Source organism: Devosia submarina (assembly GCF_003056345.1).
Classification (GTDB): domain Bacteria; phylum Pseudomonadota; class Alphaproteobacteria; order Rhizobiales; family Devosiaceae; genus Devosia; species Devosia submarina.
The window spans coordinates 228810-328865 of the sequence record NZ_PYWB01000005.1 but is presented as its reverse complement, the minus strand read 5'-3'; the positions used below and the strand labels follow the sequence as shown (position 1 = coordinate 328865).

Genomic DNA, 100056 nt, shown 5'->3' with positions numbered 1-100056 from the left:
GAGCAATGGCATGTCCGAGGCCTTCGTAAAGACCCTGAAGCGAGACTACGCTTCGACCGCAATCCTCCCAGACGCCGACACCATCCTCGCCTTGCTGCCAGGATGGATCGAGGACTACTGTGAGGTTCACCCGCACTCCGGGCTCAAGTTCCGCTCACCACGAGAGTTCCTGCGCCTCAGTGCTTAAACCCAATCGCCGCCTGTCCGGTGAAACGGGGCGCACTCCATGTCGTTGCGGACAAGCACCGCATCACATATCGGAAGTTTGTGATCAGCTAGCTGATTGTTGTAACGCAGTATCACATTAGCCGGCCCAACAATGTCACAATTGATAAAGGCCTTCCCGTCTATGTGCGGCTCAGATGGAAGGCAAAACTCGGCAAGAAAGATGCGCTTATTTTCGAAGGTTTTTGACATTGGGTCGACATAGCCAGATTTGGCTAAGAGCTGATTGTTATACTTGGAATTTACGAAACGGCCGTACCCCCAAGCCACAGCCGCATAGCTAGAAGAACCGACAACAAGACCCAGAAACCCTGCTAAGACCCATGACATTGGGGCGAAGTGGTTAAAAGTGCTCATCACACTAACTGCCCACGCGGGTAACGCTGTCGACACTACCAAGTAGACGCCTAATACAAGATTGCTCAGGGACCAACGCCACTCTAAGCGGGACAGCCACGAGTCTATTCTTTGACCTATACGCATGTTGGAACGGTGTACCAATTGGCCTGACTTGTGGAGTCATTTGTCGAGAGTTCCACAAGCATGCGTTGGTGGACGATGCAAGAACCTCGCTGAATATTACCACATACCTTCTCAAGAAAAGGGAAGAACAGTAACAAGCCCCACTCGATTCGCCCCTCACCTCGCCAGAGCAGTTAGATCGGCATCGCGGGTTAGCACAGACGCTAGTAAGCACCCCACCCGGCCCCCCCTGAGAGGGGGAGGTGAAGAGGGTTCAGCCTGTCAGGCTCGCCGAGCAGGCCACGCAAAACATCATAGACGCCCTCGCCGCTTTCGAGCCCATCGGTATTGGTGAACCAGAATAGGCTACAGCCTCGATCCATCCCTCCCCTCCCAGGGGGAGGTTAGGTGGGGGTTGCGGTGGTCGGCCTAATCCCAAGCGTGTGAGGCAAGCACCCCCACCCGGCCTCCCCCTGGAAGGGGGAGGTGAAGAAAGTTCAGCGGTCGGGCTCGCCGAGTAGGCCGCGCAAGATGTCGTAGACGCCTTCGCTATTCCCGAGCACATCGCTGTTGGTGAACCGCACCACGCGATAGCCGAGCCCAGTCAGATAATCCGTGCGCCGGACGTCATGCGCCATTCCCGCATCATGATAGTGGCTGTCGCCATCGATCTCGACGATCAGCTTGCCCTGCTTGAAGACGAAGTCGGCTACATAGGGCCCAATCGGCGCCTGCCGCCGCCAGTGGCAGCCGCGCTCGCGCCAGGGCTCGAGCAAGCGCCAGAACCGGCGTTCGGCCGGCGTCTGCTCCCGCCGCAGCTTGCGGGCGAAACTGATCGGATCATCCATGAGTACCCTCCAAGGGGAGAGTAGCATTACAGGTGGGGAAGTGAACCCCCACCTAGCCTCCCCCTGGGAGGGGGAGGGACAACTCAGTGGCTCTCAAACGCCGCAGCAAACTCTATCTAATCCCTCCCCCTCCCAGGGGGAGGCTAGGTGGGGGCCTTCAACCTCTCCATAACCCCGCCCAATCACCCCAATAAAAATCCTTCGTTGGACACCCCGCCCGCACCGGCGCATGCTCCCCCCATGTCCGACGCCCCTCTCAGCAATGGTGGCCCGCCGCTTGATGACGATCCCCGCCCCTGGGGTCCCAACGGCATCGGCAACTACTTCGAATGGTCCGCTGCCAAGAAGAAGGCCTTCGACGCGCCCTACGCCATCGCCGTCATGCGCGCCCGCCGCGCCGAGGCGCTGGGGCTGACCTACAATGAATACACGCTCGAAATCCTGGAGCGCGGCCGCTATCTCTCCGCCGCCGATACCGACCGCATCGCCGAGATCATCGCCAAGCGCCCCGTTCGCTACTGACGCCAAGTCTTACGTGTCATGGTCCGGATGCTGCCGATTGCTGGCCTGGATGCGCGGGAGCATGCCCTCTGGATCGTCGGCATAGGTCGGCTGGTCGCCCGGCAAATCCTCGATCCCGTGCCACCAATGCACCCGGCTTTCGATGCCATATTGCACCACGGGCGGCACGCGATCGGGCTGGTCGAAACTACCCGCCAAAACACCGATGTCGGGATAATCGGGCTAGTCGAAAATGAGCGGCGTGCCGCAATCGCGGCAGAAGCCTCGCCGCGCCACGGCCGAGCTGTGAAACCACCCAATTTCCCCGCGCGTCACCACAAAGTCCGTCTTGAGCACCGGACAAATCACGGCAAAGGGCCCGCCCACCGCCTTCTGGCACATGCGGCAATGGCAAAGGTGCACATTGATCGGCTGCACGCCGACCTTGTAGCGCACCGCGCCGCATTGGCAGCCGCCGGTAAGGGGTTCATCGAGTTTTTGCCAGTCGGTCACGCGTCCGCCCTGATCCTTACCAGATCGAGCGGTCGCGCCGATCATCGTCCCAGTTCGGCGAACCCAGGAACCGGAACGGCGTGACCGGGATCTTGGCGGACCAGCCGACCAGATAGGACGCGTTGACCCAGCCGGTGCCGGATACCAGGCACCAGCGATCATCGCGCGTGCAATAATCGAGGGAAACGCGGCTGCCGTTTTCAAGGCGACCGATGGTGCGGTATTCCGTGCCCGGGCCGGAGCGAACGGCGATATTGCCCGAGACACGGGCAGTGGGTTCGGCAGCGCTGGCGGCCGTAGGCAGTGCTAGCGCAACAGCGGCAATAAAGAGGGGAAGGCGCATGAGAGGGCTCCTTTGCTTTGCCCTTTCAATGCGCCAGTCCCAGCACTGGTTCAAGCTCTGCCTAGAGGTTGACCTTTTCGTTGTCGCCCATCTCGGGCGCAGCGCCGGTCACAGCGGCAAACGCCATCTTGGCGGTGGCAACAAGCTGGTTGGGGCTGTCCCACAGCTCGGCGTCCTCGGGGGTAACGGTGAGGAGGCGAATGGATGGATCGTTCTCGTCGTCCCACCAGGCCTTGTCGAAGTCGTTCCACAACTCCTTGATCTTGGCACGATCATTGGTGACGCGGGCGGAACCGGAAATCACCACATATTTGTGGCCGCTATTGTCGGCCCAGGCGCACGACACGAAGGGGAATTTTTCCACCTGCGAATTCTTGGCGCCATCTTCGTCCACCAGGAAATAAATGGCATGCTCTTCGCGGAACACGCGGGCGGAAAGCGGCCGGCTGCGCTGGCGTTCGCCATCCCAGGTGGTGAACATGCAAAAATCGATCTTCTTGGCGAGCTCCCAGACGCGATCACGCGCTTCCTCGGGAGTCTTGTCATTGTCGTGGTGTTCCTTGGCCATGAGGCACTCCTGATGTTTCGTCTGGGCAAAACGAACAGGCCGCGGGGGAGTTGCGGATAAAATATTTGCCCTCGGAGTGATCCAGGAAGCGACTCGGCTTTGGCTAGGCGGACAGACCCGCTTGCCAAGGCCAAGCGCATTTGTCAGACATATGGCATTGGCGGTTTTCGAGGGGAGCCCGCCAGCGTCGAGGAGCGGCGCAAACCACCGGGGCAACATCGAGGATGATCTCCGGAACGTCAGAGGACTGGCTCTGCAACAAGGAGGGAGCTGAATGAACGCTTTGCTGAAAATCGCCAGCGCGCTTGCCGTCGCGACGGCCCTGACTGCGCCGGTATTGGCGCAGACAACAGTGGTCGCACCGAGCGGCAGCACGACGGGCACGTACATGGACTACATGAAAACAGTCTATGACCGTGGCACCGGCTCCGAACTGCTGCAGATTCCCATCGCGACTTTCGACAAGGAATTCGAGCTGACCCCGATGGCAGCAGAATCCTGGTCGCAGTCCGAAGACGGGCTCACCTGGACCTTCAAGCTGCGTTCCGGGCTCGTCTGGTCCGATGGGGAACCGCTCACTGCCGAAGACTACATCTTCGCCCTCCAGCGCGCCGCCACATCAGGCTATGACTTCGCCTGGTATTGGGATTTCGCCGGCGGCATCAAGGGCTGGAAGGAAGTCACCGAAGGCACGGCCGATGTGTCGACGCTCGGCCTCAAGGCCGTAGACGACCAGACCATCGAGGTCACCACGATCGCGCCAAAGCCCTATTTCCCCTCCGTCACCAGCCTTTGGTATCCCGTTCCCAAGCACAAGGTGGATGAACTGGGCGACGATTGGGCGCTCAATGTTGACTCCATCGTTTCCTCCGGCCCGTTCGAGATCGAGAGCTGGGAAAAATCCAACAACTCGGTCGTCTTCACCAAATCCGACACCTATACCGGCCCCTGGTCGCCCCAGATTGACCGGCTGGAGCTCGACCCCACGCTCAACGCCCCCGAAGTTGGCCTCCCGGCCTTCCTCGCCGGCGATGCGGATTACTCCTTCCTCAACACCGGGCAGGTGCCGGTCGCCACGCAGCGCTATCCCGACGGTATCCGCAAGAACGCGGTGTTCGCGACGTCCTACATCTCCTACGACCTCGATGCGGCCCCATTCAACGACGTCAATGTCCGCCGCGCCTTCTACCACGCCGTGGACCGCGACGAGCTGACCTCCACCGTGCTCAAGGACATCGCCATCCCGGCCGGCTCGATCCTGCCGCCCGGCTATCCCGGCTACAATGAGTCTGTTGTGGCCCAGGCCACCTTCGATCCGGAAAAAGCCAAGCAGTTCATGGCCGATGCAGGCTTCCCCAATGGCGAAGGCTTCCCGGAAATCGAGATCTGGTATCGCGAGGAAGGCGGCTACAACGGCGCCATCGTGCCGGCCATGGCGCAATACCTGCAGTCCGAGTTCAAGGAAGTTCTGGGCATCACCATGAACATCCGTGTCCTGCCCGGACCCGAATGGATGGATGGCCTGCGCGCCAAGAAGAACAACATCTTCATCGCGCCTTATGAATACGACTATTTGGATCCGTCCAACTTCTACGGCATCTTCTTCAACGGCGGTCGCCACGGCTATTTCGTTCCCGAATATGACGAGATCGTCGCCCAGGCGGACAGCGAGAGCGATTGGGAAAAGCGCGTCGAGCTTTATGCCCAGGCCGAGCAGGTGATGATCGACCAAGGTCTTATCGTGCCGCTGGTGCATCCGGTGACCATTGCCGTGATTTCGGACGAGATCGGCGGCGAAGGCTCCCAGCCCAATGCCCTCGGCTTCACCCCGCTCGACCGGCTGGCCCACTACTTCTTCACCCACATCACCAAGCAGTAGTCCGTCCTCCAAACTTCGGCTTCCCGGCTCATCCCGGGAGGCCTTTTCAGAAGGCCTGCCCATGCCCCTCGTCGAAATTGCCGATCTCAAGGTCAGCTTCAGCCAATATGGCAGCCAGATCGATGCAGTGCGTGGGGTCAGCTTTACGCTTGAGCAAGGCGAAAGCCTCGGCATCGTGGGCGAATCCGGCTCCGGAAAATCCGTCAGCTGCGCCGCCCTTCTCCGCCTTCTGCCTGCCACTGCCAATGTTTCTGCCGGAAGGCTAAAGCTCGACAACATCGACGTTCTCAAGGCCAACCGGGAAGATCTTGCCCGCCTGCGCGGTCGCTCCGCCGCGATGATCTTCCAGGATCCGATGACCGCGTTCGACCCGGTCTTCACCATCGGCCATCAAATAGCCGAAACCATCCTCGCCCACCGCAAGGTCGGCAAGAAGCAAGCGCTCGCAGAGGCCGAGCAATTACTCGGCCGCGTCGAGATCAAGAACGCGCGCGATGTCCTGAGCTATTACCCGCACCAACTATCCGGCGGCATGCTGCAGCGCGCCATGATCGCCATGGCCCTATCCTGCCGCCCCAAGGTCCTGATTGCCGACGAACCCACTACCGCACTCGACGTCACCATCCAGGCGCAGATCCTGCAACTCATCAAGAAGGTGCAGGTCGAGTTCGGCATGGCTCTGATCATGATCACCCACGACCTCGGCGTGATCGCCGAAACCGTTGATCGCGTCCTCGTCATGTTCAATGGCGAGGTGATGGAACACGGCCCAGTGCAGCAAATCTTTGATGCGCCGCAGCACGACTACACCAAGCGCCTCCTTGCGAGCCTGCACACGAGCTTCGAGCGCTCGCGCGAAGTCGATACAAAGATCGCACCCGCGCTTGAACTGCGCGCTCTGGCCAAAACCTTTCGCATCAAGCGCCGCAAGGGGCTTTTCACCACCTACAGCGACTTTCACGCCGTGCAGCCGGTCAACATCGTCTTGCCGCGCAACCAGATCGTCGGCCTTGTCGGCGAATCCGGCTCGGGCAAGACAACCACGGGCCTCATGGCCATGCGCTTGACCGAACCTAGTGGCGGGCAAATCCTGGTCGATGGCGCCGACATCTCGCACCTGGGCTCGGACGATCTCAAGAGCTATCGCCGGCGCATGCAGATCGTCTTCCAGGACAGCTATTCCGCCCTCGATCCCATGATGACGCTGAGCCAGATCATCGCCGAACCGCTCCACATCCATGGGGTCGGCTCGGGCCGCGGGCAAACCGAAAAGGCGCTGGATTGGCTGGAACGCGTTGGCCTGCCGCGCAATTTCGGCAGCCGCTACGCACATGAGCTGTCCGGGGGGCAGCGCCAGCGCGTCGCCATCGCCCGCGCCCTGATCCTTGAACCATCTGTTCTCGTGGCCGACGAGCCGACCTCCGCCCTCGACGTCATGGTCAAGGCGCAGATTATCGGGCTCCTCAAGCAATTGCAGGCCGAGATGGGCCTTTCCATGCTGTTCATCAGCCACGACCTATCCACCGTCAAATCTCTCACCGACAGCGTCGTCGTGATGTATCGCGGTCGCGTCGTTGAACAGGCGCCGACCGATCAGATCTTCGCCAACCCCCAACACCCCTACACCCGTGCACTCCTTGACGCGATCCCCGCCACCAACCCGCGCGACAAACGCGAACGCACCTTCCTCACTCCAGACGCAATCGCTTCCCAAACCCCGCGCCTCACCGTGATCCAGACGGGCCTAGCCCCTAACAGCAATCCCCAATTGGTCACCATCGCTCCTGGTCACCACGTCGAAGCGATCGTGACAACATGAGGGGGCAGATGACCGCTTTCGCAAGCACTGACGGCGCACTGCACCTAACCCACCCGCGGTGTCACCCTGGCCTTGAGCCGGGGCCCATCCCGAGATCGTCGCACCAGCGCAAGGTGTCAGTTCCGGCTCTGAATGCCCAACCATCTCAGGATGGATCCCGGCTCAAGGCCGGGATGACACCAAGCATGTGGCAAGACCGGACGATACTCGCCATGCGTCGCGGAGCAAACCAATGCTAGCCTTTATCCTCCGCCGCCTCGTTTCCGTCGCCGCCACCTTCATCATCGTCTCGCTCATCATCTTCTTCATGATGCATGCGATCCCCGGCGGACCGTTCGATGCCAATGACATGCCGGTGTCGGAGGCCGTGCGCGCCAAGATGATGGCCCAGCTTGGCCTCGATCAGCCCCTCTGGGTGCAGTACACCCGCTATATGTGGGGCGTGCTCCATTTCGACTTCGGTGTTCCCTATCAAAGCCCCGGCGAAACGGTCACGCAATTGCTCTCCCGCGCCTGGGTGCCCAGCCTGGTCCTGGGGGGGTTGGGCGTGCTGATCGGCGCTCCCCTCGGCATTCTCCTTGGCATGGCAGCCGCCCTCAACCGCAACAGCTGGATCGACTATTTCGCCTCTACCCTGGCAACGCTTGGCCTGACCGTACCGGTCTTTGTCACCTCCATGTTGCTGATCCTGGTATTCGCCATCTGGCTGAACTGGCTGCCGGCGAGCGGCTGGGGCAAGCCCGAGCGCTGGATCCTGCCGATCATCGCCTATGCGCTGATCCCCCTTGCGACCTACGCCCGCTACACCCGGTCAGCCATGCTCGACACGCTCAACCGCCCCTTTGTCACTGTGCTGCGCGCCAAGGGATTGAGCGAGCGCCGCATCGTCTTCCAGCACGTATTGCGCAATTCCGCGATCCCGCTGGTCACCGTGTTCCTGCCCATGTTCATCGGCACGGCCACGGGCTCCATCTTTGTGGAAGCCATGTTCCGCGTGCCGGGCCTCGGCGCCTATTTCGTGTCTTCCATCGAGACGCGCGACTATCCCCTTGAAATGGCTCTGATGCTCATGATCACCTTCATGTACTGCATTGCCTATCTGCTCTCGGACATCGTCTACGCCTTGATCAATCCGCGCATCCGCGTCGGAGGCGAGCAATGAGCGTTGATCTCACCCAGCCCCCCGCCTACCGCCACCGCAATCCCCTGTGGTTCGCCTGGCGGCGCTTCACCAGCAACAAGGCTGCCATGGCCGGCGGTATCGTGCTCGCCATCCTGATCCTGATGGCCATCCTGGCACCACTGATCACGCCGGCCTCCCCCGAAGCCCAATCCTTCCTGACCGAAGCGCTCGCCTTCCCATCGGCCGAGCACTGGTTCGGGGTCGACAATCTGGGCCGCGATTTTTATACCCGCATTGTTTATGGCGCGCGCGTTTCGCTCACCATCGGCTTCACTGCCGCCATCTTCAGCGTCCTGATCGGCATTCCGCTCGGTGCCCTGGCCGGCTTTTTCGGCGGCAAGACGGACTGGATCATCATGCGCGTGATCGAACTCTTTTCCGTCGTCCCGCCTCTGCTCGCCGCCATGCTGCTGAGTGCCCTCACGCGGGGCGGCTATTTCACCATCGTCCTGATCGCCGCCCTCTTTGGCTGGGTGCAGGTCTGCCTGCTTGTGCGCGCCCAGATCAAGGCATTCCGCGAAAAGGAATTCGTGCGCGCAGCCCAGGCGCTTGGTGCTTCGCCCTGGTACATCATCCGCCGCCACCTGATCCCCAACTCCGTCTCCCCGATTATCGTCGGCTTCGTCCTTGCCATTCCCCTGGCCATGATGCTCGAAGCCAGCTTGAGCTTTCTCGGCATTGGCGTGCCCCCGCCCACAGCGACCTGGGGCCAGATGATCAGCGAAGGCATCGATTTCATGTTCTTTTATTGGCACCTCGCCGTCTTCCCCACGCTTGCCCTCGCCATCACCGTTTTGGCGACGTCCCTGTTCGGAGACGGTTTGCGCGATGCCCTCGATCCGACCCTGAAAGGCCGCTGAAGTGTCCGACAATCTTGCCCGGCAGTTCCTCATTCGCGAGGATGTCGTTTTTCTCAATCACGGCTCTTTCGGCGCCTGCCCGCGTGCGGTGTTCGAGGCCTATCAGCGCTGGCAGCTTGAGCTTGAGCGCCAGCCGGTGGAGTTCCTGGGCCGTGCACTTACGGAGAACATGCGCGTCGCGCGCACCGCGCTTGCAGCCGAACTCGCCAGCGCTCCTGAAAACGTCGTGGGTCTCACCAATGCGACCCTGGGTCTCAACATCGTCGCCCAGTCGCTGGAGCTCAAACCCGGCGACCAGATCCTGACCACCGACCACGAATATTCAGCGCTGGAAAAAACCTGGGCTTATGTCGCCCGCCGCACGGCCGCCGAGATCATCGTCGTCAACATCCCCCTGCCTTTGCTCGATGAAGGGCAGTTCACCGACACCATCATCGCTGGCATGACCGCGCGCACCAAGGTGCTGTTCCTCAGCCACATCACCTCGCCAACTGCCCTGCTCTTCCCCATCGAGCGCGCGGTAGCCGAAGCGCGCAGGCGCGGCATATGGAGCGTCATCGATGGCGCCCACACCCCGGGCCACATCCCGCTCCAGCTCGATGCGCTAGGCGCAGATTTCTACGCCGGCAATTGTCATAAATGGATGATGGCGCCCAAGGGCTCTGCCTTTCTTCACGCCCGTCCCGAAGTTCAGGGCCTTCTCAATCCTCTTGTCATCAGCCATGGCTGGACGGCGCAGAGCAAGGAGCCCGGCGCAAAAGGTGCCTTTGGCAATTCCCCCTTCATCGACGAGTTGGAAGTCCAGGGCACGCGGGATCCCGCGCCTTGGCTCACCATCCCCGCCGCTCTCGATTATCGCCGCGACAATGACTGGCCGAGCGTCCAGGCCCATTGCCACACCCTGGCGCAGGACACCGCACGCCGCCTGGCCGAGCTGACTGGGCTGGAGCCCCTCAGCGCCCCGCAATTCTGCGCTCCCCAAATGGTCGCCATGCCCATCCCCCCATGCGATACAGACCAGCTCAAGATCGACCTGATCGAGCGCTACAACATCGAAATTCCTGTGTTTAAATGGCAGGACCATCATATCGTCCGCCTCTCCGTGCAGGGCTACAACAGCAAGGGGCAGATGGATCTGCTGCTTGATGCATTGACTGAACTACTGAGCCTGAAAGGCGGCGCCGCACGCAAAGCATCCTAGGATGGCTGACAAACCCAGCGAACTGTGATGTGTGTGCGCGACCACGGCCGGAGAACAAGCCGAAGTGAGAGCGCAGTCCGCCCTGAAACATCTTGAGCCGCTCGAAACGCGCACGCGGGGCGTCGCCGTGCTTGATGCGCTCGCCGAGATGGTGGAGCGCTCCGGCCTGACCATCGGCGACCGTCTCCCCCCGGAAGTGTCGCTTGCCGCAACGCTGGGCGTTGGCCGCTCCACCATTCGCGAAGCGCTCAACCGCTGGGAAGGCCTGGGCATCATCCGCCGGCGCCGCGGCGATGGCACCTACCTTTCAGCCCGCGTTCAGACCTCGCGCGGCCTTGTGCCCACCATGGTGCGCCTCGAGGGCGAGGCGTTGCTGCGCCTCATGGAAATCCGCCGTACGCTGGAAAACGACGTCGTGCGCAAGGCTACCCGCAACGCCACAGACGAGCAGCGCCGCGAAATCAGCCGCCTCTGCGACATCCTTCTGGTTGAAGTCAACGCCGGCCACCCCTGGCGCAAAGCCGACCACGCCTTCCACGGCGCCATCTATGACGCCTCGGGCAATCCTATGTACGGCCAATTGCTGCGCAATCTGGACCATGCCCTGGAACGCGGCGGCTCCTCCCCTTTCGCCGCCGACAATTTCGGCCTCGACTCCTTCCCCATCCACCGCGACCTGGCCGACGCCATCCTCGCCGGCGATTCCGAGCAGGCCGTTGGAGCCATCAATCGCCTGCTCGACACAGTGGAACGGGAAGTTCAAGCCATTATCGACAGCGGCAAGGCGAGTTGAGCTTGAGTCTACGGGCACTACTCGCCCTATCCGCCCTCACCACCCCATCGTCATCACCCGGCTTGTCCGGGTGATCCACTCCCACGCACCGGCAAATGAATTGCCCGGACAAGCCGGGCAATGACGGTCACGTAGAGGACTTACGGCTGGCGCTAACCTCCCCTCCCAGTGAGGTCCAAACACCAGCCCTTAGATCCAGCCACTCAGCTCCCGCCGCACCACGTTCTCGATCATGTCCATCCCCGCCGGCGAGGCATTAAGGCACGGAATATAGGCAAACTTCTCCCCGCCAGCCTCAAGGAAAGTGTCACGCCCGCCCATGGCGATCTCTTCCAGCGTTTCGATGCAATCGGCCGAAAATGCCGGTGCCAGGATGGCAACTTTCTTGATTCCCTTGCCCGGCAGCGCTTCCAACGTCTTGTCGGTATAGGGCTCGAGCCATTGCGTTGGCCCGAAGCGCGACTGGAACGTCACCATCATCTTTTCCTTGGGCCAGCCGAGATACTCCCGCACCAGCCGTGTCGTCTTGTAGCACTGGCAATGGTAGACATCACCGCGCTCCAGATAGCTCACCGGCATGCCGTGGTAACTGGTCAGGACCAGGTCCGGCTCAAAGTCGAGCGCCGCCACGCCGTCGCGGATCGAATTGCCCAGTGTCTCGATATATTTCGGGTCATCGAAATAGGCTGGCGTCGTCCGCACGGCCGGCTGCCAACGCATGGTGCGCAGCGCGTCGAACGCCTTGTCATTGGCGGTTGCGGTCGTCGTGGCCGAGTTTTGCGGATAAAGCGGCACAAGCAGGATCTTGGTGCAGCCGGCCTTGTGCAGGCGCTCCATCACGCTCTGCGTAGAGGGATTGCCATAGCGCATGGCAAAATCCACCATGATGTTGTCGTGCCCCGACAGCCGCTCGGCCAGTGCCTCTGTCTGCTGGCGCGTGATTACCAGCAAGGGGCTGGCATTGTGTTCCTTGTCCCAGATCTGGGCATAGGCGTGGCCGCTTTTCTGCGGCCGCACTTGGAGGATCACCAGGTTCAGGATCGGCCACCACAGCCATTTCGGCGTCTCGATGACGCGCGGATCGCTCAGGAATTCCTTGAGATAACGCCGCACGCTCCAGTAATCGGTCGCGTCTGGCGTACCCAGATTGAGGAGTACGACGCCGATCTTCGGCTTGAGAACTTGCGGGTGCGACGGCGGCAGGTGGTCGGACATATCAGCCAGTTTGGAAGGGTTCTAGGTTTCCGGCACCATAACCACATCGCGCTTCGACGCAAGGCGGCGATGGGTCACGCTAGCGCTTGTGATCCAGCTAGAAACTCGCAATCAGCAAGAGCACACCGAACATGAGCACCGCGACCGCACCCAGCATTTCCACCCACCACATGATGGTAGCAGTCGCGGGATTGTCGATGCCCCCTATCCGCCGCGCCAAACCCTTGGCCGAAACCGCCAACGTCGCCAGAACCGCAACTGTTATGGCGGTTCCTGCGCCCATCAGCAGCACGGCTGCGATCCCCGCCGGTAGCAGCCCTTGCGACAAGGCAAAAACCAACACCACGAGCGCCCCCGAACAGGGCCGCAGCCCAACCGCCAGCACAACTCCCAGCTGCTCGCGCCAGCTTCCGCCCGTCGCCTCGGGCGTCACAACATGGGCATGCCCATCATCCTCATGGTGGTGATGATCATGCCCATGATGATGATCGCCATGCTCATGCAGATGCGCATGGGCTTTTTCCGCCAGATCAGAACCGTGATGATGGCTATGCCCCCAGCCAAAGAGCTTGCGGGCTATCAGCCAAAGCCCCAGCAAAGCCACCATGGCATAGGAGACGATGCCGATCCAATTGGCAGCCTCTCCCATGGCAACGCTGGTCAAGCCCAGCACGCCGGCCGCCACAAGGACGAACCCGATAGCCACCAGCGACTGCAACAGCGCCGAAACCACGCTCAGCATAACGCCACGACGCAGCTGGGTTTCGTTGGCCAGCATATAGGACGAAATCACAACTTTGCCGTGTCCGGGACCCGCAGCGTGAAAAACGCCATACAAAAAGCTCAGGCCTCCCAGGAGCCAGAATGCCGTGGCGTCATTCTTGAGCGCTCCCAGCGCGTCGTTCATGGCGCCATAAAAGCCGCGCTGCTGCTCCTGCAGCCAGCCAAAGAACCCGCTGCGCGGCAGGTTCAGCCCTGGTTCGGGCGGCGGCCCGCCAAAGGGCAAGGTGGGAGCTTGCGCCACTTGGGTGGCAGCGTCCAGCGCCGTTACCGGTGCAGGTACAGCCACTCCGCGGCTTCCGTCACACTGGATCGCAATCAGCCCCTGCGTACCGCGCATCGCCGCAGCCAGATCGGGCGGCAGCTCGGTCACCTCCGGCCCCAGCGCATAGAGCCGCGACTGGAGCTCCTCGCTCATTTCCACCGGCGGCTGTAGCGAGACACTGCACCCGGCCGGCGCATTCTCCAGCACCACATCGCCGGGCTCATCGATGCTGATGGCCACATAATATTCGGGGTCATAAACGCCCAACTCGAAGACGCCATCCACCGAACGCGGTTCGGTAGCGGAGAGCGCAAACGAGAGTGTCGTCTGCTCCTCGGCGAACTCCATGCGCTGGTCACCCGCCGGCGTGAAATCCATCAGATCGTTCTGCGAGCCGGCAAAGGTATAGAATCCGAAATCGGCCAGCCCCAACATGTTCTCGTCGGCCAGCTCCTGCAGCTCCTCAGGGCTCGTCACGCGATCCCCATTGGTATCGAGCCCTTGGATCATCCAGACCGAAAACGCCTTGTCGAAGGTCCAGGAATTGCGCAAGCCGACGACCTGTCCGGCCTCGTCGAACACGACCGTTACCTGCGCATCGATAAAGATATGCGGATGCGCCAGCGCTGGAGATGCAGCGGCCAGCAATGCAAAGGCTGCGCCCGCCAAGCGGCGCCCGAAACGAGCCATAGTCAAGCAATGCCCCTAGTGGATCGGATGGTTCTGGAACCACTCGACCAGATGATCGATCAGCGCCCGCACCTTGCCTGCCAGATGCCGCCGATGCGGATAGACCGCCTGCAGCGTCTGGCCCGTGGGCAGGAACTGTGTCAACACCGGCACGAGTTCTCCCCGCGCAATTGCCGGCTCCGCCAGATAGGAAGGCAATACGACAAAACCGAGACCCATGGCGGCCGCCTTGCGCGCCGCCAGCGGCGAGTTGACCCGCACCGGCCCATTCACCGGCACAGAAATGGTCTTGCCGTCTTCCACGAACCGCCAGTTCGATTGCCCCTGCAGATTGACATCGACGATGCAGGGTAGATGCCGCAAATCCTCCGGGTGCTGCGGCGTACCATGCCGCTTCAGCAAATCCTCCGATCCACCCACGATCACATGCATATCCGCGATCTTGCGGGCAATCAGCGAAGAATCCGCCAGCGTCGAGATGCGCAGGGCCAGGTCCACACCCTCGTCCACCAGGTCGACATAGCGGTCCTCCAGCCGCAGATCGAGCGTGACCTTAGGATATTTGCGAAGATACTCAAATATGGCCGGCGCCAGCGTATCCTCGCCGAAATTGCGCGGTGCCGAAACGCGCAACAACCCCCGCGGCTCGGCGGTCTGGTCGGTGATGGTGGCGTCCAGATCATCGAGCTGCTGCAGCAGCCCGCTCGCTTCCCGATAATAGGCTTCTCCCGCTTCAGTCAGGCTGAGCTTGCGGGTGGTGCGATTCATCAGCCGCACACCCAGATAATCCTCGAGATCGGTCACATATTTGCTGAGCAGCGCCTTGGAGCGCCCGTGCTGGCGCGCGGCGGAGGAAAACCCGCCGGCATCGAACACCTGAACAAAAGCACGGATGCGGGCAAGGTCCTGCGTCATGGGTAAACCGTTCACGAAATCAGCCTAATAATGAGATAACTCATCGGCATCTTGTGAACAACAAGGCGTCTTGGCCACTGCGCGATTAACGATAGGATGGAAACAACAATCGACGCGCACAAGGAGTTCGGACTATTTTCCCGCTTATGTCCAGGCCTTCCCCCAGTTCCACGCTTTACCGGCTGATAGAGGCTGGCCAGCTTGCCCATAAATCGCTGCTGGCGCCGCTGCTTGAGCGCGGCCTGGAGCCGGGCGACGATGCCATCCTGTTCGAGCTTGGCCGCTCGGGAACCACTGAAGCAGCCCTGGCTGCCGAATTCGGCATCGGCGAACAGGCCCTTCAATCCCGCCTCGAACGCCTGATCGAGCGCGACCTCGTGATCCGCCAGACTGTCGGTCCCGAGCTTGCCCCGGGCGTGGCCTTGACGGATCGCGGGGTGCGCATCCGCAACAGCCTTGCCGATCATTGGGCACAGCTCGAAGAAGCCCTGCTTGGCGAACTCAAGCCCAAGCATCGCAAGAAACTCAGCGATCATCTGAAGCGTTTTGTTGAGCTGCTAAGTCTTTGACCGGATTCTGACAAATCCATTCAGGTCTGGTTCATCAGCAATGGTGCTTTCTGTAGGCACGGGCATTCGCGTGCCCCGCAAGGAAAGGAGATCGAAATGGCTTTGAGCAAGAAACTCATGGCTGGTGGCCTCGCTGCCCTGACTTTGATGGCGACGGCCGGCGCCGCCATGGCTGCACCCGCCTATGTTACGAGCAACGTCAATGTGCGTTCGGGCCCCGGCACCGGCTACAGCATTGTCGACACCATTCGGCGCGGCGAGCGCGTCGACATCGAACGCTGCCGCGGCAGCTGGTGCTTTGTGGAAAAGCGCGGTCCCGACGGCTGGGTCTCGGCCAACTACCTTGAGCGTGGCGGCCGCCCTGGCTGGCGTGATGACCGCTGGGATCGTCCACCGGTTTACCGGCCCCATCCGCCCCGCCGTCCGCGTTGGGATGATTGGCCGCGCCGCCATTATCCGGACTTCCCGCGCCGCGGTGGCAGCAGCGTCTGCATTGATGGCCCCAGCGGCTATTTCTGCGTCGGCGATTAATACCCCGCGCCGCCCCCAAAGGCGGCGCTTTTTCTTCGCCCTCTCAGCTCACTCCGTGCCCGGCAGTGTCGGCGTGGGCGCCGTTTCGACCTTGCGCATCCTTTCGCGCGCCATCACCACCAGCCCGGCCGCCACGATAATGGCGGCTCCGATCAGCGAGATGCTATCGATCCAGTGCCCGAACACCAGCGCGCTGAGGAAAATCGCCCAGGGCAGCGAAAAATAGTTGAACGGCTGCACCGTGCTCGCCGGCGCCATGGACAGGGCGAACACCATGAGACCGTGGCCAAGGCAGGACGTGACCATGATCGTCACCACCAGCATGAAGTCCGACCACGCCATGGGCTGCCAGAAAAACACCCCCACCGCGCTCGACAGCAACAGGCCCATCAACCCTGTATAAGCCATGCTTGTGGCCGCACTGTCGAACTGGCTGACCTTGCGGGTAATCACGATATAGATCGAATAAAGCGTCGCGGAGATCATTGAGAACAGGACGCCCCAATCCAGCGGCAAGCCACCGGGCCGCACGATCACCATGGCCCCCACAAACCCGATCCCCACGGCCACGAAGCGGAATACGCCCACTTTCTCGCCCAGGATCGGGATCGCAAACAGCGTCACGAGCAGCGGATAGACCAGCGAGATCGCCTGCAATTCGCCAAGCGGCACCGTCCGCAGCGCCATGGCAAAAAACCAGATTTCGATGATCAGGAGCGAGCCGCGCACCACCTGCAGCAGCGGCACTTTCGAGCTCAACGCCTGCCGCAAGGGCGCCTGCCGCAACACCAGAAACAGCGCAAACAGCGCAAAGCCCCAATAGCGCACCATGGTCACCTGGAAGGGCGAATAGGTCTGCACCAGCGTCTTGGACAGAACATCCTGGATGCCGAATACCGCGACGGTGAAAACAGTCAAAACAATTGCCTGGCCCACATTATCCGTGCGGCCGGTACTGGATGAAATGGTCATGCTCGATGCTTATCTAAGGGGTGCAGGAGAGCGCTAGCGCAAATAGGTGCTATTGCCTAGCCATAGCGCCTGCCCCAGCCAGGGAACCTCCCACCCGCGCATTGTTGATCAGGTTCATTCAGCACTAAACTGCCGCCAAAGGTTACAACTGCCGCATGACGAATCAATCCTCATCGATAGCGCTGGTCACCGGCGCCAGCACCCGCATCGGCGCCGCCATTGCCCTAACCCTGGCGCGCCACGGTCATGCCGTCGTTATCCACTACCGCTCCGATCTTGAAGGCGCAGAAAAAACGCGCGACGCGATTGCTGCAGAAGGTGGCCGTGCCGCCATCCTTCGGGCCGACCTCGCCCAGCGCCCGGAACGGGCAGAAGTCATTGCGCAAGCAGCATCGATCTTTGGTCCGCTCACAATCCTCGTCAACAATGCCTCCAGTTTCGAGCGCGACAGCATCCGGGATGTCGATGAGGTCTTGTGGGACCAGCATTTCGCCATCCATGCCGAAGCGCCCATTTTCCTGGCCCGCGACTTTGCGGCCCAACTTCCTGAGGGCGAGGAAGGCAACATCGTCAATATCATCGACGAACGTGTGCTCCATCCTGCGCCATCCTATTTCAGCTATACCCTCTCCAAGTCCGTTCTTTGGACGGCAACGCGCACCCTCGCCCAGTCGCTCGCTCCGGCCATTCGCGTCAACGCCATAGGCCCTGGCCCTGTCCTGCCGCATGCCGGGCAATCCCAGGAAGCTTTCGAACAATCCGTCCGCTCCCTGCCGCTGCAGCGCAATGCCGGGCCCGAGGCGATCGCCCAGGGCGTCATAATGTTGCTCAACACGCCTTCCATGACCGGCCAGATGCTGGCGCTCGATGGCGGCCGCCACATCGAATTTCCGGCCCGCCGGGCCCCCACTCCACGATCATGACCGACCAGACCATTCCACAAGTCAAATCAGGCCACGAAGTTATCCGCGAATTCGTGCGCACCTTGCCCGCCGCCCCTGGCGTTTATCGCATGCTCGATGCGCAAGGCGAGGTCATGTATGTCGGCAAGGCGCGCAACCTCAAGGCCCGTGTCACCAATTACACGCGCCCCGACGCGCTCGAACTGCGCCTGCAGCGCATGATCGCCGCCACGGTCAGCATGGAATTCGTGCGCACCGAAACCGAGTCCGAAGCGCTGCTGCTTGAAGCCAACATGATCAAGCGGCTCAAGCCGCGCTTCAACGTCCTGCTGCGCGACGACAAGAGCTTCCCCTATATCCTGATCGCCACCGATCACGAGGCGCCCGAACTCACCAAACATCGCGGTACCCGTCGCCGCCAGGGCCATTATTTCGGCCCTTTCGCCTCGGCCACGGCCGTCGGCCGCACCATTGCGAGCCTTCAAAAGGCGTTCCTGCTGCGCAATTGCTCGGACAGCTTCTACGCCGCCCGCACCCGCCCCTGCCTCATGCACCAGATCAAGCGCTGCGCGGGCCCCTGCACGCGCGAAATTTCGCTCGAAGGTTATGGCGAACTGGTTGAAGACGCCCGGCAATTCCTTTCGGGCAAGTCGCAAAGCGTGCGCGACCATCTCCAGCGCGAGATGAACGAGGCCGCCGAACAGCTTGATTTTGAACGCGCCGCACTCCTGCGCGACCGCCTCTCGGCCCTGGCCCTCGTCCAGTCACAGGGCGATGCCACCGCTAAATCCGTCGAGGAGGCCGACGTCTTTGCCATCCATCATGAAGGCGGCCAGTTCTGCGTTCAGGTGTTCTTTTTTCGCGCCTACCAGAACTGGGGCAACTACCCTTATCGCCCTCGTGCCGACGCCAGCCTCACCGACGCCGAGGTGCTCGAAGCCTTTATCGGCCAGTTCTACGAAAATCGTACCCCCGCGCGCCTGGTCCTCGTCAGCCACGACCTCGCCGAACCCGACCTTATGGCCGAAGCCCTTTCCACCCGCGCTGGCCGCCGCGTTTATATCGAGCAGCCCAAGCGGGGCGAAAAGCGCGACCTTGTCAATCACGCCCTCAACAATGCCCGCGAAGCCCTCGGCCGCCAGCTTGCCGAAGGCGCCACCAACCGTGCGCTGCTTGAAGGGGTCGCCAATTGCTTTGGCCTTAACGAGCCTCCCCGCCGCATCGAGGTCTACGACAACTCCCACATTTCGGGCACCAATGCCGTGGGCGCCATGATTGTCGCCGGCGAAGAAGGCTTTTCGAAAAAGCACTACCGTACCTTCAACATCAAATCCGACATCACCGCTGGCGACGATTTCGGCATGATGCGCGAAGTGCTTACCCGCCGGTTCACGCGCCTGGCCAACGAAGCCGAAGACGAGGTGGAGGACGAAGGCGGCGGCATGCCCGATTGGCCAGACGTTGTCTTCATTGACGGCGGCGCCGGCCAGCTCAACGCCGTGCGCGAAGTGATCTCGGCCATGAACCTGCCGCGCGACGTGACCTTTATCGGCATCGCCAAGGGCGAGGAACGCGACGCCGGCCGCGAAAAATTCTTCATGGAAGGCCGGGAGGCCTTCATGCTGCCCCACCGCGATCCCGTCCTCTACTATGTCCAGCGCCTGCGCGATGAAGCCCACCGCTTCGCCATCGGAACCCACCGTGCCAAGCGCAAAAAGGACCAGATCAAGAACCCGCTCGACGAAATCGAAGGCATTGGCCCCACCCGCAAGCGCGCCCTGCTCAACCATTTCGGCTCCGCCAAAGCCGTCAGCCGCGCCTCCCTCACCGACCTAAACGCCGTCCCCGGCATCTCGGGCACCATGGCCCAGCTGGTCTACGACCATTTCAACCCAGGCGGCTGAGCCGCCCCTCCTGGTTCGAAAGGCCAACCATGAGGTCTATTTATCGGCCCCATCTTGTCCCCACTCGCCGACCGTCACCCTCGGGCCTGACCCGAAGGTTCTACACTTAACCAACGCTCCGCAAGTACAGTCTCCTCGGGTCAGGCCCGAGGATGACGATCGGGATTGTTGAACCATCCTCCCCATGCACGATGTTCCCCAAGGCCTCATGGTGAGCTTACACGAACCACGAGGCCGAGCGAGTGGAGGCCTCAGGTGCCACGCCCTCATGGTTCGACACGCTCACCATGAGATCTACTGATTGCCCGCATGCGCCCCACCAACCGCACCAGTCCCTCCCCTTCCCAGGGGGAGGCTAGGTGGGGGTCCTCTCCCGCGCACAAAACTAAATCTCTCCCCCTTCTCCCCCCACCATCCCCATGCGCTAATCTCCCCCCACTGCCTTCACGAACCAGCGGGTCGCGCGAACCGGCTTGTGAAGGGGCAGATGGGGCGGGGATGTTCGTGATCCCCGTAGGCAAGCGGAAGTGTCACCAATGCCTCTGGGAGGCTCAGGGACCAGAGTCGCGCGCGCCGGAAAATCCCATCTGATGTGGCGAAGCTTTGTCTCACTACACTAAAACTTACCGGGGCAAGGCCTCGCCACATCAACGCTGTTCATCACCGCACCCGGGGCGGCGCTTCGGCACGTCCAAAACAAGGGAGTCGACAAGTCGAAAACGCCGGGCTACAGTTTCGCCATGATCTCCCTCGCAACCATCTCGTTTTGGTACTTTAGCTATCCGCTCCCGGCGGAGGCTAGCGCGCGCTTGATCTGATCCTGACCCGATAAGCATCAAACCCCAGCCCACCGCCCGATCATTCGAGGCGGTTTTTGTGGCCGCCTCACCCAAAATCCCGAGGAGCCACCATGCTGAAATCCACCGACGATCTGCGCATCAGCGCCATCCAGGAACTCGCCACCCCCATCGAAATCATGCGCCAGCATCCGCGCACCGACCGTGCGACCCGCACCGTCATTGGTGCCCGGCATGCATTCCACAATATTCTCGGGGGCAATGACGACCGCCTCGCCGTCATCGTTGGCCCCTGCTCCATCCACGATCCCGCCGCGGCGCTGGACTACGCCAAGCGCCTCGTCGCGCTGCGTGAGACCTTGGGCGACCGGCTCGAGATCATCATGCGCGTCTACTTCGAAAAGCCCCGCACCACTGTCGGCTGGAAGGGCCTCATCAATGATCCCAATCTCGATGGCAGTTTCCGGATCGATCAGGGCCTGCACACAGCCCGGGCCCTGCTGCTCGACATCGCCAATATGGGTCTGCCAGCCGCCTGCGAATTCCTCGACATGACCACCCCGCAATATATTGCGGACCTCGTCAGCTGGGCTGCCATCGGTGCCCGCACCACCGAGTCGCAGATCCACCGCGAACTCGCCTCCGGCCTCTCCTGCCCCGTCGGCTTCAAGAACGGCACCGATGGCAACGTCAAGATCGCCCTTGATGCCGTCCAGTCCGCCAGCCAGCCCCACCATTTCCTCGCCGTCACCAAGGACGGCCGCTCCGCCATTGCCGCGACCACCGGCAACGAGGATTGCCACATCATCCTGCGCGGCGGCAAAACCACCAATTACGACGCCGCGAGCATCGACGCTGCCGCGGCTGCAGCCACCAAGGCTGGCCTCCAACCCGCCATCATGGTCGATGCCAGCCACGCCAATTCGAGCAAGAAGCCGGAAAACCAGCCCCTGGTCCTCGCCGACATTGGCCAGCAACTCGCCGCCGGCGACCGCCGCATCATCGGCGTCATGATTGAATCCAACCTCGTTGCCGGCCGCCAGGACCTCGTTCCCGGCCAGGATCTCGTTCACGGCCAGTCCATTACAGACGGCTGCATCGACTGGGGCACCACCGTCACGGCCCTCGAATCCTTGGCCGAAGCCGTCACCCAGCGCCGTGCAGCCACAAACCAGCAAGTCGCCTAGCGGCGATGTATCAGTCGACACCCTCCCCCTTGCGGGGAGGGATCAAGGGTGGGGGTACGAGAGCCCCGATATCAAGATCATTCCGGAAGCCAGAGCACATGAACCCGCGTGCCACTTTGACTTGACCCCCTCCCCCCATTCCTGTTCTGTCCTCCCATGGCCAGATCACCCCTCCTGCTCGTTCCCAATCTTATCACCATCGCCCGTATCGGTGCGATCATCCCCATCGTTGCGCTGGTGATGAGCGGGGATACGACTTTGCGGCTCATGGCACTGATCCTGTATATAGTGGCCGCCGCCAGCGATTGGCTGGACGGTTATCTCGCCCGCGCCTGGGACCAGTATTCGCCTCTGGGCCGCATGCTCGACCCCATCGCCGACAAGCTCCTCGTTGGCATCCTCATCGCCGCCCTGGCTTGGGATGGCAGCCTGTCGGCCTGGGACATGATCCCGGTCTGCGCCATCCTCTTTCGCGAGTTCTTCATATCTGGCCTGCGAGAATTCCTGGGCAATGCCAAGGTCGTGCTCAACGTCACCGGGCTTGCCAAGTGGAAAACCACTATCCAGCTCGTGTCCCTGGCCGTCGTCCTCCTCGAGCGCATCGTACCCAGCTTGGGTCTCGTCAGCGACCTGCTGCTCTGGCTCGCCGGCATCCTGACCGTCTGGACCGGCTGGCAATATCTGCGCGCCAGCTGGCCGCATCTGAGTGCCGAAACAAAATGAAGATCCTTTACTTCGCTTGGCTACGCGAACGTCTCAACCGCGGCGAGGAGGAGGTTTCGCCTCCTGCCGAAGTCAGCACCGTCGCAGAATTGATCGACTGGCTGGCCGGCCGCGACGAGGCCTTCGCCTTGGCAACGGAGAAGCGCTCCCTGATCAAGGCTGCCGTAGACGCCAAGCTCGTCGGCCACGATGCTTCAATTCACGGCGCCAGCACAGTCGCGCTCTTTCCCCCTATGACCGGCGGCTGAGATGACTGTTCGCGTGACCACGGAAAGATTCGATCCCGGTGCCGAGCTCAACACCTTCCTCAGCGCCACAGACAACGCAGGCGCCGCCGCGACCTTCACCGGCGTGGTGCGCTCCAACCCGCAAGATCCCATCACAGCCCTGACGCTTGAGTGCTATCCCGAACTGGCCCTCAACCAGCTCAACGATCTCCTCGCGCAAGCCACCAACCGCTTCGATCTTCTCGCGGCGACGATCATTCATCGCTACGGGACGCTTCACCCGGGCGAGCCCATCGTCCAGGTCATGACCCTCTCGCCCCACCGCCAGGCCGCATTCGAGGCGGCCGAGTTCCTGATGGACTTCCTGAAAACGGACGCCCCCTTCTGGAAACAGGAAACTACCCCACAGGGCACTCACTGGGTCGAAGCTAAAAGCGCAGACGACGAGGCAAAGGCGCGCTGGGAATGAAGACCCTCCCCACCGCTCGTCACCGTCGGGCTTGACCCGAGGGCTCTACGCTTCCCTTTTACCGATACCGCGTCGGCAAACAAGAAGGCCGGGCACTTGGCCCGGCCTTTCGAAAGTCCAAAAACCTTACTCGGCTGCCGCCCGCTTGGGCTGAACCTCAGCCGCATAAGCATCGATCAGCGTCCGGCAACCCTCGCCGGGCTGGAATTTATACTCCCCGATCTCGCTAACCGGAGTAACCTCTGCTGCCGTCCCTGTGAGGAAGCACTCATCGAATTGGCCCAGTTCTTCAGGCATGATGTGCCGTTCAGTCACCGTGAAGCCATTCCGCTTGGCAAGATCAATCAGCGTCTGGCGCGTAATGCCATTGAGGAAGCAATCCGGCGTAGGTGTCGTGATGTCCTTGCCCTTGATGAAGAACACGTTGGCGCCAGTCGCCTCAGCCACATAGCCACGATAGTCCAGCATCAGCGCATCAGCATAGCCGTTCGCCATCGCCGCGTCCTTGCTCAGCGTGCAGATCATGTAAAGACCCGCCGCCTTGGCCGAGGACGGAATTGTTTCCGGGCTCGGACGCTTCCAGCGGCTCCATTCCAGGCGGATACCCTTGAGCTTTTCCTCAACCGAGAAATAGCTGGGCCACACCCAGGCCGCGATCGCCAGATGCACCGTGTTGTTGCGCGCCGGAACGCTCAGCTCTTCCGAGCCGCGCCACGCCACGGGGCGCACATAGGCATCTACGAGGCCGTTCTTTTCCAGAACCTGTCGCTTGGCTTCCTCGATCTGCTCGACGGACCACGGAATGGTCATGTCCAGCGTCTGGCCCGAACGGATCAGGCGTTCGGTATGTTCGCGCGACTTGAAGATCTCGCCGCCATACGCGCGCTCGCCTTCGAACACGGAGCTTGCATAGTGCAGCCCGTGCGTCAGCACGTGAATTTTTGCGTCTTTCCAGGGTTTGAATTCACCATCAAACCAGATCCAGCCATCACGCTGGTCCATGGGCACACCGGCCATGATCCTCTCCCGAATGAGTCTGGCGAGCGCGCCTCTGCCGCCGCCACATCTGCGTCGATCATGCCCGAGCCCCAAAGCCTTGGCAAACCACAAAGCCTGAGGGATAAGACATGGACGGCGTCCTGATGGGAAAACAATGTCAGCAACCCAAAAAAATGTCAACAAGGCTGACATAAATTCTCCCCCTCCCGAGAGCCAGGATTTGCCGCTCGACATCATGGGGCTGTTCTTCTTTGCCTACCGGGATTTCACCGGCGATGCCGATGCATTGCTGGAGCGGCAGGACTTTGGACGCGCCCATCACCGGGTGCTTTATTTTGTTAATCTGCGCCCCGGCATGCCCGTGGCTGATCTGCTCGACATTCTCAAGATCACCAAGCAAAGCCTGGCGCGCGTGCTCCGGCAACTGATCGACAGCGGCTATATCGAGCAAAAAACCGGTCATACGGATCGCCGCCAGCGGCTCCTCCACGCCACCGAGAAAGGCCGGCAGTTTTTCAGCACGCTTTCGGCAACGCAGGCGAGCCGCATCAATACGGCCATAGCGAATCTTCCGCCCAATTCCCGGCAGATCGTCCTGCGCTTCATGATCGGCATGGTCGACCCCGAAGACCGATCGACGCTCGACCGGCTTAACCTGACTTCGGGTCTTTGATGAGAAACGAAAAGGGACGCGAAACGAGTTCGCGTCCCCACGGGAGACACCACAAAGGAGCGTCAGCCTCTGCGGCAGCCTACCGACCGATTGGCAAGCTATTCCGGCCTGCCAAACACCTGCCAGTCATCACCGGCTTGGCGGTTTAACGAGAGCAATGGGCAAGGGTTCCGCCCGAATGAAACTGTGATCGAACTGGCCCAGCGGCATGGCGATCCCGCCCGCAAACTGCTCTAAGGGACGCAAACGACCAGAATTGGAACATTGCCCATGACGACCAAGGAACAAGACTTCAAGCAACGATTTGCCACGCTCTTGCGGGACCTGCAAACTGACGGGACCAAGGATTCCGAAATCATGTGGGTCCTTGGTACCTTCGCTGCTGAGCTGGCCAGGGATCTTCAAAGCACCACCTGGTCTGGCGCCAAGGGCAAGATGAACGCGGCAATCTACAACCAGCTACTCAAGAAGTTTGAAGAGCGCGGCAATGAGCATTATCGCGCCGGCCGCCACAACGAGGCCTACGCGATCCAGGTCCTTTCCTATTCCCTTATCGCCCGCACTCAGGCCAACGATCCACAGATGAAGGAAGGGGAAGTCCTGATCGACGAAGTCATCGACCGGGCAGCAGGTCTTTACAGCAAGGTCAAGCAAGCGCGCACGCAATAAGCCCAGCATCCAAATTCTGCCGCTTGGCGGTGAAAGCTTGGGCCGGGAAATTTGCAGGGGTTACCTCATGATCAACCGATTGATCGCCATTTTTGCTTTCGCCACGCTCTTTGCCGCAATACCTGTTCATGCCGTCGAGACATCGTTGCAGCTGCAGCTAAGTGCCGGCCAGGATTTCGAGCGGCGTACCGTCACCTATGATTGCGGCACCGAAACACCCCTCAGCGTAACCTATCTCGATGCTGCGCCGAACTTCCTGGCGATCATTCCGCTCGAAAGTGAATCCCAGCCCCTCGTCTTTGCTGCGATTGTTCCCGAGTCAGGCGCCCGCTATGCCTCGGGCTCTTGGATCTGGGAAAGCAAAGGACCGGACGGCAGCCTCTACGACACAGCTGAAGGGGACGATGCCGAAGCTGTCCTGACATGCTCCGAACTGGTGAATACCCCCTGACAGCTGTTACAGCGACCTATGGCAGCATGCCGCACTGGACGAGACGGGCGCTCTCACCTATCCCCGCATATAGGCGCATCGATGAGGACGAGTATTATCCGCCCATGAACATGCTAGTCGCAGCACTGGTTTTTGTGCCCCTGCTCACTGTTTCAATGGCTCACCTCATGTGGTCTTTTGGGCTCACATGGCCCATTCGCGACGAAAAACTGCTGGCTCAAACCGTGGTCGGCACACAGGGCGTCGAACGCATGCCCCCGCGCTGGGCCTCGTTCGGCGTAAGCCTGCTCACATTTGCCGCCGGCATTCTTGCTCTTGCGCTTGCCGATCACACCAGCGGCGGGCTTGCGCTTACCCTGTCGGCCCTACCGGCCGCAGCCATCTTCATCGGCCGCGGCGCCTTGGGCTACACGGCTCGATGGAGCGAACTAACGCCCGAGCCCAATTTCCGGCTTAGCGATCGCCGGATTTATTCTCCGCTTTGCCTTGCCATCGGTATCGGCTTTCTCATCTTGTTCCTGATGAGGCTGCTATGACAATGCGCCAGGGCATGGCAGCGATCATCCGGTCTTTTCGTGCAAAGGGCTGAGCAAATGTCTGACACCGCTATCCGCATGCGCAAAATCCTGAGCGCTGATATCCCACCGCCAGTCTGGCCGGTCGGAACGCGGCGGCTGCCTTTCGCCCTTGCGGAGCCAAGAGCTTTGCACGCCATCCTGTCCGAAGCCTATCAAAGCGGCTTCGGCAGCGTTCCCCCATTCGAGGATTGGTGGGACGCACTCAACGATGATGCCGAGTTCGATCCGGCCCTCGTCATCATTGCCGCCGATATGGATGGCGGTCCCATCGGCCTTGCTCAATCCTGGACCTCGGCTTTCATCAAGGATATCGCCGTTCTCCCCGCATGGCGCGGCCGTGGTATTGGTGAGGCTTTGCTTCTCTCGACCTTCCACGCCTTCCACGAGCGTGGCGCGACCCATGTTGATCTCAAGGTGATGCCTGGCAATGCCTCAGCCATCCAGATCTACCGTCGCCTGGGCATGGTTGAGGCCCCGGCTTAACTCACCATCACGACATGGCTCACGAGCCGCGTTTCCGCATAATGATGCAGCAACAGCCCGGGCGGATCGACGGCCAGCGTATCCTTGCCATCGAGCCGCAGCGTGTTTGCACGAGTAACGGACGGCGCCATGGTGGCAGGCAAGCCAGCAAAGCGCGAGAACATCGGGCGGTGAACATGCCCGCACGTCAGAGCAAGAGCTGCGCCGCCAGCCTTGCCAATGACAAGGGAGAGCGCTTCCTGGTTATGGCAGAGATTGCGGTCCTTACCGTCGATCCCGCACATGAACGGGTGCTGATGCTGAAAGATCAAGCTCGGCAAACTGCTTGACGCCAGCTCGTTCTCCAGCCAGCCGAGCACCGGTTGCGCATCACCGTGATGCGCGCCGGGAACGGTCACGTCGAGCCCGATAACCCGCATTTGGTCGCCAACCACGCCCGAGCAATTGAGCTTGCCGTCCGCAGGCCAGTTGAATCGCTCCGCAAAGACACGCCGGAGCGCTGCGGGGTCATCGACATTGCCCGGCACAAGAAAGAACGGAATGCCCGTGTCCTCGAGCCGCTCTCGAATCTCGGCATAGCATTGCTCATGCGCATGCTCGGCCAGATCGCCACTGATGATAATGGCATCAGGTTGAAGAGGCCTGAGCCAGCCCAGCACCTTGTCAAGCCGTCGGAAAGGCTCGCTTAGGCCACTGGCATGGATGTCGCTGAGCTGGGCAATAATCATGATCCGGCAGGCCTCACCAGCGCGGTAACAGATCGCGGCGTCAATGTTGCCGTGGCTTCCACCATGGCGACGTTGGCCGAAGGGTCGGACACGAACCCAACGTCCCAATCAGCGTCCGGCAGCCGCGCCACCACTGGTTCGATCCTGCGGTTGAACCACACCAGAACTTCATCATCTTTGTTGCGCAGATGCATGCCCAGCACCGAGGCACCTGACTCTCGCCAATCATCCTCGTTCATCTCGCGGCCCTCGGGATGCAGCCATACGACATCTCTGACGCCATTTCGCTCCTGCCCGCTTAAGAAATGGTCATGGGTCAAAGCGGAATGGGCTTTGCGGAAGCGAGTGAGCGCCGCCACGAAGTCCATGAGATCGCCGTCGGCGTTTTCCCAATCGAGCCAGGTGATTTCATTGTCCTGCGCATAGGCATTATTGTTGCCCTGCTGGGTGCGGTACATCTCGTCGCCTTGCTGCAGGAGGGGAATGCCACGCGACATGAACAGCGTCGCGAGCAATGCCCGGACATCCCGTTTTCGCGCGGAGATGATGGCTGGATCATCGCTCTCCCCCTCAACGCCGCAGTTCCAGGAGGCGTTCTGCGCATGCCCGTCGCGGTTACTTTCGCCATTGGCCTCGTTGTGCTTGTGCACGTAGCTGACGAGGTCACGCAACGTAAAGCCATCATGCACGGCCAGCATGTTCACGCCATTGCTGGGCTTACGCCCTGCAAAATCGAAAATTTCGGCAGATCCTGCAATCTTACCGGCAAGCGCGCCGATCTTGCCATCCTCTCCGCGCCAGAACCGTCGCACCTCATCGCGATAGGTGTCGTTGTGCTCCTTAAACTCCTTGCCGAACTGGCCAAGCGCATAGCCGCCCGGCCCCGTGTCCCACGGCTCTGCAACAAGGATACATTGGCTGAGAACCGGATCGTTCTTGATCTTCTGCAGCATCACGGCGTTGGGATTGAAGCCCGGATCGCGACCCAAAATTGTCGCAAGATCGAAGCGGAAGCCGGACACGCCCATCTCTTCGACCCAGTACCTAAGGCTGTCAATCACTAGCCTTTGCACCGCCGGATGATCGCACCGCAGCGTGTTGCCAGTACCGGTGTCATTTACCAGTACCCGCTTGCCGTCGATTTCGGCAAAACGGTAATAGGTCCGCGCATCAAGACCCATCAGGCTCAGCATGGGTCCAAACGCGTCACCCTCGCCTGTGTGGTTAAAGACCACATCGAGAATGACCGAAATCCCGTTCTTGCGATAAAGATCGGTCATGTTGCGCAACTCGTGCGGTCCGCGTGGGGCAAGCCGCGGATCGATTGCTGAATAGGCCACGGGATTGTACCCCCAGGCATTGGTTAGCCCCAGCGCGGGCAGATGCCCCTCGTCGATCCATGCCGCCGTTGGCATGAGCTGCAGCGTGTCGACCCCAATATACTTTAGGTGATCAATGACGCGCTGCGTGGTGAGCCCAGCAATGGTGCCCCGCAACGGCCCCTGAACGCTGGGGTGCCGCATCGTGTAGCCACGCACATTCATTTCGTAGAAGAGGCTCGGGGCCTTCTTCCGGGGCGCTGCCTTTTCCCAGCTCTCGCTGACAACAATGGCCTTGGGCACGAGCGGCGCTGTATCGACTGCTTCTGCACGATCCAGCCGCAAACGGGGCGAGCGGACAAACACCCGGTCGAGCCGCTTGGCGTACGGATCAACCAGAAGCTTCATGGGGTCAAAGAAGTAGCCCTGATCCGGATCATAGGGTCCATCAGCGCGCAGACCATAGCGCGTTCCAGCCCCAAGGCCGCGGATCAAACCGGCCCAGACATTGTCCTCATGCACATCGAGTGCAAACCGGTCAGTCTCCTGATCCAGCTCGTCGAAGATCGAAACCCAGATTGCACTGGCGCTTTCTGAATACACAGCGAAGTTGACGCCATCCGCGGACACGGTGGCGCCAAGCCGCTCGGTACTGCCCCCATGGGGGACGAGCATGGGCTTCATAGGCGATTTGGCATCAGGTAATAACACTTGGCGCTTGCCGGCCCGTGCGCTGCGTGATGCCGGCCAGCTCGTCCGCTAGGGCAATCAGCGGTTCGAGCGCCGCCTGGGTTTCCAGATCATGCCGCCCATCGGGCGCCTCATAGCGTTCCAGATATAGCCGCAGCGTCGCTCCAACCGTCCCTGTGCCGCTCAAACGCAAGACAATGCGCGATCCGTCGGTAAACCCGATGCGGATACCCTGCTTGGCGCTAGTCGAACCGTCCACGGGGTCATGGTAGGTAAAGTCGTCGGCATAGGCGATCTGCAGATCGTCCTCGAACACCTTGCCAGGCAAGGACGGTAGCTTTGCCCGCAGGTCATCCACCAGCTTGCCAGCCACTTCTGCATCAACTTCTTCATAGTCGTGGCGCGTGTAATAATTGCGCCCATAGGTTGCCCAATGCTCGCGTACGATTTCGTCGACACTCTGCTTGCGTACCGCCAGGATATTGAGCCAGAGCAGCACAGCCCAAAGCCCATCTTTTTCGCGGACATGGTTTGAGCCCGTGCCCGCACTTTCCTCCCCGCAGATCGTAACGCGACCGGCATCAAGCAGATTGCCGAAGAATTTCCAGCCAGTTGGCGTCTCGTGCATTTCGATGCCGAGTTTCTCCGCTACGCGATCGGCTGCAGCACTTGTTGGCATCGATCGTGCAATGCCGGCAATGCCTTGCTTGTAGCCCGGCGCCAGATGCGCATTGGCTGCCAGCAGCGCCAGCGAGTCGGAGGGCGTAACGAACCGGTTCTTGCCGATGATGAGGTTGCGATCGCCATCGCCATCGGACGCAGCGCCGAAATCGGGGCCATTAGCCGACATCAGCAGATCATACATTTCCTTGCAGTAGACAAGGTTAGGATCTGGATGCCCCTGGCCGAAGTCCGGCGAAGGAGTGCCGTTCAGGACCGTGCCCTTCGGTGCGCCCAGCATGCCTTCAAAAATGGCATGTGCATATGGTCCGGTAACCGCATGCATGGCGTCAAAGGTCATTCGGAACCCCGACGCGAACATGGCCTCGATTGCCGGGAAGTCAAACAAGGTTTGCATCAGCGCCGCATAGTCGGCAACCGGATCAACTACTTCCACGACCATATTGCCCGATCGCTGCAAGCCGATCCGATCCAGCGCCACGTCTGCAGCATCCACGATCTTGTAGCTGTCAATCACCTTGCTGCGCGCGAAGACCGCATCGGTGATCTTTTCCGGCGCCGGACCGCCATTGCTGACATTGTACTTGATGCCGAAGTCACCATCCGGCCCGCCAGGGTTATGACTTGCGGACAGAACCAGCCCGCCGAAAGCTTTGTAGTGCCGGATAATATGGCTCGCGGCCGGGGTAGACAGGAGCCCGTTCTGCCCGACGAGCACCTTTCCGAAGCCATTCGCCGAAGCAATCTTGATCGCCGTCTGGATGGCAACGTCGTTGTAGAAACGCCCGTCCCCACCAATCACCAATGTCTTGCCCTCGAAGCCTTCAAGGCTGTCGAAGATTGCCTGGATATAGTTCTCGACATAGTTCGGCTGCTGGTAAACGCCTACGCGCTTGCGCAACCCCGAGGTGCCGGGCTTCTGGTCGCTGAAAGGCGCTGTCTTAATTGTCTGGATCGTCATTGGTCTTGAGCCCGGTAAGTGTGGCGTAGAGGTCGGCATAGCGCGCAGCGCTTGTGTCCCAAGAGACATCCGACTTCATTCCGCGCCGTTGCATTTTCTTCCAGCGTTTCTCGTCCGCATACAGGTGCATTGTCTTGCGTATAGCCTCAACAAGCATAGGAGCGCTGTTAGGATCAAAGACAACCCCTGTCGCAACCTCCGCCGAAAGCGCAGCTGGATTGGCATGGATCACGGTATCAGCCAAGCCGCCGATGCGGCTGACAACTGGAACACAACCATAGCGCAGGCCATAAAGCTGGGTTAGTCCACAAGGCTCGAACCGAGAGGGGATCAGAATTGCGTCGCATCCACCCTGCATTAGATGACTCAGCGGCTCATTATACCCCGTGATAATTCCCACCTTGCCCGGGTGCTGGGCAGCGGCGCGTGAAAAACCATCCTCAAGATGCGCTTCTCCGGAGCCGAGTACGACAAGCCGCCCTCCCCCAGCAACGAGGCCATCCACTGCCTCAAGCAGCAGATCCATACCCTTTTGATCAGTAAGGCGGCTCACGACGCAGAATAGCGGCCCGTCTACCCCATCGAGCCCAAACTGATCCGCAACAGCACGCTTATTAACCCGCCGCATATGGATCGTGTTTGTGGAAAAGTTCTGCACAAGCGCGGGGTCAGTAGCCGGATTCCACGCCGACGTGTCGATGCCGTTGAGGATACCAAAGACGGTATCGCTCCGGGCATTCAGTAGCCCCTCAAGACCCACTCCAAAGGCTGGTGTGCGGATCTCATCGGCATAGCTAGGGCTGACGGTCGTCACGAAATCAGCGCACTCCATGCCGGCTTTAAGGTATGAAATGCCGCCGTAGAACTCGACACCATGAACGCTGAAGGCCTGCGGTGGTAGGCGCAATTGCGTAAAAATATCCGCGCCAAAGAAGCCTTTGAAGGCCATATTGTGCACGGTCATCATCGTCTTGACGTGCTGGTTACCGCTGAATTTGATATAAGCCGGCGCCAGCCCTGCTTGCCAATCATGGGCATGGATCACCTGCGGACGATAGCCCTCCACCAGACCAAGCCCTAGCTCGGCCGCTACCCAGCTCAGCGCCGCAAACCGCTTCCAGTTATCAGGCCAGTCCCAACCATCAGGGCCGACATAGGGGTTGCCGGGCCGATCATAAAGCTGGGGTGCATCAAGGATCACCACGTCCAACCCATCGACCCTGCCCGCGATCAGCTTGGCGCGAACGCCAAACAGATCGTCCAGTTCTCGCACCACACGACCGCGCTTCATCTTGGCCATTACCGCGGGATACCCAGGAGCCAGCGTACGCATGCTGACACCATGCGGGCCCAGCGCCCCGGGCAGTGCACCCGCGACGTCGGCAAGCCCGCCGGTCTTGATCAGGGGATAAACCTCGGACGCGACCGAGAGGACTTCGATCATCGACCCGCCAGATATTTGTTTATCATCTGCTGGGTGATCAGCGTCACGCCTTCATCGCTACGCCGGAACCATTTCGCATCAAATTCGGGATCTTCCCCGACAACCAGGCCTTCGGGAATGTTGACGCCACGATCGATGACGACCTTGCGCAAACGGGCATTCCGCCCAATGTCGCAATAGGGCAGCACCACCGCTTCGTTGAGTTCGGAATAGGAGTGCACGCGGGAGCCCGTGGAGAGGAGTGTGCGCTGCAAATGTCCGCCGGAAATGATGCAATCACCCGAAACCAGCGAATTCACCGCTGAACCCCGCCGCCCGTCGAAATCATGCACGAACTTGGCCGGCGGCGTGATTTCAGCATAAGTCCAGATCGGCCAATCGCGGTCGTAGAGGTCCAGCTGCGGCTTGATGTCGGTCAGGTCGATCGATGCCTTCCAATAGGCGTCTATCGTGCCGACGTCGCGCCAATAACTGACTTCTTCATTGCTGGAGCGCACGCAGGAGCGCGGGAAGCGGTGCGCCCATGCCGTGCCGTTCTTGACGATATAGGGAATGATGTCCTTCCCGAAATCACGGTTGGAGCCCTCAGTGGCCGCGTCCCGGCGAAGCTGCTCCATCAGGAAGCGGGTTTCGAAAACATAGATCCCCATGGAAGCCAGCGCCATGTCAGGCTTGTCGGGAATACCCGGCGGATCCTTTGGCTTCTCAACGAAATCGACCACACGGTCGCGTCCGTCCACATGCATCACGCCAAAGCCGGTCGCCTCCATGCGAGGCACTTCTAGGCACCCAATGGTCACGTCCGCGCCCGTGTCCACATGCTGGCGCAGCATAATTTCATAGTCCATCTTGTAGATATGGTCGCCCGCAAGGATCACGATGTAACGGGCGCCCGAATCCTCGATGATGTCCATATTCTGGTACACGGCGTCAGCAGTGCCCGCATACCACATGTCCTCGCGAACGCGCTGCGATGCGGGCAGCACGTCGAAGCTTTCATTGCGCTCCTGGCGGAGGAAGTTCCAGCCGCGGGACAGATGTCGGATCAGGCTGTGCGCCTGATATTGCGTAGCAACGGAAATGCGGCGAATGCCTGAATTGATGGCATTGGATAGGGCGAAATCGATAATGCGCGACTTGCCGCCAAAGTAGACCGCCGGCTTGGCGCGCCGATCGGTGAGTTCCATCAACCGCGTGCCACGTCCGCCAGCCAGCACATAAGCCATGGCCTCACGAGCCAGCGGTGACGGTACCCTGTAGTCTGCCATTCTCTAACCCTCCGCTCGTGCCCGTTACACCGGGACGTATCTACAAACCAGCCGTTTATTCCGGCTCATATTTCAGGAACAGTGTCGACAGCGCCGGCAGGAATAGTTCTGCCTCCGCTGGCCAGTGTTGCCCTTCCATAGCATAGGCGGTGACAGCACCCTGGTTTCCCGTATTGCTGCCCGAATACCAGCCTGCATCCGTATTGATTCGCTCTGTCCATCTGCCTGCGATGGGCATCGGAATCTTGTACCCGCTGCGTGGAATGGGCGTGAAATTGGAGACAATCAGGATCGGATCGCTATCCGGTGCCTTGCGCAACCAGGCAAAGACCGAATTGGCGTGATCATTGCCGATCACCCATTCAAAACCATCCGGCTCGCAATCGCGGGCGTGCAGCGCCGGCAATTGCCGATAGGCTGCGTTCAAGTCGGCGACCAGCCGGCGCATGCCTTCGTGCATGCCGGCATCAAGCAGATACCAGTCCAGCGACTTGCCCTCGGCCCATTCCTCGCGCTGGGCGAACTCCTGGCCCATAAACAAAAGCTTCTTGCCAGGATGACCCCACATGAAGGCGAGATAGGCGCGCAGATTGGCAAATTGCTGCCAGTCGTCGCCCGGCATCTTTTCCACCAGCGAGCCTTTGCCATGCACCACTTCATCATGGCTCAGCGGCAGCACGAAGTTCTCGGAGAAGGCATAGACCATCCCGAACGTCATGTCGTTGTGGTGGTATTTGCGATGCACCGGCTCGCGGCTCATGAACCGCAGCGTGTCGTTCATGAAACCCATGTTCCACTTGAAACCGAAACCCAATCCGCCTGTGTGAGCAGGATGACTGACGCCTGGCCAGGAAGTGGACTCTTCGGCAATCATGAACGTGCCGGGGTGAAGCCTATACGCTTCCGAATTGACCCTTCGGATGAAATCGACAGCTTCAAGGTTCTGGTTGCCACCAAATTTGTTCGGCACCCACTGTCCGTGCTGGCGGGAGTAATCGAGATACAGCATCGACGCTACGGCATCGACGCGCAAACCATCGAGATGGAAGGTTTCGAGCCAATAAAGCGCGTTGTTGACCAGGAAGCTCACCACTTCCTTGCGCCCAAAATTGTAGATCGCTGTGTTCCAGTCAGGATGGTAGCCCTGCCGCGGATCTTCGTGCTCGTAAAGCGCCGTGCCATCAAATCGCGCCAGCCCATGTGCATCGGTTGGAAAATGCGCCGGCACCCAGTCAAGGATCACCCCAAGTCCCGCTTCATGGGCTGCGTTGACGAACCTGGCAAAACCAGCCGGGTCTCCGAAACGCGCCGTGGGAGCATAAAGTCCAGTAGGCTGATAGCCCCAGCTTGGATCATAAGGATGCTCGGTGATCGGCATCAGCTCGATGTGGGTATAACCCATGTCGGCGGCATAGGGGACGAGCTGTTCAGCCAATTGGTCATAGCTGAGGAAGCCCCCATCAGGCCGGCGACGCCAGCTGCCCAGATGCACCTCGTAGATCGACATCGGCGTGCGACGCCAATCGCGGGTAGCGCGGTCTTGCAGATATTGCGCATCTGTCCAGGTGAACGGTGTCGGATCAGGCACCACGGACGCTGTGCGCGGACGCAGTTCGGACTGGCGGGCGAACGGGTCAGCCTTGAGCGGCTGGATCACCCCATCTGGCCCAACAATCTCGTACTTGTAGAGCGTTCCCGTCCCGAGCACCGGGATAAACACTTCCCATATGCCTGTCTCGAAGCGGTTGCGCATGGGATGGCGTCGGCCATCCCACTCGTTGAACGACCCCACGACGCTGACACGCTGCGCATTGGGCGCCCACACCGCGAAATGCGTTCCATGGATGCCCTCGAACTCCATTTCGTGAGCACCAAGCTTGTCGAAAAGCCTGAGATGGCTGCCCTCTCCGATGTAGTAATCGTCCACGGGCCCCAGCACAGGACCGAAGGAATAGGGATCATAAATATCCCATTCTCCGCCAGCATTACGTGCCCGATAACGAATGGGCTGCCGCTTGCCAACGGCAACCTTGCCTTCGAAAAACCCTGCCGGATGGCGCGGAATGAGATGACCTAATTCCGTACCATCAAGCAAAAAGGCCGTCAGGGTTTCAGCATGAGGCACGAAAGCCCGAAGCACCCATTGTCCGTTGACTTCGTGCAGCCCCAAAAAGGCAAATGCATTGCTGTGCCGGCCACCAACAATGGCCTCCACTTCGCGCAAATCGGCTTGCCAGTCTTCCTTGCTCACACGCCCGCTCCCCTAACCAACAATCGCCCTGGACCGATATCGCTCAAGTCGTAATTTGGCGCCCACATCGGGCGCCAACACTCACGTGCCTAGGTTTTCACCCCCCAGATATCGTGGGCATACTGCCGGATGGTGCGATCAGACGAGAAGAAGCCAACATTGGCGGTATTGCGGATGGCCATGGCATTCCAACGGCGCTTGTTATTCCAGATCGCATCAACTTGAGCTTGCGCTGCAACATATGCATCAAAGTCCCGGGCCACCATGAACCAGTCATGCTCATACAAGCCGCCGATCAGCTCACGATAGCGATTGGTGTCATCCGGAGAGAATACGCCTGATGCGATCGAGTCCAGCGCCTCCTTGAGACGCGGCGATCTTTCGATCATGGCGCTGGGCGTTTCGCCCTTTGAGCGCTTCTCGTTCACCTCGGCAGTGGACAGACCAAAGATGACGATATTGTCGGAGCCAACTTCCTTGTGCATCTCCACATTGGCGCCGTCCAAGGTTCCAATGGTGATTGCACCGCTGGCCATGAATTTCATGTTGCCCGTTCCCGACGCCTCCATTCCCGCGGTGGAAATCTGTTCGGACAGGTCAGCAGCAGGAACAATCACTTCGGCCAAGCTCACGTTATAGTTCGGCAGGAAAACCACCTTGAGCATGCCACGCACTGCCGGATCATTGTTGATGACTTTGGCAACGTCGTTGATGAGCTTGATGATTAGTTTAGCGTTCCAGTATCCTGGTGCCGCCTTGCCCGCGAAGATTTTAACGCGCGGAACCCATACGCGTTCCGGATGGGCACGAATTTCATCATAAAGCGCAACCGCTTGGATGATGTTGAGCAACTGCCGCTTGTATTCGTGGATGCGCTTGATCTGGACGTCAAACAGAGCATCCGGCGAGACGACGATGTTCAGGCGTTCCTTGATGAGGCGCGCCAGCTTTTCCTTGTTGGCGTGCTTAATGGCAGCAAACTGATCCTGGAAGGTCGGGTCGTCCGCATGGGCTTCAAGCCCCTTCAGCAGGTCGATATCATCAAGATAATCGGACCCGATGCGGCTGCTGATCAGTTTTGCCAATCCTGGATTGCACTGCATCAACCAGCGGCGGGGCGTTATCCCATTGGTCTTGTTGTTGATGCGCTCCGGATAAAGCTTGTGCAGATCGGAGAATACCGTTTCCTTCATCAACTCGGTATGTAGGGCGGACACACCGTTGATGGAGTGCGAACCCACAAATGCCAGCTGCCCCATGCGCACACGGCGTCCGCCGTTTTCGTCGATCAAGGAAACATTGGCGATCTGCGCGTCGCTGAACTTGGCCCGTTGCCGCGCTTCAGCTAAGACGTCCGTATTGATCTGGTAGATGATCTGCATGTGACGCGGGAGCAAACGCTCCAGCAGCGCCACTGGCCAACTCTCCAATGCTTCGGGCAGCAGCGTGTGGTTGGTGTAACCAAAAACGCCCTTGCAGAGCTCCCAGGCCTTGGACCATTCCACGCCCTTTTCGTCCACCAGGATGCGCATCATCTCGCAGATTGAGATCGCAGGATGAGTGTCGTTGAGCTGGATCGCGACCTTGTCCGGTAGCGAGCTCAAATCCCCATATTGCTGCACATGCCGGCGTACAATGTCCTGCAGGGACGCCGAGGAGAAAAAGAACTCCTGCCGCAAGCGCAATTCCTGACCGGCAGCAGTTGAATCGGCCGGATAAAGAACCCGCGTAATCGCTTCTGCCCGTGAGCTTTCTTCCAGGGCACCGATGTGGTCACCCGAATTGAACTTGTCGAGCAAGATCGGATCGATCGGCTGGGCGCTCCACAGGCGCAAGGTGTTCACCCGCGCCCCACGCCACCCCACGATCGGCGTGTCGTAAGCGACAGCCAGCAGGTGCTCATTGGGCCGCCATTCCTGCCGAACAATGCCCTCGGGGTCCGTCACGGGTTGGACGTAGCCACCGAAACCGACCTCATAGGCACTTTCCCGGCGCTCGAATTCCCAGGGATTGCCATGCGCGAGCCAGTCTTCGGGCAGTTCAACCTGCCAGCCTTCGCTCATTTCCTGTCGAAACAGGCCGTGGACATAGCGGATGCCGTAGCCATAGGCAGGAATCTTGAGCGAGGACATGGATTCAAGGAAGCAGGCTGCCAAGCGACCAAGGCCACCATTACCCAGCGCTGCATCAGGCTCCAGATTGATCAGATCGCCCAGATCCACATTGAGGTTCTTGAGCGCATCGCGAACCGGCTCGATCAGCCCGACATTGCTCATCGCGTCTCGCATCAAGCGGCCGATAAGGAACTCAAGGCTTAGGTAATAAACCCGCTTGTGCGACGTCCGCCAGGTTTCGCGGGAGGATTCCATCCAGCGATCCATAACACGGTCACGCACTGCAAGGATCGTTGCCTCAAGCCAATCATGGGGGCGGGCAACAATGGGGTCCTTGCCGACAGAATAAATCAGTCTTTCAAGGATTTCCGCCTGAATAGCTTCAACGGTGGTAGCGCGGAGCGCTGGCGTAGGGGCATCGTAAACAATCGGCTTTTGCGTCATCTCGCAATCCCGTTTTCATGTCGAACAGTTTCCCCTCTGTTGGGGACAGTCTTGCACTTAATGGGGGCAGACGAAAGCCCCCAAGCTTAGCGGCCGCCTGGTTCGCCTGGCCCGATACTCTTACTGACGGCCTCTTCAACGGCATCTGAACTGACCGTCACGCCACTTTCCCGGGCCTGATCCTGGGCATTGCTCAGGAGCAAGCGGCTTCCCAGCATCCAATCCTGTCCGGCCAGTTGCAGTTCGAACCGCTGCCGGTCACGATCCCGCACGCCTTCGAGCACTTCTTCAATTTCCTGCTCGTTTGCGCCGAGCACCTTTATGACCGCACCACCAAACACCAGAGCGGACTCAAAGGTTTCACGCGCCTGGTATTCAACACCGGCACGAACCAGTTCGATGGCATGGGCACGATCAAAGGCGCGGGCCATAACCTTGGCCAAAGGGAACTCGCCCCGGACCAATTCTGCGATCCGGCTCGTTTGTTCCTTGTTGTTGGTGCTGATCACGATCACCTCCGCAGAGGCGGCTCCCGCGGCATGGAGGATATCTAGGCGCGTGCCGTCACCGTAGTAAACCTTGAACCCGATCTGGGCCGCTGCTCGGATCATGCTCGTGTCGTTGTCAATGATGGACACGCTATGGCGCATCGCCAGCAAAGGCTGACTGACGATTTGCCCGAACCGTCCAAAGCCGATGATGAGCACCTTGGCCCGCAGATCGGCAGGCTCGTCCACCCCGTCCAGTGATTGCTGGAACTTGGGCATGAAGAAGGGCATGGCGATCAAAAAGAAGGGCGTCAGCACCATGGAAACGATCACCGTCGCCGTAAAGATCGCATTGCTCGGTGCATCGATGAGGCCTGCAGAAGCCGCAGTCGTATAGAGCACGAAGGCAAATTCTCCGCCCTGCCCCATCAGGATCGCGCGTTCCAGGGCTTCCCCATGGCTGGACTTGAGCAACCGCGCAATCAGATAGATGGCAATAGCCTTGACCAGCATGAAGCCCACGACACTCAAGGCAATGATCGACCAGTTCTCCGCAACAATTTCCAGATCCAGAGACATGCCGACGGCGAGGAAAAATAGTCCGAGCAATATGCCTCGGAACGGCTCCACATCGGCTTCCAATTGATGCTTGAAGGTAGAGGTGGACAGCAGGACCCCGGCAAGAAACGCTCCCATGGCCATGGACAGTCCACTCGCCTGAAACAGCAGGGCCGCACCGAGGATCACCAGCAGAGCTGCTTCCGACATAACCTCCCGCAACTTGGTTGAAGCAAGCAGCGCAAAGACGGGGTTCATGATGCGGCGGCCCACGAAGATCAGCAGCGCTACAGCGCCCAGCGCTGCCCCAATGCTGATGAGCCGGTGCACCAAATCGGTTTCTTCACCAGAGGGCGCAAGGATCGCCACAATGGCAAGCAAGGGCACAATAGCTAGATCCTCGAGCAGGAGGATGGAGACCATCTTCTGGCCAGAGGGGGTGGACAACTCGCCACGCTCGCCCAGAACTTGCATGACGATTGCGGTCGAGGTTAAAACAAATCCAAGGCCGAAGACAAAGGCCACGATGGGCGAAAATCCTAGGAGTATGCCTACAAGGGTCAGCAGCACGCCGCAGATGAGAACCTGGATCACCCCAAGCCCAAAGATCTGCTTGCGCAAAGCCCAAAGCCTGGATGGCTCCATTTCCAGGCCGATAATGAACAGGAACATGACGACGCCCAGTTCAGCGATCGTCAGCACGGACTCGGGGTCATGGATCAATGCTATGCCAGAGGGCCCCAGCAGGAGTCCGGCTGCAAGATAGCCAAGCACCGATCCGAGCCCTAGCCGCTTGAACAAGGGCACGGCGATCACAGCCGCGCCCAGCAAAGCAACGATTGGAACCAGATCAACGCCGTGCGACGCTGCAGCAGCCTGCCCGACAATCTCTCCTGCCACAATCGCCTCCCGCGGTGAAAACAGGGCGAGTGTTCAGGGCCGGTGGTGATGCGTCAAGCATCCCGCATGCATGGCACTCAAGCAACATTGAAATGGTCGACCGCCGAAACGACAACGGCTAGGGTCCGCCAGCGATTCACCCGAAGGTTCATCAATGCCGCGCAAGATCATTATCGATACCGACCCTGGCCAGGATGATGCCGTCGCTATCCTCTTGGCACTGGCGTCCCCCGAGGAACTGGACGTGATCGGCATTGTAGCGGTGGCTGGCAATGTGGGCCTGCACCACAATGCCAACAATGCCCGGAAAATCGTGGAACTCGCTGGCCGGCGCAACATACCCGTCTATGCCGGCTGCGCCCGCCCGATGCGCCGCGCTCTGGTGACGGCCGAGCATGTACATGGCGACACCGGCCTCAATGGCCCGGACCTGCCTGAACCCACAATACCGCTGCAGCCACAGCACGGCGTCGACTACCTTATCGAGACGCTTATGAACGCTGAAGCAGGCTCGATAACGCTATGCACGCTTGGACCTCTGACCAACATCGCCATGGCCCTGGTGAAGGAGCCACGGATCGCCGAGCGGATCGCCGAGATTGTTATGATGGGCGGCGCTTATTTCGAGGTCGGCAACATCACCCCTGCCGCCGAATTCAATATCTTTGTCGATCCCGAAGCGGCCGATGTTGTGCTCCGTTGCGGAGCGCCGATCACCATGCTGCCGCTCGATGTCACTCACCAGATACAGTCAACGCCCGAGCGCCTGCGGGCTATTCTGGAGTTGGGCAACGAAGCCGGCAAGGCGGTTCATGCCATGCTGACCTTCTCGGAGAGCTTTGATCTGCAGAAATACGGCTGGAGCGGAGCACCGCTGCATGATCCAACCGTTATTGCCTATCTTCTCAAACCCGAACTGTTCGAAGGCCGGCACTGCAACGTCACCATCGAAACAGCAAGCGAGCTCACCATGGGCATGAGCGTTGCCGATTACTGGCATGTGACGGGTAAGGTGCGAAACGCCACCTTTATGCGAAATGGCGATGCCGATGGCTTTTTCGCACTTCTGCTGGAGCGGCTTGCGCGGCTGCCCTGACGGCGCTTGCAGCCCTGCACACAGAGGCGTAATTTCTTCTTCCGGACCGAGTGGGATCAATGGACGGCTTTACGCTCCTTACCTTCACCATAGCCTATTCCATCGCTGTGCTAGTCCCAGGGCCTGGCGTCGCGGCCGTGGTGGCGCGGGCGCTGGGTGGCGGTTTCAAAGGCGCCTTCCCCATGGTGCTCGGCATTTTGGCCGGCGATCTGGTTTATTTCGTCTTCGCAATTTTCGGGCTTGCAGCGGTCGCTACCTATTTCGGGCCGGTGTTCGCGTTCGTGCGCTGGGCTGGCGCCGCTTACCTCTTGTATATCGCCTACAAGTTCTGGACCGCTCGCCCGGGCTCCGAGCAGTTGAAACCTAAAAACGAAGATGGCTGGAAAACCTTTCTTGCAGGTTTCTCGCTGACCATGGGCAACCCCAAGACTATTGTGTTTTACCTCGCCATTCTGCCGACCGTCGTTCCGCTTGAGCAGATGACGCCGCTGGCCTTTGCCGAGCTCACATTCATCGTAGTCGTGGTTCTTCTGATGATCGGAAGCGGCTATGCCTGGCTCGCCTCGGCGGCGCGCGACATGTTCAAGAGCAACAAGGCATTGGGGCGCCTGAACAAGACCGCTGGCGTAATGATGGCCACTGCGGCCGGCCTCGTCGTTTGGCAGCACTAATCCTGCCGACCAGGGAATTTCACGCGTGCTCAAAGTCTATTAGCACGCAAACTGCAGCGTGATCCTTAGGGATCATTAGGCTTCAACCGCTAGGGTGACAGCTGGTTTGAGCACGAAATCCCTATGTCACGCACCAACGCATCGCTTTCTAAACAGATAACCTATCTGTCTCTGGCATTTGGAATCGTGCTGACGATCGGGCTGGGTTGTTTTGGCTGGTGGGCTGCCTCGCGCATTGACGATCGATCCACCCAGCGCGAAACCAGAGCCATCAGCCGCGGTCTCAAGGAAATTGTCGACAGGGTCTCGGTTGATCAGGAAACATCGACCGTCTGGGACGAATCCGTCATCAATCTTCGGATCAACAATGAAGCTTGGCTGGCTGAAAATCTCGCGGAGTGGATCAGCGAGTATTTTGGCCACGACCGGGTCTATATTCTTGATCCGGCAAACCGTCCGATCCGATCCGTCCATGATGGTGCGCTTGCCGAGCCAGGCGCCTATGAAGAAGATAAACCCGTTGTGGATCCCCTGGTAGAGGCCCTGAGAGCCGACATGGCCTCTGCTTCTGCCGGACTTGCAGACTCCACCTCAGCCATAACCGGCTTGGGCAAGCAGGACTTCGTTACACTTGGCGACGGCGTGACAGCCTTTGTCAGCGTTCGCCCAGTCCTTCCGTCCTCCGACGCAGTTCCGCAGGCCCCCGGAACCGAGTTCCTGTTCATCTCTGTCTTGGAAGTTGATCAGTCTATCGCCGACCAGATCGGCATGGTGCACGATGTATCTGGCATGCGGTTCGAAGAGGATGCGGAAGCTGGCGGGGAGCGCATGGCGTCTCCCCTGCTCAACGCCAAGGGCCGCATTCTTGGCTTCTTTACCTGGACGCCTAACAGGCCTGCGTCCCAGTTGATCCGGGAAACCGCTTTCCCTGTCGCGCTAGGCGTAATCTTTGTGGCGCTGGCCGTAGCACTGCTGCTCCGCCGCCTCGCCCGAACCTCCAAAATCCTCGAGGAAACCAAGGCTGAAGCATCATTTCTAGCCTTCCATGATCCCCTCACCGGCATTCCTAACCGCGCCTTGTTTGAGGACCGTCTCGACCAAGCCTTGGCAAACATGCGTCGCACGGGCACAAAGATCGCCCTCCACTTCATTGACCTCGATCGCTTCAAGCACGTCAACGATACGCTGGGTCATCCGGCCGGTGACGAGCTCATCCGCCAGGCCGCCAAACGCCTGAGCGCCATGGTGGATGAGGTTGACACTGTGGCCCGGCTGGGCGGCGACGAGTTTGCCATTGTACAGTTCGACGCCGGGGAGGAAGCGCGGGCAATGGAATTGAGCCAAAAGGTTGTTGACGCCTTCGCGACGCCTTTCGACATCGCGGGAAGCCAGGCCAATATCGGCGCAAGCGTAGGCCTCATCGTTACCTCGGACACCCAGGTCCGCGCCGAGGAACTCATGCGCCAGGCCGATATCGCCCTTTATGGCGCCAAGGATAGTGGACGCGGCCGCTACCAGATGTTTGTGGGCGAGCTGGACGAAGCCGTGCGCGAACGCCGCGCGCTTGAAGCAGATTTGCGGGCAGCGCTTGCGGAGGAAAAGGGCCTGAGCCTGGTTTACCAGCCGATCTACCAGATCCATTCAACGGGCATTGTTGGCGCCGAAGCGCTCGTGCGCTGGGATCATCCGGTTCATGGGCGGGTGTCCCCGGTTGCCTTTATTGGCCTCGCCGAAGAACGCGGCATGATCGAGCAGCTTGGCCTCTGGATCCTGCGCAAGGCTTGTACCTTTGCTGCCGCCTCCACCCTGCCCTGGGTTGCGGTCAACGTGTCCCCCTTGCAGTTCCGCGACGAGCATTTTGCGCAAAAGGTGTTCAGCGTCCTCGAGCTAACAGGCCTTGCGCCCAAACGGCTCGAGATCGAGATTACCGAGGGCTTGCTGCTGCAGAACTCGCCCCAGATCCAGTCCACCCTGCGGCTCCTGAGGGCTCGCGGCATCCGCATCGCGCTTGACGACTTTGGCACGGGCTACTCATCGATCAGCTACCTACGCAATCACGGCATTGACAAGCTCAAGATCGACCAGTCTTTCACCGCTCAACTCGGCGTCGACGGCGAAATCGGCAGCATTGTTCAGTCTATTGTCGATCTTGGGCGCGCCATGCGCATGATTGTCACGGCAGAAGGCGTCGAAACGCCAGCGCAGCGGAAGATTCTCGAAGCCATCGGCTGCCACCAATTGCAGGGCTATATGCTAGCCAAGCCGCAGCCACCTGAAGAACTGCTCGCCCTACTGCAATCGCATCGGCAAACAATGGCCGCTGCCGGCTGATGCCGGCAGCGGCCCAACTTGTCTCGGTTCGACCGGCAGATTTACTGCGTCACAGCCTCTTCGGCGCCTTCATCAGCTCCGGCGTCATTGGTTTCACCACTATCGGACGGAGCGGAATCGGTTTCTTCAACCTCCACCTCGGTATCACCAATCTCTTCGCCAGGTGTCTGGCAAACACCACCGACCAGCAGTTCAGGCGGGCAATCGGAAGTGACTGCTTCGTCTTCGGCTTGAACGGTTGCTTCTGGCTCCTCAGTGCTGGCATCAGCTGGCGCAGCCTCTTCACCGGCCTCTTCGTCCGTCGTAGCGTCCGTGGTGTCGGTCACCGCCTCGGACTCGTCAGCAGCTGAAGCTGCGTCATCCTCGGTTTGCTCGCTCGCTTGTGCGGGCGTGGTTTCCTCTTCCGCTGACACTGCGCCGGCCTCTTCGGCATCAGCCGGCTGGTCGAGTTCGGCGTCCTCTTCAACCTGTGTCGACTGTTCAGTGTCAGCCGCTTCAGCGTCGCCTGCTTCCTCGGCGGTGATTGCCGAGTCATCAGCCTCTGTTGTGGTCTCGGCGTCTGCGCCGGCAGTCGCCGGGTCAACGCCTTCGGTTTGCTCAGTGACGGGATCGGTCGCATCGGTGTCTTCGGAATCGATACCATCTTCAGCATCGGCTCCGGCTTCAGCACCAGCCTCAGCGTCAATGGTCCCACCCTCGGCCCTGATCAGCTCAGGTGCTTCCGCCGCCTCTACAGCTTCAGGCGGTTCGATTTCCTCGGTAGGCTCTTCCAGATCCTGGTTGAATATCTGCACCGTGCTTTCACCGGTCACGTTCGCGGCGGCCGGAGTGTTGGATTCCTCGACATTGTAGACCGTGATCTCTTGATTGATCTGCTGCTCGATGTAGCTGACCTCGATCACGTTGTTGGTCACCACATCGCCCTGGACAACCACCGGCCCGACGAACTCGGTTTCCCGATAATAGCTGCGGGCATCATTGCCAAACACGATGCTGACCGAAAGGTCCGGCTCGATAAAGCTGCGGGTTGGGACAAACACCCAATAGTCCTCGGGGAAATCCTCTCGCACCACCTCAACCGAAACCGAGAAGCCTTCGCGTTCCGGCGGCAGGGGTGCCCAGCCGATAGCATCACCGCCACGGCGCCAGCTGACCCAGGCAGGAGCCCATTTGGTGCCCGGCACCCAGCACCAGCCCAGATTATCGTCATCAAGCCAGCGGCCGTAGTGGTAGGTCGCCCAGGCGAATGGCTCGTCGGAAGCAAAATACCAACCCGTATCCTGCAGATAAAGCCAACGGCCGCGCGTATATGGTCGCCAGCTGGTGTCAACGCCGGTTGGGCAGAACACATAGCGATATTGTGGGTGCCGCACCCAGACGCCATGCGGCTCCAGTTCATCAAAGAAGAGATTAAAGCTTACGCTGGCCGACTGCGCCTGGGCAGGCGAAACGGCCAGGGGACCGACAGGGGACAAAGCAGATGTCGACAGCAACATGCCCGCAAGGGCCAGTCCGGCAAAGATCTTTGGTTTTCTCATGATTTCCTCAAAGGCTGAAAGGCCCCCCTTGCAGCAAATGGGCCACCCGAAGGCAGCCCATCAACAAAGGATCAATTGCTCGTTTCGGCGGCGACCACGGTGCCCGGCGAATAAACGACCGTTCGATCATCCAGATCAACGAAGTAGACCCGGTCCTCGGTATAGAAATAGCCGTGGCTCTCGTCGCCTTCGATGACGTGAATTGTGATGTCCTCGGGAACCACATAGCCCACGTCGATGTCGTCCTCGATCACCACGGGTTCAGTGGGGTTCATGCGTACATAATCCACCGAGCCAGCCTCGACACCGGCCGATGCGCCGAGCGAAGCACCCGTGAAACCGCCGATAACTGCGCCAATGGGGCCAAAGATCAGCCCGCCAACGACGGCACCCGTGGCACCACCTGCAGCGCTGCCCACAGCGGCATCGGTTTCCGCATCGCCGTTGGAGTTCTGCGCAAAGGCCGGACCCGAAGCCAGGGTAAGAACGGCGACGGAAGCAAGAAGCAGGTTTTTCATGTTCATTCTCCTTGGTTCGACTTGCTCGCGGCAAGGATGTCCTAAGAATGAAGCAGGCCCTGACTCGTTCCCATCATTGTTGTTTATCAATAGCTTAACTTAAGCTGGACCTTTTTGTCAGCGTCCTGTCAGCTTACTTACACAGACACAACCACACCCGTATTCCTCAGGGTGGTTATGAATGACAAGGGCGGAAGGTGCTGTGGTGGGCCCAGAGGGACTCGAACCCCCAACCAGACCGTTATGAGCGGTCGGCTCTAACCATTGAGCTATAGGCCCACAATGCCCTATTAGCAGGGTCAGGGACGCTGGCAAGGGGGAACTGACCGCTGGCCCCAGAACAGCCGATTTTAGGCCATCTGTTTAAACCGGGATCGAAGCATTGCGCGAAGGCGATATCATCAATGGTCTGGTCAAGGGCCTGGCCGTGATCGCGTGCTTTGATGAGGAGCATGCGAGCCAGTCCATCACCGATGTCGCCAATCGCACCGGGCTTGAGCGAGCAACAGCGCGGCGCTGCCTTCTGACGCTCGCCCATCTTGGCTATGCGACTTATGACGGCAAGTTCTTTCGCCTGACGCCACGGGTGCTCAACCTTGGCCATTCCTATCTCGCGGCAACGCCCCTGCCCGGCCTGATCCAGCCGTTTCTTGAGGAACTCTCGGCCAAAATCAACGAGAGTTCGTCGGCAGCCGTGCTCGACAATTCCGAGATTCTGTATATCGCCCGAGCCTCCTACCGGCGGGTCATGTCGATCAATCTAGGCGCCGGAGCGCGGCTGCCGGCCTATTGTACCTCCATGGGCCGTATTCTGCTTGCCGCCATGCCGCAGGCAGAGGCTCGGGCGATCCTTCATCGTTCCGAGCTTGTGGCCTATACGGCCAAGACCAAGGCGGATCTGGCGGCGATTACCACCGAGCTTGCGGTCGTCGCGGCCCAGGGCTTTGCGGTAATCGATGAGGAGCTGGAGCTCGGACTGTGTTCGATTGCCATCCCGCTCTACAATGCGCGCGGAGAGACTGTGGCAGCGCTCAATGTTGGCGCCCAATCGGCGCGCGCCTCGACCTCCCACATGATCGCCAATTTCCTTCCCCTGATGCGCAAGATTCAGGCCGAAGTACGCCCGCTGCTGCGCTGAGAGCAGCGATGTCACAATCGGGTCGTTTCCAAAAAATTGCCACGGCCGTAATCACTTAGCCTGTCACATAGCAGTCACCTGCCCGTAATATATGTGTCACAGGCCGGTCTTATGGTGTGCGGCGTAAACAGGGCGGCCCGGGATCAACCCGGTTTTGCTGGCCATTGTCGATACGATTTCCGTAAAGGTTACAAAAATGAAAATCGCACTTTTTGCCAGTGCAGCCGTGATCACGCTCGTGGCTTTCGGGTCCAACGCTGCCCTTGCCCAGTCTCGTGACACCATCCAGGTCGCTGGCTCCTCGACCGTCCTGCCATTTGCCTCCATTGTTGCCGAGGAATTCGGCGCGGCATTCCCTGAATTCAACACGCCTGTAGTTGGCTCGGGCGGTACCGGCGGCGGCTTCAGCCAGTTCTGCGAAGGCATTGGCGACAACACCATCGACATCGCCAACGCATCGCGCCCGATCAAGGACGGCGAGCGCGAGGCTTGCAACCAATCCGGTGTCACCGACATCCGTGAAATCCAGTTCGGCTTTGACGGCATCGTCTTCGCCTCGGCCGCTTCTGGTCCGGACTTCGCACTGACCCCCGTGCAGGTCTACAAGGCCATTGCAGCGCAGGTGGTGGTCGATGGCGAGTTGGTCGACAACCCATACAAGAGCTGGTCGGAAGTCGATGCTTCGCTGCCCGACCAGCCGATTGCCCTGGCTGTTCCCGCGTCCAATCACGGCACCCGCGAAGTGTTCCAGGAGCGCGTTGTTGGTGCTGGCTGTGAAGAAGCAGGCCTTCCCGAAGGCCTCAGCGAAGACGAGGCTGAATCGGCCTGCTCCACCCTGCGTCAGGACGTCGTAACCGAGATTTCGGGCGACTATACCGAGACCCTGGCCCGCCTCAATTCGGACAAGAACACCGTTGGCGTGTTCGGCCTCTCCTTTTACGAGCAGAATACCGACACCCTCAAGGTCGCGACCATTGATGGCGTCGTTCCCTCCAAGGAAACGGTTGCTGCCGGTGACTATCCTGTGTCCCGCCCCCTCTATTTCTACGTCAAGGGCCAGCACATCGGCGTCATCCCAGGCCTGCAGGAATTCGTCCAGTTCTTCCTATCCGAAGGCATGGCAGGTGAAGGCGGCACGCTCGAAGCTGCGGGCCTGATCCCCCAGCCGACCGAAAAGACTGACGAAGTGTTGGCAGCTTTTGAAGCTGGCGCTGCTGAGTAACATCCGTTCAGGGTCGCGCCGCCGGCGCGGCCCTTTCTTTGCTTCCCCGGAGCGTTCATGGACTCGCTTGTTGTTGCCGGCCTATTGATTGTTCTGTTGGGCCTGTCCTACCAGACCGGATGGTCGCGCAGCCGCGCCCTGGCAACCACCGCTGGCGTCAAAATCCATTCGCGCCCTCAATATCACGGGGCGCTGCTGGCCATCTGGACCCTTGTTCCGGCCCTCATCATCCTGGGCGCATGGGCTTGGGTGGGCCCGGGCATCACCCATGATTTCATTGTTTCCCAGATCCCGGCAGACACCCTTGCCAACCTTGACCAGGTTGGGCTTAACACCACGATCAGCCGCATCAGTGCTATCGCGTCGGGCTATGGCGTTGCGGGCGAAATCCAGCCCTTTGAACAGGCGGGTGGGAATGCCCTGCGCTCGTTTCAGCTGATCAGCTTCCTTCTTGTGATCGGCGCTGCGGCCCTGGCCGGTGGCGCGGCGCTGTTTTATGCCCGTGGCCGCATTTCGGCACGCCTGCGGGCCCGCAACACGGTCGAGCGCATCATCAATCTGGTTCTGCTGGCCTGCTCGGCCGTTGCGATCCTGACGACGGTCGGCATTGTTGCCTCGCTTGTCACCGAAGCCTTCCGCTTCTTTACCTTTATCAATCCCCTGCACTTCTTTTTCGGCACGGTCTGGGCGCCCAACAATGCGCCGACCGGCTCCAATTACGGCAGCTATGGCCTCTTGCCGCTTCTTGCCGGCACGCTGATGATCACCGCGATCGCCATGCTGGTTGCTGTTCCCGTGGGGCTGATGGCTGCGATCTATCTCAGCCAATATGCTCACCGCCGTTTGCGCGCCGTGGCCAAGCCAATCATCGAGATCCTGGCAGGCATTCCGACCATCGTCTTCGGCTTTTTTGCCCTGGTGACCGTCGGTCCCTTCCTGCGCGATACAGGCCGGCTGGTGGGGCTTTCCATCAACGCCACCAGCGCGCTCACGGCTGGCGTGGTCATGGGCATCATGATCATACCCTTTGTGTCTTCGCTCAGCGACGACATCCTCAATCAGGTGCCGCGCTCCCTGCGCGATGGCGCCTACGGACTGGGCGCCACCAAATCCGAAACCATCCGCAATGTCATGCTACCGGCGGCCCTGCCAGGCATCGTGGGCGCGTTCCTGCTGGCGGTGAGCCGCGCCATTGGCGAAACCATGATCGTGGTGCTGGCAGCCGGCAACAGCCCCGTGCTGCGGGGCAATCCGTTTGAGCCCGTGGCAACCATCACCGTTTCCATTGTCAACCAGCTGACAGGCGATACCGATTTCACCGGTCCCCAATCGCTGGTGGGCTTTGCACTGGGGCTGACGCTGTTCGTTATCACCCTCTGCCTCAATGTCTTTGCGCTCTTTATCGTCCGCCGCTTCCGGGAGCAGTACGAATAATCATGACCGACACGCTCTCCACCACACGAAGCGCTTCGCAGGAACGCACCAAGGCCATTCGGGCGGGCCTGCGCCGCCGCCACATGAGCGAAGCCATTTTCAAGGGGCTCGGCCTTGCCGCGATCATCCTGGCGCTGGGCTTTGTGGCCCTGTTGTTTGTGGATGTGGTCCGCCGGGGCCTGCCGGCCTTTACCCAGTCGAACCTGCATCTTGCGGTGACGTATGATCCCGAGATTATTGACATCGAGCCGGCGCCGGTCATGGTGCCGGGTCAGTCGGAGGCCGATTTCCGCGCGGCGAACCTCAAATGGCAGCGCGACCTGGCCATGCTCAACTGGAACAAGGTCATAGAGGCGTCGCTGCGTGCAGCAGCTCCGGCCGGGTTCGAGATCGAGTCGCGCGAAATCCTGTCCATCGCTGAGACCAATGCGCGCCACGAAGTTCGCGCCATGTTCGTGGACGATCCCGGCCTTCTTGGGCAAACGGTCGAAGTAGACCTTTTGGCATCGGCCAATGCAGACAATTGGATCAAGGGCAATATCGACCGTAGCCTGGGCGACGCGCAGCAGCAATTGTCGGCCCCTGCCCGCCAGCTGATCGACATCTTTGTCGAGAACGGCACGATCAGCACCGGCTTTGCCTGGGCCATCTTCACCAATGTCGATAGCCGCGCCGCGCCTGCTTCGGCGGGGCTGCTGGGCGCCCTTGTGGGCACGCTCTACATGATGCTGATCGTGATCGTGCTGGCGGTGCCGATCGGCGTGGCGAGCGCCATATATCTCGAGGAATTCGCGCCAAAGTCGCGCCTCACCGATTTCATCGAGGTCAACATCAACAACCTCGCCGCCGTGCCCTCCATCGTCTTCGGCCTGCTCGGTGCGGCGGTGTTCATCAACTATCTTCACCTGCCCATTTCGGCGCCGATCGTGGGCGGCCTGGTGCTAACTTTGATGACCCTGCCCACCATCATCATCGCCACGCGCGGCGCCCTGTTGGGGGTTTCCCCGGCCCTGCGGCAGGCGGCTCTGGGCATGGGGGCATCCAAGACGCAGATGGTGTTTCACCATGTGCTGCCCGTCACCTTCCCCTCGATCCTGACCGCGACCATCCTGGGCGTTGCCCATGCCCTTGGGGAAACAGCGCCGCTGCTGCTGATCGGCATGAAGGCCTTCGTGGCCCAAGTTCCCGCCACTCCCTTCGACCAGGCGACCGCCCTTCCCGTCCAGATCTATCTCTGGCAGGGCAATGAAAACCGCAATTTCTTTGAACCGCGCACAGCCGCCGCCATCATTGTTCTGCTTGCAGTCATGATCTGCCTCAACGGCATTGCCATCTACCTGCGCTCGCGCCTCGAAAAGCGCGCCTAGCTAAAGGACACCCGAAATGGATATGCTCGCCAACAAGATCAAAACGACGCAGCAGAGTGTGAACTCGGCCATGAACCCCCTTGATGCACTCGACCGTCCCATCCGCCTGACGGCCCGCGATGTCACCGTGCATTATGGTGCTAAGCAGGCTCTGCATGGCATTTCCATCGACATTCCCGATCGCGCTGTTACCTCCTTCATTGGCCCTTCGGGGTGTGGGAAATCCACCTTTCTGCGCTGCATCAACCGCATGAACGACACGATCGAGGGCGCCAAGGTCGGCGGCACCATCAAGCTCGATGGTGAGGACATTTATGATCCCTCCCTTGATGTGGTGGAACTGCGCGCCCGCATCGGCATGGTGTTCCAGAAACCCAATCCCTTCCCCAAGTCGATCTACGACAATGTTGCCTATGGGCCGAAAATCCACGGGCTGGCGCGCTCCAAGGCCGACCTCGACGAGATCGTCGTGTCCTCCCTGCGCAAGGCGGGGCTCTTCGAGGAGGTCAAGGATCGCCTCAATGAACCTGGAACGGGCCTGTCCGGTGGCCAGCAGCAGCGCCTCTGCATTGCCCGCGCCATTGCCGTAGGGCCCGAAGTTATCCTCATGGACGAGCCCTGCTCCGCCCTCGACCCCATCGCCACCGCCATCATCGAGGAACTGATCGATGAGCTGCGGGAAAATTATACCATTGTCATCGTCACCCACTCCATGCAGCAGGCCGCGCGCGTGTCGCAAAAGACGGCCTTCTTTCATCTGGGCAATCTAATCGAAGAAGGCGCCACCGAGGATATCTTTACCAACCCGGTGAACAAGCAGACCCAGGACTACATCATGGGCCGCATCGGCTAAGCCGGGAACAGGAGCATCAGAATGGTCACTTCCGGTAAAGAACACATCGTAACCTCTTATAATGACGAGCTTGTTGCACTGGCCCAGATGATCGCCGAGATGGGCGGACAGGTTGAGGTTGCCATCGACAACGGCACCAAGTCGCTGCTCAAGCTCGATCGTGAACTGGCGGACATGACGATCATTGCCGACCAGCGAATCGACGACATGCAGCGCCGGATCGATGAAATGGCGGTGTCCATGATTGCTCGCCGCCAGCCCATGGCGTCCGATTTGCGCGCCATCATCACCTCCATCCATGTGGCCTCCGATCTCGAGCGCGTGGGGGACATGGCCAAGCAGCTGGCGCGGCGTTCGCTCAAGCTCGAAGGGATGAGCCTGCAGCCCACTTTTTATAATGGCGTCAAGAACATGACGGCCCTGGTGCAGCGCCAGATCAAGGAAGCGCTGGATAGCTATTCCAACCGGGATGCTGCGGCGGCGGTCGAGGTTTGCAACCGCGATGACGAGGTTGATGCCATGCACACTTCGCTGTTCCGCGAGCTTTTGACCTATATGATGGAAGACCCGCGCAACATCACCACCTGCACCCATTTATTGTTCTGTGCCAAAAGCTTGGAGCGGGTGGGAGACCATGCGACCAATATCGCGGAGCGCGCCTATTACCTGCAGACCGGCAAGCAATTGACCGCCGACGCGCAGGACCTCCATCGCATGCAGATCAAGGCCTGAAACCGCGTTCACCTGCACTAGCATCTGAGCGCTTGCGGTTAGCAGACTGTTATCACCAACAGTCACCTCGACACCCAAATGGGCGACAAAATTCGCCTTCAGCTAATGGGAAGCACCCCCATGCCTGCCACTATTCTTGTTGTTGAAGACGAAGGCGATATCGCCATTCTCTTGCGCTACAACCTTGAAGCCGAGGGCTTCCGTGTCGTGACGGCGGAAACCGGCGAGGAGGCGCAGCAGGCTATCCAGGAAAAGCTGCCCGATCTGATCCTGCTCGACTGGATGCTGCCCGAGATTTCCGGAATTGAATTATGCCGCCGCTGGCGGGCCCGGGGAGAAACCGCGCGAATTCCCATCATCATGCTGACGGCGCGGGGCGAAGAAGAAGAGCGCGTGCGGGGGCTCGCGACCGGCGCGGATGATTATGTGGTCAAGCCGTTTTCCATTCCCGAGCTTCTTGCCCGCATCCATGCCCTGCTGCGCCGGGCCAACCCCAACCTCGTCACGGCAGCGCTCAAGGTGGGCGATTTGGAACTGGACCGGACGACCCACCGCGTCCGGCGCGCCAATCGCGATGTGCATTTGGGGCCAACGGAATACCGGCTGCTGGAATATCTGATGCGCCATCCCGGGCGGGTCTATTCGCGCGAACAGCTGCTCGATGGTGTCTGGGGCAACGAGGTTTATGTGGATGAGCGAACGGTGGACGTCCATATCGGGCGGCTCCGCCGGGCGCTGAACCGGGGGCGCGATGTGGATCCGATCCGCACGGTTAGGGGCGCGGGCTATGCGTTCGATGAACGGTTTGCGCAATTGGTGTGAGGGGACCCCCACCTAGCCTCCCCCTGGAAGGGGGAGAGATAGATCGGGCTTTGCCGCAATGCCATCCGGCCTTGCGCCGGGATCCAGACTGAGATGCGGCCATCTCACAAGTGGTTCTTCTGACACCTTGCAGCTGTGTCCAGATCTCGAGATGGATCCCGGCTCAAGGCCGGGATGACATCGGGGTTGTGGGGCGTCTGGTGCAAGAGACCGAAAGCCTTCCTCACACCTCCGGCGTATCCCGCAAGGGCGTGTCGTCGCTCAGCGGAACGATTTGCCGTTCGATCATGCGGTGCACCTTGGGGCTGCCGGGGCCGCGGTGGAGGGCGCGCAGTTGCTCGACATTTTCGGCGTCGGCCTTGGTGCGGCGCATGTTGTGGCGCAGATAATCGATCCAGGTGGGGACGTGGTAGCTCTCGACCCACAGATCGGGCTCCTCCAGATCGCGCAGAAGCGCCCATTGCCGTGCACCGTCACGACGGCGAATACGGCGGCGATCCATCATCAGGGCCAGGAATTTGCCGATATCTGACTGGTCGATCCGGTAATCCACCATGACCATGATGGGGCCGCTGCGGGGGCGCACATCTAGGCGCAGCACGGGTTCGCTGAAGGTGTTGATCGGGTTGAGGTCGCGCGTGTTGAACTGGGGCAGCGGCAGGCGCAGGCCGACCACAGCGCAAACCAGCAAGACAAGGCCGGCGCAGCCCAAAGCGCCATCGGGCCCAAGCGTATCGGCGGTGACGCCCCAGAGCCAGCTGCCAGCTGCCATGCCGCCAAAAGTTGCCGTTTGGTAGAGCGCCAGCGCTCGGCCGACCACCCAGCGCGGGGTTGATAGCTGCACCGAAACGTTGAACAGGGACAGCGAAAGGACCCAGCACGCGCCGGCGGGCAGCAGCACCATATGGCTCAGAATGGGATCGCGGCTAAAGCCCAACCCGACGCAGGACACGGCAAAGCCAATGCTGGCGAGGCGGACAATGGCTTCATTGCTGTAGCGCTCGCGGATGCGGCCATTGAGAAACGCGCCACCGATTGCGCCAAGCCCGAAACAGCCCAGGAGCGTGCCATAGACGAGCGCGCCGCCCCCTACATAGTCATTGGCGACCGAAGGCAGCAGCGCCAGCACGGAAATGGCTGCAAGGCCAAACAGCAGGGCGCGGAAAAGAACGATTGTGAGGTGGGGCGAAAGCGAGACATAGCGGACCCCCGCCCACATGGCGCTGGCGAAATCCTCGCGCGGCAATCGCGCGGCGCTTGGCTCGGGCTTCCAGCGCCAAAGGGAAAAGATCAGCGGGATATAGCTGACGGCATTGAAGGCAAACGCGGCGCCGGCACTTGCCAGGGCGACAATGAGCCCACCGATTGCAGGGCCGACGCTGCGCATCATGTTGAAGCCAACAGAATTGAGCGTCACCGCATTGGGCAGATCCGTGCGCGGCACGATATCGCCCATGGAGGCCTGCCAGGACGGATTGAACAAGGCCGTGCCGCAGCCGATCAGGAAGGTAAAGGTGAGAAGAAGCCAGGGGCTGAGCAGCCCCATGATGGCCATGGCGGCAAGCAGAAGCGAAACAATCATCATGCCGGTTTGGGCAATGATCATCACGGTGCGACGATCAAAATTGTCGGCCAGGGCACCCGCCGCGAGCGAGAAGATCATGATGGGCAAGGTGGTAGACGCCTGCACCAGCGCCACCATGTTGTGCGAGTCGGTCAGCGTCGTCATCATCCAGCCGGCGCCCACCGACTGCACCAGGCCGCCCAGATTGGACACCAGCGTTGCCATCCACAAGAGCCGAAAGGTCTCGTGGCGGAACGGCGTCAAAAGGGACGAGCGGTCGGACATGGGCATTCCTCGGACTAGATGCTGGTCTAGAGCGAGGGCTCAACGCTTGGCAAGGCGCATGGGTCTATGGGGAACCCGAATTCAGGCGGGAGCCGAACGGGATGCGGCCGAAGGGCACGACGCCTCTGGCTTGAAAGGCCGCTATGGGCAATAGGCTGCGGCGAATTCGTTGATGGCGCGGTGCATGGCTTTGACCTTGAGGGCACGAAGCACATGGTTGTCGTGCTGGGCCAGCTGCTTGCGCACGATGGGTTCTGCTTGCCGTGGCACTATCAATTTGTGGATCATGGAGCCCCTCCGCAAAATAGGGTTAATGAAACCCGTTCCAGCGTGCAACCCATGTTAAAAGATACCCACAGCGATCGTGGGCATATCGGAATTGGCTTCGGGTCGAGCGCAGGGTGACATCGTGCTTGTGGGGCCCCGGTGAGGAATTGCGCCTGCCGGCGCCAACAAAAAAACCCGCGGACGAGGTCCGCGGGTTGTGATGCTCAACTCGCCCGGCCGGATTAGCCGGCAGCGGTATAGGCGGTCTTCACGACAGTGAAGAATTCGGCAGCGTACTTGCCCTGCTCGCGTGGGCCATAGGAGGAACCCTTGCGGCCGCCGAAGGGGACGTGGAAGTCGACGCCGGCGGTCGGAACGTTGACCATCACCATCCCTGCTTCGGCATTGCGCTTGAAATGGGTGGCGTATTTCAGCGACGTCGTGACGATACCGGCGGAGAGGCCGAAATCGGTGTCGTTGGAGACGGCGAGCGCTTCCTCGTAGTCCTTGACGCGGATCACGGAGGCCACGGGCCCGAAGATTTCCTCGCGGGAAATGCGCATCTGGTTGTTGGCTTCGGTGAACAGGGTTGGCTGGAGGAAATAGCCTTCGGTTTCCTTTTTCACCAGTTCGCCGCCGGCAACGAGCTTCGCGCCTTCCTGCTTGCCGATCTCGATATAGTCGGTGTCCTGCTTGAGCTGGCTCGGATCGACCACGGGGCCGATCTCAGTGTCTTTGTCGAGGGCATTGCCCACGCGCAGGTTGCGGGCACGCTCGGCGAGGGCCTCGACGAACTGGTCGTGAATGCCTTCCGTAACGATGATGCGCGAGGAGGCCGTGCAACGCTGGCCGGTCGAGAAGAAGGCGGACTGGGCAACCGACTCCACGGCGACCTTGAGGTCGGCGTCATCAAGCACGATGGTCGGGTTCTTGCCGCCCATTTCAAGCTGGAACTTGCGGCCAACTTCAAGCGAGGCCGAGGCGACGCGCTTGCCCGTGCCCACCGAGCCGGTGAAGCTGATGGCATTGACGTCCTTGCTTTCGAGCATGGTCTGGCCCACAACCGAGCCCTTGCCCATGACGAGGTTGAGCACGCCCTTGGGCAGGCCGGCGCGGACGAGAATGTCCACAATGGCCCAGGTGGAGCCGGGCACGAGGTCGGCCGGCTTGATCACGACGGTGTTGCCATAGGCCAGCGCCGGAGCAATTTTCCAGGTCGGGATGGCGATAGGGAAGTTCCAGGGCGTGATGATGCCGATAACGCCCACGGGCTCGCGGGTGATCTCGACGCCAACGCCGGGGCGCACGGAGGGAAGCACTTCGCCAGCCAGGCGCAGGGTTTCCCCAGCAAAGAAATCAAAGATCTGCGCGGCGCGGGTAACCTCGCCAATACCTTCGGGGAGGGTCTTGCCTTCTTCGCGGCTCAGCAGCTCGCCCAGTTCCTGCTTGCGGGCGGTGATTTCCTGCGAAGCCTTGGAGAGGATTGCATGGCGCTCAAGAATGCCCGAGCGCGACCAGGCGGGGAAGGCTGCCTTGGCAGCCGCGATAGCCTGCTTGGTTTCTTCGGCCGTGGCGCGGGCATAAAGCCCCACGACTTCGGCAGTGTTGGACGGGTTGATGTTTTCCACGCCATCCGTGCCGACCCATTCCCCGTTTATGAGGTTTTTGTGCAGTTCAGCCATTGTATGTGCCTTTCGGAAGCAATCTAGAGGAGGTCAGCCTTGGCGAGGTCGCGCAGCAAATGGCTGGTGCCATAGGTCCAGGGCGGACACTGGGTGGAGAGGTTTACAGTGTTAGATAGGGTGCCAAGCTCGGATGTCGAGATGGTGACAACGTCGCCCAGCTTGTGAGTGAAGCCCTTGCCGGCGCCATCGCGGTCTTTCACCGGGGCGAACATGGTGCCGAGATAGAGCACCAGGCCATCGGGGTATTGGTGGTGTCCGCCAATGGTGGCCGCGACGAGGGATTCGGGCGTGCGCGAAATCTGGCTCATGGAGGAATGCCCTTCGAGCACGAAGCCGTCCTGCCCTTCAACGCGCAGCGCGATCTCGGATTGCTTGACACTGTCGAGCGTGAAATCGCCATCGAACAGGCGTACGAAGGGCCCCAGGGACGCAGAGGCATTGTTGTCCTTGGCCTTGCCCAGGAGCAGGGCCGAGCGGCCTTCAACGTCGCGCAGGTTTACGTCATTGCCAAGGGTTGCGCCGATGATTTCGCCCTTGCTGGTCACAAGAAGCGCAACTTCGGGCTCGGGATTGTTCCAGCTCGAAATGGGATGAAGGCCGACTTCAGCGCCATAGCCGACCGAGCTCATGGGCTGGCCCTTGGTGAAGATCTCGGCGTCAGGCCCGATGCCCACTTCCAGATACTGGCTCCAGACGCCCTTCTCGATCAGGGCAGCCTTGACCTTCGCAGCGGTTTCGGAGCCCGGGACGAGTTCGGAAAGGTCCGTGCCGATGAGGTCGAGGATTTCACCACGCAAACTATCGGCGCGCGCCTTGTCGCCCCGGGCCTGCTCTTCGATCACGCGCTCAAGGAGCGAAACAACGAAGGTGACGCCGGACGCCTTGATGGATTGCAGGTCGATGGGGGAAAGCAGGCTCGGCTGGGATGGATCGTGGCTCGCGGCAAGGCTGTTGGCCACAATGGCGTCGGCATTGCCAAGGCTGGTGCCCGAGGCATTGCGCACATGCTCGGCCGCCTTGCCGCTTTCGGCAATGTCGCGGACGGTGGCAAAGCCCTTGGCGGTGATGTCGAACAGTTCGCCATTGCGCACCGTGACGATGCGGGGGCAAGCCTGGCCGGGCACGCGGGCACGCCCAACAAGAACGCCGTCCGGATAGTGCCTTGTGCTCATCTGCTTCCCCTCGAAATTGTGCTGGCTGTGAGTACCGCACCGGGGCAGGACCGGCAAGTGCGATAAGTCATACTTTTGGCGGGGTGATTGTCCACAAGCTGTTCAAGCCAGGTTCATCTTGGCCGCAATACTGACGCAATGGATGGGGAGTAGTCCCCCCGAACTTTTGGAGTTTGCCAATGCGTCACCTGCTTGCCCTTGCCCCCCTCGCCCTTGTCGGGAGCCTTGCCCTGCCCGCCTATGCCGGCACGATCACTATCGATGGAATTGGCGAAGTGCGCGCCGCGCCTGACATGGCGATCATCACCTCGGGCGTGACCACGCAAGGAGCAACAGCGCGCGAGGCGCTTGATGCCAATTCTGCCGCTATGGCCGAGCTGGTCAACACGCTCAAGGAATCAGGTATCGAGGCACGCGATATCCAGACCTCGGGTTTTTCAGTCAATCCGGACTATGTCTACACCGACGAGCGCGACGAGAATGGCTATACGCGGCCTCCCAAGATCGCTGGCTACCAGGTGACGAACTCGGTCACCCTTTCGGTGCGCGATCTCGAAGCGCTCGGCACGATCCTGGACAAGGCCGTAACGGTCGGCGCCAACACCATCAACGGCATTTCGTTCTCCGTGGCGGACCCCAGCGATTTGCTTGACGATGCGCGGCGTCTGGCCTTTGCCGATGCGCGCGAAAAGGCCGGGCTTTATGCCGAGGCTGCCGACAGCTCGCTGGCGGAACTCGTCTCGATTTCTGAATCGCAGAGCTTTAACCAGCCCCCGCCCATGCCTATGTACGCCATGCGCGCCGAGGCCGCAGCGGCTTCGGTGCCCGTTGAAGCGGGCGAATTGAGTTTTTCGATCAACGTAACAGTTCAGTGGGAACTCGCAGAGCCCACGAACTAAACGTTCCCAATTCCCCTCCCATGAGGGGGCTTGGGCGGTGGGGACGGACCACCGTAGTCAAACCGTCCCCACCAACCGATTTTAGTAGCTTGCAGTTAGAACCGGCAGTTCCCCGAGCTGGATCGTCACCCTCGGGCCTGACCTGAGGGCTTTGCACCTAGCAGGCGCTCCGCAAGTGAAGTGCCCTCGGGTCGAGCCCGAGGGTGACGATCGGTAGCGCGCTAGCCTGCCAGCACTTTCCACAGCATGTTGAGCCCGACGGCCACCAGAAACACCGCGAAGACGTATTTGAGCGTTTTCTGGTCGAGCTTGTGGGCAAGGGCTGCACCGAAGGGGGCAAAGATGGCCGCGAGGATGGCGACCAGCACCATGGCGACAAGGTTGATGTAGCCAAGGCTCAGCGGCGGCAGGCCGGATTGACCCCAGCCCGAGATGATGAAGCCAGCAGTTCCCGAGAGTGCGATGGCAACACCCAGCGCGGCCGAAGTGCCGACGGCGGCATGCATGCTGGCGCCAAAGGCCACGAGCGTAGGGACGCTGAGCGAGCCGCCGCCGATCCCCATCAGGGACGAAATATAGCCCACGACGAACGCCGAAATGCGATGAGCGAGGCCCGAGCCATGCAGGTGCCCCATGACCTTGGTCTGCCAGGCAAAAACGATATTGCCGGCGATCAGGAAGGCCATAACGGCAAAAACCACGCGCAGCACGTCGCCGGAGAACAGGCCCGCCATCAGGCCGCCGATAAAGGTGCCCGCGACGATGAATGGCACCCAGAGGCGCAGGGTCTTGGTGTCCAGGGCACCGCGCCTGTGATGGGCGCGGGCGCTCATGATACCGGTGGGAATGATGATGGCGAGCGAGGTGCCGACGGCGACGTGCTGGACCACATCGGAATCATAGCCCAGGAGCGCCAGCGAAGTGGAAAGCGCGGGCACGATGATCGCGCCACCGCCAATGCCCAGTAGGCCCGCGGCAAGCCCCGAAAAGACCCCCGTGACCATGAGCCCCAGCACGAATGGCCAATAGCTGGCCAGTTCAGCCCAATTCATTCAGCGGTCTCCGATGATGTGGAGCACGATCTCGCGCCGATGGGGCCGATCGCGGTGCTCAAAGAGATAAATGCCTTGCCAAATGCCCAGCACCGGCTCGCCCCCAAGCACGGGAATGCCGATGGTGGTTTGCGTCAGGGCCGATTTGATGTGTGCGGGCATGTCGTCCGGCCCTTCGGTCGTGTGGACGATCCAGTCCATGCTTTCGGGCGCAATGCGCTGGAAAAAGCCGAGAAGATCGGTTTGCACATCGGGATCGGCGTTTTCCTGGATCAGAAGGGAGCACGAGGTGTGGCGCACGAAAACGGTCAGCAGGCCTGTGGAAACTTCACTCTCGGCGACAAAGTCGGAGACGGCCTGGGTAAATTCATAAAGCCCCTGCCCCCTTGTCGGCAGGCTCAGGGTTTTGCTCGCTTGCTGCATGAAGGGGGCCTAACACGAACCGGGCGGGACAACCAGCCTTGCCGCAATGGCGCCATGATCGGGCGCTGCTTTGTTGGCGAGCCAGGGTTTGGAACCTAGCACAAGGCCAGGCGTTCTGGGCCTTGCGGGAAAAAGCACCGGCTGGGGCGCTGTCGGAATTCATTCAGTCTGCGTTCAGACAAGCGCCGCGATGCTTGGCTCAAATGCCCTTCGACACAAAGGAACAAGAATAATGCGTCTTAGAAACTGGCTCCTCACCGGATCGAGCCTGACCTTGCTCACCCTGTCGCCCTTTGCCGCGAATGCGCAGGACCTGCCGCAAGCCTGCGTCGATGCCGGCTTCACGACGCTCGAGGACTGCATCGCAGCCCAGCCAGCCGAGGGCGAAACCGAAGCGGAAACCACGGACGAGGCAGCGCCCACTGACGAGACTGCTCCTGCTGAGGAAACTGCTCCTGCTGAGGAAACTGCTCCTGCTGAGGAAGACATTTCTGCCGAGGAAGACACTCCTGCGGACGATGCCGCTGTCGAAGACGAAGCTGCACCAGCAGATGACACTGCGGTTGAAGCCGAATCCGTGACCGAAGAAGAAACTGTTCCGGCAGAGCCTGCCGAGAGCACCACAATCGAGACCCCGGCAGCGCAGGACGAAACGCCTGCCGAAGCAGACGCCGCAGCCGAAGCGCTGGGAGATGAAACTGCAGCTGAGCCGGACACTGCGGTTGAGGCCGAAGCTGCCGACGAGCCCGCTGCTGTGAGCGCCGAGGAAGAAGCGTTCGAAACGCAGGAAATCGAAGAGCCTTCAGCTGCGACGCAGGATCTGGACGCTGAATCCAATGTTCAGACAACAGAGACCGAGCAGCCCACCGAGGCCGAGCAGACGCTTGACGTGGATATCTCGGCCGATCTGCAGGCACAGATCGATATCTATAATGCTGCAATCGCCGACATGATGTCGGGCGGTGACACCGCTACGGCGCAGGCCCAGATCAGCCACGCCCGCCAGGCCATTTCCGCCATCTGCGCAGAAGCCGGCATTTCCGATGTGGACGCCTGCCTTGCCGAAAACGGCCTGACCCTGCCAGCCGTGCCGAATCTGCCTGCAGCGGGGACCGAAACCGAAACTGAGGAACAGGCGCCGGCAGCGGAAAGCAGCGGCATCCTCGCCCCCCAAACTGACGCGGATGTTTCTGCCGATATTCCGGTGGAACCCGTTGAAGACCTGCCCGAAGGCGTGACGCAGGAGCAGGTCGCTCCCGTGCTCGACAGCGCCAAGGATGCTCCTGTTGCCGCCGAAGGCACGGCAGCGCCTGCTGCCGAGGCTCAGCCAACGGAAGCCGAAGCTGCAGCCGCAGCCGAAGCAGCAGCCGCTCCACCACCTGAATCCGATGCTGCCGCACAATCGCGGTTCATTGCAGTGGAAGAAGTGCAGCCCGTGAGCCAGGAAGAAGGTGAGCGCGTTGAACCTGCCGCCGCTCTTGCCGCTCCCGCCGAGCTGCCGCAGAACGTCACGGTTATCAACCAGACCAATGTGGTGAACAACGTCACCAACAACACCACGGTCAACAACACCACGACCAATATCGATCAGTCGCAGACCAATATTGGGCAGCAGACCAATATCGACGTCAACCAGACCAATATCGAGGTGAACCAGGACAATCGCCGCAACGAGATCGACGTGACCCAGACGGTCCTGCAGATCGGCACGGAATTGTTTGTGCGCTCGATCGGCCAGGATACGTCCCGGTTCTATGACGCGGCCGAAGACGAGATTTTCTACGAAAACCTGCGTGGCGGCCGGACGCGCGAAACCATTACGCGCCCCGATGGCACCCAGATCGTCACCGTGCGCAACCGCAATGGCGACGTGCTTCGCCGCTCGCGCATCGACCCCTCGGGCCGTGAATATGTTCTCGCCTATTTCGACGAGCGTAATCAGGACCAGCTGGTTGAATGGCGTGATCCTGCAGCCGGCCTGCCGCCGCTGCGCCTCAACATCTCGGTCGACGAATATGTGCTCGATGCCGCCGAGGCCGACGAGGAAGAGCTCGAAACCTTCTTCCGCCAGCCACCGGTGGAGCAGGTTGCCCGTCTTTACTCGATCGACGAGGTCAAGCGCTCGGCTCGTGTCCGCGATAGCGTTCGCAAGCTTGAAGTGGGCGGCCTGACCTTTGACACCGGCGCTGCCACGATCGGCCGTGACCAGGTGGGAGCCCTGTCCAATGTTGCCAACGCCATGCTGGCGCTGCTGGAACGGAACCCCACCGAAACCTTCCTGATCGAAGGCCATACCGATGCGGTGGGGTCGGACATCTCCAATCTGCAGCTGTCCGATCTGCGCGCGGCAACGGTCGCCCGTATCCTGTCGGACTTCTACGGTGTGCCGCCGGAAAACCTGGCGACCCAGGGCTATGGCGAGCGCTATCTCAAGATCCGCACCGAAGCGGCCGAAAGGGAAAACCGCCGCGTGACGATCCGTCGTATCACCCCGCTGGTCACGGTTGCCCAGCAGTAAAATTGATGGCTTGAACAATGAAGGCCGGGCTCAAAGCCCGGCCTTTTTGTTTTTTCCCCAAGGGCAAAAAGCATCTTCTTTCCCCAGAGAAGTCCAGCCTAAGGCTTTGTTCCAGCTTGTTTTTACATTTCGTGTTCACAACTTCACCTCGTGATCACACAAACGGGAACGAAACCAAAAAGCCCGCGTTTTCTTGCCATACGGTGAAACAAAGGAGCGAATTTCATGGCTACCCCGGAACGCGATACCGTTTATACCAATGACGGCAACCGCACGGTGTACACGCGCGAAAGCAGCGGCACTGGCTGGTTCGTCGGCATCATTGTTGCCCTGGCCCTGCTGGCTATCGGCTATCTGGTTTTCTCGGCCAATTCTGGCCCGGCGACGACTACCACCACTACCGGTGGCGCACCAGCCATTGAAGCCCCGGCTGATCCTGCCGCAGGCGGCGCCGCAATGACCGAGGCACCAGCTACCACCACTGAACCAGCTGCTACTGCACCAGCAGTGGAAGCCCCCGTTGAAGCAGCCCCTGCTGCTCCAGCCGCTACGACGACCCCATAAGGTCGTTTAACCCCATAATGCCTCGTCACTCCCTGCGAGCGCATTGAAGAGAGACCCCGGCCCGCCCCGCCGGGGTCTTTTTTGCGCTGCATCATTCGGCGCCACGCTATTGCGGTGGCCGGTAAGCGGCACCATCTGGTCGGGGAGGAAAACAAAAAGGGACTGCTCATGTTCAACATCGACCAGATCGTCAAAGCCCTCCAGACCGACAAGGGCCACCAGCGCAACGCCATGAGCGGAGCCGCAGGCCTTGCCGCCGGCATGCTCTTGAGCAAGGGCGGCTTGGGCAAGCTTGCCGGCAGCGCTGTTCAGATGGGCGCTGTGGCAGCGCTGGGGGGCCTTGCCTATAGCGCCTGGCAGAACTATCAGCAGAACCAGCAAGGCAGTGTGCCGAGTTCCGGCCGCGACGCGTTTATCCCGCCTGCGCATGACCAGCAGGGGCAGGAAGAGCTGGGCAAGTCGCTGGTTCGCGCCATGATCGCGGCAGCCAAGGCGGACGGCAAGATCGATGCCGAAGAAAAGGAAGCGATCTTCGGCAAGCTCGAAACAATGAACCTTTCATCCGAAGAAAAGGCCTGGGTGTTTGACGAGCTTTCCTCGCCGCTCGATATCAACGCCGTTGCGGCCCGCGCCGACACGCCCGAACATGCCGCGGAAATCTATGCAGCCTCGCTGGTGGCCATCACGGCAGACACGGCAGCCGAGCGCGCCTACCTCGATGCGCTGGCATCCAAGCTCAAGCTTGCGCCCGGCCTTGTGGCCGAGATTCACAAGGCCGCGGGCGAGAAGGCTCCAGAACCCGCAACTGCGCCCGTGTCACCCTTCGCCTATGCGCCATCGCCCAACAACGTGTGATGCGAGTCAAGTGATCGTCATCACCCGGCCCGTCCGGGTGATCCACGCTCTCCACACAAGCTGAACCACCATTGTCCGGACGAGCCGGGCAATGGCGATCGAACCAAATGCAGAGGCGCATCAATGTGCGTCGGTATCACCAGTGTACGTTCTTGATCCGGGTGCGCGTGGTGGTCATCTATGGCCCCAACCACGAGGTAGCCGACATGGAACTGGGACTATACTCCTTCGCCGAAAACACGCCTGACCCGCTCAATGGCGACAGGATGCAAAGTCCGGCCGAGCGGCTGAGGGACCTCCTGGAAGAGATCGAGTTGGCGGACCAGCTAGGGCTCGCCTTCTATGGGCTGGGCGAGCACCACAGGCCCGACTACGTCGCCTCGGCGCCTGTGACCATCCTCGCCGCTGCCGCGGCACGCACCAAGAACATCCGGCTTTCGACGGCCGTGACGGTGCTGAGTTCCGATGATCCGGTGCGGGTCTACCAGCAGTTTGCAACGCTTGACCTGCTCAGCAATGGGCGGGCCGAGATCATGGCCGGGCGCGGCTCGTTCATCGAGAGCTTTCCCCTGTTCGGCTATGATCTCAACGACTACGACACGCTGTTTGAAGAAAAGCTCGAATTGCTGCTCCGGCTGCGCGAGGGCGGCAAGATCAGCTGGCCGGGCGGGCAGCACACCAAACCCATTCCAGGCGTCCAGGTTTACCGCCAACCCATGCAGTCTCCGCTGCCGCTCTGGATCGCCGTGGGTGGCACGCCCAATTCGGTGGCACGCGCCGCCTATTATGGCCTGCCGCTGATGATCGCCATTATCGGTGGGCAACCCCGGCAGTTCACCCCGCTGGTGGATTTTTATCGTGAGACCGTGGCCAAGGTGGGCAAGGACCCGGCCAAGCATCCCGTTGGCATTTCATCGCACGGCTTTATCGCTGACAACAGCCAGGACGCGCGCGACATTGCGTTCCCCGCCCATAGCGCCGCCATGAGCCGGATCGGCAAGGAACGCGGCTGGCCACCAACAACCCGCGCGCAGTTCGATGCCGGCGCGACGCCCCAGGGCGCTTATTTCATGGGATCGCCACAAGAGATCATCGACAAGATCCTGATGCAGCACGAATGGTTTGGGCACGACCGGTTCGGCCTGCAACTCAGCGTCGGCACCCTGCCCCATGACAAGGTCATGCGGGCGATCGAGCTTTATGGCACGGTGGTGAAGCCTGCCGTGGACAAGGCGCTTGGCTGATCAGAGGCCCACGCCAGACCTCATCCTGAGCCCGTCGAAGGGTGAGGTCGTGGCACCTCTTGTGGCCTGCCCTCGTGGTTCCCTAAGCTCACCATGAGGGCTCGGGAGTTCAGGGCTCAAGGCTCCGGCTTATTTGCCCGAACGCTTGATCGACTTGATCTGGAGTGGCGGCAGGCCGGACTTTTCGGAAATGGCGCGGTCCTGTTCCATGATGGCTTGGCGGGCCGGCTCGTCGCCGTCCAGACCACCCAGCAGGCTCGCATCCACCTTGCGGTTGGAGCGCTGGCTGCCGTCTTCGTAGACAACGTCGAACATCACGAATTCACTGCGGGGGGTTGGCTTCTTGGCCATGGGTATTCTCCTGTGCGACAAGCCGGCTTCGCAGGACACCAATTGTCCCGCGAATACCGGCTGACTTGTATGGATTGTGGTCTTACGGCTTAGCGGAAGATCGCTTCGCCCTGTTCGTCGATGATCTGTCGGCCTTTGGCAATGGCCAGGGTGACGAGATCCTCGCGCGAGCTCATGCGGTCGGCGCGCACGAAGCGGTATATCTTAAGCTCGCCGCCGATCTCCTTTTCGATCGTTCCGGCGAGTTGCAGTTCGCTGCCAGCCTTCATCTCTATGGCCTTGATCAGAAAGCCCTTGTGGCTTTCCTCACCCAGCACCTTGTCGCCGGCGGGCTCGGCGTTCGACGAACCACCACCGAACAGATTTTTCCAAAACGACATGGGTTCGTCTCCTTTTCTTCTTATCGCCTGCGCCGCACCGGCTCGGGGAACAACAGCTCCCCCCGCTTGGCCATTTCCTCTCGCAGCCAATCAGGCGAGATGTCGAAATGGTTTGGCCATGTCGGCACGCCATTGGCAAGCTCTACCTGCCCGAAGAACCGCCGGTCCCGCAGGGCTTCGGTGCCCTCCCCGCGCTCGCCAATCATCGGCGCCGCATCAAACGTGCCAAAGGACGCGTCCGAAAAGGTGATCACCAGCTTGAACGGCACAATGGCCCGGATGCTGGTGACCTTGAGGCGCCCTTCGGCCATAACCTGCCGCTCCTAATTGTCCAGGAAGCTCCGCAGCTTGCGGCTCCGGCTCGGGTGCTTGAGCTTGCGCAGGGCCTTGGCTTCGATCTGGCGGATACGTTCGCGCGTTACCGAGAACTGCTGGCCGACTTCTTCCAGGGTATGGTCGGTGTTCATGCCGATGCCGAAGCGCATGCGCAGCACACGCTCCTCGCGTGGCGTCAACGATGCCAAAACGCGGGTCGTGGTTTCGCGCAAGTTCGACTGGATCGCGGCGTCGATCGGCTGGATCGCGTTCACGTCCTGGATGAAATCGCCCAGATTTGAATCTTCCTCATCACCGATCGGGGTTTCGAGCGAGATCGGCTCCTTGGCGATCTTGAGCACCTTGCGAACCTTGTCCAAGGGCATCTGCAGCTTTTCGCTGAGCTCCTCGGGCGTCGGTTCGCGACCGATTTCGTGCAGCATCTGGCGCGAGGTCCGAACGATCTTGTTGATCGTTTCGATCATGTGCACCGGAATACGGATGGTACGGGCCTGGTCGGCGATCGAGCGGGTGATCGCCTGGCGAATCCACCAGGTCGCATAGGTCGAGAACTTGTAGCCGCGGCGGTATTCGAACTTATCGACGGCCTTCATCAAACCGATATTGCCTTCCTGGATCAGGTCCAGGAACTGCAGGCCACGATTGGTGTACTTCTTGGCGATCGAGATCACGAGGCGAAGGTTGGCTTCCACCATTTCCTTTTTGGCGATCGCAGCCTCGCGCTCACCCTTTTGCACCTTATGGACGATGCGGCGGTATTCACCGATGTGAAGGCCAGCTTCGGTCGCAAGAGTTGCGACTTCTCCGCGGATATCGCGAATGGTGTCGGCTTCGCGCTTGGCAAATTCTGCCCAACCCTTACCCTCGAAATTGGCAAGGTTCGCTTCCCAGGCGGGGTTCACTTCCTGGCCATAATAGCTCTCGAGGAACTTCTCGCGCTTGACGCCATAGCTTTCAGCCAGGCGCAGCAGGCGGCCTTCAAGCTTCACCAGGCGCTTGTTGATGTCGTAGAGCTGCTCGACAAGGTTCTCGATGCGGCCATTGTTGAGCGAGAGCGACTTGACGTCGGCAATCACTTCGGCACGGAACGCCTCGATCTTCTTGCGATCGGCTTCGCTGACGGCAGCACCCAGATCTTCGGCATTGCGATCCTGGATCTCGCGCATCTGGCCATAGGCATTGGCGATGCGATCAAAGGTTTCCACGACCTGCGGCTTGAGCTCGGCTTCCATGGCCGAAAGCGACAGGGCGTTTTCGAACTCGTCGTCATCATCATCAGGCGCTGGGTCCTGGGGAGCCTGTGGCTCCTCGGGCACGTAATCATCCTCGTCGTCGGAAGAAGCGCGCTTGGGAGCGGGAGCTGCCTTGGGCTTTTCGGCGGGCGCTTCAGCCTTGGGCGCCTGGTAGGCAGCCGACATGTCGGGCGCCGCCTGCTTGGCGTCGGGACCGGCATAGGTCGCTTCAAGGTCGATGATGTCGCGCAAAAGGATTTCACCCTGCGCGAGCTGGTCGCGCCAGATGATGATGGCCTGGAAGGTCAGTGGCGATTCGCACAGACCCTCGATCATGGTCTCGCGGCCAGCCTCGATGCGCTTGGCGATGGCGATTTCGCCTTCGCGGCTGAGCAATTCCACCGAGCCCATTTCGCGCAAATACATGCGCACGGGGTCGTCGGTGCGATCAGAGCCAGCCTTGGTGTTGGACGTGGTCGAGACGGCCGTGCTGCTGCTCGAGGAGGTGGCGATCTCCTGGCCCTGGTCTTCTTCTTCCTTTTCGACCTCGGTCTCTTCAACCTCGTCTTCATCGACGACGTTGATGCCCATGTCCGAGAACATGGACATGAAGTCCTCGATCTGCTCGGACGAAACTTCGTCCGACGGCATCACGGCGTTGAGCTCTTCGTAAGTGACGTAGCCGCGCTTCTTGGCGACCTTGATCAGCTTTTTAACGGCGGCATCGGAAAGGTCGAGCAAAGGGCTGTCGTTCGTCGCCTCGGGGGCGCCGGCTTCCGGCTTCTCGTTTTCCTTGGTTGTGGTCTTTGCAGCTGCCTTGGTGGCCATCTGGTACTCCGTCGGATCCCGTGCGCCCGGGCCCGAATAAGGCTTTAAGTGGTGACACCTCAAAGCAAGGTAAAGGATCGGTAACCGAGGCGTTAACGCCCCAGCAGCGAGCTGGTTCGCACGGGAAATTCGTGCGCATCGTCATGCGCAAAATCGCGCGAACCCGCAGGCCCAAGGTTTTCCCTTAAAAGCTGCGTGTCGCGCGTCCCGATAACGAACCAAATCCTTCGATCAATGCTTCTGTGCCATCGACGGTGGTAATCTGGTTCTTGATGTCCCGCAGCCTTTCAAAGGTTTCTTCGCGTGGGTCTTCGCCCAGCGCCGCTTCGGCTGCCTTGAGTTCCCTATTTAGTTGAACTTTCTTATTATGCAAGGCCAGCGCGTGACTCAATCCGATCTCTGCGTCGGCAAGGGCTATTTCGGCGCCATGCTGCCACACGCCCTGCCGCAGCAGCACGTCGCGCATGCGCTCAAGTGTTGGCCCGTGGCCACGCACGCCGAGCGCCGATTGGAGGTCTTCTGCCGAAATATCGTGGTGGCGCACCACAAGGCTCAGGATCTCACCTAAGACCTTTTGGGAAATGGGCGTGTCGAAATCTAGCGCCGCCAGCGTCTCGAACTTGTCTTCAACAAGAGCGGGATGATTGACGAGGCTGAGGATGATGATCGCTTCGCGCGGCGTCGGCTCGGCCACATGACCGGGCTTAAGAAGCCGCGAATTTCGCAGCGTGTCGCTGACCACAAGACGCGGCGTGCCGCGGCTGGGATAGCCATAGGCGCCGCTCTGCCCATAGCGCTTTTGCCCGCCCCGCGGCTCGAAGCGGTTTTGCCGCACGGGCGCAAGAAAGGCGCGCAGCTTTTCATCGAACGCTTGGGCATAATGGAAGCGAACCGAAGAATCCTGGATCGAATTGGCCCGTTCGCGCAGCCGCGCCTGGAGCGCCGCACGCGCTTCGGGGGTTTCGGGAACAAGCCCGCCCGTTTCCATGCTCCAGATTACGTCGGAGAGCGAACGGGCGCGATCCAGCACATCGGCAAAGGCTGCCCTGCCCTGCGCCTTGATCAGATCATCGGGGTCTTGTCCTTCGGGCAAGGTCGCGATCTTGACGGTGAAGCCGGGCTTGAGATGGGGCATGATCAGGTCGGCGGAGCGCTCGGCGGCCTTGAGACCAGCCTTGTCGCCATCAAAGCACAGGATCGGGTCCGGGCTCATGCGCCAGAGCAATTGCAAATGCTCTTCCGTCAAGGCCGTGCCAAGGGGCGCGACACTCCCCTCAAAGCCTGCGGCAACGGCCGCGATCACATCCAGATAGCCTTCCATGACGATGACCGTGCCACCGTCGCGCGCCGCTTGCCGTGCAGTTTGCCCGTTGTAAAGCGTCTGACGCTTCTTGAAGAGTTCGGTCTCGGGTGAGTTGAGATATTTGGCGGGCACGTCGGGCGACAGGGCACGACCGCCAAAGGCGATGACCCGACCGCGGAAGTCTTGAATCGGGAACATGACGCGGTTGCGGAACCGGTCATAGGTCAGCGGATCATCGTCGCGGCGGGCAACAAGGCCCGTATCGATCATGTCCTGAGCCGAGACGCCATTAAGCGCCAGATGCTCCTTGAGGCCATTGCGGCTGTCGGGGGCAAAGCCGATGCGAAAACGCGTCTGGCTCTGCGCTGAGACGCCCCGCTCAAACAGATAGCCGCGCGCGCGGGCGCCGATATTGTGCTGCAGAGCAGCTTCGAAATATTTTGTCGCCAGTTCCATGACATCATAGAGCGACTTGCGCTCGGCTTCGCGCTTTTCCTGGCGCTCGTCACGTGCGGGCATTGGAATGCCAGCCATGCCGGCAAGCTTTTCCACCGCCTCGGGAAAGCTCATGCCGGCCTTTTCGGTCAGAAAGCGGAAATGATCGCCCGACACCCCGCAGCCAAAGCAATGGTAGATCCCGCGCCGGTCATCTGCGTGAAAGCTCGGGCTTTTTTCGCCATGGAAAGGGCAGCAGGCCCACATGTCGCCGCGGCCGGGCTGGGATTTGCGCTTGTCCCAAAGCACGTGCTCGCCCACCACCTGCGTGATCGGCAGGCGCTGGCGGATTTCGTCGAGAAATTGATCGGAAAAGCGCATGGGATGTTAGATAAGCACTCTTGCCCTCCAAGTCACGGGCTGCCCACTTATCCACAGCAGGGTTGCACAGCTGTCACCGCGTTATAAATTCCCGTTCGGCATGTTTGTCGCACTTACCGCCCTTCCAGCGGCTGTGGTGGGAGCAGGTATCTGGTATTGGGCGGGAACATTGCCCGGCTGCGAAGTCAGCATTCAAAACAGGCTGGCGGCGCCCGATGGGCGCTTTGACCTTGTGGTGTTTTCGCGTCGTTGCGGGGGGTCGGACGCCCCCAACACCCAGGCAGCACTTGTTCCAGCGGGAGAGGGCCTGCCCGAGGATGCGGCAAGCTTTGTGTCGATCGGCAAGGAGGCTGATCTGGGCGCACGCTGGGATGGCCCGGGCAAGATCGAGTTGAGCCTTCCCCCGGGCGTTCAAATCTACCGGCAGGACGCGAGCGTAGCCGGGGTCACAGTGGTTTACCGGTGAGACGGCTCAAGCCGCCTTGCTGCGCTGGTAGAGGCGCCATGCCCAGCCAAAAAGGCCGAAGGCGAACACCATCAGCATGATTCCGCCGAATATCACGGCAATGGTGATGCTGATCAGCGGCATGAACAGGAACACCAGCCCCAACAGGACATACGAGATACCCGAGAGCACCACCGGCCAGATGCGGGCATAGCTCTCGCGCTCGCGCACGATAACAACGATCTGCATGATGCCCACAATCAGCGCCGCGATGCCAATCAGCGTGCCAAGAAACGCCACGGTAAAAACAGTGGCAAGCAGCGGGCTCAGGAGGATTACGATGCCTAGGATCAGCGACAGGGCATTGCTGACGACGTCGAACCAGTAATTGCCGCTCTTGCCGCCGCCAAAGGTCAGGCTCCACAAGCCCAGTGCACCGTCAATGATCAGCAGGATGCCGCCAGCCAGCACCAGCACGGCCAAGGCGTCGCCGGGCCAAAAAATGGCGTAAAGGCCGCCCAGCAACATGAATAGGCCCCGCAAGGCCGTGGCCGCCGCGAAGCGCCGCTTGGTTTTTGCCGATATGCTCATCAATGCCCCCAATAGATGCGCGCCATGCGCTTGTTTTGACGCCAAGTGTAGCCCAATTTCATCCCGCGCCAAGTGGCCGTGCACTGAATGGCAATTATGCCTCAGCCAATTGTTGGTTGCCCCAGGCGTTCAGCTGTGGTTTGAGGCCGCTTCAACAAAAAGGCCCGCCTCCGAGGCGGATTCAACAATGTCACTCCCCCTCCTAGCCCTTTTTCTGGCGGCTTTCGCTTTCGGCACAGCCGAGTTCGTGATCGCCGGCGTCCTGCCCGATGTTGCCACGGGGTTGGGCATAACCATTCCTGTCGCGGGCTATTTGGTGACGGGTTACGCCATTGGTATCGCGATTGGTGGGCCCCTGCTGGCGGTTGCCACCAAGAAGCTGTCGCGCAAGGCGCTGATTCTGCTCTTGGGCTCGGTGTTCACCCTGGGGCAGGTGCTTTGCGCCCTTGCGCCCAATTTCGAGCTGCTGCTGGCTGCCCGCATTCTCGTTTCGGTGATGCATGGCACCTATTTCGGTATCGCGGCTATCGTAGCCGTCAGCCTTGTGCCCAAGGAGCGGCGTGGCTTTGCCGTGGCGCTGATCCTGTCCGGGCTCACCATTTCCAATATTCTGGGCGTGCCCGGCGGAACCGCCGTGGGCAATATGTTCGGCTGGCGGGCAAGTTTCTGGGCCGTGGGCGCGCTGAGCCTGGTTGCGACGATCGCCATCGCCCTGTTCCTCCCCACCCGGGCCGGCGAGGCCAGCACGAGCGGCAGTTTCAGGCGTGAGTTCAAGGCGCTGGGCCGGCAGCAGATCGTCAGCTCATTGATCATCGCCATCCTTGCCATGATCGCGCAATACAGCGTCTTTACCTATATCGCGCCGCTCCTGATCGAAGTGACGGGGCTCGATCCCATGGTGGTGCCATGGGTGTTGCTGCTTTATGGCGTTGGCTCGACTGTGGGCGTGTTCATCGGTGGGCGCCTTGCCGACTGGAAGATCATGCCGTCCGTGATCGGCATCCTGGTGTGTCAGGTGCTGGCCTTTGCCCTCCTATACCTTGCCACCCCGCACCCGCTTCTTATGGCAGTGACGGTGATCATCTGGGGCGGGGTCAACTTCGCGGTGGGAACGCCGATCCAGGCACGGGTGCTTGCAACGGCGGGCGATGCGCCGAACCTCGCCTCGGCTCTCATCCCGACCGGCTACAATATCGGCATCGCAATTGGGGCCATGATCGGTGCAGCAGCGATCGAGGGCGGCGCCAGCTATGGGAGCTTGCCGCTGATTGGGGTTGGTTGCCTTGTCGCTGCAACGCTGGTCGCCATCCTCTCCTATTGGGCGGAATTGCGCACGGCACCGCCCCTGGGCCGGCCGGCAGAATAAAAAAGGAGCGCCGGGGCGCTCCTTGCAATTTGCCTAGCTCGCGAGGGCCGCGCGGACCTTGCCGCTGGCCTTTCCGAAATCGATCCGGCCGGGATAGTCGATTTTAAGCTGGGCAATGACCTTGCCCATGTCCTTGGGCCCTTCGGCGCCTGTCGTGGCAATCGCAGCTTGGATGGCCGCATCCACGTCCTCTTCGCTCAAGCCCTTGGGCAGGAATTCGTTGAGGATGTCGATCTCTTCCTTTTCCACCGTGGCAAGGTCGGCGCGTCCGGCCTGCGCATAGATGGCAAAGCTTTCCTCGCGCTGCTTCACCATCTTTTGTACAATGGCCAGGATTTCCTCGTTGGTGGCGGGGCCACGGTTTTCCTGCCGGATGGCTATGTCCTTGTCCTTGATGGCCGCAGTGATGGCGCGAAGCGTTGCGGTGCGCCGCTGATCGCGCGCCTTGAGCGCAGCTTTTAGCCCTTCGCTGAATTGTTCGCGCATGGGTTTTTCATCCTCTTGGTTTTGCGGTGTCGCAGCCCATATAGGCATAAACATGCGGCTGCGCCACTTGCGCTCCCCTGCGGGGGCTTCTATGACGAGCCCTCAACCACATATCCCAAACTTTGGAGGCCCACCGTGACCGGCTGGCAGCAATCCCCCGCGACCGCAATTCTGATGCTTGCAGACGGTACGCGCCTGGAAGGCCGCGGAATCGGCGCCATAGGCCATGCCGCGGGCGAAGTGTGCTTCAACACCGCCATGACCGGCTACCAGGAGGTGCTGACCGACCCCTCCTATGCCGGGCAGATCATCACCTTTACCTTCCCCCATATTGGCAATGTCGGCACCAATGACGAGGACATCGAGACGGTCAACATGGCCGCACTCTCGGGTGTCCGCGGTGTTGTCTTGAAGGCCGACATCACCAACCCATCCAATTATCGCGCCGCCGAAAAGCTCGACGCCTGGCTCAAGAAGCGCAACATCATCGGCATCACCGGCATCGACACCCGTGCCCTGACCGCGCAGATCCGCGAAAACGGCATGCCCAATGGTGTGATCGCCCATGAGCCGACCGGCATGTTCGACGAAGCCTCCATCAAGGCCGAGCTCAATGCCTTCCCCGGCCTTGAAGGCCTCGACCTCGCCAAGGAAGTCACCACCGCCCAGACCTACCACTGGGACCAGACTGGTTGGGCCTGGGACAAGGGCTATGGCAAGCTCGAGGACGCGCCTTTCCATATCGTGGCGATCGATTACGGCGCCAAGCGCAACATCCTGCGCTGCCTTGCCGACCAGGGCGCAAAGGTGACGGTCGTGCCCGCAACGGCCACGGCCGAGGACGTGCTGGCGCACAATCCTGATGGCATTTTCCTGTCCAATGGCCCCGGCGATCCGGCAGCGACCGGCAAATATGCCGTTCCCACCATCCAGAAGCTGCTGGATACCGGCAAGCCCGTGTTCGGCATCTGCCTTGGCCACCAGCTGCTTGGCCTGGCTCTCGGCGGCACGACCTCAAAGATGCACCAGGGCCACCATGGCGCCAACCATCCGGTCAAGGATCTGACCACCGGGAAGGTTGAAATCACCTCGATGAACCATGGCTTTGCCGTGGACAAGGCGAGCCTGCCCGCTGGTGTCACCGAAACGCATATTTCGCTGTTTGATGAGACCAATGCGGGCCTCAGCGTTGAAGGCAAGCCGATCTTTTCGGTGCAGTACCACCCCGAAGCCAGCCCCGGTCCGCGCGACAGCCACTATCTCTTCACGCGCTTCCTCAACCATGTGCGCGAGCAGAAGGGCATGGAAAAGCTGCCCGAGCACAAGCCTACGGCAGCCTAGCGCCACCTATCCAGCAAGGATCCGGAGGAACCCTCCACCGGGTCTGATTGCGGCACGGGGACATCAGCGATGTTCTCGTCGGCCTTCGGCCGGTCATCGGGATTGCCGCGCAGCGTGTCGAAATTCTCCTGCCCCGGCGGATAGGCGCCCACGACCATGAAATCCGTGCTGGCTAGGACGCGCTGATGCGCAACGCCCGCCGGGATCACCACGACATCGCCTGCCTCCACCCGCACCTCTTGGCCATCGGGCCCACCGAGCCGCAGCGTGGCGTTTCCCACGGCAACGCCCAGGCATTCATGGCTCTGGGAATGGTAATGGTGGAAGGTGAACACCGTGTCGCGCCATTGTGGCGGCCAGCCATTGCGCTCAAAGAGCTGCTCCAGCGCTTCGGGCCCATCCCCCTTGGTGGCGCCGCGATAGATCAGCGCCGGATAGCGGCTATTGGGGAAAGTGCCGTCATCTGCAAGGGCGAGCGCCTCGACCTGTGCCATCAGACATTTCCCGAAAAGGTGTCGCAATCACCCGGATTGCCGGACTGATAGCCCCGCTCGAACCAAGTCTTGCGCTGTGCTGACGTACCATGATTGAACGTCTTGGGCACGGCAAAGCCCTGCATTCGCTTTTGCAGCGTATCGTCCCCGATCTGGTCGGCAGCGTTCAACGCTTCCTCGAAATCGCCCTGCTCCACAAGGTTCTGCTGGCCGGCATAATTGGCCCACACGCCCGCATAGCAATCTGCCTGCAGCTCTACGCGCACGGAATAGGCATTGGCCTCTTCGGCGCTCATGGAGCGGCGGCGCTGGTTGAATTCGGGCAGAATGCCCGTGATGTTCTGGATGTGATGGCCGACCTCGTGCGCCAGCACATAAGCCTGTGCGAAATCGCCTGGCGCGCCAAACTGGTCGCGCAACTGGTCGTAAAAACTCAGATCAATATAAACCTGCTGATCATTGGGGCAGTAGAAAGGACCCGTGCTGGAATCAGCTTCGCCGCAACCGGTGCTCACCGCCTGGCTAAACAGCACAACCGTGGGTTCGGGGTAGTCCTCGTTCTGCTGGGCGAAGACATCGCTCCAGAGATCTTCGGTTTCCTTGACCACGACACCTACGAACTCGCGCAGCTCGGCCTCTTCGCCCGTTGTGGGCAATTGGCTGGACGAGCTTGCCGAGGAGGATGGCCCTGTCGCCGAACCCCCGCTCAGGATGTCGATTGGATTGGTGCCGGTCACGAACCAGATTATGCCGAGCACCACAACGATCCCCAAGAGGCTCCCTATGCCGCCACGCCCGCCGCGACCCCCGCCTGTCGGCAGCCGGATTCCACCGCCGCGCCCAAACGGGCTGCCTCCCAGGCCACCCAGTCCCCCCATGCGCCCGCCCGTGCGTCCACGACGATCATCGATGTTGGAACTCTGCTGCCTGCCGCGAAACTTCATCGCTTTTTTCTCCGGTTAGCTTGATAGCAACAAGTCGGGCATGGGGGTTCAGTTCCCTGTGGGTGTGGGGACGGTGGATCTGATCTACTCCCACCCACCACTCGTCACCGTCGGGCTTGACCCGAGGGCTCTGCACTTTACCAGCGCTCCGCAAGTACAGTCTTCTCGGGTCAGGCTTGAGATGACGATCGGGGGGTGGCACCATCCATCCCAACCACGATGTCACCCCGGGCTCGACCCGGGGTCCATCTCGAGATCCCTCCGCAGCCGCAGGGTTGACCGAGCGAGCACCTCCAAAAACGACCATCTCAGGATGGATCTCGGGTCGAGCCCGGGATGACACCGCGCTTGTGAGTGGCATCGGTGGCCACCCACCCACTAGGTTCACCCTCCCCCTTGCGGGGAGGGCCAGGGAGAGGGGCTTTTCCACCCCCAAATCTCTCCTGCTTATCCCCGCCTCCATCACCGTGCGCTATTCTCCCCTCACCAACCACATCACCCAGCGGGTCGCGCGAACCGGCTAGTGTGGTTGGCAGATGGGGCGGGGATGTTCGTGATCCTCGTAGGCAAGCGGAAGTGTCACCAATGCCTCTGGGAGGCTCAGGGACCAGAGTCGCGCGCGCCGGAAAATCCCATCGCAAGTGGCGGGGCTTTGTCTCACTACTTTATACTTATCCGGGGCATTGCCTCGCCACTTGCACGCTGGACATCACCGCACCCGAGGCGGCGCTTGCGCACGCCCATCATCCAAATTGACCGCTTCCCCAAAAACGTCCTACCGTCACCTGCTGCCGTCATCTGGACGTCACCTCCGGGCGGCAAGAGCCAAGCGCCGGATGCATTGATCCGGCTGTTCGGGAGCGCGGGGCCCCCGGGCGTTTCTTTGTTCAGCCGAGCAATTCCGGGAGACGATCCATGAACTTCCTGCCCAAAATGTCGCGACGCACTTTCCTGGCGGGCTCCGCCAGCATCGGGGCAATGGCCGCGATGCATCCGTTTGCCGCCATGGCACAAGCCAACCAGGCGCATCTGCGGATCATCGAGACCACGGACCTGCATGTCGCCGTGTTCGCCTATGACTATTATGCCGACGCGCCCAACGACACGATGGGCCTCGCCCGTACTGCCTCGCTGATCGAAGCCATTCGTGCCGAAGCGGGCAATTCCATGCTGCTCGACAATGGCGACATCATCCAAGGCAATCCGATGGGCGACTACATCGCCTACGAAAAAGGCCTCGAGGACAATGTCCATCCCATCATCGCCGCGATGAACACGCTCGGCTATGAAGCCGCGACCTTGGGCAATCACGAATTCAACTATGGCCTGGAATATCTCGACAAGGCCCTTGCGGGTGCCGAGTTCCCGTTTGTTTCGGCCAACCTCGTGCGCGGCGAACTGGCCGCCGACCCGCTGGGCGATGACACCTATATCAAGCCTTACCTGATCGTCGAGAAAGAGCTGACCGACGGCTCGGGCGCGACCAAGACCATCAAGGTGGGTATTATCGGTTTCCTGCCGCCCCAGATCATGACTTGGGACGCAACCCACCTCACCGGCAAGGTCAACACCCGCGACATCGTCGAGACCGCCCAAGCCTATGTTCCCCGCATGCGCGAGGAAGGCGCCGATATCATCGTCGCGCTGTCACACTCCGGTATCGCCTCCGACCAGACCACAGGCGCTGAGAACGCCTCCCTGCAACTTGCCGCCGTTGAAGGCATCGACGTGGTGCTCACCGGCCACCAGCATCTGGTGTTCCCCGGCCCCGACTACGAGGGCGTTGAAGGCGCCGATATCGAAGCGGGAACTCTGAGCGGCAAGCCTGCCGTCATGCCGGGCTTCTGGGGGTCGCATATGGGCCTGATCGACCTGCTGCTCGAACAGGATGCCGAGGGCAAGTGGATGGTGGTGTCGCACACCTCCGAGGCGCGCCCGATTTCCGAGCGCGTGGACGGCAAGGTCAATGCCCTGGTCGAAGACGAGGCGGAAGTTGTCGCCGCGGCCCAGACCGATCATGAGGAAACGATCGACTATATCCGCCGCCCGGTCGGTGAAACGGCAGCACCGCTTTACTCCTACTTTGCCTTGGTCGCCGACGATCCCTCCGTGCAGATCGTGTCCCAGGCCCAGACCTGGTATATCGAGCAGATGATGAAAGGCACCGAATGGGAGAGCCTGCCGATCCTGTCGGCGGCAGCCCCGTTCAAGGCCGGCGGGCGCGGCGGTCCGGACTATTACACCGATGTTCCCGTGGGCCCCGTCGCCATCAAGAACGTGGCCGACCTTTACCTTTATCCCAACACCATCCAGGCGGTGGTCATCACCGGCGCAGACGTCAAGAACTGGCTGGAACGCTCGGCTGGCATCTTCAACCAGATCGAGCCGGGAGCTAGCGATGCCGAGCTCATCAACCCCGACTTCCCGTCCTATAATTACGACGTGCTCGACGGCGTTACCTACAAGATCGACCTGACCCAACCGTCCAAATATTCGGCCGATGGCAAGGAAGAGCTCAACCTCGATGCCAACCGCATCGTGGATTTGATGCACAATGGCGCCCCGATTGATCCGGCTGCCCGCTTTGTGGTCGCAACCAACAATTACCGCGCTGGCGGTGGCGGCACATTCCCCGGCATTGGCCCCGATGTGATCGTGTTCAAGGGTCCCGATACCAATCGCGACATCATCGTCCGCTATATCGTGGAAAACGGCACCATCGACCCCAAGGCCGACAGCAATTGGTCCCTTGCGCCGATCCCGGACACCACCGTGCTCTTTGCCACCGGGCCAAAGGCCGCCGACTATGTGGATGATGTGACCGCGGTCAAGATCGAGGCGACGGGCGAAACCAACCCCGATGGTTTCGGCATTTACCGCATCACGCTTTAAGCATCCGGGGCGGCTTTCGGGCCGCCCTTCTCACCCCGGGGAAACTTCATGCGCCTCTTGCCTGCCCTGCTGCTCATGCTGCTGCCGAGCCTTGCCATGGCTCAGGACAGGACGCAGTTCGTCCTCGCCATCAGCTGGCAGCCCGCCTTTTGCGAGACGCGACCCAATCGCCCCGAATGCGAGTCGCAGGTCGAAGGGCGGTTCGATGCCGGCCATTTCGCCCTGCATGGCCTTTGGCCGCAGCCGCGCTCGCGCGACTATTGCGGCGTCGATGCAAAAACGGTCGAGGCGGACGAAAGCGGAGACTGGGCCGATCTGCCCGAACCGGAACTATCCGCCGAGCTGCGCCGGGAATTGAACCGCGTCATGCCAGGCACCCAGTCGGCCCTGGATCGGCACGAGTGGATCAAGCACGGCACCTGCTACCTTGGCGATGCGGAACGCTACTTCCAGGATTCTGTCGACATGCTGGAGGCGATCAACGCATCTGAAGTGCGCGACCTCTTTGGTGCATCGATCGGCAAGGAGCTAACCCAGGCGGCGGTTAGGGCTACCTTTGACGCGGCGTTTGGCAAGGGCTCGGGTGATCGCGTGCGCCTGGCCTGTGTCGAGGATGGGGGGCGGCGGCTGATCAGCGATCTGACCATCGGCCTCACCGGCGAAATCGCTGGCCCACAAAGCTTTGCCGACCGCATCATGGACGCACGTCCCACCGATGGCGGCTGCGATGGCGGCATCGTCGATCCCGCTGGCCTGCAATAAGACTCACGCATCCGCCGCGTCGAGTTGCTCCCGCAAGCGATGCAGGCTGTCGCGCAGCATGGCAGCGGTTCGGGCATCCCCGCCCAATGCCTTGCCCACCGCAAGCGGCACTGCCAGCGCCTTTTCTCGGAGAGCCCTGCCCTCGTCCGTCAGGAAGATGCGCACCTGCCGCTCATCCTGCTTGTCCCGTTCGCGCCGCACCAGGCCGCGCCCCTCGAGGCGCTTGATCAGGGGCGTGATCGTGCCGCTGTCGAGGAACAATTTATCCCCCAGCGCCTTAACCGTGAGACCATCACTTTCCCAGAGCACCAGGAACACGAGGTACTGCGGATAAGTGAGTTCGAGCGCATCGAGCCGAGGCTTGTAGAACCGGGTGAATGCATGCTCAGCCGCATAGACGGCAAAACACAGCATGGAATCGAGATTGAGCGGATCTGTTTGTGCCACGGGACAGCCTCGTCGGAAAGACACCAGTACCATAGCGGAAATTTCTATTGCGCGCAATTGAATTGTTCGCTATGATCCTGCGAACACCAAATGAGGAGCTTCCCCATGTCGATCAAATCTGCTGTCTACACCGCCCATGCCCACACCACTGGAGGTCGTACCGGCACCAGCGCCACCGATGATGGTCGCCTGTCGGTCACGCTTGATACGCCTAAGGAAATGGGCGGCAATGGCGGCCCCGGCACCAATCCCGAGCAGCTGTTTGCGGCTGGTTATTCCGCTTGCTTCCTGGGCGCCCTCAAGGCTGTCGCCCGTGGCGAGAAGGTGAAGATCCCGGATGAAACCACGATCGACGCCGATGTGTCCTTCGGTGAAAATGCCAATGGCAGCGGCTTCAACATCGCCGTGGAACTCAAGGTTACCGTTCCCGGCATGGAACACGATCAGGCTCATGCGCTGGTGGAAAAGGCCCACACCGTCTGCCCCTATTCCAATGCCACACGCGGCAATGTGGACGTCAAGCTGACCGTCGCCTGAGGCTCCCCGCAAGAAGAAAGGGCGTCCTCGCGGACGCCCTTTTGCTTAGCTATTGCCCGTCGGGTGCAACGTCCACGCTGACAGCGGGAACATCCACATCGAGTGTGCCACTGCTGCCGCCACCATCGTTGTTGAAGAACACGAGGTAGGCGATTGCCAGCAGGGCAAATGCCACAACAAGGCCGATGATGATGCTTCCCGCGCTGCTGCGGCTGCCGCGGTCTACAATAACGGTTTCACGATCTACTGGCGCCATGAACTCAACTCCAAAATTGTTCGCAGCCACAACGCCTCGCCCCAAGGCTTGTTCCGCGTGGCGGATGAGCGCGCAAAACAGGGTTAAATCTTAACGATCTCTATTCACCCCCGCGAAAGGCGGAGCATCCTAGGCTCGGCAGGTCTATGCTGGAGCACCCCATGACGGTTTCTGCCCTTGCCATTACGAGCCTCTCCAAAAGCTTTGAGCGCAAGGTCGTTGATGGACTGGACCTGCAGGTAAGAGCCGGCGAGTTCTACGCCCTGCTCGGCCCCAATGGTGCGGGCAAGACTACGATCCTGCGCATGGTGGCAGGGCTGCTGCAGCCCGACCAAGGCGACATTTCCATTTTCGGCATGGACGCGCGGCGCGACCCCATTGCAGCCAAGCGCGTTGTCGCCTGGGTGTCCGACGAACCCATGGTCTATGACCGCCTGACGCCAATGGAATATCTCGAATTCGTCGCGGGCCTCTGGCAGATCGACGCGCGCGCGGCTGAGGCAAAAGCCAACGAGTTGATCGACTGGCTGGGCCTGCGCCCACACGCCAATGAGCTGTGCGGCGGCTTTTCCAAGGGGATGCTGCAGAAAGTGGCGCTGGCGGGCGCGCTGGTGCATGATCCCAGGCTCATCATCCTTGATGAGCCCCTTACCGGCCTTAATGCAGGCTCCGCACGTCAGGTCAAGGACGTGCTTTTGGGCAAGGTGCGCGAGGGCGTTACGGTCATCATGACCACACACATCCTAGAAGTTGCCGAACGCATGGCCGAGCGGATCGGGGTCATCACCAATGGCAAGCTGATTGCCGAAGGCACGCTGGCCGAGTTGCGCTCCCGTATGGGTCGTGAATCGAGCCTTGAAGACATCTTCCTTGACCTTGTTGCCCAAGGCGCGCAAGCCGCATGAGCGCCGCGCCCACATCGCTGAGCTGGTTTGCGCGGCATGAACTAACGCTTGCCTGGCGGGACTTCCTGGCGATACTGACCGGGGGCAATCGCGCGCGAGGCATCGGCCTTGCGATCTTTCTCGCCATTGTCGCGCTGGTGCTTCATCTCATGGCGTACGGCCTTATCAGCCCCTGGGCCGCCGAGGGGATCAAGGCGGATGCAGAGACCCTGGTCATGCTGACCGGCACGGGCCTTCTGTTCTGGACGGTGATGCTGTCCCAGTCGCTTGAAGCAGTGACGCGCATCTATTACGGCCGCTCCGATCTTGACCTCGTTCTCTCCTCCCCGGCCTCCTCGCAGCGCCTGTTTGCCGTGCGGGCCGGCTCCGTGATGTTGACCAGCGTTGTTTTTGCGGGCCTGCTTGCAAGTCCCCTGATCAACATGCTGGCCCTGTTCGATGGCCCGCATTGGCTCGCGGCCTATGGCGTGGTGATTGCCATGGGCGCGGTTTCAACGGCCCTATCGGTAGGCATCACCATGGCGCTGTTCCGCATGGTAGGGCCGCGCCGGACACGCTTCATTTCACAAATCGTTGCCGCGATCATCGGCGCCGGCTTCGTGATTGGGGTGCAGGCGGCCGCCATCCTCTACTACGGAGATTTCTCGCGCTTCGCGCTGTTCCAGTCGGAACCCATCATTACTGCGGCGCCAGGGGCCGACAGCGTCTTGTGGCTGCCGGCCAAAGCCGCCATGGGCGATCGGCAAGCGCTGCTGCTTATCCTGGCCATCGGCATTGGTGCGCTGGCCCTCGCGATTACTGTTTCGGCATCGAGCTATGCCCGTCTTGCGATATCGGCGGCTGGTCTCAACCATGTGGCAAGCCAACGGCGTCCATCCAGACGCCCCTTCCAGGCACGGTCGCAGCGGCAGGTCTTGCGGGTCAAGGAATGGCGCCTGCTCCAGCGCGACCCATGGCTTTTGTCACAAACCTTGATGCAGATCCTCTACCTTGTTCCGCCTGCGCTCCTTCTCTGGATGAACTTCGGGGCGACTGCGGGCGCCTATGTGGTTGTTGTGCCCGTGCTGGTGATGGCGGCAGGCCAGCTGGCGGGCGGACTGTCCTGGCTCGCCATATCAGGCGAGGACGCCCATGACCTGGTGACAACAGCGCCGGTTCATCCCCGCACGGTGCTGCTGGCCAAGATCGAAGCCGTGCTGACGGTGATCGCCGTTGTGCTCCTGCCCCTCCTGCTCCTGATGGCGCTTTCGGCCCCCTATCCGGCGCTGGTCACCGCCCTCTGCGCCGCCCTCTCGGCAGGCTCGGCGACCGCTATCCAGCTCTGGTTCCGCATGGTCGCCAAGCGCTCGATGTTCCGTCGCCGGCAGGTGGCTTCACGCGCGGCTACGCTGAGCGAAGCCTTCGCCTCCATTATGTGGGCCGGCACGGGAGCACTGCTTACCGCACAATCCTGGCTGGCGCTGGCGCCGGCCATCATGGCAATCCTGGTGCTGGTGATTGCCAAGCTGATCAGCCCCAGGAGAAGTTGATGGACCTCCGATTTCGCAATGCCACGCCCGAAGACATCCCAACCATGCTGATCCTCAGCCATGCGGGCGATGCGCGGGGCAGCGAAACACCACCCCTCGACCCCGCTACATTGAAGGATCCGCGCTACCGCGCCGCCTTCGATGAGATCAGCGCCGATCCCAATCACCGCCTTATCGTGGCCGAAAAGGATGGCGAGGTGATTGGCACGCTGCAGATCAGCCTCATGCCCGGCCTGCCCCGCTTCGGCATGAAGCGCGGTATTCTTGAAAACGTTCATATTCGTTCCGACCAGCGCGGCACGGGGCTTGGCACACAAATGGTGCAATGGGCGATCGAGCGCTGCCGCGAGGCGGGCTGCGGCATGGTGCAACTGACATCCAACAAGGTTCGCACCGACGCGCACCGGTTCTATCGCAAGCTCGGTTTTGCGAAGAGCCATGAAGGCTTCAAGCTTTTTCTCTAGCGCAAGCAGGGTGACGAGCGGGGGCAAAGCCCTGTAAAATGGCGCTGCTGCCCAAGGCAGGAGAGATTGCTATGGCCGACACCTCCGTCAAACCACGCGCCACCACCGTCCTGAAAACTGCCAAGCCGCCGCTGCACAAGGTCATCCTTCTCAACGACGACTACACCCCGCGCGAATTCGTGGTGCGCCTCCTCAAAGCCGAGTTCCGCGTCCCCGAAGCGCAGGCGCTCGGCATTATGCTGACAGCGCACACCAAGGGCGCCTGCGTGGTTGCAGTGTTCACCCGCGAAATCGCCGAGGAAAAGGCTACTCGAGCGACCGACTTTGCCAAGCAGAACGGCTATCCGCTCCTGTTCACCACCGAGCCGGAGGAATGAGCCTCAAAGCCCCATATCGGCAGGAACGGGCGGCGCCTCGTTCAGCACCACGATCTTGATGCGCTCGTTCGCAGCCTGGTAGGGATCGTTGGGGAAAAAGGGATCGGCACTGGACCGGCCAACAACAGCGCTGACCCGGTCATCCGACAAGCCGAATTCACCAAGCAGTGCCCGTACCACATTGGCCCGGTCGCTCGAAAGTTCCCAGGAACCATAGCGCGGATTGGCATAATTGGTCCCCGCGGCAGTGTGGCCGGAGATGGTGATCTGGTTGGACAGCTTCTGCAGGATCGGCCCCAAGGCAGCAATCGCCTGGCGCGCCTGTTCGGTCGGATATTTCGACCCTTCAGGGAACATGGGCGTGCCTTCCTGGTCGATGATCTGGATATCGAGACCCTCCTCGGTTTCCTCGACAAGCAGATTGTCGGAGATCTCGGTAATATCAGGCAAAGCCTGCCACGCCTGCCGAATGCTGGCCGCGGCGCTATGAAACGCCTGGTCGCGCACAGCCTTGAATTCCTGCTCGGCGACACCGCTGTCGCTTTGCGTGGTACCCGTCTCGCCATCATTGCCACCGGTGCCCTTGGCCTCGGCGCCGGCTGTCATGCTGGCTGGGGTGACGGCCCCATCTTGCCTGGACTCCAGCGACGATCCGGCCATCTTGGCGCCGGACGAATCCATGGCCGTGCCGCCCAGCATGCCGCCCGACCCGCTGGTCGTGGGCGCAACATTGGGTGGTGCAAAATAGTCGGCCAGGCCTTCCTTCTGCTCGGGCGTGGTCATGCTGATGAGCCAAAGCAGGAGAAAGAACGCCATCATGGCCGTCACGAAGTCGGCATAGGCGATCTTCCAGGCGCCGCCATGGTGCGCGTGAGCGGCCTTCTTGACCTTCTTGATGATGATCGGCTGGTCGTACTGCGCCATGGGGGAAAACCTATGCGGCCGCTAGATTGGCAGTGGCGGCATCCACCTCGGCAAAAGTCGGGCGGTCTTCCGACAGCAGCGCCTTGCGGGCAAACTCAATGGCCATCACCGGAACCTGACCCGAGATGTGGGCGAGCAGGCCCACCTTGAGCGACAGGAAGTACTTCGATTCAGCCTGGTAGATGTTGTTGAGCGATTGGGCGAAAGGCGCAAAGAAGCCATAGGCCACGAACACGCCAAAAAACGTACCCACCAGCGCGCCGCCGATCATGTGACCCAGCACTTCGGGCGGCTCGCTGATGGCGCCCATGGTGTGAATAACGCCAAGCACCGCGGCCACGATGCCCAGCGCGGGCGTGCCATCGGCGAGGGCCTGGACGGCTGAAACGATGCGGTGCTGTTCCTGATGGTGCGTTTCGAGTTCCTCATCCATCAACGCTTCCATCTCGTGGACGTTGTTGGACCCCAGCGTCACCATACGCAGATAGTCGCACACGAACTCCACTGCATGGTGATTATTGGCAAAGGTTGGAAAACGCTTGAACAGCTCGGATTCGTGCGGGTTCTCGATATGCTGCTCTAGCGCCAGGATGCCCTTGGATTGCACCAGCTTGAACAGGGTGAACTGCATGCCCAGCAGTTCCACATAAGCGGCCTTGTTGTATTTGGGACCCTTGAACAGGGTCCCAAGGGCACCAAGTGTTCCCTTGATCACCGGGCCCGTATTGCCGATCACGAACGCGCCGATGGCTGCGCCCAAAATGATCAGGAATTCAAAGGGCTGCCAAAGGACCTGGAAGTGACCACCGACGCCGGCATAGCCTCCCATGACGCAGCCGACGACAATGAGAATACCGATAATAAGGCGCATGGCACCAGAACTCGCTTTGGAAGGGCTGAGCAATAATCGCAGCCGGAGCCTGTTAGCCCTCAGCGTCAAGCTCCAGCAGCCGCACTATGGGCGTAGTAAGCTTAACAGGCGGTGTATTGAGGCATTCGGCCGCTTTGTAAGCGGATGGACCTTTTAGGCTGCTCGCTTGATTGAACCGCTCGCAGCTTGTGGCTAATTTGCTTGAGGAGGAGAGTGCCATGCTGCCCAGCGCCATCGAGGTTCTGACCTTGTTTGTCCACGATGTCGTTGCATCAAGGGCTTTCTACGCAAAGGTCTTCGCGCCCAGGATCGTGTACGAGGACGAGGTTTCGGCAGTTCTCGAGATGGGTGGTGTAATGGTCAATCTGCTCCAGCAGGAGCAGGCACCCGAGCTTGTGGCTCCGCTACCCATTGCTGATTCCACAGGCGGCGCGCGTTCGCTTCTCACCATCAAGGTCGAGAATGTCGATTCCCTCTGTTCCGAACTGGAAGCACTCGGCGTGCCCCTGCTCAACGGCCCTATCGACCGGCCTTGGGGGCGGCGTACCGCAGCCTTTGCTGATCCGTCCGGGCACATTTGGGAGCTGGTACAGGAGATTTAGCGGAAGCTGGGAACTCTGCGTCTGGTGCATCGCTGCCACCCCTTTCCTTTCCCAATCATCTCGGTTAGACAGCCCACCTAACCGCCATCTCTGGACCTGACCCCGCGCCGCAGCGCTCAGTTGCTGCGCGGTTTGCCGCGAGACAGGTGCTGTCCGGGCGATTCTTTCCTCGCTCGGCTTACATAGTCAGCTAAGCGAGCTCCCAATGCCAAAACGTACCGACATCAAATCGATCCTCATCATCGGTGCGGGTCCGATCATTATCGGACAGGCTTGCGAGTTTGACTATTCGGGCACCCAGGCGTGCAAGGCACTCAAGGAAGAGGGCTACCGGATCATCCTGGTGAACAGCAATCCGGCAACGATCATGACCGATCCGGACCTGGCTGACGCGACCTATATGGAGCCGATCACCCCTGAAGTGGTCGCCAAGATCATCGAAAAGGAACGCCCTGACGCGCTGCTGCCCACCATGGGCGGCCAAACGGCGCTTAATTGTGCGCTCTCGCTGCGCAAGATGGGCGTGCTGGAAAAATTCGGTGTCGAGATGATCGGCGCCACGGCGGAAGCCATCGACAAGGCCGAGGATCGTGAGCTGTTCCGCGACGCCATGAAAAAGATCGGGCTGGAAACACCCCGCTCCATGCTGGCGCACAACACGATCGAGGCGCTGCAGGCGCTTGAAGTCATCGGCCTGCCCTGCATCATCCGCCCGTCCTTCACCCTTGGCGGCACGGGCGGCGGTATTGCCTATAACCGCGAAGAATATCTCAACATCTGCGAAAGCGGCATCGACGCTTCGCCCACCAATGAAGTGCTGGTGGAAGAGTCGGTGCTCGGCTGGAAAGAGTTCGAGATGGAAGTTGTCCGCGACAAAAAGGACAACTGCATCATCGTCTGCTCGATTGAGAATATCGATCCCATGGGCGTCCATACTGGTGACTCCATCACCGTGGCACCAGCGCTGACGCTGACCGACAAGGAATACCAGATCATGCGCGACGCCTCCTTGGCGGTGCTGCGCGAGATCGGTGTTGAAACCGGCGGCTCCAACGTGCAGTTCGGTATCAACCCGCGCGACGGCCGCATGGTGGTGATCGAGATGAACCCGCGCGTGTCGCGATCCTCGGCGCTTGCGTCCAAGGCCACGGGCTTCCCCATTGCCAAGGTCGCTGCCCGCTTGGCTGTCGGCTATACGCTTGATGAGCTCGACAACGACATCACCGGCGGCATGACCCCGGCCTCGTTCGAGCCCAGCATCGACTATGTCGTCACCAAGATTCCGCGTTTCGCTTTCGAGAAATTCCCCGGCGCCGACAATCGCCTGACCACCGCCATGAAGTCGGTAGGCGAAGCCATGGCCATTGGCCGCACCTTCCAGGAATCGTTGCAAAAGGCGCTGCGCTCGCTTGAGACGGGCCTCACCGGCCTCAATGAAATTGGCATTCCGGGCCTGGGTGAAGGCGAAGACAAGAACGCCATCAAGGCCGCGCTGGGCACCGGAACACCCAACAGGCTCCTCCATGTTGCCGAAGCCATGCGCCTTGGCATGAGCCTTGAGGACATATTCGAGGCCTGCAAGATCGATCCCTGGTTCCTGGAGCAGATGCAGGGCATCATCGAGACCGAGAACAAGGTCAAGCAGTTCGGCCTGCCACAGGATGCGCAGAACCTGCGCTCGCTGAAGGCCATGGGCTTTTCCGATGCGCGGCTGGCCCAGCTCGCCAATGTGAAGCCGTCCGATGTGCGCAAGCTGCGCCACTCGCTTGACGTACGTCCAGCCTTCAAGCGCATCGACACGTCGGCTGCCGAGTTCGCCTCACCCACGGCCTATATGTACTCCACCTATGAAGTACCGTTCGGTGGCAAGGTGAACGACGAGGCACGCCCGTCCGACCGTAAGAAGGTGGTGATCCTGGGCGGCGGCCCCAACCGCATCGGCCAGGGCATCGAGTTCGACTATTGCTGCTGCCATGCCGCCTTTGCCTTGAGCGAAGCGGGTTATGAAACCATCATGGTCAACTGCAATCCAGAGACCGTCTCGACCGACTACGACACCTCCGACCGGCTCTATTTCGAGCCCCTGACCGAAGAAGACGTGATCGAAATCCTGACCACCGAAAAGCAGAACGGCACGCTCCATGGCGTGATCGTGCAGTTTGGCGGGCAGACACCACTGAACCTTGCCGAAGCCGTTCTCAAGGCCGGCGTGCCGATCCTGGGCACGCAGCCCGATGCGATTGATCTGGCCGAAGACCGCGACCTCTTCAGCAAGCTCCTTAACAAGCTTGAACTAACCCAGCCCAAGAATGGCATTGCCTATTCGCTCGAACAAGCACGCCTCGTGGCTGAACGCCTGGGCTACCCGCTCGTGATCCGCCCATCCTATGTGCTGGGTGGCCGCGCCATGGCGATCGTGCATTCGGCCAACGAGTTCGAGCGCTATGTGCAGGATACCCTGACGGGCCTTGTGCCGCCCGATATCCTGCAGCGCTACCCCAACGACAAGACCGGGCAGATCAACTCGGTTCTGTCCGACAATCCACTGCTGTTCGACGCGTACCTGTCTGGCGCCACCGAAATCGACGTGGATGCCCTCTGTGACGGCAAGGACGTCTATGTCGCTGGGATCATGGAACACATAGAGGAAGCCGGCATTCACTCCGGCGACTCTGCCTGCTCCCTGCCCCCGCAGAATCTGTCACCCGAGATCCTGGAAGAGCTCAAGCGCCAGACGCGCGAATTGGCCTTTGCCCTCAACGTAGGCGGGCTGATGAACGTGCAATATGCACTCAAGGACGGGGTTATCTACCTGCTTGAAGTCAATCCGCGCGCCTCGCGCACTGTGCCCTTTGTGGCCAAGGTGATCGGCGAGCCCATTGCCAAGATCGCCTCCCGCATCATGGCTGGGGAAAGTCTCGCCAGCTTTGGCTTGGAGGAAAAAACCTTCAAGCACGTCGCGGTCAAGGAAGCCGTGTTCCCCTTCAACCGCTTCCCGGGCGTTGATACCGTGCTTGGCCCCGAGATGAAGTCAACGGGCGAAGTCATTGGCCTCGACACCGATTTCGCAGTGGCTTTTGCCAAGTCGCAAATGGGCGCCGGCTCCAAGGTGCCCCAGTCGGGTGCGGCCTTCATTTCGGTGCGGGATGCCGACAAGCCGGCGATCATCGATATGGCACGGCACCTGGTTGAAGGTGGCTTCACCATCCTGGCGACCGGTGGCACCCAGCGCTACCTCGTCGAGAACGGCATAGCGGCAACCAAGATCAACAAGGTGCTTGAAGGCCGGCCGCACATCGTGGACTCGATGAAAAATGGCGGGGTGCAGCTGGTGATCAACACCACCGATGGCATGAAGTCGATCTCGGACAGCCGCGATCTCCGGCGCACAGCCTTGATGGGCAAGATCCCCTACTACACCACGATCGATGGGGCCCTGGCCGCCGTGGAAGGCATTGTTGCCCTGCAAAAGGGCAATCTCGTCGTCCGCTCCCTCCAGAGCTATTTCGCCGCTTAAGGCCGCAAACGACGCGAATACAAGGAAGGCGGGAAAGGAAACTTTCCCGCCTTTGCCTTTAGTGGAAAAAGGTCGAGACGACCTCCAGGGCGCCTTCGATGGCCTCGTCATCAACATCAAGATGGGTGACCCAACGCTGCTGGCCATAGCGTCCGGTGATCCCGACACCCTGCTCCAGCAAATGTTGGGTAAAGCGATCGCCCACAGCTGGGTCGATTTCCACAAAGATGATGTTGGTGTCGGGCCGGACAACAGACAGGGCATTGTATTGCGCCAACCCGTCGGCGAGGCGCTTGGCGCGACGGTGGTCATCCGCCAGCCGATCGATGTTATGATCGAGTGCATAGAGCCCAGCGGCAGCGAGAATGCCGGACTGGCGTAGGCCACCGCCCAGCATCTTGCGGTTGCGCCGCGCAGTTTCAATCAGATCAGCGCGGCCGACGAGAACCGAGCCGACCGGCGCGCCCAAGCCTTTCGAGAGGCAAATCGAAACGCTGTCGAATGGAGCAGTGAACGTCTTGATGTCGAGACCAAGGGCAACACAGGCATTGAAGGCGCGAGCACCATCCAGGTGGAGGCCCAGGCCATGGCGCTGAGCGATCTCTGCCACGGAATGCATATAGTCGACGGGCAAGACACGACCGCCGAAGGTGTTTTCTAGCGCAATGACGCGAGTGGTGGCGAAATGGTGGTCGCCCGACTTTATGGCCGCTTCGATATCTGCGAGCGCAAGGGTACCGTCGGGCTGATGAGCGATCGGCTGGGGCTGGATCGAGCCAAGCACTGCGGCGCCCCCGGCCTCGTATTTATAGCAATGCGCATTCTGGCCGGCGATGAATTCATCGCCGCGTCCGCAATAGCTCATCAGCGCAAGCAGGTTCGACTGAGTGCCCGAGGGCACATAGATGGCGGCATCCTTGCCCAACATGCCGGCGAGACGCTGTTCAAGCTGGTTTACACTTGGATCGTCTCCGAACACGTCATCGCCCACTTCAGCTTCCGCCATGGCTGCGCGCATGCCGGGCGATGGCTTGGTGACCGTATCGGAGCGAAAATCATAGCGGATGGCGTTCACGTCGGGCTCCTGTCCAAGGGTTTGCGCGCCACTACAAGCATACCGGCAATAGGTGCGCCGCGGTCATGGCGCAGTGTGGCTTTCTCAAACCGCAGCACTTCAAGCCCGGCATCGATCAGGGCCTGGCGTGTTGCAGTTAGACCGTGTGCATAGCGCAGCGAGGGGCGCAAAAACACCGCCTCTTCACCATCGTGTTCTTCAAGGGAAAAAGCCAGAAGGCCGCCCGGGCGCATGGCCCCGACCACCGCTGCAAGGATGGACGGCAAGGCGCCGCAATAAATAAACACATCGGCTGCCGTCACAAGGTCCGTTTCGCGAGATCGGCTGTTCAGGAACTGGACAAGCTCGGCCTTTTCGAGACGGTCATAGATGCGCTTGCGGGTTGTTTCCGCGATCATTGCGGCACTGAGGTCGATGCCTTCGAGGTATTCCACCTTGTCGCGCAGGCGTTGCCCCATGAGACCGGTGCCGCAGCCCAGGTCGAGGGCACGCTGGAACCGCCCAGTCCCACTTTCCACCATCACGGAATTGATGAGGCCATCGAGCAGATCGGGCACCTGGTAGCCGAGCCTGCCCACTAGAGCACTCTCGAACTTGGGCGCATACTGATCGAACAGGGCCTCGACATAGCTGATCGCCACGCCCTCGCCCGCAGCAGTCGCACCATGCACGGCGAGCTTGAGACGGGCGCCAAAGACGCCGTCATCATCAAGCGCCTCAAGCTGCCGCCAGGCCGCTATTGCGCCGGACAGATTGCCCGATTTTTCATGGTAAGTGCCCAGCAGGTCCCAGCCGGCTGTCCAATGGGGGACCAGTTCCAGAGCCTGACTGATCACATCGGCAGCGGCAGCATAGTCAGCAGTTTCCGCCAGCAGTTTGGCATAGCCCACGCGGCGGTCGGCGATCAGGTCGCCGGAGGAATGAAACGTCTTAGTCAAGACGAAAGATCTCGGAGGTCACCGGATCGGTTTGTCCGGCGGCGCGGTGTGCCGCAATTTGAGCCAGAATGCAAGCAGGTGTTGCGCGGACGAACCAAAGTACGCAATTGCTTGATATTCTTGATCATTACATCTGTTGAGCTAGCGAAAACCTAGCCAAAAGGGTCCAGTAAACAGATATTGAACGCCTATTTTTTTGCCGCTAAACTCCACGCATCGAATATTGCGGCCGACTGATCTGACAATGCGAACTTTCATTCGCCACTGCTGACGTCCCAAAACGATATTTCGATTACTAAGGTCTTGGTCAATTGTGACCAGGATTGCCTACAGCAGCCTGCACGAGGGAACGCGCATCATGGCAACTGGCACCGTAAAGTGGTTCAACGGCCAAAAAGGCTATGGCTTTATCCAGCCCGACGAGGGTGGGGCAGATGTGTTCGTACACATCTCCGCCGTCCAGCGCTCGGGCCTGAATGGCCTGGATGAGGGCCAGAAGGTGAACTACGAGATCGTCAAGGACAAGCGGACCGGAAAGTCCGCCGCCGACAATCTCATTGCGAGCTAACCGACCACATACGAACGATCATGAGGGGCGCGTCCAGGGAGGGATGCGCCTTCTTTATTTTGGAGGGTTTTCAGGAACGCCCCAGTTCCTCGCTGCGCCGACGCGCAGCTTCAGTGGTCTGCTCCATCAAGAGCGTCAGCCCTTCCATAAGGACGGCAAGGCCAGCGGCAGTGGTGCCGTTGGGGGACGTAACGTTCTGTCTCAGAACGGCGGGAGAGGCGGGATCGGCTTCCAGCAAGGCGGCCGAACCGATCAAAGTCTGGCGCGCCAGCAGGTCGGCGACAGTATCCGGCAGTCCCATTTTCTTGCCAGCTGCAGCAAGCGCTTCAACAAGGTGGAACACATAGGCCGGCCCCGACCCTGATATGGCGGTGACCACATCGAGTTGGGCCTCGTTGTCGAACCAGACAACCGGACCTGCCGCCTCCAGAAGCGCAGCAGCGGCGCTTCGATCTTCTTCGCTGACATCAGGACCAGCAACGGCGCCGGTAATGCCCTTGCCGATCTGGGCTGGCGTATTGGGCATGGTGCGAACCACCCGCCCCATGCCAAGGCCACGCGAGAGCCGCGCAATGTCTATTCCCGCCGCAATCGAAAGCGCCAGTGTGTGTGGCCCGATGACCGGCGCAAGCGTTTCAAGCACCGGGTCGATGATCTGCGGCTTGACCGCTAGCACCAGCACGTTGGGCTGAAGCCCCTTGGCTTCGCTATTGAGCGTCAAGCCATAATCCTCGGCAAGATCCTGGGCTGCGGGCCCGGGCGAGGGATCAACCAGAAGAAGGTTGGTGGAAGGCAATCCCGCTTCCAGCCAGCCGCGCGCCAAGGCAATGCCCATCTTGCCGGCGCCAACCAGCATGACAGGGCCTATGCTGCGCAGCGAAAGGCTCATGCTTCGCCAACCGTTTCAAACATGACATGGCTCAGCGCATCGGCAGCCGTCTTGCCAGCCCACACCACAAACTGGAAAGCCTGATAGTAGAGGTCACAGCTGTCGGTCGCTGAGCGCAGCAGCGCCTCGCATTGCTGGGGCGACACGTCGGCGCCACCAGTCAGCAGGTGCGAATTGCGGAACAGCACCACGCCTTCCTTGTTCCAGATATCGAAATGACCGATCCAGAGCTGCTCATTGATCAGCGAAATCAACTGCTTGATCTCGTTACGACGCCCTTCAGGCACCCGCAGATCAAAAGCCGAGGCAATATGGAGGCTCTCGAGGTCTTCCATCCAGTTGAAAGAGACATGGTAGTCGCTCCAGCCGCCTCGCACGGAGATGGAAATCTCGTCGGCATCCTGCCGCTCAAACGTCCAGTCATTGATCGAGGCGATATTCTCGATGATATCAACCGGATGGATATTCCGATCTGGCTCGACTTGAAGAAGTGACATTGACGGGTCCGTCCTGGCGACACGAATGGCTGTTTAACGCGGCAACTGGCCGTAAAACTATGGGTACTCAGGGAACTCGCCGCACGCACATCGGCTTACGAATCGTCCTGTTCAAGCACCCTACACCCCTTGTCTGATTCAGGGGACGCAACGCGGGCACAAGTCAGCAATCTCTTGTGGAAGATGATCAGGCTCAAAAGGTTAACGGAGCCTTAACGCCCGGTTAATCAGCCGTGAAGAAGGCGTCGGGCGGAACAGGTACGCAAGCTCTGTAGTACGTGGTGTATTGGCACGCCAACTTCCACCACATCGCTCGTCACCCTTGGGCTTGGACCCAAGGGCATTTTACTTGCGCAGAGATGGGCTAAACGCAGCCCTTGAGTGAGGATCGAGGGTAACGGTTCGGCAGCCCTGGCCGGTCGTTGAACTGACAGGCGTCCGGGTCAGATCGTGTCGGCTGCGCCCTTGAGGGCAGCAATTTCCCGGCGAAGAGCGTCGATTTCTTCGCCCTGAACTTGGACCAGCTCGCGCAAGGCGTCGAAATCCTCGCGTTTCACCAGGTCCATGTCGGACACGATGCGATTGGCCTGGGACTTGACCACCGTTTCCACTTCCCGCCGCACGCCGTCGGCCACGCCTGCAGCCTCGTTGATCACGCGTCCCAAGCCGTCGAAAATCCGGTTGTTCTGGTTCATGGCAATGTCCTTTAAAGTCTGCCCTTTGGCTTGATACTTAAGGGATGGGTGTCGACTTGACCAGAGAGGCGGAAGCGGCAATGGTCCGCGCGATTGCCGCAGGAGCCGGTTTTGCTTTTTCCCAACATTGATCCCATAGCCTTCGCCATCGGTCCCTTTGCAGTGCGCTGGTATGCGCTAGGGTATCTGTTTGGCGTGGGGTTAGGCGCCGTTTACGGCTATATGCTGCTGGCAAATACGCGCCTGTGGCACCGCGGCCAGCCGCCTTTTCCAGCCAAGGACATCTGGGATTTTGCGTTTTGGACCATGCTCGCCATCGTTCTGGGCGGACGCATCGGCTACGTGCTGTTCTACAATCTTCCCTATTATCTCGCCAACCCGACCCAGATCATCAACACGCTTGATGGGGGCATGTCCTACCACGGCGGCATGCTGGGCCTGATGCTGGCGGTGATCCTGTTCACACGCAAGCACGGTGGCAATTGGCTGAGCGGGCTCGATTTGATCGCATCGGTGTCCACCATCGGCATATTCCTTGTGCGCATTGCCAACTACATCAATGCAGAACTCTACGGCGCCCCCACTACCCTGCCCTGGGGCGTGGTTTTCCCGACGGACCCGCTGCAGGTGCCGCGTCATCCGAGCCAGCTCTACGAGGCGGTGCTGGAGGGGCTCGTGCTGTTTCTCGTCATTCGGCTGTTCACTCATGTTTTCTATGCGCTGCGCCGACCCGGCATGGCCGCTGGCATTTTCGGGATCGGCTATGGGCTATCGCGCATTGCGGTGGAATTCGTGCGCCTGCCCGACGCGCAGATCGGCTATCTCTATGGCGGCTGGTTGACCATGGGCATGGTGCTGAGCCTGCCCCTGGTTGTTGGCGGAATTGGACTGGTTGGATATGCGCTGACGAGGAAAGAGAGTGCACTGCGTGTCTAGAAAGACCCTTATCGCGAGCCCCTCTAGCCACAAGGGCGTGACGGGATGGTGCCAAGATTTCGCCCTTCAACAAGCTCAGGATGAGGTCTGCTGATGGCTGACAACCCGACCCTGCCTGAACTGATCGATATGCAGATCCGCACCACGGGTCCTATGTCTATCGCCACCTATATGGGCTTGTGCCTGACCCATCCGAGCAAAGGCTATTACAAGGGTGCCGATCCGCTCGGCGCACGCGGTGACTTCATCACGGCGCCCGAAATCTCGCAGATGTTCGGCGAACTGATCGGCTTCTTTTTCGTCAACATCTGGCAGCAGATGGGTAGCCCCAAGGAATTCACCCTGCTCGAGCTGGGACCGGGCCGCGGAACGCTGATGGCGGACATGCTGCGCGTTGCCTGCAGGGCAGAAGGGTTTCGCGATGCGCTGGATCTGCGGCTGTTTGAAACAAATCCGGCGTTGATCGCCGAACAGAATGCACACCTTGAGGCTTATGGCGCCAAATGGGTCGACAGCTTCGAAAAAGTGGGACCTGGGCCGCTATTGGTGATTGCCAATGAATTCTTTGACGCCCTGCCCATCCGGCAGTTCGTGCGCGGCAAGGAAGGCTGGCACGAGCGCATGGTTGGCTTGAGCGACGGCAAGCGGCAGTTCGGGCTGAACCCGACACCGGTCCCGATCACATCCATGCCTGAAAGGGTGGCGAGCGCCGGGGAGAACGAGGTTCTCGAAGTTGGCTTTGCCAATGGCGAAGTCATGTCGCGCCTGGGCCGCATTGCGTCCACCCAAGGCGGCGCCATCCTCGTGATCGATTATGGCTATGCCCGGAGCCAGACGGGCGAAACGCTCCAGGCCGTGCGTGGCCACCAATATGCTGATGTGCTGGCTGAACCAGGGGCCGCGGATTTGTCCGCACATGTGGATTTCGAAGCGCTCGGCGCTGTTGCCAGCAAGGCAGGACTTGCCATTCACCCCTTGGCTACACAAGGCGATTGGCTAGTGCGGATGGGGATCAACGAACGCACAAAAGCGTTAAGCGGCGCTAATCCGCAGCAGGCCGACAACATCAGGTCGGCGCGCGACCGGCTGGTCGAGCCGACGCAAATGGGCGAGCTGTTCAAGGTGTTTTGCGCTGCGAGCCCCGGCCTTGTTCCACCCGGATTCAGCTGATGAACCCGCCCTTTGAGCAAAGCCTTTCGCTCCAGGCGATCACTACCCTGCGCCACGGCTTTTTCGGCCGGCAAGGCGGCTATTCGGAGGGAGAGTTCGCCGGCAATAACATGTCCATCGTTGTTGGCGACAAGCCCCATCTAGTTGAGGCCAATCGCGCAGGCGCGGCACAAGCCTTGGGCTTTTTGCGCAAGAACCTTTACCTTCTCAAGCAGGTGCACTCCGCAACGGTGCGGACCCTGACCGAGTACCCCGACAATGACTTGCCTGTTGAAGCCGACGCCATGGTCACGCGCCTGCCGACGTTGGCGCTGGGCATACTGACCGCCGACTGCACCCCGATCCTGTTTGCCGACCCAATCGCTGGCGTTATCGGGGCAGCCCATGCAGGCTGGCGAGGCGCAGTAGACGGCATCTGTGGTGCGACTGTGGATGCCATGGTGGCCTTGGGCGCCGAACCCAGGAACATCGTTGCCGCGATCGGCCCAACGATCTCGGGTAGCAATTACGAAGTCGGCGATCAGTTCAAGGCCGAGTTCCTCGCCTTGCAACCCGATGGCGAACAGCACTTCTTTGTGCCCGAGGGCAAAAAGACCCATTTCGATCTACCCGGTTTTGTGGAGGCGCAGCTGAGTAAGAGCGGGGCGGGGATGATCGAAAAAGTGGGCGGCTGCACCTATGGTGAACCCCAGCGCTACTTCTCCCACCGCTATGGGACGCATCACGGCACCAAGACCGGACGCCAGATCGCCATTATCGGCATGACGTGATTCTTTAAGCCTTCTACGTTTGATGCGTTGCGACTTGCATCGGCACGGGCTAAACAATCCGCTCTGGATGGCCGCCTTCCCCCTGCCGGCCCACTAAGACAGGATCGCATCCATGAAGCTGGTGACCGGTAATTCCAACCGTGCCCTTGCCCAGTCCATTGCCAGCTATCTAGAGCTTCCTCTCACAGATTGTACGGTCAAGCGTTTTGCTGACAAGGAAATCTATGTCGAG

General features: G+C 60.5%; 97 protein-coding genes and 1 tRNA gene (1 of these 98 cut by a window edge). 53 read left to right on the top strand and 45 right to left on the bottom strand.

The window, feature by feature from the left end; genetic code table 11:
- The coding region (locus DDE77_RS09580) for an integrase core domain-containing protein (RefSeq protein WP_157959627.1) at positions 1-187 on the top strand (187 nt) is incomplete at its 5' end.
- 997 nt (positions 188-1184) lie between these two features.
- Here DDE77_RS09580 and DDE77_RS19865 read toward each other — a convergent pair.
- On the bottom strand, positions 1185-1535 hold the full coding sequence (locus DDE77_RS19865; RefSeq protein ID WP_157959753.1) for an endonuclease domain-containing protein: 351 nt from the start codon (positions 1533-1535) through the stop codon (positions 1185-1187).
- Between the two features lie 240 nt (positions 1536-1775).
- Here DDE77_RS19865 and DDE77_RS09565 point away from each other — a divergent pair, with 240 nt between their 5' ends.
- Positions 1776-2057 (top strand): hypothetical protein, encoded by a 282-nt coding sequence (locus tag DDE77_RS09565; protein WP_108397217.1) that lies wholly within the window; start codon positions 1776-1778, stop codon positions 2055-2057.
- Between the two features lie 9 nt (positions 2058-2066).
- On the opposite strand, the gene DDE77_RS20130 is transcribed toward DDE77_RS09565, so the two are convergent.
- From DDE77_RS20130 to DDE77_RS09550, 4 genes are all read right to left on the bottom strand, one after another.
- Complete coding sequence (locus DDE77_RS20130; protein WP_342748560.1) at positions 2067-2255, bottom strand: hypothetical protein; 189 nt, start codon at positions 2253-2255, stop codon at positions 2067-2069.
- Positions 2256-2279: 24 nt separating this feature from the next.
- Positions 2280-2549: a GFA family protein gene (locus DDE77_RS20125; RefSeq protein ID WP_342748559.1), complete on the bottom strand. Its 270-nt coding sequence runs from the start codon at positions 2547-2549 to the stop codon at positions 2280-2282.
- 16 nt (positions 2550-2565) lie between these two features.
- Positions 2566-2892 (bottom strand): SH3 domain-containing protein, encoded by a 327-nt coding sequence (locus tag DDE77_RS09555; RefSeq protein ID WP_108397216.1) that lies wholly within the window; start codon positions 2890-2892, stop codon positions 2566-2568.
- 61 nt (positions 2893-2953) lie between these two features.
- The gene (locus DDE77_RS09550) at positions 2954-3460 is read right to left on the bottom strand and encodes a pyridoxamine 5'-phosphate oxidase family protein (RefSeq protein ID WP_108397215.1); all 507 of its coding nucleotides are present in this window, start codon (positions 3458-3460) and stop codon (positions 2954-2956) included.
- A 274-nt stretch (positions 3461-3734) separates the two neighbouring features.
- Between DDE77_RS09550 and DDE77_RS09545 the strand changes: the two genes are divergently transcribed.
- The 6 genes from DDE77_RS09545 (at position 3735) to DDE77_RS09520 (ending at position 11195) form a co-directional block, all read left to right on the top strand.
- Positions 3735-5339: a peptide ABC transporter substrate-binding protein gene (locus tag DDE77_RS09545; RefSeq protein ID WP_108397214.1), complete on the top strand. Its 1605-nt coding sequence runs from the start codon at positions 3735-3737 to the stop codon at positions 5337-5339.
- Between the two features lie 61 nt (positions 5340-5400).
- Complete coding sequence (locus tag DDE77_RS09540; protein WP_108397213.1) at positions 5401-7158, top strand: ABC transporter ATP-binding protein; 1758 nt, start codon at positions 5401-5403, stop codon at positions 7156-7158.
- A 232-nt stretch (positions 7159-7390) separates the two neighbouring features.
- Positions 7391-8320: an ABC transporter permease gene (locus DDE77_RS09535; protein WP_108397212.1), complete on the top strand. Its 930-nt coding sequence runs from the start codon at positions 7391-7393 to the stop codon at positions 8318-8320.
- The gene (locus tag DDE77_RS09530) at positions 8317-9201 is read left to right on the top strand and encodes an ABC transporter permease (protein WP_108397211.1); all 885 of its coding nucleotides are present in this window, start codon (positions 8317-8319) and stop codon (positions 9199-9201) included. The genes DDE77_RS09535 and DDE77_RS09530 overlap by 4 nt, the downstream gene beginning before the upstream one ends.
- Position 9202: 1 nt before the next feature.
- Entirely contained in the window at positions 9203-10402 is a 1200-nt protein-coding gene (locus tag DDE77_RS09525) for an aminotransferase class V-fold PLP-dependent enzyme (protein ID WP_108397210.1), read from the top strand.
- A 64-nt stretch (positions 10403-10466) separates the two neighbouring features.
- Positions 10467-11195 (top strand): FadR/GntR family transcriptional regulator, encoded by a 729-nt coding sequence (locus DDE77_RS09520; RefSeq protein ID WP_157959752.1) that lies wholly within the window; start codon positions 10467-10469, stop codon positions 11193-11195.
- Positions 11196-11384: 189 nt separating this feature from the next.
- On the opposite strand, the gene hemH is transcribed toward DDE77_RS09520, so the two are convergent.
- From hemH to DDE77_RS09505, 3 genes are all read right to left on the bottom strand, one after another.
- Positions 11385-12410, bottom strand: a complete 1026-nt coding sequence (gene hemH, locus DDE77_RS09515; RefSeq protein WP_108397208.1) for a ferrochelatase — start codon at positions 12408-12410, stop codon at positions 11385-11387.
- A gap of 97 nt (positions 12411-12507) precedes the next feature.
- Positions 12508-14145 carry a HoxN/HupN/NixA family nickel/cobalt transporter gene (locus DDE77_RS09510; protein WP_108397207.1) on the bottom strand — a complete coding sequence of 546 codons (1638 nt, stop codon included), beginning with the start codon at positions 14143-14145 and terminating at the stop codon, positions 12508-12510.
- A gap of 15 nt (positions 14146-14160) precedes the next feature.
- Positions 14161-15075 carry a LysR family transcriptional regulator gene (locus DDE77_RS09505; protein WP_342748558.1) on the bottom strand — a complete coding sequence of 305 codons (915 nt, stop codon included), beginning with the start codon at positions 15073-15075 and terminating at the stop codon, positions 14161-14163.
- 131 nt (positions 15076-15206) lie between these two features.
- Between DDE77_RS09505 and DDE77_RS09500 the strand changes: the two genes are divergently transcribed.
- Both DDE77_RS09500 and DDE77_RS09495 read left to right on the top strand, forming a co-directional pair.
- A complete protein-coding gene (locus tag DDE77_RS09500) occupies positions 15207-15629 on the top strand; it encodes a hypothetical protein (RefSeq protein WP_108397205.1) in 423 nt (140 codons plus the stop codon).
- 96 nt (positions 15630-15725) lie between these two features.
- A complete protein-coding gene (locus DDE77_RS09495) occupies positions 15726-16160 on the top strand; it encodes an SH3 domain-containing protein (protein ID WP_245895149.1) in 435 nt (144 codons plus the stop codon).
- A 48-nt stretch (positions 16161-16208) separates the two neighbouring features.
- Here the strand turns inward: DDE77_RS09495 and DDE77_RS09490 are convergent, their stop codons facing one another.
- Positions 16209-17132: a DMT family transporter gene (locus tag DDE77_RS09490; RefSeq protein ID WP_108397204.1), complete on the bottom strand. Its 924-nt coding sequence runs from the start codon at positions 17130-17132 to the stop codon at positions 16209-16211.
- A gap of 155 nt (positions 17133-17287) precedes the next feature.
- On the opposite strand from DDE77_RS09490, the gene DDE77_RS09485 reads away from it, so the two are divergent.
- The 6 genes from DDE77_RS09485 to DDE77_RS09460 all read left to right on the top strand — a co-directional run bounded on the left by DDE77_RS09485 (position 17288) and on the right by DDE77_RS09460 (position 23341).
- Positions 17288-18055, top strand: coding sequence for an SDR family oxidoreductase (locus tag DDE77_RS09485; RefSeq protein WP_108397203.1), 768 nt, complete (start codon positions 17288-17290; stop codon positions 18053-18055).
- On the top strand, positions 18052-19938 hold the full coding sequence (gene uvrC / locus DDE77_RS09480; RefSeq protein WP_108397202.1) for an excinuclease ABC subunit UvrC: 1887 nt from the start codon (positions 18052-18054) through the stop codon (positions 19936-19938). Before DDE77_RS09485 ends, uvrC begins: the two co-directional genes overlap by 4 nt.
- Before the next feature lie 910 nt (positions 19939-20848).
- Entirely contained in the window at positions 20849-21922 is a 1074-nt protein-coding gene (locus DDE77_RS09475; protein WP_108397201.1) for a 3-deoxy-7-phosphoheptulonate synthase, read from the top strand.
- A gap of 156 nt (positions 21923-22078) precedes the next feature.
- On the top strand, positions 22079-22645 hold the full coding sequence (gene pgsA, locus DDE77_RS09470; RefSeq protein ID WP_108397200.1) for a CDP-diacylglycerol--glycerol-3-phosphate 3-phosphatidyltransferase: 567 nt from the start codon (positions 22079-22081) through the stop codon (positions 22643-22645).
- Entirely contained in the window at positions 22642-22893 is a 252-nt protein-coding gene (gene moaD, locus DDE77_RS09465; RefSeq protein ID WP_108397199.1) for a molybdopterin converting factor subunit 1, read from the top strand. Before pgsA ends, moaD begins: the two co-directional genes overlap by 4 nt.
- A 1-nt stretch (position 22894) precedes the next feature.
- The gene (locus tag DDE77_RS09460) at positions 22895-23341 is read left to right on the top strand and encodes a molybdenum cofactor biosynthesis protein MoaE (RefSeq protein WP_108397198.1); all 447 of its coding nucleotides are present in this window, start codon (positions 22895-22897) and stop codon (positions 23339-23341) included.
- 126 nt (positions 23342-23467) lie between these two features.
- Here the strand turns inward: DDE77_RS09460 and DDE77_RS09455 are convergent, their stop codons facing one another.
- Positions 23468-24358, bottom strand: coding sequence for a branched-chain amino acid aminotransferase (locus DDE77_RS09455; protein ID WP_108397197.1), 891 nt, complete (start codon positions 24356-24358; stop codon positions 23468-23470).
- Between the two features lie 136 nt (positions 24359-24494).
- Between DDE77_RS09455 and DDE77_RS09450 the strand changes: the two genes are divergently transcribed.
- The 5 genes from DDE77_RS09450 (at position 24495) to DDE77_RS09430 (ending at position 27194) form a co-directional block, all read left to right on the top strand.
- Positions 24495-25013 (top strand): MarR family winged helix-turn-helix transcriptional regulator, encoded by a 519-nt coding sequence (locus DDE77_RS09450; RefSeq protein WP_245895148.1) that lies wholly within the window; start codon positions 24495-24497, stop codon positions 25011-25013.
- Between the two features lie 270 nt (positions 25014-25283).
- Positions 25284-25682: a hypothetical protein gene (locus DDE77_RS09445; RefSeq protein ID WP_108397196.1), complete on the top strand. Its 399-nt coding sequence runs from the start codon at positions 25284-25286 to the stop codon at positions 25680-25682.
- A 67-nt stretch (positions 25683-25749) separates the two neighbouring features.
- Entirely contained in the window at positions 25750-26133 is a 384-nt protein-coding gene (locus DDE77_RS09440) for an MliC family protein (protein WP_108397195.1), read from the top strand.
- Positions 26106-26669, top strand: coding sequence for a DUF3995 domain-containing protein (locus tag DDE77_RS09435; protein ID WP_108397194.1), 564 nt, complete (start codon positions 26106-26108; stop codon positions 26667-26669). The genes DDE77_RS09440 and DDE77_RS09435 overlap by 28 nt, the downstream gene beginning before the upstream one ends.
- Positions 26670-26726: 57 nt before the next feature.
- The gene (locus DDE77_RS09430) at positions 26727-27194 is read left to right on the top strand and encodes a GNAT family N-acetyltransferase (protein WP_108397193.1); all 468 of its coding nucleotides are present in this window, start codon (positions 26727-26729) and stop codon (positions 27192-27194) included.
- Here DDE77_RS09430 and DDE77_RS09425 read toward each other — a convergent pair.
- From DDE77_RS09425 to DDE77_RS09390, 8 genes are all read right to left on the bottom strand, one after another.
- Positions 27191-27922, bottom strand: a complete 732-nt coding sequence (locus DDE77_RS09425; protein WP_108397192.1) for a metallophosphoesterase — start codon at positions 27920-27922, stop codon at positions 27191-27193. The two genes, DDE77_RS09430 and DDE77_RS09425, sit on opposite strands and share 4 nt — an antisense overlap.
- Entirely contained in the window at positions 27919-29925 is a 2007-nt protein-coding gene (gene glgX, locus DDE77_RS09420; protein ID WP_245895147.1) for a glycogen debranching protein GlgX, read from the bottom strand. The genes DDE77_RS09425 and glgX overlap by 4 nt, the downstream gene beginning before the upstream one ends.
- A gap of 13 nt (positions 29926-29938) precedes the next feature.
- Positions 29939-31573, bottom strand: a complete 1635-nt coding sequence (locus DDE77_RS09415; RefSeq protein WP_108397191.1) for an alpha-D-glucose phosphate-specific phosphoglucomutase — start codon at positions 31571-31573, stop codon at positions 29939-29941.
- Positions 31554-33014, bottom strand: a complete 1461-nt coding sequence (gene glgA, locus DDE77_RS09410; protein ID WP_170116502.1) for a glycogen synthase GlgA — start codon at positions 33012-33014, stop codon at positions 31554-31556. Before glgA ends, DDE77_RS09415 begins: the two co-directional genes overlap by 20 nt.
- Positions 33014-34285, bottom strand: coding sequence for a glucose-1-phosphate adenylyltransferase (glgC, locus tag DDE77_RS09405; RefSeq protein WP_108397189.1), 1272 nt, complete (start codon positions 34283-34285; stop codon positions 33014-33016). Before glgC ends, glgA begins: the two co-directional genes overlap by 1 nt.
- Positions 34286-34340: 55 nt before the next feature.
- On the bottom strand, positions 34341-36536 hold the full coding sequence (gene glgB, locus DDE77_RS09400) for a 1,4-alpha-glucan branching protein GlgB (protein ID WP_108397188.1): 2196 nt from the start codon (positions 36534-36536) through the stop codon (positions 34341-34343).
- 89 nt (positions 36537-36625) lie between these two features.
- Positions 36626-39094: a glycogen/starch/alpha-glucan phosphorylase gene (locus tag DDE77_RS09395; RefSeq protein WP_108397187.1), complete on the bottom strand. Its 2469-nt coding sequence runs from the start codon at positions 39092-39094 to the stop codon at positions 36626-36628.
- An 86-nt stretch (positions 39095-39180) separates the two neighbouring features.
- Positions 39181-41040, bottom strand: a complete 1860-nt coding sequence (locus DDE77_RS09390; protein WP_245895146.1) for a monovalent cation:proton antiporter-2 (CPA2) family protein — start codon at positions 41038-41040, stop codon at positions 39181-39183.
- A 154-nt stretch (positions 41041-41194) separates the two neighbouring features.
- On the opposite strand from DDE77_RS09390, the gene DDE77_RS09385 reads away from it, so the two are divergent.
- The 3 genes from DDE77_RS09385 to DDE77_RS09375 all read left to right on the top strand — a co-directional run bounded on the left by DDE77_RS09385 (position 41195) and on the right by DDE77_RS09375 (position 45138).
- Positions 41195-42136, top strand: a complete 942-nt coding sequence (locus DDE77_RS09385) for a nucleoside hydrolase (RefSeq protein WP_108397186.1) — start codon at positions 41195-41197, stop codon at positions 42134-42136.
- Positions 42137-42195: 59 nt separating this feature from the next.
- The gene (locus DDE77_RS09380) at positions 42196-42807 is read left to right on the top strand and encodes a LysE family translocator (RefSeq protein WP_108397185.1); all 612 of its coding nucleotides are present in this window, start codon (positions 42196-42198) and stop codon (positions 42805-42807) included.
- 123 nt (positions 42808-42930) lie between these two features.
- The gene (locus tag DDE77_RS09375) at positions 42931-45138 is read left to right on the top strand and encodes a putative bifunctional diguanylate cyclase/phosphodiesterase (RefSeq protein WP_108397184.1); all 2208 of its coding nucleotides are present in this window, start codon (positions 42931-42933) and stop codon (positions 45136-45138) included.
- Positions 45139-45179: 41 nt separating this feature from the next.
- On the opposite strand, the gene DDE77_RS09370 is transcribed toward DDE77_RS09375, so the two are convergent.
- From DDE77_RS09370 to DDE77_RS09360, 3 genes are all read right to left on the bottom strand, one after another.
- Entirely contained in the window at positions 45180-46676 is a 1497-nt protein-coding gene (locus DDE77_RS09370; protein WP_108397183.1) for a DUF6600 domain-containing protein, read from the bottom strand.
- Between the two features lie 71 nt (positions 46677-46747).
- A complete protein-coding gene (locus DDE77_RS09365) occupies positions 46748-47194 on the bottom strand; it encodes a DUF1236 domain-containing protein (RefSeq protein ID WP_157959749.1) in 447 nt (148 codons plus the stop codon).
- 203 nt (positions 47195-47397) lie between these two features.
- Positions 47398-47473, bottom strand: a tRNA-Ile gene (locus DDE77_RS09360).
- Positions 47474-47576: 103 nt separating this feature from the next.
- On the opposite strand from DDE77_RS09360, the gene DDE77_RS09355 reads away from it, so the two are divergent.
- The 7 genes from DDE77_RS09355 (at position 47577) to phoB (ending at position 54762) form a co-directional block, all read left to right on the top strand.
- Entirely contained in the window at positions 47577-48332 is a 756-nt protein-coding gene (locus DDE77_RS09355; RefSeq protein ID WP_108397181.1) for an IclR family transcriptional regulator domain-containing protein, read from the top strand.
- Between the two features lie 196 nt (positions 48333-48528).
- Positions 48529-49554 carry a substrate-binding domain-containing protein gene (locus DDE77_RS09350; RefSeq protein ID WP_108397180.1) on the top strand — a complete coding sequence of 342 codons (1026 nt, stop codon included), beginning with the start codon at positions 48529-48531 and terminating at the stop codon, positions 49552-49554.
- A 57-nt stretch (positions 49555-49611) separates the two neighbouring features.
- Positions 49612-50988, top strand: a complete 1377-nt coding sequence (gene pstC / locus DDE77_RS09345) for a phosphate ABC transporter permease subunit PstC (protein ID WP_108397179.1) — start codon at positions 49612-49614, stop codon at positions 50986-50988.
- Between the two features lie 2 nt (positions 50989-50990).
- Entirely contained in the window at positions 50991-52355 is a 1365-nt protein-coding gene (pstA, locus tag DDE77_RS09340) for a phosphate ABC transporter permease PstA (RefSeq protein WP_108397178.1), read from the top strand.
- A 70-nt stretch (positions 52356-52425) separates the two neighbouring features.
- The gene (gene pstB / locus DDE77_RS09335; RefSeq protein ID WP_425430740.1) at positions 52426-53208 is read left to right on the top strand and encodes a phosphate ABC transporter ATP-binding protein PstB; all 783 of its coding nucleotides are present in this window, start codon (positions 52426-52428) and stop codon (positions 53206-53208) included.
- Between the two features lie 21 nt (positions 53209-53229).
- Positions 53230-53940, top strand: coding sequence for a phosphate signaling complex protein PhoU (gene phoU, locus DDE77_RS09330; protein WP_108397176.1), 711 nt, complete (start codon positions 53230-53232; stop codon positions 53938-53940).
- Between the two features lie 120 nt (positions 53941-54060).
- Entirely contained in the window at positions 54061-54762 is a 702-nt protein-coding gene (gene phoB, locus DDE77_RS09325; RefSeq protein WP_108397175.1) for a phosphate regulon transcriptional regulator PhoB, read from the top strand.
- Positions 54763-54985: 223 nt separating this feature from the next.
- Here phoB and DDE77_RS09320 read toward each other — a convergent pair whose 3' ends face one another.
- From DDE77_RS09320 to DDE77_RS09310, 4 genes are all read right to left on the bottom strand, one after another.
- A complete protein-coding gene (locus DDE77_RS09320; protein ID WP_108397174.1) occupies positions 54986-56611 on the bottom strand; it encodes an MFS transporter in 1626 nt (541 codons plus the stop codon).
- Positions 56612-56752: 141 nt separating this feature from the next.
- Positions 56753-56899: a hypothetical protein gene (locus tag DDE77_RS19430; protein ID WP_157959748.1), complete on the bottom strand. Its 147-nt coding sequence runs from the start codon at positions 56897-56899 to the stop codon at positions 56753-56755.
- 221 nt (positions 56900-57120) lie between these two features.
- Positions 57121-58560 carry an aldehyde dehydrogenase family protein gene (locus DDE77_RS09315; RefSeq protein WP_108397173.1) on the bottom strand — a complete coding sequence of 480 codons (1440 nt, stop codon included), beginning with the start codon at positions 58558-58560 and terminating at the stop codon, positions 57121-57123.
- 23 nt (positions 58561-58583) lie between these two features.
- Positions 58584-59735, bottom strand: a complete 1152-nt coding sequence (locus DDE77_RS09310) for a fumarylacetoacetate hydrolase family protein (RefSeq protein ID WP_108397172.1) — start codon at positions 59733-59735, stop codon at positions 58584-58586.
- A 179-nt stretch (positions 59736-59914) separates the two neighbouring features.
- On the opposite strand from DDE77_RS09310, the gene DDE77_RS09305 reads away from it, so the two are divergent.
- A complete protein-coding gene (locus tag DDE77_RS09305; protein WP_108397171.1) occupies positions 59915-60634 on the top strand; it encodes an SIMPL domain-containing protein in 720 nt (239 codons plus the stop codon).
- Positions 60635-60855: 221 nt separating this feature from the next.
- Here DDE77_RS09305 and DDE77_RS09300 read toward each other — a convergent pair whose 3' ends face one another.
- The gene (locus DDE77_RS09300; RefSeq protein WP_108397170.1) at positions 60856-61686 is read right to left on the bottom strand and encodes a sulfite exporter TauE/SafE family protein; all 831 of its coding nucleotides are present in this window, start codon (positions 61684-61686) and stop codon (positions 60856-60858) included.
- Positions 61687-62109: a secondary thiamine-phosphate synthase enzyme YjbQ gene (locus DDE77_RS09295; RefSeq protein ID WP_108397169.1), complete on the bottom strand. Its 423-nt coding sequence runs from the start codon at positions 62107-62109 to the stop codon at positions 61687-61689.
- Between the two features lie 232 nt (positions 62110-62341).
- Here DDE77_RS09295 and DDE77_RS09290 point away from each other — a divergent pair, with 232 nt between their 5' ends.
- From DDE77_RS09290 to DDE77_RS09275, 4 genes are all read left to right on the top strand, one after another.
- The gene (locus DDE77_RS09290) at positions 62342-64627 is read left to right on the top strand and encodes an OmpA family protein (RefSeq protein WP_157959747.1); all 2286 of its coding nucleotides are present in this window, start codon (positions 62342-62344) and stop codon (positions 64625-64627) included.
- A 225-nt stretch (positions 64628-64852) separates the two neighbouring features.
- Positions 64853-65191, top strand: a complete 339-nt coding sequence (locus tag DDE77_RS09285) for a hypothetical protein (protein WP_108397167.1) — start codon at positions 64853-64855, stop codon at positions 65189-65191.
- A gap of 168 nt (positions 65192-65359) precedes the next feature.
- Positions 65360-66046 carry a tellurite resistance TerB family protein gene (locus tag DDE77_RS09280; protein WP_108397255.1) on the top strand — a complete coding sequence of 229 codons (687 nt, stop codon included), beginning with the start codon at positions 65360-65362 and terminating at the stop codon, positions 66044-66046.
- A gap of 206 nt (positions 66047-66252) precedes the next feature.
- Positions 66253-67290, top strand: coding sequence for an LLM class flavin-dependent oxidoreductase (locus DDE77_RS09275; RefSeq protein WP_108397254.1), 1038 nt, complete (start codon positions 66253-66255; stop codon positions 67288-67290).
- Positions 67291-67419: 129 nt separating this feature from the next.
- Here the strand turns inward: DDE77_RS09275 and DDE77_RS09270 are convergent, their stop codons facing one another.
- The 5 genes from DDE77_RS09270 to dnaG form a co-directional block, all read right to left on the bottom strand.
- The gene (locus tag DDE77_RS09270; RefSeq protein ID WP_108397166.1) at positions 67420-67641 is read right to left on the bottom strand and encodes a hypothetical protein; all 222 of its coding nucleotides are present in this window, start codon (positions 67639-67641) and stop codon (positions 67420-67422) included.
- 89 nt (positions 67642-67730) lie between these two features.
- Positions 67731-68021: an HlyU family transcriptional regulator gene (locus DDE77_RS09265; RefSeq protein ID WP_108397165.1), complete on the bottom strand. Its 291-nt coding sequence runs from the start codon at positions 68019-68021 to the stop codon at positions 67731-67733.
- 20 nt (positions 68022-68041) lie between these two features.
- Entirely contained in the window at positions 68042-68332 is a 291-nt protein-coding gene (locus tag DDE77_RS09260; protein WP_108397164.1) for a DUF2442 domain-containing protein, read from the bottom strand.
- A gap of 12 nt (positions 68333-68344) precedes the next feature.
- Complete coding sequence (gene rpoD, locus DDE77_RS09255) at positions 68345-70417, bottom strand: RNA polymerase sigma factor RpoD (protein WP_108397163.1); 2073 nt, start codon at positions 70415-70417, stop codon at positions 68345-68347.
- A 184-nt stretch (positions 70418-70601) separates the two neighbouring features.
- Entirely contained in the window at positions 70602-72536 is a 1935-nt protein-coding gene (dnaG, locus tag DDE77_RS09250) for a DNA primase (RefSeq protein WP_108397162.1), read from the bottom strand.
- Positions 72537-72636: 100 nt separating this feature from the next.
- On the opposite strand from dnaG, the gene DDE77_RS09245 reads away from it, so the two are divergent.
- On the top strand, positions 72637-73002 hold the full coding sequence (locus DDE77_RS09245; RefSeq protein ID WP_108397161.1) for a hypothetical protein: 366 nt from the start codon (positions 72637-72639) through the stop codon (positions 73000-73002).
- 6 nt (positions 73003-73008) lie between these two features.
- Here the strand turns inward: DDE77_RS09245 and DDE77_RS09240 are convergent, their stop codons facing one another.
- Complete coding sequence (locus tag DDE77_RS09240; protein ID WP_108397160.1) at positions 73009-73572, bottom strand: HdeD family acid-resistance protein; 564 nt, start codon at positions 73570-73572, stop codon at positions 73009-73011.
- A 187-nt stretch (positions 73573-73759) separates the two neighbouring features.
- Between DDE77_RS09240 and DDE77_RS09235 the strand changes: the two genes are divergently transcribed.
- The gene (locus DDE77_RS09235) at positions 73760-74938 is read left to right on the top strand and encodes an MFS transporter (protein WP_108397159.1); all 1179 of its coding nucleotides are present in this window, start codon (positions 73760-73762) and stop codon (positions 74936-74938) included.
- A gap of 33 nt (positions 74939-74971) precedes the next feature.
- On the opposite strand, the gene DDE77_RS09230 is transcribed toward DDE77_RS09235, so the two are convergent.
- A complete protein-coding gene (locus DDE77_RS09230) occupies positions 74972-75424 on the bottom strand; it encodes a GatB/YqeY domain-containing protein (RefSeq protein WP_108397158.1) in 453 nt (150 codons plus the stop codon).
- A 174-nt stretch (positions 75425-75598) separates the two neighbouring features.
- Here DDE77_RS09230 and carA point away from each other — a divergent pair, with 174 nt between their 5' ends.
- Positions 75599-76765, top strand: coding sequence for a glutamine-hydrolyzing carbamoyl-phosphate synthase small subunit (gene carA, locus DDE77_RS09225; protein WP_108397253.1), 1167 nt, complete (start codon positions 75599-75601; stop codon positions 76763-76765).
- Here the strand turns inward: carA and DDE77_RS09220 are convergent.
- The gene (locus DDE77_RS09220) at positions 76762-77259 is read right to left on the bottom strand and encodes a cupin domain-containing protein (RefSeq protein ID WP_108397157.1); all 498 of its coding nucleotides are present in this window, start codon (positions 77257-77259) and stop codon (positions 76762-76764) included. The two genes, carA and DDE77_RS09220, sit on opposite strands and share 4 nt — an antisense overlap.
- On the bottom strand, positions 77259-78203 hold the full coding sequence (gene ypfJ, locus DDE77_RS09215) for a KPN_02809 family neutral zinc metallopeptidase (RefSeq protein ID WP_108397156.1): 945 nt from the start codon (positions 78201-78203) through the stop codon (positions 77259-77261). The genes DDE77_RS09220 and ypfJ overlap by 1 nt, the downstream gene beginning before the upstream one ends.
- A gap of 915 nt (positions 78204-79118) precedes the next feature.
- Here ypfJ and DDE77_RS09210 point away from each other — a divergent pair.
- Together DDE77_RS09210 and DDE77_RS09205 are read left to right on the top strand one after the other, a co-directional pair.
- Complete coding sequence (locus DDE77_RS09210) at positions 79119-81095, top strand: bifunctional 2',3'-cyclic-nucleotide 2'-phosphodiesterase/3'-nucleotidase (protein WP_108397155.1); 1977 nt, start codon at positions 79119-79121, stop codon at positions 81093-81095.
- A gap of 48 nt (positions 81096-81143) precedes the next feature.
- The gene (locus DDE77_RS09205; protein WP_108397154.1) at positions 81144-81857 is read left to right on the top strand and encodes a ribonuclease T2 family protein; all 714 of its coding nucleotides are present in this window, start codon (positions 81144-81146) and stop codon (positions 81855-81857) included.
- Between the two features lie 3 nt (positions 81858-81860).
- Here the strand turns inward: DDE77_RS09205 and DDE77_RS09200 are convergent, their stop codons facing one another.
- Positions 81861-82304, bottom strand: a complete 444-nt coding sequence (locus DDE77_RS09200; RefSeq protein WP_425430738.1) for a MarR family winged helix-turn-helix transcriptional regulator — start codon at positions 82302-82304, stop codon at positions 81861-81863.
- A 105-nt stretch (positions 82305-82409) separates the two neighbouring features.
- Here DDE77_RS09200 and DDE77_RS09195 point away from each other — a divergent pair, with 105 nt between their 5' ends.
- Complete coding sequence (locus DDE77_RS09195; RefSeq protein WP_108397152.1) at positions 82410-82841, top strand: organic hydroperoxide resistance protein; 432 nt, start codon at positions 82410-82412, stop codon at positions 82839-82841.
- Between the two features lie 49 nt (positions 82842-82890).
- Here DDE77_RS09195 and DDE77_RS09190 read toward each other — a convergent pair whose 3' ends face one another.
- Positions 82891-83097, bottom strand: coding sequence for a hypothetical protein (locus DDE77_RS09190; protein WP_157959746.1), 207 nt, complete (start codon positions 83095-83097; stop codon positions 82891-82893).
- A gap of 161 nt (positions 83098-83258) precedes the next feature.
- Here DDE77_RS09190 and DDE77_RS09185 point away from each other — a divergent pair, with 161 nt between their 5' ends.
- The 4 genes from DDE77_RS09185 to clpS all read left to right on the top strand — a co-directional run bounded on the left by DDE77_RS09185 (position 83259) and on the right by clpS (position 86372).
- Positions 83259-84002: an ABC transporter ATP-binding protein gene (locus DDE77_RS09185; RefSeq protein ID WP_108397252.1), complete on the top strand. Its 744-nt coding sequence runs from the start codon at positions 83259-83261 to the stop codon at positions 84000-84002.
- Positions 83999-85531, top strand: a complete 1533-nt coding sequence (locus tag DDE77_RS09180) for a permease (RefSeq protein WP_108397150.1) — start codon at positions 83999-84001, stop codon at positions 85529-85531. Before DDE77_RS09185 ends, DDE77_RS09180 begins: the two co-directional genes overlap by 4 nt.
- Positions 85531-85995, top strand: a complete 465-nt coding sequence (locus DDE77_RS09175; protein ID WP_210204363.1) for a GNAT family N-acetyltransferase — start codon at positions 85531-85533, stop codon at positions 85993-85995. The genes DDE77_RS09180 and DDE77_RS09175 overlap by 1 nt, the downstream gene beginning before the upstream one ends.
- 71 nt (positions 85996-86066) lie before the next feature.
- Positions 86067-86372 carry an ATP-dependent Clp protease adapter ClpS gene (gene clpS, locus DDE77_RS09170; protein WP_108397251.1) on the top strand — a complete coding sequence of 102 codons (306 nt, stop codon included), beginning with the start codon at positions 86067-86069 and terminating at the stop codon, positions 86370-86372.
- A gap of 3 nt (positions 86373-86375) precedes the next feature.
- Here clpS and DDE77_RS09165 read toward each other — a convergent pair whose 3' ends face one another.
- Positions 86376-87296, bottom strand: a complete 921-nt coding sequence (locus DDE77_RS09165) for a flagellar motor protein MotB (RefSeq protein WP_108397148.1) — start codon at positions 87294-87296, stop codon at positions 86376-86378.
- 10 nt (positions 87297-87306) lie between these two features.
- The gene (gene motA / locus DDE77_RS09160) at positions 87307-88167 is read right to left on the bottom strand and encodes a flagellar motor stator protein MotA (RefSeq protein ID WP_108397147.1); all 861 of its coding nucleotides are present in this window, start codon (positions 88165-88167) and stop codon (positions 87307-87309) included.
- Between the two features lie 218 nt (positions 88168-88385).
- On the opposite strand from motA, the gene DDE77_RS09155 reads away from it, so the two are divergent.
- On the top strand, positions 88386-88769 hold the full coding sequence (locus tag DDE77_RS09155) for a VOC family protein (RefSeq protein ID WP_108397250.1): 384 nt from the start codon (positions 88386-88388) through the stop codon (positions 88767-88769).
- A 205-nt stretch (positions 88770-88974) separates the two neighbouring features.
- Positions 88975-92286, top strand: a complete 3312-nt coding sequence (gene carB, locus DDE77_RS09150) for a carbamoyl-phosphate synthase large subunit (protein WP_108397146.1) — start codon at positions 88975-88977, stop codon at positions 92284-92286.
- A gap of 58 nt (positions 92287-92344) precedes the next feature.
- On the opposite strand, the gene ltaE is transcribed toward carB, so the two are convergent.
- Positions 92345-93361: a low-specificity L-threonine aldolase gene (ltaE, locus tag DDE77_RS09145; protein ID WP_108397145.1), complete on the bottom strand. Its 1017-nt coding sequence runs from the start codon at positions 93359-93361 to the stop codon at positions 92345-92347.
- The gene (locus DDE77_RS09140; protein ID WP_108397144.1) at positions 93358-94299 is read right to left on the bottom strand and encodes a methyltransferase; all 942 of its coding nucleotides are present in this window, start codon (positions 94297-94299) and stop codon (positions 93358-93360) included. The genes ltaE and DDE77_RS09140 overlap by 4 nt, the downstream gene beginning before the upstream one ends.
- A gap of 358 nt (positions 94300-94657) precedes the next feature.
- On the opposite strand from DDE77_RS09140, the gene DDE77_RS09135 reads away from it, so the two are divergent.
- A complete protein-coding gene (locus DDE77_RS09135) occupies positions 94658-94867 on the top strand; it encodes a cold-shock protein (RefSeq protein ID WP_108397249.1) in 210 nt (69 codons plus the stop codon).
- Positions 94868-94937: 70 nt separating this feature from the next.
- Here DDE77_RS09135 and proC read toward each other — a convergent pair whose 3' ends face one another.
- From proC to DDE77_RS09120, 3 genes are all read right to left on the bottom strand, one after another.
- On the bottom strand, positions 94938-95756 hold the full coding sequence (gene proC, locus DDE77_RS09130) for a pyrroline-5-carboxylate reductase (RefSeq protein ID WP_108397143.1): 819 nt from the start codon (positions 95754-95756) through the stop codon (positions 94938-94940).
- Complete coding sequence (locus tag DDE77_RS09125; RefSeq protein WP_108397142.1) at positions 95753-96253, bottom strand: type III secretion system chaperone family protein; 501 nt, start codon at positions 96251-96253, stop codon at positions 95753-95755. Before DDE77_RS09125 ends, proC begins: the two co-directional genes overlap by 4 nt.
- A 443-nt stretch (positions 96254-96696) precedes the next feature.
- Positions 96697-96948 carry an accessory factor UbiK family protein gene (locus DDE77_RS09120; protein WP_108397141.1) on the bottom strand — a complete coding sequence of 84 codons (252 nt, stop codon included), beginning with the start codon at positions 96946-96948 and terminating at the stop codon, positions 96697-96699.
- A gap of 111 nt (positions 96949-97059) precedes the next feature.
- Here DDE77_RS09120 and lgt point away from each other — a divergent pair, with 111 nt between their 5' ends.
- The 4 genes from lgt to DDE77_RS09100 form a co-directional block, all read left to right on the top strand.
- Complete coding sequence (lgt, locus tag DDE77_RS09115) at positions 97060-97884, top strand: prolipoprotein diacylglyceryl transferase (RefSeq protein ID WP_245895145.1); 825 nt, start codon at positions 97060-97062, stop codon at positions 97882-97884.
- A gap of 93 nt (positions 97885-97977) precedes the next feature.
- Positions 97978-99054, top strand: coding sequence for a class I SAM-dependent methyltransferase (locus DDE77_RS09110; protein ID WP_108397139.1), 1077 nt, complete (start codon positions 97978-97980; stop codon positions 99052-99054).
- Complete coding sequence (pgeF, locus tag DDE77_RS09105) at positions 99054-99824, top strand: peptidoglycan editing factor PgeF (protein WP_108397138.1); 771 nt, start codon at positions 99054-99056, stop codon at positions 99822-99824. The genes DDE77_RS09110 and pgeF overlap by 1 nt, the downstream gene beginning before the upstream one ends.
- Before the next feature lie 112 nt (positions 99825-99936).
- Positions 99937-100056: the 5' end (the start) of a ribose-phosphate pyrophosphokinase gene (locus tag DDE77_RS09100; RefSeq protein ID WP_108397137.1), read on the top strand. 813 nt of this gene lie beyond the right edge of the window; the window shows 120 of its 933 coding nt (coding positions 1-120); it begins with the start codon at positions 99937-99939; its stop codon lies beyond the right edge, outside the window.

Excerpts from the sequence above, each read along its gene's own strand:
- DDE77_RS09270 (WP_108397166.1), bottom strand. The coding sequence starts at position 67,641 with ATGGCCAAGAAGCCAACCCCCCGCAGTGAATTCGTGATGTTCGACGTT.
- DDE77_RS09175 (WP_210204363.1), top strand. The coding sequence starts at position 85,531 with ATGGACCTCCGATTTCGCAATGCCACGCCCGAAGACATCCCAACCATG.
- DDE77_RS09490 (WP_108397204.1), bottom strand. The coding sequence starts at position 17,132 with ATGACCATTTCATCCAGTACCGGCCGCACGGATAATGTGGGCCAGGCA.
- clpS (WP_108397251.1), top strand. The coding sequence starts at position 86,067 with ATGGCCGACACCTCCGTCAAACCACGCGCCACCACCGTCCTGAAAACT.
- DDE77_RS19865 (WP_157959753.1), bottom strand. The coding sequence starts at position 1,535 with ATGGATGATCCGATCAGTTTCGCCCGCAAGCTGCGGCGGGAGCAGACG.
- carB (WP_108397146.1), top strand. The coding sequence starts at position 88,975 with ATGCCAAAACGTACCGACATCAAATCGATCCTCATCATCGGTGCGGGT.
- DDE77_RS09500 (WP_108397205.1), top strand. The coding sequence starts at position 15,207 with ATGTCCAGGCCTTCCCCCAGTTCCACGCTTTACCGGCTGATAGAGGCT.
- pstA (WP_108397178.1), top strand. The coding sequence starts at position 50,991 with ATGACCGACACGCTCTCCACCACACGAAGCGCTTCGCAGGAACGCACC.
- DDE77_RS09235 (WP_108397159.1), top strand. The coding sequence starts at position 73,760 with ATGTCACTCCCCCTCCTAGCCCTTTTTCTGGCGGCTTTCGCTTTCGGC.
- DDE77_RS09190 (WP_157959746.1), bottom strand. The coding sequence starts at position 83,097 with ATGGCGCCAGTAGATCGTGAAACCGTTATTGTAGACCGCGGCAGCCGC.
- DDE77_RS09320 (WP_108397174.1), bottom strand. The coding sequence starts at position 56,611 with ATGTCCGACCGCTCGTCCCTTTTGACGCCGTTCCGCCACGAGACCTTT.
- DDE77_RS09120 (WP_108397141.1), bottom strand. The coding sequence starts at position 96,948 with ATGAACCAGAACAACCGGATTTTCGACGGCTTGGGACGCGTGATCAAC.
- DDE77_RS09380 (WP_108397185.1), top strand. The coding sequence starts at position 42,196 with ATGGACGGCTTTACGCTCCTTACCTTCACCATAGCCTATTCCATCGCT.
- DDE77_RS09440 (WP_108397195.1), top strand. The coding sequence starts at position 25,750 with ATGATCAACCGATTGATCGCCATTTTTGCTTTCGCCACGCTCTTTGCC.
- DDE77_RS09295 (WP_108397169.1), bottom strand. The coding sequence starts at position 62,109 with ATGCAGCAAGCGAGCAAAACCCTGAGCCTGCCGACAAGGGGGCAGGGG.
- DDE77_RS09445 (WP_108397196.1), top strand. The coding sequence starts at position 25,284 with ATGACGACCAAGGAACAAGACTTCAAGCAACGATTTGCCACGCTCTTG.
- phoB (WP_108397175.1), top strand. The coding sequence starts at position 54,061 with ATGCCTGCCACTATTCTTGTTGTTGAAGACGAAGGCGATATCGCCATT.
- DDE77_RS09185 (WP_108397252.1), top strand. The coding sequence starts at position 83,259 with ATGACGGTTTCTGCCCTTGCCATTACGAGCCTCTCCAAAAGCTTTGAG.
- DDE77_RS09195 (WP_108397152.1), top strand. The coding sequence starts at position 82,410 with ATGTCGATCAAATCTGCTGTCTACACCGCCCATGCCCACACCACTGGA.
- DDE77_RS09240 (WP_108397160.1), bottom strand. The coding sequence starts at position 73,572 with ATGAGCATATCGGCAAAAACCAAGCGGCGCTTCGCGGCGGCCACGGCC.
- DDE77_RS09305 (WP_108397171.1), top strand. The coding sequence starts at position 59,915 with ATGCGTCACCTGCTTGCCCTTGCCCCCCTCGCCCTTGTCGGGAGCCTT.
- DDE77_RS09180 (WP_108397150.1), top strand. The coding sequence starts at position 83,999 with ATGAGCGCCGCGCCCACATCGCTGAGCTGGTTTGCGCGGCATGAACTA.
- rpoD (WP_108397163.1), bottom strand. The coding sequence starts at position 70,417 with ATGGCCACCAAGGCAGCTGCAAAGACCACAACCAAGGAAAACGAGAAG.
- DDE77_RS09300 (WP_108397170.1), bottom strand. The coding sequence starts at position 61,686 with ATGAATTGGGCTGAACTGGCCAGCTATTGGCCATTCGTGCTGGGGCTC.
- DDE77_RS09210 (WP_108397155.1), top strand. The coding sequence starts at position 79,119 with ATGAACTTCCTGCCCAAAATGTCGCGACGCACTTTCCTGGCGGGCTCC.
- DDE77_RS09260 (WP_108397164.1), bottom strand. The coding sequence starts at position 68,332 with ATGGCCGAAGGGCGCCTCAAGGTCACCAGCATCCGGGCCATTGTGCCG.
- glgX (WP_245895147.1), bottom strand. The coding sequence starts at position 29,925 with ATGAAGCCCATGCTCGTCCCCCATGGGGGCAGTACCGAGCGGCTTGGC.
- DDE77_RS09395 (WP_108397187.1), bottom strand. The coding sequence starts at position 39,094 with ATGACGCAAAAGCCGATTGTTTACGATGCCCCTACGCCAGCGCTCCGC.
- DDE77_RS09475 (WP_108397201.1), top strand. The coding sequence starts at position 20,849 with ATGCTGAAATCCACCGACGATCTGCGCATCAGCGCCATCCAGGAACTC.
- DDE77_RS09425 (WP_108397192.1), bottom strand. The coding sequence starts at position 27,922 with ATGATTATTGCCCAGCTCAGCGACATCCATGCCAGTGGCCTAAGCGAG.
- DDE77_RS09430 (WP_108397193.1), top strand. The coding sequence starts at position 26,727 with ATGTCTGACACCGCTATCCGCATGCGCAAAATCCTGAGCGCTGATATC.
- DDE77_RS19430 (WP_157959748.1), bottom strand. The coding sequence starts at position 56,899 with ATGATCCACAAATTGATAGTGCCACGGCAAGCAGAACCCATCGTGCGC.
- phoU (WP_108397176.1), top strand. The coding sequence starts at position 53,230 with ATGGTCACTTCCGGTAAAGAACACATCGTAACCTCTTATAATGACGAG.
- DDE77_RS09155 (WP_108397250.1), top strand. The coding sequence starts at position 88,386 with ATGCTGCCCAGCGCCATCGAGGTTCTGACCTTGTTTGTCCACGATGTC.
- uvrC (WP_108397202.1), top strand. The coding sequence starts at position 18,052 with ATGACCGACCAGACCATTCCACAAGTCAAATCAGGCCACGAAGTTATC.
- DDE77_RS09510 (WP_108397207.1), bottom strand. The coding sequence starts at position 14,145 with ATGGCTCGTTTCGGGCGCCGCTTGGCGGGCGCAGCCTTTGCATTGCTG.
- DDE77_RS09135 (WP_108397249.1), top strand. The coding sequence starts at position 94,658 with ATGGCAACTGGCACCGTAAAGTGGTTCAACGGCCAAAAAGGCTATGGC.
- glgC (WP_108397189.1), bottom strand. The coding sequence starts at position 34,285 with ATGGCAGACTACAGGGTACCGTCACCGCTGGCTCGTGAGGCCATGGCT.
- DDE77_RS09545 (WP_108397214.1), top strand. The coding sequence starts at position 3,735 with ATGAACGCTTTGCTGAAAATCGCCAGCGCGCTTGCCGTCGCGACGGCC.
- pgeF (WP_108397138.1), top strand. The coding sequence starts at position 99,054 with ATGAACCCGCCCTTTGAGCAAAGCCTTTCGCTCCAGGCGATCACTACC.
- DDE77_RS09375 (WP_108397184.1), top strand. The coding sequence starts at position 42,931 with ATGTCACGCACCAACGCATCGCTTTCTAAACAGATAACCTATCTGTCT.
- motA (WP_108397147.1), bottom strand. The coding sequence starts at position 88,167 with ATGCGCCTTATTATCGGTATTCTCATTGTCGTCGGCTGCGTCATGGGA.
- DDE77_RS09290 (WP_157959747.1), top strand. The coding sequence starts at position 62,342 with ATGCGTCTTAGAAACTGGCTCCTCACCGGATCGAGCCTGACCTTGCTC.
- DDE77_RS09280 (WP_108397255.1), top strand. The coding sequence starts at position 65,360 with ATGTTCAACATCGACCAGATCGTCAAAGCCCTCCAGACCGACAAGGGC.
- DDE77_RS09205 (WP_108397154.1), top strand. The coding sequence starts at position 81,144 with ATGCGCCTCTTGCCTGCCCTGCTGCTCATGCTGCTGCCGAGCCTTGCC.
- DDE77_RS09110 (WP_108397139.1), top strand. The coding sequence starts at position 97,978 with ATGGCTGACAACCCGACCCTGCCTGAACTGATCGATATGCAGATCCGC.
- DDE77_RS09535 (WP_108397212.1), top strand. The coding sequence starts at position 7,391 with ATGCTAGCCTTTATCCTCCGCCGCCTCGTTTCCGTCGCCGCCACCTTC.
- DDE77_RS09285 (WP_108397167.1), top strand. The coding sequence starts at position 64,853 with ATGGCTACCCCGGAACGCGATACCGTTTATACCAATGACGGCAACCGC.
- DDE77_RS09565 (WP_108397217.1), top strand. The coding sequence starts at position 1,776 with ATGTCCGACGCCCCTCTCAGCAATGGTGGCCCGCCGCTTGATGACGAT.
- pstB (WP_425430740.1), top strand. The coding sequence starts at position 52,426 with ATGAACCCCCTTGATGCACTCGACCGTCCCATCCGCCTGACGGCCCGC.
- pstC (WP_108397179.1), top strand. The coding sequence starts at position 49,612 with ATGGACTCGCTTGTTGTTGCCGGCCTATTGATTGTTCTGTTGGGCCTG.
- proC (WP_108397143.1), bottom strand. The coding sequence starts at position 95,756 with ATGAGCCTTTCGCTGCGCAGCATAGGCCCTGTCATGCTGGTTGGCGCC.
- DDE77_RS09435 (WP_108397194.1), top strand. The coding sequence starts at position 26,106 with ATGCTCCGAACTGGTGAATACCCCCTGACAGCTGTTACAGCGACCTAT.
- DDE77_RS09275 (WP_108397254.1), top strand. The coding sequence starts at position 66,253 with ATGGAACTGGGACTATACTCCTTCGCCGAAAACACGCCTGACCCGCTC.
- dnaG (WP_108397162.1), bottom strand. The coding sequence starts at position 72,536 with ATGCGCTTTTCCGATCAATTTCTCGACGAAATCCGCCAGCGCCTGCCG.
- ypfJ (WP_108397156.1), bottom strand. The coding sequence starts at position 78,203 with ATGAAGTTTCGCGGCAGGCAGCAGAGTTCCAACATCGATGATCGTCGT.
- DDE77_RS09550 (WP_108397215.1), bottom strand. The coding sequence starts at position 3,460 with ATGGCCAAGGAACACCACGACAATGACAAGACTCCCGAGGAAGCGCGT.
- hemH (WP_108397208.1), bottom strand. The coding sequence starts at position 12,410 with ATGTCCGACCACCTGCCGCCGTCGCACCCGCAAGTTCTCAAGCCGAAG.
- DDE77_RS09310 (WP_108397172.1), bottom strand. The coding sequence starts at position 59,735 with ATGAGCACAAGGCACTATCCGGACGGCGTTCTTGTTGGGCGTGCCCGC.
- DDE77_RS09555 (WP_108397216.1), bottom strand. The coding sequence starts at position 2,892 with ATGCGCCTTCCCCTCTTTATTGCCGCTGTTGCGCTAGCACTGCCTACG.
- DDE77_RS09415 (WP_108397191.1), bottom strand. The coding sequence starts at position 31,573 with ATGACGATCCAGACAATTAAGACAGCGCCTTTCAGCGACCAGAAGCCC.
- DDE77_RS09385 (WP_108397186.1), top strand. The coding sequence starts at position 41,195 with ATGCCGCGCAAGATCATTATCGATACCGACCCTGGCCAGGATGATGCC.
- carA (WP_108397253.1), top strand. The coding sequence starts at position 75,599 with ATGCTTGCAGACGGTACGCGCCTGGAAGGCCGCGGAATCGGCGCCATA.
- DDE77_RS09265 (WP_108397165.1), bottom strand. The coding sequence starts at position 68,021 with ATGTCGTTTTGGAAAAATCTGTTCGGTGGTGGTTCGTCGAACGCCGAG.
- DDE77_RS09220 (WP_108397157.1), bottom strand. The coding sequence starts at position 77,259 with ATGGCACAGGTCGAGGCGCTCGCCCTTGCAGATGACGGCACTTTCCCC.
- DDE77_RS09245 (WP_108397161.1), top strand. The coding sequence starts at position 72,637 with ATGTTTGTCGCACTTACCGCCCTTCCAGCGGCTGTGGTGGGAGCAGGT.
- DDE77_RS09350 (WP_108397180.1), top strand. The coding sequence starts at position 48,529 with ATGAAAATCGCACTTTTTGCCAGTGCAGCCGTGATCACGCTCGTGGCT.
- moaD (WP_108397199.1), top strand. The coding sequence starts at position 22,642 with ATGAAGATCCTTTACTTCGCTTGGCTACGCGAACGTCTCAACCGCGGC.
- DDE77_RS09455 (WP_108397197.1), bottom strand. The coding sequence starts at position 24,358 with ATGGCCGGTGTGCCCATGGACCAGCGTGATGGCTGGATCTGGTTTGAT.
- DDE77_RS09125 (WP_108397142.1), bottom strand. The coding sequence starts at position 96,253 with ATGTCACTTCTTCAAGTCGAGCCAGATCGGAATATCCATCCGGTTGAT.
- DDE77_RS09315 (WP_108397173.1), bottom strand. The coding sequence starts at position 58,560 with ATGGCTGAACTGCACAAAAACCTCATAAACGGGGAATGGGTCGGCACG.
- DDE77_RS09485 (WP_108397203.1), top strand. The coding sequence starts at position 17,288 with ATGACGAATCAATCCTCATCGATAGCGCTGGTCACCGGCGCCAGCACC.
- DDE77_RS09450 (WP_245895148.1), top strand. The coding sequence starts at position 24,495 with ATGTCAGCAACCCAAAAAAATGTCAACAAGGCTGACATAAATTCTCCC.
- pgsA (WP_108397200.1), top strand. The coding sequence starts at position 22,079 with ATGGCCAGATCACCCCTCCTGCTCGTTCCCAATCTTATCACCATCGCC.
- DDE77_RS09230 (WP_108397158.1), bottom strand. The coding sequence starts at position 75,424 with ATGCGCGAACAATTCAGCGAAGGGCTAAAAGCTGCGCTCAAGGCGCGC.
- DDE77_RS09365 (WP_157959749.1), bottom strand. The coding sequence starts at position 47,194 with ATGAAAAACCTGCTTCTTGCTTCCGTCGCCGTTCTTACCCTGGCTTCG.
- DDE77_RS09460 (WP_108397198.1), top strand. The coding sequence starts at position 22,895 with ATGACTGTTCGCGTGACCACGGAAAGATTCGATCCCGGTGCCGAGCTC.
- DDE77_RS09165 (WP_108397148.1), bottom strand. The coding sequence starts at position 87,296 with ATGGCGCAGTACGACCAGCCGATCATCATCAAGAAGGTCAAGAAGGCC.
- DDE77_RS09370 (WP_108397183.1), bottom strand. The coding sequence starts at position 46,676 with ATGAGAAAACCAAAGATCTTTGCCGGACTGGCCCTTGCGGGCATGTTG.
- DDE77_RS09530 (WP_108397211.1), top strand. The coding sequence starts at position 8,317 with ATGAGCGTTGATCTCACCCAGCCCCCCGCCTACCGCCACCGCAATCCC.
- DDE77_RS09540 (WP_108397213.1), top strand. The coding sequence starts at position 5,401 with ATGCCCCTCGTCGAAATTGCCGATCTCAAGGTCAGCTTCAGCCAATAT.
- DDE77_RS09495 (WP_245895149.1), top strand. The coding sequence starts at position 15,726 with ATGGCTTTGAGCAAGAAACTCATGGCTGGTGGCCTCGCTGCCCTGACT.